This window comes from Streptomyces sp. NPDC051364 (assembly GCF_040682115.1).
Classification (GTDB): domain Bacteria; phylum Actinomycetota; class Actinomycetes; order Streptomycetales; family Streptomycetaceae; genus Streptomyces.
The window spans coordinates 56827-168614 of sequence record NZ_JBFBAH010000014.1 but is presented as its reverse complement, the minus strand read 5'-3'; the positions used below and the strand labels follow the sequence as shown (position 1 = coordinate 168614).

The window sequence follows — 111788 nt, the reverse complement described above, 5'->3', positions numbered from 1 at the left end:
GGCCTTCACCGCCCTGGTCCCGGACATGCCGGAGCCGGCGGCGGACGGCGGCGGCGACGCGGCCCAGGCGCGCTGGGTGCCGGTGGGGGAGGCCGGGGAGGCTGCGGAGGACCTCGCTTTCGACCACGCACTGATCCTGGCGGACGCCCGGTCCCGGGTCGGCGCGAAGCTCGAGTACACCTGCCTGGCCACGGGGTTCTGCCCGCCCGAATTCACCCTCGGGGAGCTCCAGTCCGTCTACGAGACCGTCTGGGGCACCGCCCTGGACCGCCCCAACTTCCGCCGCAAGGTCCTGGCGACGCCCGGCTTCGTCGAGGCCGTGCCGGGAGTCGCCCGGCTGACCGGAGGCCGCGGTAAACCGGCCGCGCTGTACCGGGCGGGCCCGGCGACCGCCCTGCATCCGCCGCTGCTCCGCCCCACGGAAGGACACCCGAAATGACCCTGACTCCGAAGAAGCGGGCGGCGACGGGGGCTCTGCTCGGCCTCGCCCTCGGCGACGCGCTGGGCTTCCCGACCGAGTTCAACGACGTCCCGTCGATCCTGGCGAAGACCGGCCCGTGGCGCGAGATGCGGCTGCCGAGCCCGGCGATCGTCACGGACGACACCCAGATGACGCTGGCCCTGGCCCGCGGCATACGGACGGCGATGGATCGCGGCAGGGTGGGCCCGCTGCGCCTGGCCCGCCCGGTCCGGGAGGAGTTCGTCGACTGGTACCACTCCCCGGAGAACAACCGCGCCCCGGGCAACACCTGCCTGCGCGCGTGCAGTCTCCTCGACGCCCCCGACCGGGACTGGCGGGACGCGAGCCAGATCGGCTCGAAGGGCTGCGGGGCGAACATGCGGGTGGTCCCGGTGGGTCTGGTGCCCGGCTGGACGGAGGAGGAGCGCGCCGGCGCGGCCCAGCTCCAGTCGGCCCTGACCCACGGCCACCCCACGGCCCTGGCCGCCTCGGACCTCACGGCCCGGGCGGTGTACCTCCTCGCGCAGGGCACGGAGGTGACGGGCCTGGTCGGACAGCTCCGCTCGTACGCCCTGGACAACCGCACGCACTACCACGAGCGCTGGCTGGGCGACCTCTGGATGCGGACGGCGTCGGACGCGACGCCGGAGTCCTTCATCGCCCGCGGCTGGGACGAGTGCCTGTCGGTCCTGGACCGCCTGACGGCGGCCCTGCGAACCCCGTCCCCGGAAACGGACCCGTGCCTGACGACGGGCGACGGCTGGATCGCGGAAGAGGCCCTGGCCACGGCCCTCCAGTGCTTCCTCCTCTTCCCGGAGGCCCCCCTGACGGCCCTGCGCCGCGCAGCCTGCACGAGGGGCGACTCGGACTCGATCGCCTGCCTGGCCGGCGCCTTCGCCGGCGCCCACCTCGGCGCGGACGTCTGGCCCGGCGACTGGGAGTCCCGCATCGAGTACCGCGACGAACTCCTGGCCTTCGGCGCCCTCTGGGATGCTTGATCCATGCTGGATGCACTGAGTATCGACCTGACCCCCGTGGTGGCGGAGCAGCCCGACCCGCTGCTCTTCGCCACGGTCTCGGGCGCCCACCTGTACGGCTTCCCCTCCCGGGACTCGGACATCGACCTGCGCGGTGCCCACCTCCTGCCGGCGCCGGCCCTGCTCGGCCTGCGCGAGCCGGAGGAGACCCGGACCCGGATGTGGGACCGGGACGACGTGGAGATGGACCTCGTCACACACGACCTGCGCAAGTTCGTCCGGCTGATGCTGAACCGCAATGGCTACGTCCTGGAGCAGTTGCTGTCCCCGCTGGTGGTCCACACGACACCGGCGCACGAGGAACTGATCGCACTGGCCCCGGGCGTGCTGACCTCCCACCACGCCCACCACTACCGGGGCTTCGCGAGCACCCAGTGGAGCCTCTTCGGGAAGACCGGTGAACTCAAGCCGCTGCTCTATGCCTTCCGCGCGCTGCTGACCGGCATCCACCTGATGCGCGCCGGCGAGATCCAGGCACATCTGCCGACCCTGCTGGGCGACGTACGAGAGTCCCCGGCGTACCTGGCCGACCTGATCGAGGCCAAGGTCGCGGCCGAGCACGGCCCGGCCGCCGGCACGGACGGATCCCGCGTCCGGCAGGACTTCGAAGCGTTGCACGCTGTCCTGGAGGCGGCGCAGGCCGCGTCCGCACTGCCGACACAGGTGTCGGCGTACGACGCGCTCGACGACCTCGTCATCCGGCGCCGGAGGCTGGTGCCGCGTCAGGCGACGTTCGCCCCGTCGTGACGCCCGGCACGTACTCTCGCCGCGCCGGCCGAAAGCTCAAGTACGTCCAGTACGAGCGCTTGCGTCCGGCACGCCGAGAGCACGCCCCGGACGCCGCTCCTTGACCGGCAAACGCTGCCAGACGCGGCACTAGACGGCTGACATCCGGCGCGTGCGGAGGAGGAAGTCCTCCACTCGGGCCAGGTCCGGTGCCGGGGGCAGCGGGGTGGTGGCCAGGGCCGTCTCCGACTCCGTCGTCAGGCGGGTCATCCACGTGTCCACCTCGGGCCAGGTGAGTTCGCCGTGCTTGACCGCCAGGAGGCGGTCGCGGTGCGGGCCGGCGTCGATCGTCAGGCGGCCCGTGCGCAGGAGGTCGCGGCAGGACAGGAGCAGGCGCAGCAGGTGCATGGCGTGCTTCCAGCGCGGGGCGCCGTGGATGCGGACGTCCGCGACGAGTTTGGCGTGCTGGGACGCCGCATACCGGGTGAACGTGGTGTGGGCCCTCCGGGAGAGGAACGCCTCCCGGAGGGAGAGGAGTTCCTCACCCACCGGGGTCAGCCGTTCCACCAGCGGGGAGTGCAGGCACTCCAGGATGTTCGGGTTGGCGCGCAGGGCGAGTTCGCAGAAGCGCTCCAGCTCCCAGGAGAACTCCTCCTCCCGCGGGCCCTCCACATGCGTCGGCGGCTTCTCGAAGCGCCAGAAGAGGGGGGTCGGCGCCAGGTAGACGCCGCGCCGGTCGGTGTCGCTCGCCTCCGTCGCCAGGCCGAACGCCCGGGAGCCCATGACGCACGCGTAGACCGTGTGGTCGCGTACCAGGGTGAGGTTCAGGGCTTCCGCGGGCGTCGTCGGCTCGTTCATCCGGGGAGCGTAGGCGGGCGCGGCCGCGCTACGCGAGCGAGATATTGCCGTCCGGCGCCACCGTGATCTTCTTCTCCGCCAGGGGGCGGGTGGCCGGGCCGTGGGCCACGGCGCCGTCCGCGATCTCGAACTTGCTGCCGTGGCAGGGGCAGTCGATGGTTCCGGCCTCCACCTTGTTCACGATGCAGCCCTGGTGCGTGCACACCGCCGTGAAGCAGCGGAAGGACCCGGCCGTGGGCTGGGTGACGACCAGCTTCTCCTCCTTGAGGATCGTGCCGCCGCCCACCGGCACGGCAGAGGACTTCAGCAGGGCCTTGCCCGCACCTGTCCCGGACGAGGGGGAGGGGGACTGCGCCGCCTGCGGAGTGGAGGCGCTGCCCGGCTCGCTCTTCGGGTTCTTCTCCTCGCCGCCGCACGCGGTGAGCGTGCCGCCGGCCAGCGCGGCGGCACCTGCCGCCAGTACCGTGCGGCGGGCTGTCGGCGTGGGGTCGCTCATGGGGTGCTCCTCGATCGGGTCGCTCCGGGATGGCGAGCAGCATCCTGGCGTCTCCGGGGCCCCAGGAGAAGCCCCCGCGCCGCCCGGCTCAGGAGCCCGGCTCCCACGGGACCAGTTCCGCCGGGCCGCCCGGCGTACGGACGACCTCCCAGACGCGGACCACGGCCGCCCGGTCCAGGGGGCCGTGGACGTGCGGGTAGCGGCCACCGGATTCACCCTCGCGGCGGACCTCCGAGGTGAGGGCCCGTTCGTCGAGCTCGACGGCCAGCAGCGGACCCGTTACCTCGCGGTAGTGCGCGTCCGCGATCTCGAGCACCGTAGGGCGGTCCGCCGAGCAGTGCACGAAGCCCTCCGAGTCGAGTGAGGAGGGGGCGTACGGAAGCTCGGGCGCGGCGGTCCAGTCGGCGAGCGGAACGATGTGGAAGATCATGCCGACGGTTCTACCGCAGTGCCGGCCGACTGCTTGCACTAACTGGCGTATCGGGATGTATCGGGTGACATTGTCCGTGTCTCGAACCTCTCGAAAGGCTATGGACGATGGCGGGTAACCCCGGCCGGTTCGATGCCGAGCGGGTCACTCGAGGACATCATCCGGCAGCAGAAGTTCTAGCCACCGCGCCTGCCTCAGCGCCGAGGGCCCGGCCGCCGTCCCACATGACGGGCTGCCGGGCCCTTGTGCCGTGTGCGCTGGCTACCCTGGCCCTGACTTGCCGTTACCCGTTACCCGTTACCCGTTACCCGTGACCACCCGCACCCGCACCCGCACCCGCATCCCTGGAGCGCCCCGTGAGAACCGCCGTCGTCATCGGAACCGGACTGATCGGCACCTCCGCGGCGCTCGCCCTGGCCGCCCGCGGCATCACCGTCCACCTCGCCGACCACGATCCGGCCCAGGCCCGTACGGCCGCCGCGCTCGGCGCCGGCACCGACGAGGCCCCCGAGGGCCAGGTCGACCTCGCGATCGTCGCCGTACCGCCGGCCCACGTGGCCGCGACCCTGGCCGAGGCGATCGGCCGCGGCGTGGCCCGCGCGTACGTGGACGTGGCCAGCGTCAAGGGCGGGCCGCGCCGGGAGCTGGCGGCCCTGGGCGTGGACGTCACCGCGTACATCGGGACCCACCCGATGGCAGGCAAGGAGCAGTCGGGGCCGCTGGCCGCGACGGCCGACCTCTTCGAGGGCCGGCCCTGGGTGCTGACCCCGACCCGGGACACCGACCACGAGGTGCTCAACCTGGCGCTCGAGCTGGTGGCCCTGTGCAAGGCCGTACCGGTGGTCATGGACGCCGACGCGCACGACCGGGCGGTGGCGCTGGTCTCGCACACCCCGCAGCTGGTGTCCAGCATGGTCGCGGCGCGCCTCGAGGAGGCCGACGAGACGGCGGTACGGCTGTGCGGGCAGGGGATCCGGGACGTGACGCGGATCGCCGCCTCCGATCCGCGGATGTGGGTGGAGATCCTCTCGGCGAACCCGGGCCCGGTGGCCGACGTCCTCGCCGGGATCGCGTCCGACCTGGAGGCGACGGTCGACGCGCTGCGCGGGCTCCAGTCGGCGGACGTCGAGAAGCGCCGTGGCGGCGCCGCCGGCATCGAGGACGTCCTGAAGCGGGGCAACGCGGGCCGGGTGCGGGTGCCGGGCAAGCACGGCGCGGCGCCCATCGCGTACGAGACGGTCGCCGTACTGATCAGCGACCAGCCGGGCGAGCTCGCGCGGATCTTCGCCGACGCCGGGCGGGCCGGGGTCAACATCGAGGACGTGCGGATCGAGCACGCCACGGGCCAGCAGGCCGGTCTCGTACAGCTGATGGTCGACCCGAGGGCGGCCGGCGCCCTCACCGCGGAGCTGCGCGAACGGGGCTGGGCCCTGCGCCAGCAGTAGTCCCGCGGGCCGCTTCCCCGGTACTGGGCGGCGCCGGTGCCGGGGGCCGGTAACCTTGGTGAGGGGCGCTTTGGCGCGCCCGGACACGTACGCGCAACCAGGAAGGTGCCCGCACCGTGGAAACCGCAGCTCCGTCCGCCGTGATCGTCGCCATCGACGGTCCCTCCGGCACGGGCAAGTCCAGCACCTCCAAGGCCGTGGCCGCCAAGCTCGGGCTGCGCTACCTGGACACCGGTGCCCAGTACCGGGCCATCACCTGGTGGATGATCACCAACGGGATCGACACCGACGATCCGCACGCCATCGCCGTGGCCGCCGGCAAGCCCGGCATCGTCTCGGGTACGGACCCGGCCGCGCCGACCATCACGGTCGACGGCCTGGACGCCTCCGGACCGATCCGCACGAAGGAAGTCACCTCCAAGGTCAGCGCCGTCAGCGCCGTCCCCGAGGTGCGCACCCTGATCACCGAGCTCCAGCGCAGCATCGCGGCCTCGGCCGAGGGCGGGATCGTCGTCGAGGGGCGGGACATCGGCACCACCGTCCTGCCCGACGCCGACCTCAAGATCTTCCTGACCGCGTCCCCCGAGGCCCGCGCCGCGCGCCGCAGCGGTGAGCTGCGCGGCAAGGAGGCCTCGGACCTCGCGGCCACCAAGGAAGCACTGATCAAGCGCGACGCCGCCGACTCGGGTCGCAAGACCTCCCCGCTGGCCAAGGCCGGCGACGCCGTCGAGGTGGACACCACCGAGCTCACGCTCGACCAGGTGATCGAGTGCGTCGTGACCCTCGTCGAGGAGAAGCGGGCGGGGCGCAAGTGAGCGGAACGCCCTCCCTCAAGGGTGCGGCGCTCGGTCGGCGGATCGGCATCGGCCTCATGTACGGGCTGTGGAAGCCGCGCGTACTGGGCGCCTGGCGCGTGCCCGCCTCGGGCCCTGTCATCCTTGCCGTGAATCACGCGCACAACATCGACGGGCCCATGGTCATGGGCACCGCCCCGCGGCCGCTGCACTTCCTCATCAAGAAGGAGGCGTACATCGGCCCGCTCGGCCCGTTCCTGGACGGGATCGGCCAGGTCAAGGTCGACCGTACGGGCGCGGACCGGGGCGCGATCACCAAGGCGCTCGCGGTGCTCGAGAACGGCGGCGCCCTGGGGATCTTCCCCGAGGGCACCCGCGGCGAGGGCGACTTCGCCTCGCTGCGCGCCGGGCTCGCGTACTTCGCCGTCCGCAGCGGCGCGCCCGTCGTGCCCGTGGCCGTGCTGGGGAGCACCGAGCGCCAAGGGCGGCTGGTCCGCGGACTGCCGCCGTTCAAGAGCCGGGTCGACGTCGTCTTCGGCTCCGCCTTCGACGCGGGCGACGGCACCGGCCGCCGTACCCGTACGGCCCTGGACGAGGCCACCGTACGCATCCAGAGCAGGCTGAGCGCCCACCTGGCCGATGCCAAGCGCCTCACCGGGCGCTGAGCGAGACTTGACCTAGTAGTGGAACCGCGCTGCGCGGGCACCACCGACCACCACGAACGACGAGGAACGGACTTCATGAACGACCAGCACGACCACGGAGCGCTCGGCGATGCCGAGTACGCGGAGTTCATGGAGCTCGCCGCGGAGGAAGGCTTCGACGTAGAGGACGTCGAGGGCGCGATCGCGGAGGCCGGCCACGGGCCGCTGCCCGTGCTCGCCGTCGTCGGCCGCCCCAATGTCGGCAAGTCGACCCTGGTGAACCGCATCATCGGCCGCCGCGAGGCCGTCGTCGAGGACAAGCCCGGCGTCACCCGCGACCGCGTCACGTACGAGGCCGAATGGGCCGGCCGCCGGTTCAAGGTCGTCGACACCGGCGGCTGGGAGCAGGACGTCCTCGGCCTCGACGCCGCCGTCGCCGCCCAGGCCGAGTACGCCATCGAGACCGCCGACGCGGTCGTCTTCGTCGTGGACGCCAAGGTCGGCGCCACCGACACCGACGAGGCCGTCGTCAAGCTGCTGCGCCGGGCCGGCAAGCCCGTCGTCCTGTGCGCGAACAAGGTCGACGGCCAGAGCGGCGAGTCCGACGCGGCCTCCCTGTGGTCCCTGGGCCTCGGCCAGCCGCACCCCGTCTCCTCGCTGCACGGCCGCGGTACGGGCGACATGCTCGACGCCGTCCTCGAGGCCCTGCCCGAGGCGCCCGAGCAGACCTTCGGCGGCGCCCCGGTGGGCGGGCCCCGGCGCATCGCGCTCATCGGGCGCCCGAACGTCGGCAAGTCCTCGCTGCTCAACAAGGTCGCGAAGGAGGACCGGGTCGTCGTCAACGAACTGGCCGGCACCACCCGCGACCCGGTCGACGAGCTGATCGAGCTCGGCGGCGTCACCTGGAAGTTCGTGGACACCGCGGGCATCCGCAAGAAGGTGCACCTCCAGCAGGGCTCGGACTACTACGCCTCCCTGCGCACGGCCGCCGCCGTCGAGAAGGCGGAGGTCGCGGTCATCCTGATCGACACGACCGAGACGATCAGCGTCCAGGACCAGCGCATCATCACCATGGCCGTCGACGCCGGGCGCGCGATCGTGATCGCGTACAACAAGTGGGACGAGCTCGACGAGGAGCGCCGCTACTACCTCGAGCGCGAGATCGAGACCGAGATGCAGCAGGTCGCCTGGGCGCCCCGCGTCAACGTCTCGGCGCTCACCGGCCGCCACATGGAGAAGCTGGTCCCCGCGATCGAGACGGCCCTCGCGGGCTGGGAGACGCGCATCCCGACCGGCCGGCTGAACGCCTTCCTCGGCGAGGTCGTCGCGGCCCACCCGCACCCGATCCGCGGCGGCAAGCAGCCCCGCATCCTGTTCGGCACCCAGGCGGGGAGCAAGCCGCCGCGGTTCGTCCTCTTCGCCTCCGGCTTCCTGGAGCACGGCTACCGGCGCTTCATCGAGCGCCGCCTGCGCGAGGAGTTCGGCTTCGAGGGGACGCCGATCCACATCTCCGTGCGCGTGCGCGAGAAGCGCGGCGCGCAGTACAAGAAGAAGTAGCAGCGGCGGTCCGGGGTCAGTAGCCCCGGCGCGGAGCGGGCGGCAGGGCCGCCGGGATGTGGTGCATTCCGGTCTGGTGCTGCCGCCCGCCGCTGTATGCGGAGCCGGTGCCGGAGGAGCCGCCGTGGTCGCTGCCGCCGGCCGCGGAGGACCCGGCGTACGCGTACGAGGGCTGCGGCGCCGGGGCGTACGCGGCCGGCCACGGGTCCGTCTGCCATGCGGAACTGTTCCAGCCGCTTCCGTACGAGCCGCCCCCGTACGCGGATCCGCTGCCGCCGGCGGTGACGCTGACGGCGCTGCTGTACGCGCTGCCACCGCTCGTGTACGAGCCGCCGTACGAGAACGCCGTGAACCCGAGGTCCTCCTCGCCCGTGCGGTCGCCCGGCAGGGCCCGGAAGGCACGCAGGTACTCCGAGTACAGCGTGTCGTAGATCGGGGTGTGCGAGAGGGCGGCCGGAGCGCTGTCCCGGTCCCTTGCGTGGCGCATCGGGGAGACGGTGCTCGCGTGGGCAGGGGCGCGGGAGGGGTCGTATGAATGCACGTATCAGCCAACGAACCCGGGGCCCTGCGGATGCGGGCGAGGGGGCAGAAAACGCAGATGGCCGGTGGGGTGTCCCCACCGGCACACGGCTGCGCCGCCCCTGGTGGGAGGGGCGGCGCAGCCGTTCAGGGATCCCTGCCGGCGTCAGGCGCCGGGGGTGCCTGCCAGCGGCATCGAGGCCGCCACGAGCTTGCCGCCGGCGGCGGCCTTGTCCAGCGCGTCGCGGAGCAGGTCCTCGCGGGGCTGCTGGCCGATGGAGCCGACCGGGGCTGCGTAGATGAGGACGCGCTGGGTCTTGTTGACGGCGGCCCGCCAGCCGTCGGTGACCGACAGCGGCTGGTGCGCCTGCCACCAGGCGACCTGGCCGCCGCCCTCGGCGCCGGGCTGGAGCACGGCGTGCAGCAGGCCCGCGGCGAGCAGCACCGACCAGCCGGCGAGCGGGGAGGGCAGCTCGGCGGTGTCGGTGACCGGGATGAACCCCTGCTCGATGAGGAGCGGCAGGAAGTCGTCGCCGGGGCCGGTGGTGCCGGGGCGGGCGATCGGGGCGGTCGGCTCGACCACGAGGGCGGGGTGCAGATCGCCGCCGATCAGCACCAGGCCGCTGGTGATGCCGAGGACGGCCTGGCCGCCGGGCACGTTCTGCGGCGCGGCGTCGGCGGATCCACCGGAGGCCGGGCTGTCGCCGGTGATGCTGCGGACCGCGCCCTGCAGCTGCTCCTCGGAGACGGTGACCACCTGCGAGGGGATGCAGCCGGCGTGGGCGAACGCGAGGACGGCCGTCTCCTCGCCGACGAACAGCACCGTGCTGGTGCGGTCGGTCTCGGGGTCCCCGGGAGTGCGGCAGGAGGTGCAGTCGTAGCTGCGCGGTGCGTCGTCGCCGGTGAGCAGCCTCTCGGCTTCTTCGTCACCGATCTCGGCACGTACCTCATCACTGACGTCGAGCATGCGGGGCACGGCTGGCTCCTCGGACTAGGCGAGCGGGGGCCGGGCGGTTCCCGGCTTGCCGGGCTCAACGGCCGAGCGGCTGCCGGGGTCACGCCGTTGGAGGGAACGGAATCGAACCTGGCCCCCGGAGGGGTGAACGGTCGGACCGGGGCTTTGTTTTCCTGCCAACTGTTGTCTGCATATGCGCAGTTGATGGCCGGTCCTGGCCGTTTCGGGAGGGGGTGGCGGATCGGCCGACCGGGTGGGGCGCGGGACGGGTCGCGTGGCGGGCCCGGGCGGGCGGCGAGGCGCTGCGTAGCGTGACGCGATGCCCGACCTCCGGATCCGGCGGGCCGCATCGGCGGCTGCCGCCGCCGCGCTGGCTCTCGTCCTCGTACTCCCGTCGAGGGCCGGTGCGGCCCCGCCGCCCCCTGCGCCCGGGCCCGCGGGGGCGGCCTACCCCGGCTCGCCCGGGATCATCGGGAACGGGCCGGGGGACTGCGGGCCGGGCGGGCAATGGCCCTGGGACTGCGTGGCCGACTGCGAGAGCAGCGGGCGCTGGGCGGTCAACACCGGCAACGGCTTCTACGGGGGCCTGCAGTTCTGGCAGCCGACGTGGGAGGACCACGGGGGACTCGCGTTCGCGGCGCGGGCCGATCTGGCGAGCCGGGAACAGCAGATCCGGGTGGCGGAGGACGTGCTGGGCTCCCAGGGGTGGGACGCGTGGCCGGTGTGCTCGAAGCGGTACGGGCTGGCGGGGCGTATGCACGTGGTCCGGACCGGGGACACGCTGGACGGGATCGCCCGGCGGTACCGGGTGAAGGGCGGGTGGAAGGCGCTGTACGAGGCGAACGGGGCGGTGATCGGGCCGAAGCCACGGGCGCTGGTGGTCGGCACGCTGCTGGCGCTGCCGCCTTCGCCCCCGGCCGCCCCGGTCCCGACGCCGGTCCCGACGGCTCCGGCCGCCCCGGTCCCGACGCCGGTCCCGACGGCTCCGGCCGCCCCGGTCCCGGTGCCGGTCCCAACCCCGGCGCCGTCAGCGGTACCGAAGCCACCGGCTGTTCCGGTGGCCAAGCCGGCCGCCCCCGCGCCGACACCGACCTCCGGCCCGACGCGTACGCCGGCTCCGGCGGCCGTACCCGCTCCCTGACGGGGTTTCGGCTCGGCGGCCCGCGGGGGCGATTCGGAAGGCGGCCGGGCTACCGGCAGACTGCTCGGCATGCTGGAGACCTCCGCACGACTGCTGCGCCTGCTGTCCCTGTTGCAGGCCCACCGCGAATGGACCGGCGCCGATCTCGCGGAGCGCCTCGGCGTGACTCCGAGGACGGTGCGGCGCGACGTGGACCGGCTCCGGGAGCTCGGCTATCCGGTGAACGCCAGCCCCGGCACCGGCGGCGGCTACCAGCTGGGCGCCGGGGCCGAGCTGCCGCCGCTGCTGCTCGACGACGACGAGGCCGTCGCCGTCGCGGTGGGCCTGCGGACGGCCGCGGGGAACGGCGTCGAGGGGATCGGGGAGGCCTCCGTACGGGCCCTCGCCAAGCTCGAGCAGGTGCTGCCGGGGCGGCTGCGGCGGCGGGTGTCGGCGCTCAACGAGTTCACCGTGCCGATGCTGCGCGGGCCGGCCCGGGCCACCGTCGACCCCTCCGTGCTGACCGAGCTCGCCGCCGCGTGCCGGGACAGCGAGCGGCTGCGCTTCGGGTACCGCGACCACGAGGGCAACGTCAGCCGCCGCGTGGTGGAGCCGCACCGGCTGGTGTGCACCGAGCGGCGCTGGTACCTGGTCGCCTGGGACGTGGACCGGGAGGCCTGGCGGACCTTCCGCGCCGACCGGATCGAGCCCAGACCGCCGAACGGACCGCGTTTCACCCCGCGCCCGGCCCCCGCCGAGGATCTCGCCGCGTACGTGTCGCGCGGCGTGGCGCAGGCTGCGTACGCGGCCAGGGCGGTGCTGCGGCTGAAGATGCCGGCGGAGGCGGCGGCCCGGATCGTCGGGCCGAGCGACGGGGTCCTGGAGCCGGTCGACGCCGAGAGCTGCCTGCTCCGCACCGGGGCCGTGAGCCTCGACGTACTCGTCATTCACGTCATGCTGCTCGGCTGTGAGTTCGAGGTGCTCGAGCCGCCGGAGCTGACGGACCGCATCAGAGCGGCCCGGGACCTTCTCGGGCGAGCCGTGGAGAAGATGTAAGGAATCTGAGGGGTGTTCACGTGGCCGCGCAGGGTGGACCGCGGCAATCCCCGGGGAAATTCCGGGGCTCTCGGGCGGAATGCGAAACAGGATGTGCGGAGGGCATCTCGCGCGCCGGAAAAGGAATGGCGCGCGCTCTCTTCCGCGGCTCTCCGGATGAAGCCGGCCCCGTCAAAGGACTGTCGACATTCCGTGACACAAGCGTGACCCGGTACGGACGAACGTCCGGGCGCGGAGCTGACGTTCCGGTCATGCGCACGACGCGGACCACCGGAATGGCCGAGGCGGGCCGGGTGATGACCCGGCCCGCCTCGGTGGTGCGGGGTGAAGTGGTGCGGGGTGAGGTGGTGCGTACCGTCCCGCGAAGTCCCGTACGGGGGTGGCTCAGCCGCCGGTGGCCGGACGGGCCGCGGCGCGTCCCGCGGCGGGCCGCTCGGTGTGCGCCGGGCGGCGGCTGCCGGCCGGCGTGACCGGGGTCCGCTCGGACCGGATCAGGTGCGGCCGGCCGGAGACGTGCGCGGCGGGCCGGGGCACCGGGGCGTGCGCCTGGCCGGCCGCCGCCTGCACGGTCGCGGTGGCGGGCTCCTGCGGGCCGGCGGCATCGGTGGCGAGCCGGAGCTGCCACTTGCCGCCCGCGGAGAGCATCGGGGTGAGCACGGTGGCGACCGGCACGGGCACGCTGCCGGTCTCCAGCCGGCGGCGCAGCCGCTCCCGCAGCGCGAAGACGCGGGCCTCGGCCCCGGCGATCAGCGGCTCGAACCAGGGCAGCGCCAGCATGATCAGCAGACCTGCGGACCAGCCGAGCAGCACGTCGCTGACCCAGTGGGTGCCGAGGTACACGGTGGTGGCGCCGACGCTCAGCGAGACGACCGCGGACACCACGGACAGCACCCGCCGGGTGACCGTCGTCGAGGCCAGGTAGGCCAGGATTCCCCAGGTCACGACGGCATTGGCGGTGTGGCCGGAAGGAAATATATCGCCGCCGGCGAAGAGCTCGGCGGACCCGATCTGCGTGGCGTAGTGCGGCCCGAGCCGGCCGAGGCCGAGCTTGACGGCGCCGACGGTGATGTTGAGCAGGAGCAGCGACACGCCGAGGGTGATCAGCGGGCGGAGGGTGTGCTGCCGCCAGGAGCGCCAGCCGAGCCATGCGGCGACCATGACCGCGGTGGGTCCGCGCTGGCCCAGGACCACGAGGTAGTCGAGGAAGGCGTGCAGCTGCGGCCACTGCTCGTAGGGCCGGAAGAACATGACCTGCCAGTCCAGGCGGACGAGCCAGGACGTGGTCAGGACGGCCACCACGATCGCGAGGTAGAACGCGAGGGTCGATCCGAGGAGCACGACGCGGTGCCGGCTCATCTGCGGTGTCTGCAGATGAGCCGGTCGCTCTGGTTCCCGGTCCAGCCGGGCGAACACCCGCTCCAGACGGGTCAGGATTTGGTCGGTACGCACTCAATCGACGTTACCGCGCGCCGATGGGCGGCCCGGTCGAATCACGGGCTTTGTGATGACCATGTGATGTGGAGTTGGTCTCACGCGCGGCTTAATTCCTCGGATTTAGGCATTAGTTGGAGCCGCGTCGAGCCATTGGCCTGGCCATTGTTTCGCACACTAAGCCGGGGTTTATCGGTGCCGCTCAATTACTTTGCTCAAAGATGGATCGGAATGATCCATTCCGTGATGCGGGCCCTCCGCGAGTACCGCGCGGGCCCTACGGGGCCTGAACGGCTCGAGCCGTTACGGGGGTCCCGAGCCGTTCAGCCAGAAGGCCCCGTACACGGCCGAGGCCAGCGCCACCGCGCCGAGCACCGCGACCGCCCGCCCGGTCCGCCACCGGGCCAGTGCCACCGCCGCCGGCAGCAGCAGCGGGAACGCGGGCAGCAGCAGCCGGGGCTTGGAGCCGAAGTACCCCGACGCGCACAGCGCCAGCGCGACGACGATCCCGCAGTAGACGAGGAGCGCGGCCGGCTGGCGCTGCCGCACGCACAGGGCGTACAGCCACAGCACCAGCACGACGCCCGCGATCAGCCCGACCCCGGCGAGGAACGCGGACGAGGCCAGCTTCGCCCCGATGAACCGGGCGAAGGCCCAGCCGCCGTCGAAGCCGTTGCCCCAGCCGCCCTGCACGTCCAGGTAGCCGAGCAGCCCGTCGCCGGTGCGCGCCCCGACCCACAGCACGTACGCGGCCGCCCCCATCGGGGCCAGCAGCATCCCGGCCGCCATCCGCCACGACCGCTCCCCGCGCCGATGGGCCAGTACGGCCGCCACCCACACCGCCGCCACCACCGCGGCGCCGACCGGGCGGGTCAGCCCCGCCCCGGCCGCGAGGAGGCCGGCGGTCAGCCACCGGCCGCGCAGGGCCCCGTACAGCGCCCAGGCGGCCAGTGCCGTGAACAGCGACTCGCTGTACGCCATCGACTGGACGACGCCCACGGGCAGCGCGGCCCAGACCCCGGCGGCGTACACCCCGGCCCGGCGGCCGTGGAGGAGGTCCGCGACCGCGAAGATCCCCCAGGCCGCCGCGAGCCCGGCCACCACCGAGACCACCAGGCCCGCGGAGCCGTACGACAGCCCGGTCGGCGCCGCGACCAGCCGCTCCAGCCAGGGAAGCAGCGGGAAGAAGGCCAGGTTCGAGTGCACGTCCCCGTTCGGGAGCACCACCTCGTACCCGTACCCCTCGGCGGCGATACGGGCGTACCAGAGCGAGTCCCAGCGCGCCGAAAGCAGCGTGTGCGGACTGCTGCCGACGGCCGCGCCCCAGGCCGCGAGCACGGCCAGCCCGAGGAGCCGGACCGCCGCGAAGACGGCCAGCGCGGGCGCGGCCCGGCGAAATCCAAGATCTTCCACGGGCATGATTATCGGTGGCGCCGGTGCATGCCGTCGGCGCAGAACCACACGTCGTGACCGCGCGTGTACGCGGTGAGGGCACCTCCCGGCGGTGGATCGGGGGAGGAGGGGGAGGGCGGGGTGATCCGAGTGGCGCACACCACACCGCGGGCTCCTCCGCTATGAGAGCTTGACCACGTGTCGGGCAAGCGAACTCGCGTACGCTGACGCTTCACTCGCGTGTCGATGCCGGACCCCGTAGGACGCCGCACAGTGCCCACCACCACCGTGGCTCCGCAAAGCGCTGGTCCGCCGAGTGCGAGCGATCATCTGGGAGGTACATGCATGTCGGGGACGAACGCGGCCGCCTTCCGGCTGCGGCTGCACGCCGCCTCCGGCGGGACCAACCGCTGGCTCGTCCTCGCGGTCCTCTGCATCAGCCTGGTCCTCGTCGCGCTCGACGCGACGATCCTGCACGTCGCCGTCCCCTCCGTCACCGAGGACCTGCGCCCCGGCGCGGTCGAGCTCCTGTGGATCGTCGACGCCTACCCGCTGGTCTGCGCCGCCCTGCTGATCCTCTTCGGGACCCTCGGCGACCGGGTCGGCCGCCGCCGGATACTCCTGCTCGGCTACGGGCTCTTCGGCGCGGCCTCCGCCCTCGCGGCCCTCGCCGACAACGCCCAGGTCCTGATCGCCGCCCGCGCCCTGCTCGGCGTCGGCGGCGCGATGATCATGCCCGCCACCTTGTCGATTCTTCGGCAGGTCTTCCCCGACCGGCGCGAGCGGGCCCTCGCCATCGGCATCTGGACCGCCGTCGCCGCCATCGGCGCGGCCAGCGGACCGGTGCTCGGCGGCTTCCTGGTCCAGCACTTCTGGTGGGGCTCGGTCTTCCTGATCAACATCCCGCTGATGGCCCTGATCCTGCCGCTCGGCCGCTGGCTGCTGCCCGAGTCCAAGGGGTCCTGCGAAGGGCCCTGGGACGTGCTCGGCGCGCTGATGGCCGCCGGCGGCGTGCTCGGCGTGGTCCTCGGGGTCAAGCGGATCGGCGCGGAGCGCCGGCTCCTGGACGCCGAGGCGATGGTGCCTCTGCTGCTGGGTGCGGTCCTGCTGATCCTGTTCGTACGGCGGCAGAAGCGGCGTACGCACCCGCTCATCGACATGCGGATGTTCTCGCGCGCCGCCTTCTCGACGTCCGTCGGGTGCATCGTGCTCGCCATGCTGGCCCTGGTCGGGCTGGAACTGATCGCGGTCCAGTACCTCCAGCTGGTGCTGCAGCTCAGCCCGCTGCAGACGGGGCTGCGGCTGCTGCCGCTCACCTTCGCCGCGATGGCCGCGGGTGCCACCGGCTCGTACACACTGGCCCGGATCGGGCCGCGCACGATGGTGTCGCTCGGCTTCGTGCTGACGGCGTTCGCCGTGCTGCTGCTGACGTTCATGGGGCAGCACGACCGGCCGGTGCTCCTCACGATCGGGTTCATCCTGCTCGGCTTCGGGCTGCAGACCACGCTGTTCGCGGCGTACGAGTCGATGCTGAGCGAGGCGCCCGCGGCCACGGCCGGCGGGGCGGCCTCCATAGGCGAGACCTCGTACCAGCTGGGCGCGGGGATGGGCATCGCGCTGCTCGGCAGTGTCATGAACGCGGCCTATGCGCCGGGGCTGCTGCACGTGCCGGGGGTGTCGGCCTCGGATGCGGCGGGGGCGGCGAATTCTCTGGGCGAGGCGTATCAGATCGCGGGGGCCCTCGGGGGGGCTGCGGGTGAGTCGCTGTACGCGGCCGCGCGGCACTCGTTCGTGCACGGGTTGCACGTCACGCTCGTCGTCAGCGCGGGGCTGCTGCTGGCCGGGGCCGTGATGGCGCTGAAGCTGCCGCGGGCCATGGAGTGCGCGGACTCTGCCGAGTGCGACGCCGAGCCCGTGCGCCTCCCCGCCCAGGCGGGCCACGATGCCCAGCGCATCCCCGCCCCGGCGACGGACCGCGACCCGGCAGTCCGCCCCGCCTGACTCCTCCCGCGCAGCGGCAGCCCGCAGCCTGCGGGACCGGTAGGGGGTGGACCGCGGGCGGCCGTGCGGACAAACTTGCACCGCTAGGTTTCGAACCGCAGGTCCGCACCAGGAGGCGCCGTGCCCTTCGTACCCACCGATCCGCTCGGGCTCGACGAGCTCCTCGCGCCCGAGGACCTCGCCATCCGCGACACCGTCCGCGGCTGGGCCGCCGACCGCGTGCTCCCGCACATCGCCGGCTGGTACGAGAGCGGCGAGCTGCCCGGGATCCGGGAGCTGGCGAAAGAGCTCGGCGCGCTCGGGGCGCTCGGGATGTCGCTCGAGGGGTACGGCTGCGCCGGGGCCTCCGCCGTGCAGTACGGGCTCGCCTGCCTCGAGCTGGAGGCCGCCGACTCCGGGATCCGCTCCCTCGTCTCGGTGCAGGGGTCGCTGGCCATGTATGCGATCTGGAAGTACGGCTCCGAGGAGCAGAAGCAGCGCTGGCTCCCCGGCATGGCCGCGGGCGAGCTGATCGGCTGCTTCGGGCTGACCGAGCCCGACGTCGGCTCCGACCCGGCCGCCATGCGGACGTACGCCAAGCGCGACGGCACCGACTGGGTGCTCAACGGGCGCAAGATGTGGATCACCAACGGCAGCGTCGCGGCCGTGGCCGTCGTGTGGGCGCAGACCGATGAGGGGATCCGCGGGTTCGCCGTCCCCACCGACTCGGCCGGCTTCTCCGCGCCCGAGATCAAGCACAAGTGGTCGCTTCGGGCATCCGTGACGAGTGAACTCGTGATGGACGACGTGCGGCTGCCTGCCGATGCGGTGCTTCCGGGGGTCACCGGGCTCAAGGGGCCGCTGGGCTGCCTCAGCCACGCGCGGTACGGGATCATCTGGGGGGCCATGGGCGCGGCGCGCGCCAGCTTCGAGGCCGCGCTCGACTACGCGCGGACGCGGGAGCAGTTCGGCAAGCCCATCGGCGGTTTCCAGCTCACCCAGGCGAAGCTCGCCGACATGGCGCTGGAACTCCACAAGGGCATCCTGCTCGCCCACCACCTGGGACGGCGGATGGACGCGGGCACCCTGCGGCCGGAGCAGATCAGTTTCGGGAAGCTCAACAACGTCCGCGAGGCCATCGAGATCTGCCGCACCGCGCGGACCATCCTCGGTGCCAACGGGATCTCGCTCGAATACCCCGTCATGCGGCACGCCACGAACCTCGAGTCGGTGCTCACCTACGAGGGCACCGTCGAGATGCACCAGTTGGTGCTGGGCAAGGCGCTCACCGGGCTCGACGCCTTCCGGTGAGGGCCCTGCTCAGCTCTGGTTGAAGAAGTCGCGCGAGCGGCCGGCGGGCTCGCCGCTCACGACCTGGGTGTCGGCCGGGGTCAGCAGGAAGACCCTGGTCGCCACCCGCTCGATCGAACCGCGCAGGCCGAAGGTCAGGCCGGCCGCGAAGTCGACCACGCGCTTGGCGTCGGCCGGGTCCATGGACGACAGGTTCACGATCACCGGGACGCCCTCGCGGAACAGTTCGCCGATGCCGCGCGCGTCACGGAAGCCGTCCGGGGTGACCGTCGCGATGCGCCGGCCGTGCTCGACGGCCGACTCCGACGCGACCTTGACCCGGGGGTCGGTGACCCACTGGTCGCCGGGGCCCGAGACGGAACCCTGCGCGGCCTCCGCGTAGTCGTCGTCGTAGTAACGCTCGTCGTCGCTGTCCTCCACGAGACCCAACCAGGCACTCGCCTTGCGTACCGAACCCATGGACGCCTCCTTTCACCGCAGTCGGTTGTCTTCTCTCCGCTGCCCCTATGGTCGTCCATGATGCTGACAACGCGCCAAGTGGATAGCCGCCGCGCAGGGGTTTCGTGACGGTACTGGTGCAGAACATCCGTTGCACCGTCAAGGTTCCTGGCGGGTACCACTGCTGACTGAGTGAAAATACGACTGCTGCCGCCGTGTGGGTGACCGATGGGGGCGTACGAGTGAACGATCCGGATCGATACGATGCGCATCACGCACGCGTATGACATACGGGGGACCGGTTTGTTCGGCATCGTCAGACCCTGCACGCACCGGCTGGGGGAGCGCTTCAAGACCGAGTGGATGGCCCATCTCTGCGGGCTGTGCCTGGCACTTCGCGGGGACCACGGACAGTTCGCTCGGATCGTGACCAACTACGACGGGCTGCTCGTCTCCGTTCTGACGGAGGCTCAGTCCGGACCGGCGCCCGGCTCGCGGCGCACCGCCGGCCCCTGCCCGCTGCGCGGGATGCGCACCGCCGCGGTGGCCAACGGTGAGGGTGCGCGGCTCGCGGCCGCAGTCTCGCTCGTGCTCGCCTCGGCGAAGGTACGGGACCACGTGGCGGACCGGGACGGGCTGTTGGCCCGCGCGCCCATCGCCGCCGCCGCGCGCAGGGTGGCCCGCGGCTGGGACCGGGCCGGCGCCCGCACCGGGGCCTCGCTCGGCTTCGACACGGCCGTCCTCGTCGACGCCGTGGACCGGCAGGCGGGCATCGAGACGCTGGCCGGCCCCGGCACACCGGTGCTCGTGGTGACCGAGCCCACGGAGACCGCGACGGCCGCCGCCTTCGCCCATACCGCGCAGCTCGCCGGACGGCCAGGCAACGCGCCCGCGCTCGCCGAGGCGGGCCGCTACTTCGGGCGCCTCGCGCACCTGCTGGACGCCGTCGAGGACCAGGCCGCGGACGCCGCGGCGGGCGCCTGGAACCCGCTGACGGCCACCGGGACCTCCCTCACAGAGGCCCGGCGGCTGGCCGACGACGCGCTGCACGGCATCAGGCTGGCGCTGCGCGAGGTCGAGTTCGCGGACGCCGGGCTGGCCCACCGGCTGCTCGTGCACGAGCTGAAGACCTCGGTGGACCGGGCCTTCGGGGTCACGGGCTGCGGACACGTGGGGATGAACGCCGCGGGGCAGGGCGGGTACGGGGCGCCGCCGCAGGGCCACGGCCCGGGCCAGGGCGCCCCGTACGGCAGCGGTCCGTACGCCGGCACCCCGTACGGCGGCCAGGGCGGCCAGGGCGGCCAGGGCGGGAATCCGTACGGCGGGAATCCGTACGGCGGCGGCGCGGGCGGCCCCGGCGGCCCCTGGATGCCCGGACCGCCCATGGGCCCCGGCGGCGGCCTGCCCCCGCAGAAGCCGCGCCGCGGGCTGCTCGCCGGCTGCGCGGTGGCCCTCGGGCTGTTCTGCACCTGCCAGCTGTGCTGCACCGACCACGAGGGTCCGTGGTCCCGCAAGAAGCGGGACGCGTGGTGCGAGGCCTGCGACTGCGGCAACGGCTGCCCCGACTGCAGCGGCTGCGACTGCTGCAACTGCGACGGCTGCTGCTGCGACTGCGGCTGCGACTGCTGAGCCCCCGTCAGCCGCGCACGGGGCCGGACGGCGTACAGGGAGGTTCCCGTCCGGGCCCGTGTGGAAGGGGTGAGCGGCATGAGCGATGACGCAGATGATCCGAAGACAGCCTGGCGGAAATGGCACGAGCATCGGGTGGCTTCCGTGTCCGCCCCCTACGGCCCCCTCTCCCTCATCGGCACCCACTGGCTCTCCGACCACCCGGAAGGTCGAATTCCGGCCGTTCCGGGGCGCTGGCGCGCCACCGAGGGCGGGGTGGCGCTGACCGCCTCCGCCGAGGACGGTCTCAGCCTCGACGGCGAGCCCTTCACCGGTGACGCCGTCCTGGCTGCCGACGAGGCCCCGCCCGCGCACTCCCGGATCGCCGCTGCCCGGGACGTCCGGATCACGGTGATCCGGCGCGAGGGGGAGTGGGCGGTACGGGTCTTCGACCCCGCCTCCGCGGCACGCCGGGCCTTCGCCGGTATCGAGGCCACCGCGTACGACCCGGACTTCGTGCTGCCGGGGCGCTTCCGGCCGTACGGCGAGGACCGGATCGTCCAGGTGGCGAACGCCGACGGGCGGGCGCGCGGGTTCGGCCTCGGCGGTGAGCTGAGCTTCGCGTACCGGGGCGCCGAACACACCCTCCAGGTCGCCGTCGACGAGGACGACGGCAGCCTCTGGGCCGTGATCGGCGATGCCACCGGGGGGAGCTCCAGCTACCGCTTCCGCTTCCTCAGGCCGGGAGTTCCGGACCCGGTGGACGGCTCGATCACCGTCGACTTCAACCGGACCGTGCTGCCGCCCTGCGCCTTCGCGGACCACTTCATCTGCCCGTTCCCGCCACCCGGGAACACCCTGCCCTTCGAGGTCGCGGCGGGCGAGCGGAGGCTGAAAGATGCCCTTGCCGCCCGAATCTGACGCCGAGACACTCCCGACAGCGCCTTCCGGGGGCTTGTCAGGGGCACGACGAAATCCTGTGCGCCCGCCGTACCCCCGGCTGCGCCTCACGGGCTCCGGCGCCCCCCACTGTCCGCCGGGCCCCCGATCCCTCCCGGGAGGACGAGAAGTGAGGATCAAGAGCATCACCCGTACCCGGCTGCTCGCCGTGGCCGCAGGCCTGGCAGCCGTCGCCGGGCTCGCCGCCCCCACCGCGGCGAGCGCGGACAGCGGCTTCAGCGCAGCACGGCTCGCTGCGGCCGGCGCCTCCGTCCAGCGCGCCGACGTCGCCGGCACCGCCTGGTACACCGACCCCGCCAGCGGGACCCTCGTGGTCACCGCCGACTCCACCGTCACCGCCGCGGACCTCGCCAGGATCCGTACCGAGGCCGGAGCCGACGCCGCGGCCCTGCGCATCGAGCGGACCCCCGGCAAGCTGCGCAAGCTGACCTCCGGCGGCGACGCCATCTACACCTCCGGCTGGCGCTGCTCGCTCGGCTTCAACGTGCGCAGCGGGAACACGTACTACGTGCTGACCGCCGGGCACTGCACCGACGGCGCCGGCACCTGGTGGACCAACTCCTCGCACACCACCACGATCGGCGCGACCGTGGGCTCGAGCTTCCCGAACAACGACTACGGCCTCGTCCGCTACGACAACACCGCCCTGGCCCATGCGGGCACCGTCGGCAGCCAGGACATCACCAGCGCCGCCAACGCCACCGTCGGGATGTCCGTGACCCGGCGCGGCTCCACCACCGGCACCCACGGCGGCTCGGTGACCGGCCTCAACGCCACCGTCAACTACGGCGGCGGCGACATCGTCTACGGCATGATCCGCACCAACGTCTGCGCCGAGCCCGGCGACAGCGGCGGCCCGCTCTACTCCGGCACCCGCGCGATCGGCCTCACCTCGGGCGGCAGCGGCGACTGCTCCTCGGGCGGAACCACCTTCTTCCAGCCCGTCGTCGAGGCCCTCAACGCCTATGGCGTGAGCGTGTACTGACGGGGCGGGCGGGTGCAGCCCGCCCGGACCCGGCACAATCATGAGCCCCCGCCCGAACTCCCGGGCGGGGGTCCGTGATTGAGGGAGTGAGGCGGCGCTCATGAGCAGTGCACCATCCGGCCGGGGCGGCCCCGTTTCCGATGCGCAGCGACGCATCCGGCGCAATCCCTGGCTGTTCACCGCGCCCCTGGTGCTGCTGTGCCTGCTCGTCGCCGTCCTCGTCTGGGAGGTCGTCCGCGGCAACCTGTCCGAGGCGACCCGCACCCACTGGCCCTGGCGGCTCCAGCTGATGCCCGAGGAACCCCTGGCCAGCCTGCTGGCCGTGGCGGCCGGCGCCGTGCTCGCCCGCGCCCAGTACGCCCGTACGGTACGGCCGGTGCTGGGGTGGCGCTCCGAGTACGTGGCGGGGGAGCTGCCGGGCGAGTCGAAGGCATGGGTCACGGGCATCCTCAACGGCGGCCAGCACAATGCGGGGCTGCACCGCGCCGACTACTTCCTGGTGATGGACGGCGATCCGCACGACGGGCCGATTCCCGAGGAGGCGTGGATGAGCCCGGGCGAGGCCGGTGAGCGGCTGGGCGCGGTGGGGCTGCGGCCCGCTGCGGACTTCCGCCTCGTCGCGCTCGGGGCCGGATTCCCGCTGGTGGCGACCGGTACGTACGAAACCATACGGGTGGGGGTGTTCTCGAAGCGGTTCATCGACGAGGTGCGGGCGCTCCACCTGCGCATCCAGGTCGTGGACAGCGTCGGGGACATGCACGAGCGGATCATCGACTGCCTCAAGGGAGCCCGGGAGCCGGTGGCCGCGCCCGTGGAGCGGCCCCGCGTGACTCTGCCCGTGCCCGTACCCCGGACCGGGACGCCCGCCGAATGACCCCGGCCTGACCTCAGCGGAGCCAGTCCAGCGCCTCCGAGAGGGCGTACTGGGCCGCGAAATGGCCGGCTCCGGGCGCGAGCACCGCCGTGCTGTGCCCGATGTGCTGCGCCAGCCAGTGGAAATGGCCCACCGGTGAGAACACGTCCTCGGCGCCGTGCCAGAGCATGACCCGGCCGGTGATCCCACCCGGCTCGAACCCCCAGGGCCGGCAGAACGCGAGGGAGTCGTCCAGCCAGCCGTACGCGGAAGTCCGCAGCGCCTCGCGGAAGTTGTCCAGGACGGACCGGCGAACCCGGTCGTCGGCCAGGACCGCGAGGTCCACGTCAGGGAGGTCCGCGCGCAGGTCCTCGATCAGCCGGCCCGGATCGCGGCGGATCACCTCGGCCTGGGGGGTGAGGCGCAGCTCCAGAGCCGCCGGGTCGCGGTCCGCGAGGGTGTAGTGCTCCACGTTGTACGGGGTCATGCCGGCGTACCAGTCGAGTCCGGAGCCGTCGCGGGGCGCGAGGCCGACCAGGCAGGCCGCTGCCGTCACCCGGTCGGGGAGCAGGGCCGCGCAGGCGAGTGCGTGCGGACCGCCCCCGGAGCGGCCGACGACCGCGAAGCGGCCGATGCCCAGGGCGTCCGCGACGGCTGCGGAGTCGGCGGCCGCGTCGGCCACGCGCCGCCCCGGTGCCCGGTCGGACTCCCCGTAGCCGGGCCGGTCGTAGGCGAAGAAGCGGACGTGCGGATGGCGCTCGGCGGCGTCGTCGAGTGCCACGCCGAGGCGGCTGCCCGGCATGCCGTGGTGCAGCAGGACCGGTGAGCCGTCGGGAGCCCCCCACTCCTGCGCGATCAACTTCCGCCTGTCGCCCCGGCTCACCTCGATGCGCATCCCGCTCCGATGCCCCCGCCCCGCTCCTGCGATGGAAGCACGGCCCGCCCGGAGGAGAGCGGGAAACGAGGGAATGCGGGCGCGGCACTCAGCGGCCTCGGGGAGGTGGGTTTCGTTTTCGCGTCGTGCGGTGCGGTGCATCGCAAGGCGGAGCGGCACGCTTGTACGGGACGTACCAGGGGCTGCGACAACGCGGCGAGGCGCCGTGCCGGGCGGCGCGGGGGCGTGCCCCACTCCCCCGAGGCCGCTTAGAGGTGGGGGATCAGCAGGGCTGCCGCCGAGCGGGCCCGGTCCAGGGAAGCGGCCCGGTCGGCGCCGCGCTGCCCGAGCACCACGCGGGTGCTCAGCCCGTCCAGCAGTGCGAGCAGCTCCGAGGCGCGGGCGGGCACGTCCAGGGCGGCGGCGAAGCGGCCCTGGTCCACGCCCTTGGCGAGCAGGGTCTCCAGGTCCCGCTGCCAGCCGTCGTCGATCTCCTGCTGGGCGGCGCGCAGGTCCTCGTTGGCGGGGGTGCGGGCCCACAGCTCGATCCACAGGGTCCAGCGCGGATCGCGGGGGCCGCGCGGCAGGTAGAGCTCGAGGAACAGTGCGAGCTTGCGGTGCGCGGTGACCCGGCGGGCCAGCAACTGCGCCCGCTCGGCGGCGAGTCGGTCCTCGCTCCAGCGCAGTGCGGCCAGCAGCAGCCGGTCCTTGCTGCCGAAGTAGTAGAGGATGTGGCCGCCGCTGGTGCCGAGCCGCTCGGCGAGCGCGGACATGGTGAGCTCCGCCAGTCCGCCCTCGGCGATCGCCGCCATGGCCTCTTCCAGCATCCGCTCCTGGGCGATCCGCCCGTCGCGCCGCCGCGCCGGCCCCGCTCCCGCCACCCGTGCCGCCTTCCCGATCTTCGTGGCCCGACCTTATCCCGGACAGGGTCTTGACGCGGTCCCGATCGGCGGCGCATCTTGAATGCCATTCAAGAACTTAGAACGTCATTCAAGGTTCAGTGGGTCCACAGTCAGGGGTACGGCGCATGACGCAGCAGGAGACGACGGCCGACGTCGACGAGGTGTTCCGGGTCGAGACCCACGGCATCGACCCCATCCCCGACGCCGAGCGGCACGGCGGCGCCCGGGACCTGTTCTGGCTCTGGTTCGGCTCCAACCTCACCTTCACCTACGTGATCAACGGGGCCCTCGCCGTGGCGTTCGGCCTCTCCTTCTGGCAGGCCACCGCCGTCGTCGTGATCAGCGGACTGTCCTTCTTCGCGGTCAGCGCCGCCGGGCTCAGCGGCATCCGCACCGGCACCGCCACCCTCGTCATCTCCCGGGCCGCCTTCGGGGTCCGCGGGAACTTCCCGGCCGGCGTCCTGAACTGGGTGGTGAGCATCGGCTACACCATCGTCAACACCGTGGTCGGCACGCTCGCCCTGGAGGTGTTCTTCGCCGAGGTCGGCCTCGGCGAAGGCGTGGCGGTACGGGCCCTCGCCCTCGGGACCACCCTCGCGCTCACCTTCGCCGTCGCGATGTGGGGCCACGCCACCGTGCAGTTCGCCGAGCGCTGGATGGCCTACGTCCTCGCCCTCGGCTTCGGCGCGCTGCTCGTCTTCCTCCTGCCCGGCGCCGAGACCGCCGCCCCGGCCGGCGCCGCCGCCCCGGGCCTGTCCGGCTGGAGCCTGGCCTTCGTCGTGATGCTGGCCGGGCCCTTCTCGTACCTGCCGATGCCCGCCGACTACACCCGCTACCTGCCCCGGACCACCTCGCTGAAGTCGATCACCTGGATGGGCGCGCTCGGCGGGTTCGTCTCCTCCGTCGCCCTCGGCGTCGCCGGGGTCGCCGCCGCCACCCAGACCGACATGACCGACGCCGTCGCGGGGGCCGAAAGCCTGCTCCCGGGCTGGTTCAAGCCGGTGTTCCTGGCCCTCGTCCTCGGCGGCTCCGTCACCAACTCGATCATCACTCTCTACTCCTCCAGCCTGAACCTCCAGGTCCTCGGCATCCCGTGGAGCCGCGCCCGCGCCATCGTGATCAGTGCCGCGGTCACCGCCGCCGGATCGCTTGCCGCGCTCTTCCTGACCGACTTCACCACCTCGCTGCTCTCCTTCCTCTCCCTGCTGATCATCCTGTTCGCGCCCTGGGGCGGGGTCTTCCTCGCCGACATGCTGCTGCGCCGCTGCCGCTACGACTCCGACGCACTGCACGCCGGGAGCGCAGGCGCCTACTGGTACCGGGCCGGCTACCACCCCGCCGGCATGGCTGCGCTCCTCGCCGGCATGGCCTTCGCCGCGCTGACCTGCGATTCCGAGCTGTGGACCGGCCCGCTCGTGGCCCCGCTCGGCGGCGCCGACCTGACCCTGCTCGGCTCGGTCGTCTCCGCGCTCACGTACTGGGCCCTCGCCGCCCGCCGGGTGCCCGCGTACGCCCCGGCCGCCTGACCCCCCCCGGTCCCCTCCCGCACCGCCACATCCGCCACGTCCGCCGCCTCTGCACAGGAGCACCACCCATGCCGCACCCCGTCCCCGCCGACCTGCTGCTCACCGGAGCCCGGATCCATACCGTCGACCCGGAGCTGCCCGAGGCCGAGGCCCTGGCCGTGTCCGACGGCCGGATCGTCTGGCTCGGCCCGGACGCGGAGGCCGCCGCCTGGGCGGGCCCGGACACCGAGCGGATCGAGGCGGGCGGCCGGCTGGTGCTGCCCGGCTTCGTCGACGCCCACAACCACGTCCGGCTCGGCTCCGACGACGCCTGCGTCCAGCTCGCCGGGGTGCGCACCCTGGAGGCGATCCTCGACCGGATCGGGGCCTGGCGGGGGGCCCACCCCGACGCCGAGTGGATCGAGGCCGAGGCCTTCGACTACTCCGCGATCCCGGGCGGCCGGATGCCCACCGCCGCCGACCTGGACCCGGTCACCGGGGACACCCCCGCGATCGTGCTCTCGTACGACGTGCACACGGCCTGGCTGAACACGGCGGCGATGCGCCGGCTCGGGGTCGCGAAGGACCGTACCGACCTGCCGTTCGGCACCGCGGCCGTCGACCCGGAGACCGGCGAGCCCACCGGCTTCGTCAAGGACTTCGCGATCAAGGGGCTCTCGCGGGACGGCCACCGGGCACTGCGTGAGCTCGGCGTGCCGTGGGCCTCGCCGGACCGGCAGTACGGCCGCCTCGCCAAGAGCCTGGACGACGCGATCGGCTTCGGCATCACCACGGTCGTGGAACCGCAGAACTCCCTGGACGACCTGGAGCTGTACGAGCGGGCCCGCGCCGAGGGCCGACTGCGCTCGCGGATCGTGGCGGCGCTGTTCCACCCGCGCGGTACGACCGAGGAGGAGCTCGACGCCTTCGCGGCGGCGGCGCGGATGTACGCGGGGGACCGGCTGCGGGTCGGGCCGCTCAAGCTGTACATCGACGACGTGGTGGAGCCGCGCACGGCCGCGCTGCTGGAGCCGTACACCGGATGCGGGGCGCACCGGGGCGAGACCTTCTACCCGGCCGAGGAGTTCGCGGAGCTGCTGGCGCGGCTGGACGCGCGCGGCTTCCAGTGCTTCGTGCACGCCACCGGCGACCGGGGGATCCGTACGGTCCTGGACGCCGTCGAGCACGCCCGTGCGGTCAACGGGCCGCGGGACGCCCGTCACCAGGTGGTGCACGTGGAATGCCTGGACCCGGCGGACGTGCCGCGTTTCGCCGCGCTCGGCGTGGTGGCCTGCATGCAGCCGAGGCACTGCGCGCCGGAGATCGCCGGGCCGGGCCAGGACTGGGCGGAGAACGTGGGCGAGGACCGCTGGCACAAGGCGTGGCCGATGCGCAGCCTGGCCGAGGCGGACGCGGTGCTGGCCTTCTCCAGCGACTGGAACGTGGCCGAGATGGATCCGATGATCGGGATCTACACGGCGGTCACCCGCCGCCCGCTGGAGGGCGGCGCCCCGTGGCAGCCGGCCGAGACGGTGGACGTGGCGACGGCGGTGTACGGCTACACGATGGGCTCGGCGTACGCCAACTTCCTGGAGGCGGACCGGGGTTCGCTGACGGTGGGCAAGGCGGCGGACTTCGTGGTGCTGTCCCGGGACATCCTCGCCGTGGCCCCGGAACGGATCCCGGGCACGGTGGCGGAGACGGTGGTGGTCGCGGGCGAGGTCGTCCACCGGGTGGGCCGGCTCGACACTCCCTAGCGCGGGCAGGCGGCGGCCGACTATCGAACGAATGTTTCGCACGGATATTCGAATTGCTCTATGGTGGAGACGGGGGTGGTGTTCACGTTCGAGCGAAGCAGGAGGCCGCGGGTGCCTGGTTTTACGCATCTGCACACCGTTTCGGGGTTTTCCATGCGCTACGGAGGCTCCCACCCCGATCGGCTGGCGGAGCGTGCCGTCGAGCGGGGCATGGATGCCCTCGCCCTGACCGACCGCGACACCCTCGCGGGTGCGGTGCGGTTCGCGAAGGCCTGCGCGAAGGCCGGGATCCGGCCCCTGTTCGGGGCCGACCTGGCCGTGTCGCACGCCCCTGCACCTGCGGCGGGCCCGGCCGGATCGGCCGGCTCGAGCGGACCGGGCGGATCCGGGCACGGCGGCTCCGGAGAGGCGTCCCACCGGCGGCGGACCCCCGTCGCGGGCGGCGCCTTCGTCGACGAGTCCGCACCCCGGGTCACCTTCCTGGCCCGCGACGGCGCCACCGGCTGGGCCGAACTGTGCCGGATGGTCACGGCGGCCCATGCGGGCGCCGGCGGCGCCGACCGGCCCGTCGTCCCCTGGGCGGAACTGCGCGGCGTCGGGGTGTACGTCCTGCTCGGGCCCGGGTCGGAGGTGGGGCGGGCACTGGCCGCCGGGCGCCCGGACCGGGCCGCCCGGCTCCTCGCACCCTGGCGGGAGGTCTATGGGGACTCCCTGCGCCTGGAGGCCGTCCACCACGGCCGCACCGGCACCGGCCCCGGCTCGCTGCGCCTGGCCGCCCGTACGGTCGGCTTCGCCGCCGAGCAGGGCGTCCCGGCCGTGCTCACCAACGCCGTCCGGTACGCCGACCCCGGCCAGGGCCCGGTCGCCGACATCCTCGACTCGGCCCGCCGTCTCGTCCCCGTCGACCCCCGCGGCCCCCTCGACAGCGGCGAACGCTGGCTCAAGGACCCCGCCGCCATGGCCGAGGCCGCCGACCGGATCGCCCGGGCCGCCGGCCTGCGCCCCGCCGACGCGCGACGGCTCCTCGCGGAGACCCGGCGTACCGCCGAGGCCTGCTCGGTGGACCCCGAGGACGACCTCGGCATCGGTTCCGTGCACTTCCCCGAGGCCCACTTCGTCGGCGCGGCCCACCGCACCGCCCAGCGGGTCCTCGCCTCCCGGGCCTCCGCCGGCATGGTGCTGCGCGGCTACGCCGACGACCGCGCGTACTGGGAGCGGATGCACCACGAGCTGGACATCATCGCCTACCACGGGTACGCCTCGTACTTCCTGACGGTTGCTCAAGTCGTGGACGACGTACGTGCGATGGGCATCCGGGTGGCCGCCCGCGGCTCCGGCGCCGGCTCCCTCGTCAACCACCTCCTCGGCATCGCCCACGCCGACCCCGTCGCCCACGGCCTGCTGATGGAGCGCTTCCTGTCCAAGCGCCGCCGCGTCCTGCCCGACATCGACATCGACGTGGAGTCCGCCCGCCGGCTGGAGGTCTACCGGCGGATCATCGACCGCTTCGGCACCGAGCGCGTCGCCACCGTCTCCATGCCCGAGACCTACCGGGTCCGGCACGCGATCCGCGACGTCGGAGCCGCCCTGTCCATGGACCCGGCCACCGTCGACCGGCTCGCCAAGGCCTTCCCGCACATCCGGGCCCGCGACGCCCGCGCGGCCCTGGCCGAACTGCCGGAACTGCGCGACGTACGCGGCGAGGAGCACGGCCGGCTGTGGGAGCTCGTCGAGGCGCTGGACGCGCTGCCGCGCGGGATCGCCATGCACCCGTGCGGGGTGCTGCTCTCCGACGCCTCACTGCTCGCCCGCACCCCCGTGGTGCCGACCAGCGGCGAGGGGTTCCCGATGTCCCAGTTCGACAAGGAGGACGTGGAGGACCTCGGGCTGCTCAAGCTCGACGTGCTGGGCGTGCGGATGCAGTCCGCGATGGCGCACGCCGTCGCGGAGATCCGGCGCGGTACGGGGGAGGAGCTCGACCTGGACGACCCGGCGCAGGTCCCGCCGGGCGACGAGGCGACGTACGAGCTCATCCGCTCGGCCGAGACGCTGGGCTGCTTCCAGATCGAGTCGCCGGGCCAGCGCGACCTGGTGGGGCGGCTCCAGCCGTCGACCTTCCACGACCTGGTCGTCGACATCTCGCTGTTCCGGCCCGGGCCGGTCGCCGCCGACATGGTGCGGCCGTTCATCGAGGCGCGGCACGGGCGGGCCCCGGTCCGCTTCCCGCACGAGCACCTGGCGGAGGCGCTGCGCGAGACGTACGGGGTGGTGGTCTTCCACGAGCAGATCATCGAGATCGTCCACGTCATGACCGGCTGCGGGCGCGACGAGGCGGACCGGGTACGGCGCGGGCTCTCCGACCCGGAGTCGCAGGCGCGGATCAAGGTGTGGTTCGCGGCGAAGGCGGGCGAACGGGGCTACTCGGCCGAGGTGATCGGCCGGACCTGGGAGATCGTCGAGGCGTTCGGCTCGTACGGCTTCTGCAAGGCGCACGCGGTGGCCTTCGCCGTGCCGACGTACCAGTCGGCATGGCTGAAGGCGCACCACCCGGCCGCGTTCTACGCCGGGCTGCTCACGCACGACCCGGGGATGTACCCGAAGCGGCTGCTGCTGGCGGATGCGCGGCGCCGGGGCGTGCCGGTGCTGCCGCTGGACGTGAACCGGTCGGCGGTCGCCCATCACATCGAACTGGTGTCCGATGTCGGGGCTCCCCCGGTGTGGGGGCTCCGGCTGGCCCTGGCCGACGTCCACGGCATCAGCGAGGCGGAGGCGCTCCGGATCGAGGACGGGCAGCCGTACGGATCGCTGCGCGACTTCTGGGACCGGGCGCACCCGGGCCGGCCCGTCGCCCAAAGGCTCGCCCAGGTCGGGGCGTTGGACGCCTTCGGCGCCAACCGGCGCGACCTGCTGCTGCACGTGGCCGAGCTGCACGGCGCACAGCGCTCGGCGGGGGCCCGGCCGGGCAGCGTCCAGCTCCCGCTGGGCGGCGGGCGGTCGACGGCCCCGGTCGGCCTGCCCGACCTGAACGAGGCGGAGCGGCTCAGCGCGGAGCTGGGCGTGCTCGGCATGGACGCCTCCCGGCACCTGATGGAGGACCACCACGCCTTCCTGGCGGAGCTGGGGGCGGTCCCGGCCGGCAGGCTCCGCGAGGTCGAGCACGGCCGGACGGTACTGGTCGCGGGGGCCAAGGCGGCCACCCAGACCCCGCCGATCCGGTCCGGGAAGCGGGTCGTCTTCACCACGCTGGACGACGGGACGGGCCTGGTCGACCTGGCCTTCTTCGACGACAGCCACGAGGCGTGCGCACACACCGTCTTCCACTCGTTCCTGCTGCTGGTACGGGGTGTCGTACAGCGGCGCGGACCGCAGAGCCTGAGCGTGGTCGGCGCGGCGGCCTGGGACCTGGCCGAACTGGTGGAACTGCGGGCGACGGGCGGCCTGGACGCGGTCGCGGCCCGCCTGGCCGAACCGCTGCCCGGTGCCGGGGACACGGTGGGTGCCGCCGATCCGGGGCGCCGCATCCACCTGCCCACCGGGTACGAGATGAACCCGTGGGCCGACCTCCAGCCGGCCGGCGACCGCGCCGCGACCGGCCGCAAGCTGTGGCACTCCAGCCCGGGGAGCGCGGGATGACCCCGGCGAACGGCGTCCTGCACGTACGGTGCGCTCCGGCGGTGTCCGAGGAGGGGTACCGCGAAGTCCTGGAACTCCTGCGGGAGTTCTCCCCGACGGTGCAGGCCCTGCCGCCCCGGGCGGCGCTGGTGCACGTACGCGGCGCCCGGCGGTACTTCGGCGCGGACGCCTGCCGGATCGCCGAGCTGGTCCGGCTGCGCGCGGTCGCCCGGCTGGGCACGGACGTACGGATCGGGGTCGCCGGGACCTGGGCGGTGGCGGCGACGGCCTCCGCCCGGGTGCCCGGGCCCGGCGGTGTCCTGGCCGTGCCCGAGGGCGCGGTGGACGGCTTCCTCGGGCCGCTGCCGGTGGAGGCCCTGCACGGCATCGGCCCCAAGCAGGCGGAGGCGCTGCGCGGGTACGGACTGCACACGGTCGGCGCGGTCGCGGCCGTCTCCCCGGGCACCGTCGAACGGATCCTGGGGCAGCGGGCGGGCCGGCTGGCCGCGGAGCGCGCCCGCGGGATCGACCCGCGCCCCGTCACCCCGAAGGACCTGCCCGCGTCGGCCGCCGTCCGCAGCGGCTTCACCCGGCACGAGCTCGACGGCCCGCACACCCGGGCCGTGCTCCTCGGCCTGGTGGTCCGGCTGGGCGCGGTACTGCGGGGCCGCCGCCAGGCAGCCCGGTCCCTGTCGCTGACCCTGCAGTTCGCCGGCGGCACCCGCTGGGAGCGGACCCGGCGGCTCACGGCGGCGTCCGCGCACGACGAGGACCTGCGGGCGGCGGCGTACCGCCTGCTGGACGCGGCCGGGCTGCAACGGGCCCGGCTGACCGGCATGGTGCTGCGCGCCGAGGACCTCACGGGCGCCGAGCGGGTGTCCCGGCAGATCTCGCTGGACCCGGTCCGCGAGGCCCGCCTGACGGTGGAGGCGGCCGTCGACCGCGCGAACGCCCGCTTCGGCCCGGGCACGGTCCGCCCGGCCGCGACCTTCCACAAAGCCGCTTAGCGGTTGTCCGCCCCCGGCAGCCCGGCCAGCAGGCGCCGGGCCATTTCGGTGCGGAGCCCGGAGGTCTGGGCCTGGATCAGGTGGAACTGGGCCTCGCGGGCGAGACGGCCGGCGGTGTTCCCGTACGAGATCGCCCGGCCGCCCGTCGCGGCGACGCAGGCGGTGGCCGCCCGTACGCCGAGCTCCAGGACGGCCGCCCGGAGCGCCAGCCGGTCCTCGACCCGCTCCTCCGGCGGGAGTTCGTCGCGCAGGGCGTAGGCCTCCGCGCGCAGCCGGGCCGCCTCCTGCGCCACCCGGTGGCCGAGCTCCTCGTACGCGCTGCCGGCGGCGGGGGCCGACCGCAGAAGGAAATCGGCCGCGGCGCGCACATGGCCGAACACGGCGGGGTGGGCGTTCGCATTCTCGAGGTCGTATGCACGGGTCCACTCCGCCCGGGGCTGTACGGAGATCACCGCGCTCCGCGGGACGAGGACGTCGCGTACCTCCACCGCCACCGTGCGGGTGCCGTTCATCGCCCACAGCGGCGCGGATCCGGCCGCGACCAGCCCGGGGTCGCCGTCCGGCCCGCAGGCCACCGCGGCGGACAGCACCCGGTCGTCCGGGGCGAGGGCGCCCAGGTACACCACGTCGGTGAGGCCCCAGCCGGTCATCCAGGGCACCCGGCCGCGCAGCCGCCACCCGTCGGCGACCGGTTCGGCGGTGACGGGCGGCCGGGCGTGCCGCAAGAAGGCGAAACCGGCCGTGCCGCGCCTGGCTCCCGAGGCGAGGGCGGGCGCCCACTGCTCGCGCAGCGCGGCCGCCTCCGTCCCGGTGGCCGCCTGCAGCGCCTTCACGAGGGCGAAGTGCTGGGTGTGCACGAACCAGGTGGACGGATCCGCCGCCGACAGCAACTCGGTCACCTCACGGACCACTTGACGCGTGGTCAGCCCGCTCCCGGGGCGGGGCGTGTGGCCGAGGGCCCCGTACGCACCGCAGCGGGCGAGGGCGTCGAGGTGCGAACGCGGCACGCCCTCCTGCGCGGTCTCCTCCGCGACGGGCCCCAGCGTGCCCACGGCGACCTCGGTGACCGCGGAAACGAGCGGGTCGGCGGCCAGGTCGGGCGGGGTGGCCAGGGCCGTGCCCGCACCGGGAGCCCACTGCATCCGATCACTCACCTCACGCGGAGTAGGGGACTACTCCATTGTCCCGAGGGCGTGCGGGGGCGGGGGGCGACACGCATTTTTTACTGACGCGTAACTTCCAAGTTTTGCTACTCGCCCGTAATTTGGCCGAAGCAGCACCTCCTTGTGATCCGGATCACGGGACGAACCCCCACGTCTTTCCCTGACCCAGCAAGGAGATCACTCGATGCTGCCCTGGCGACGCCTGCTCCGCCCGCTGGCCGTCCTCACCCTCGCCGCTGCCGCCCTCGTCGCCCCCACCGGCGCCGCGCAGGCCGCATCCGCACCCAGCAGCGGCTGGAACAACTGGTCCTGCAAACCCTCTGCCGCCCATCCCCGCCCCGTCGTCCTCGTCCACGGCACGTTCGGGAACTCCGTCGACAACTGGCTCGGATTCGCCCCCTACCTCGTCCACCGCGGCTACTGCGTCTACTCGCTCGACTACGGGCAACTGCCCGGCGTGCCGTTCTTCAACGGGCTCGGCCCCATCGACAAGTCGGCCGGACAGCTCGACGTCTTCGTCGACAAGGTGCTGGCCTCCACCGGAGCCGCGAAGACCGACATCGTCGGCCACTCGCAGGGCGGCATGATGCCGAACTACTACCTCAAGTTCCTCGGCGGCGCCCCCAAGGTCAACGCCCTGGTCGGGCTCGCCCCCGACAACCACGGAACCACCCTGAGCGGGCTCACCCAGCTGCTCCCGTACTTCCCCGGAGCCGAGGACCTGATCAGCTCCGCGACCCCGGGGCTGGCCGACCAGATCGCCGGATCCCCCTTCGTCACCAAGCTGAACGCGGGCGGGGACACCGTACCCGGGGTCCAGTACACGGTCATCGCGACCAAGTACGACGAGGTCGTCACGCCCTACCGGAGCGCCTTCCTCCAGGCGACGGGCTCCAACGTACGGAACGTCGTGCTCCAGGACCTGTGCCCCCTGGATCTCTCCGAGCACGTCGCCATCGGGCTCACCGACCGGATCGCCTGGCACGAGGCGGTCAACGCCCTCGACCCGGCACACGCCTCCCGGACCACCTGCGCGTCGGTCTTCGAGTGAAGATGCCGACGCACAGGCAGTCCCGGTGAACCGGTCGGACGGCACCTCCTAGCGGCCGTGCCGGCCCGGCGCCGTCGCACGGCGTCGGGCCACACCGAACAGCACGGCCGCACCGATGGCCAGCACGCCGGCCCCGGCGATCGCGATCGCCGGGGTGGCGCCGCTGCCCCCCGTCTCGGCCAGGTTGGTGGTGCCCGCGGGGGACTCCGACGGGACGGGGGCGAGGTCGGTGCTGCCGTTCGTCCTCGGGTCGTTGTCGCCGTGGCCGTTGTGCTCCACCGTGGACTTGCTCTCGCCGTCGGCGATCTGCCGGTCCGTCGGGGCCTTGGGCGCGTCCGAGGGGCGGTCGGCGGAAGGCTTGGCGCTCGGCTTCGTACTGGGCTTCGTGCTCGGGGTGGTGCCGGTGCTGCCGCCAGTGCCTCCGCTCGCGCCGCTCCCCCCGCCGTTCCCTCCGTTGTCCTTGCCGAACACCACGTCCGAGCAGGTGTAGAAGGCCTCCGGGCTGTCCGAGCGCTGCCAGATGCTGTAGATCAGGTGCCGCCCGGACTTGTCCGGCACGCTGCCGGAGAAGACGTAGTCCCCGTTCTGCATGCCCGGGTCGGTGGCCTTGGCGAACGGCGCCGGCTCCAGGTCGGACCACTTCAGCGGCTTCGTCGGGTCGTAGCCGTCCTTCGTGATGTACAGCTCGAAGGAGCCCTTGTGCGGGGCGGTCCCCTTGTACCGGAAGGTGTGCTCGCCCGCGGACATCGGGCCGGCCGGCCAGTCGGCGCGGGCCAGGTCCAGGCCCTGGTACTTGTCGTTGCCGGCGGAGCAGAGCTGGCCGTTCGGGATCAACGCCCGGTGGTTGCCGGCCGCGTTGGCGATGTTGACCGCGTTCCAGTCGTAGAAGGCCTGCGTGCCGCTCGCCGCCACCGCGGCCTTGCAGGCCGCCGACTTCGGCGACTCCGGTCCCTCCGCGTAGCAGGCCGCCACCCGGCTGACCGGGTCCGTCATCGAGCCGTGGGCGGCCGCCGGCGCGACGGCGTACGCGGCCACCGCGAGCGGGGCGAGACCGACTGCGGCGATACGGGTCACGGTGCGGCGGCGTGCGGGCATGGGTGGATCTCCTTCGGAGCGGCGATGCGGGCACCACGGTCGTGGATGCGCCGGGAGCGCCGGGAACCGGGCTGGGCGGCGCCGCCCCCCGTCGGGTCCGGCGCCGCCTCAGGCCTCCCTGGCCCCGCCAAGCTAGCCCTCCGCACCAGCGGTTCCACCCCTTTCGGGGCCCTCCCGAAGATCCTTAGGGTCCGCTTAAGGAACCGCTAAGCGGGCCTACAGAAAGAGGCCGGAGCAGCCGCGCTCAGCTGAGGAGGGCGGTCAGACCGGCCGGCTCGAGGGCCTGGGCGGCCAGGGCGTCGAGGGCGCGGATGGCCTCGGCCGCCGCCTGCGGGTCGGTCTCCGTGAGCCCGCTCGCGGCGAACTCGTCCTCGTCCAGGCGCAGGACCGCGGACCCGTCCGCCGACACCCACAGGTCCAGGTCCAGGTCCTCGACGAGGATCTCGCCGTCCTGCACCACCGCCGGGCGCGTGACGTCGCAGTACCAGCCCTTGAGGGCGCCCTCGCCCGTCCGCACCTCCTTGACCGCGTACCAGCGCGTCCGCCAGAAGTGCTCGGTGAACACGTCGCCCGGTTCGAAGCGCACGAAGCCGAAGTCCCGTACGCCGTCGGCCGCCCAGGGGGCGCGTACGGAGATCCGGTCCCCCGTGTCCGCGACCAGGGCGGCGGGGTAGCGGATCTTGGTGCGGCCCGCCTTGGTGAGGGCGACGGTCAACCCGGTGCTGCTCATGACTGCTGCGGTCCCTTCAGTTGCTTCGCGTAGCGCGTCTCGGTCGCGCAGATCTCGTATCCGAACCACTTGTTGATGGCGAGCATCGGCTCGTTCCCGGTGTCGTTTCCGGTGAAGGCCTCCGTGCAGCCGGCGGCGCGGGCCCGGTGCAGGGAGTCCGTCTTGGCGAGCTTGGCCAGGCCGCGGCCGCGGAAGGCGCGCAGGGTGCCGGTCATCGCCGAGCCGTAGCGGGTGGCGCCGTCCGTCCGGGCTGCGCAGAACGCGGCCACGACCCCGTCGACCAGGACGACCGTGGTCAGCTCCTTGTCGAGGTCGGGGTGGTGCCAGACGGTGGCGAGCCAGTCCTCGTAGTCGGCCGGCTCCGCCGGTACGTCGCCCGGTTCGTCGCCGGAGGCCTCCGCGTCGGCCTCGTGCAGCGGTCGCGGGTCGGCGGCGAAAGTGCTGCCGGGGCGCAGCTCGACACCGGCGGGCAGCGCGTCCGGGTACGGAGGCAGGGCGGCGGAGGCCAGGTCGAGGCGCAGGAAGTGCGCGGAACGGCTCGGGTGGTATTCGCGCCGCTCGGCGAAAGCGCGGTGGGCGGGCTCGTCCAGCACCCAGGAGTACGTGCTCGCGGCGCCCTCCGCGGCCAGGTACTCCTCGGCCGTCCGCAGCAGGGCCGTGCCCGCGCCGCGGCCGCGGTGCGCGGTGTCGACGTACACGTTGACGAACGACCGGCCGGGCTCCGGGCTGTCGTACGCGAGGCCGGCCTCGGCGGTGCCGACGACGAGGCCGGCCGCGGTCTCGGCGACGAGGAGGCGATGGCGCTTGGCCGGAGCGGCGGAGGACAGCTCGAAGGCAACGCCGTCGGCGGTGGCGATCAGAAACGGCAGCGCGGCGCGGCGCACCTGTACGACGGACTCCGCGTCCGAGGGATCACCCGGGTGGAGGTCGCGGATCGAAATGGTCATGCCGTCGACCGTAGGCGCGGGGCGGGGGCGGATGCCTCCGAATTTCCCCGGGGATGGGGGAGAATCGCCGGGTGACCTCGACGAACCTGAAGATCCGGATCGACGGCTCGGCCGGCGCGGCCGCCCCGTACGAGCAGCTGCGCGCCCAGATCGCGGAGGCGGCGCGGGCGGGAGACCTGCCGGTCGGGTACAAGCTGCCGACGGTGCGCGGGCTCGCGGAGGAGCTGGGCCTGGCGGCGAACACGGTCGCGAAGGCCTACCGGGCGCTCGAGGGAGACGGGGTGATCGAGACCCGCGGCCGGAACGGGACGTTCATCGCGGCGACCGGCGACGGAGCCGCCCGGGAGGCGGCCACCGCCGCGCAGGCCTATGCGGAGCGCGCGAAGCGGCTGGGCCTGACCTTCGACGAGGCGACGTCGGCCGCCCTCGACGCCCTGCGCGCCCGGTACGGCGCCTAGGCCGTTTACGAGTCGTCCAGTTGTGGGCGTGCGGGACCGGTTACAGGTACAGGCCCGCTTCCGAACCGTGCTGGCCCTGCGGCGGCAGCAGCGCCGAGGGGCCCGTGCCCCGGCGCAGCGCGAACAGTTCGGCCAGCGTGGCGCCCTCGCGCGGAACCCCCTCGTCCGTGCCCAGCCAGTCCACCGCCTCGCCGTACGTCAGACGGTCCACCTCGATCCGCGCCAGGCAGCGGCCCGGCCGGACCACCGCCGGGTGGAGCCGTTCCAGGTCCTCGTTCGTGGTCACGCCGACCAGCACGTTGCGGCCCTGCCCCAGCAGACCGTCCGTCAGGTTCAGCAGCCGCGACAGCGCCTGGCCCGCCGTGTGCCGGGCCTCGCCGCGGATCAGCTCGTCGCAGTCCTCCAGCAGCAGCAGCCGCCACCGGCCCTTCGCCGTGCCCTCGTCCTCGCCGATCGCGATGTCCATCAGGTAGCCCACGTCGTTGAACAGCCGCTCCGGGTCCAGGACGCAGTCCACCTGGCACCAGTCCCGCCACGACCGGGCCAGCGTCCGCAGCGCCGAGGTCTTGCCCGTACCGGGCGGGCCGTGCAGCAGGAGCAGCCGCCCCGCGATGTCGTCCGGGGTCACCTTCATCAGCCGGTCCATCGCTCCGGCCACCGGGGCCGTGTAGTTGGGCCGCACCTCCGCCCAGGTCCCGGCCGCGATCTGGCGGGTCGTCCGGTACGGGCCGCGGCGCGGGGAGACGTACCAGAAGCCCATCGTGACGTTCTCCGGCTGCGGTTCGGGCTCGTCCTGCACCCCCTCCGTGGCCTCGCCGAGCACGCTGGAGGCGAGTTCGTCGCTGACCGCCGTCACGGTCACGTCCGCGCCCCGGCTCCAGCGCGAGACGAGCATCGTCCAGCCCTCGCCCTCCGCGAGGGTGGCGCTGCGGTCGGAGTCGCGGGCCGAGCGCAGCACGGTGGCCTCGGGCGGCAGCAGGGTCGCCTCCGCCTTCACCCGCTCGATGGTCACGCTGTGCGAGTACGGCTGCTCGCCGGACGCGAACCGGCCGAGGAACAGCGCGTCCACGACATCCGACGGTGAATCGCTGTCGTCGACGTTGAGCCGGATCGGCAGCGCGTCATGCGGGTTGGCTGGCATGGCGCCCATGATCCGGCACGAAGTGTCCTCATGCACCCGTGTTTCGCCGGATCGGGTGCCCAAGTGCCCTCTTCAAACGCACCGGTGGTGAAGATTCGGGCCGCAACTCCGCGCCAAAAATTCTTGGCATGAACACTTCCGGCCAACCCCGGCTCCCAGTACCACGGACTCAGGAGTAACCCCCACAAGGAGCCGCACACATGAGCATGAAGATGTCGCGCTTCGCCGCCCTGACCTCCTCCCTGTTACTCGCCGCAGGCGCCGCCCTGTTCGGCGCGGGACAGGCGGCCGCCGCCACGGCCGATTTCGGTTACGTCGCCCTCGGCGACTCGTACTCCTCCGGCGTCGGCGCCGGCAACTACGACAGCGGGAGCGGCAACTGCAAGCGCACCTCCCGCGCCTACCCGGCCCTGTGGGCCGCCGCCCATTCCCCGCAGACCTTCTCCTTCACCGCCTGCTCGGGCGCCCGTACGGGTGATGTCCTCTCCGGCCAGCTCGGCCCGCTGAACTCCGGCACCGACCTGGTCAGCATCACCATCGGCGGCAACGACGCCGGGTTCTCCGACGTCATGACGACCTGTGTGCTTCAGTCCGAGTCCACCTGCATCAACCGCGTCAACCAGGCCAAGGCGTACGTCGACTCCACCCTTCCCGGCCAGCTCGACCAGGTCTACACCGCCATCCACGGCCGGGCGCCCGCCGCCCACGTCGTCGTCCTCGGCTACCCCCGCTTCTACAAGCTCAACGGCACCTGCACCGCCGGGCTGACGGAGGGCGAGCGCTCCGCCATCAACGGAGCGGCCGACTACCTGAACGCCGCCATCGCCAAACGCGCTGCCGACCACGGGTTCACCTTCGCCTCGGTCGCCGGCGCCTTCACCGGCCACGAGATCTGCTCCGGCGACGCGTGGCTCCACAGCGTCAACTGGCTCAACATCGGCGAGTCGTACCACCCCACCGCCGCCGGACAGTCCGGCGGCTACCTGCCCGTCCTCACCAACGCCGCCTGACACCCCCAAGGTAGCTACGTAGCGGCGGCTTCGGGCTCCGGAGCAGGCTCCGGGTCCGTGGCTTCGGGCTCGGCGGCTTCCGGCGTCGCCGGTCCCGCCGGTACGGGCCCCGCCGTCACCGGGGCCGGCGTACCGCTCGGACCGGGGGAGGGAGAGGTCCCGCCCGTCGGGGTCTCCCCCTCCTCGCACGTCACGGAGAACTCCACCCACTCCGAGGCCGTCGGGTCCGGCCCCCGCACCTCCAGCCGGACCGCGTCGTCGAAGGTCGCGCTCGGGTAGTACGTGAGCTCGGTGTGGTCCAGCTGCCGGCTCCGGGGGCCGTCCGCTGGGTACGTGACGGACTGCCAGCCGGGGCCGGAGGTGACCCCGCTGCGCGTCGCCCAGCGGTACTCCAGTACGGCGGGCGTACGGTCCGCATCGACGGTCGCCGTGAAGGCGGGCGCCTGCTCGGCGGGCGGCGGGCAGGCCCCGCGGTAGTCCGTCCGTACGGCGCGCACCGACACGGCGAAGTGCGGTGCGGGCGTGGCCGACGGTGAAGCGGACGGCGACGGCGACGGCGAAGGGGACGCGGACGGCGACCCCGACCCGGACGAGCTCGCGGACGCCGCGGCCGAGGTCGCCGGGCCCGTCGGCCCGGTGCCGTTTCCGCCCGGCTCCTCGCGTTCCTTGAGCAGCAGCCACGCCAGAGCGACCACCGCCAGCAGCAGCACCACGATCCCGGCGGTCAGCACCAGCAGCCCGGCCCGCCCCTCGCGCGGCGGCGCCCCGCGCCCCGCAGCCCCTGCCGGGGCGGGACCCGGCACCGGCGCGGGCATCGGCACCGGCATCGGCGGGGTGGGCCCGTCGGGGCGGTCCTGCGCGTCCGGGGGGCCGTGCCGCTGGTGCGCCGTGGCCGTCGGCGAGTCCGGACCCGACACCGCCCCGCCGGAGCCCCGTACGACCCCGCCCGCCCCGATGATCCGCAGCATCCGGGCTGCCTCCGCCGCGGGCAGCCGCTCCGCCGGGTCCTTGCGCAGCAGCCCCTCCAGCACCGGCGTGAGCGGACCGGCCCGGCGCGGCGGCGGCAGCTCCTCGTCCACCACCGCCCGCAACGTGGACAGCGGGGTGTCCTGCCGGAACGGCGAGACCCCCTCGACTGCGGAGTACAGCATCACCCCGAGCGACCACAGGTCCGAAGCGGGCCCCGGATCGCGCCCCAGCGCCCGCTCCGGCGCGAGGAACTCGGGGGAGCCCACCACCTCGCCCGTCATGGTGATCGCCGACGAGCCCTCCAGGCTGGCGATCCCGAAGTCGCTCAGCACCATCCGGCCGTCGTTGGCGATCAGCACGTTGGAGGGCTTGACGTCCCGGTGCAGCACCCCCGCCTCGTGCGCGGCGCGCAGCGCTGCCAGCACCTGCTCCCCGAGGTGCGCGGCCCGCTGCGGGGTGAGCGGCCCCTCGGCCTCGAGTGCGTCGGCCAGCGAGAGCCCGCGCACCAGCTCCATCACGATCCACGGCCGGCCGTCCTCGGTGGCCACGTCGTAGACCGTGACGACCCCGCGGTGCGAGACCCGGGCCGCCGCCCAGGCCTCGCGCTCGAGCCGCCGGTACATCCGCCCGATCTCGGCGGCGTCCAGCCCGGCCGGGGGCCGTACCTCCTTGACGGCCACCTCACGGCCCAGGACCTCGTCGCGGGCCCGCCACACGATGCCCATGCCGCCCCGGCCCAGCAGGTCGAGCAGCCGGTAACGGCCCGAGATGACACGGCCGGCGGCGGATTCCCCGTCCGCCCCACCGATGTTGTCACTCACGCGAGCCCCCAGGTGTGTCCGTGTGTCGGCGGGCGGTCACTCCAAGTTAGCGCAGTGCGCGCAATGTGGCCCCGGTCCGCGCGGGACTCGCGCAGGGACCCTTCAAACGGCCGCCTCCCCTGCGGAGAGTGACGGTCGACTCCGCTGAGTAACCGTCAACTCCCCGTCGCCATAGGGGTAATTCACACCACCGGGATACCCGAGCACGACGCGGGGGCGATAGGGTTAACCTGCCCGGGCCGGGTGCCCTCGTACGGGTGGGGAGAGAACATGGAACAGATAGCAATGCGCAGCAGGCCGCCACGCGTGCCTGCCATCACCTGCGGCAGCGGCGCGACCAGCTCGCGCCTCGACCGCCACCTCGCCGTGCTGGGCGGACCCGCCGTCCCGCACCGCGAGACGGCCGAGGCGACCCTGCTGATGCGCGAACTCACCTCGCGCGACCACACGCACCGCCTGCGGAGCCGGAGCGCACGCGTCTCGCTCTTCGCGCCGCTGCGTCGTCTGCGTCGCACGCTCTTCGGCAGCCGCCGCTCGTAACAACCGTCCCCGACCCCTTCTGGTTTCGCCCCCCGGCCCTACGCAACCACACCATCCCGGCGCAGTGTCGTGATCTGTGTGCCCGTCATCCCCAAGGCGCGCAGCAGGGCCTCGGTGTGTTCGCCGAGCGCAGGCACCGCACCCATGTGCGGTGCCGCGCCTCCCGGCAGTCCGATCGGCGGCAGCAGCGCCCGCAGCGGACCGGCCGGTGACTCCACCTCCCGCCAGCGGTCCCGTGCCGCCAGCTGCGGGTGTCCCGCGAGCTGGGCCACCGAGTTCAGCCGCGCGCAGGCGATGCCCGCCGCCTCCAGCCGCCCGATCGCCTCGTCCGCGCCCAGCCGGCCCAGCGCCTCGGCGACCACGGCGTCGGTCTTCTCCCGGCCCCGGGTGCGCGCCGCGTTTGTCGCGTATGCCGGATCCTCGGCCAACTCGGGCCGCTCCAGCACCTGTTCGGCGAGCCGCCGCCATTCGCGGTCGTTCTGCACGGACAGCAGCACCCGGTCCCCGTCCGCCGTCGGGTAGGCGTCGTACGGGGCGATGACGGCGTGCGCGAGGCCCGTGCGCACGGGCTGCTCCCCGCCGTGCATCGTGTGGTGCAGCGGATGGCCCATCCACTCGGCCAGCGCGTCGAGCATCGAGACCTCCACCCGGCCCCCGCGCCCGGTGATCCCGCGGCGCAGCAGGGCCGCGAGGACCCCGGAGAAGGCGTACATGGCCGCCGCGATGTCCGCGGCCGGGATGCCCGCCTTGACGGGCTGCTCCGGGGTGCCGGTCACCGAGACCAGCCCCGCCTCGCACTGCACGAGCATGTCGTAGGCGCGCTTGTGGGCGTACGGGCCCTCGGCCCCGTACCCGGAGATGTCGACGGCGACCAGCCGCGGGTACCGCGCGCACAGCGAGGCCGAGTCGAGGCCGAGCCGGGCGGCGGCGCCCTGGGCGAGGTTCTGGACGAAGACGTCGGCCCCGTCCAGCAGCCCGTGCAGGACATCACGGCCGCGCGGGTCCTTCAGGTCGAGCGCGATCGACTCCTTGCCGCGGTTGGCCCAGACGAAATGCGAGGCCAGTCCCTGCGCGGCGGTGTCGTACGCACGCGCGAAGTCGCCGCCGTCGGGCCGCTCGACCTTGATCACCCGGGCTCCGAGGTCGGCGAGCTGGCGGGTGGCGAAGGGGGCCGAGACGGCCTGTTCGACGGCGACGACGGTGACGCCGTCGAGGGGCAGGGGTTCCACGGGGCGGCGTTCCACGAGGCGGGGTTCCGCAGAGCGCTCGGGCGCGGGCGAGTCGGCATTCATGACAGCCTGCCTACCGGTTGGGACCCCGGCCTGTCACCACACAGGCGGTCGACATCGCACGCTGTGTGCGGTTCGTCCGCCTGTGGCGCCCGTCTCAGTCCCGGCCGCCCGCGAACCTGCGGGTGGCCGACGGCGCGAAGAGGACCAGCAGGAGCAGCGACCAGGCGACGGCCCCCGCGACCGGGTGCGCCGCCGGCCAGGCGGCGCCCGCCGCGGCCTCGCCGCCCGCGTTGCCGCAGAGGGCGCGCACCGCCGTGGCGACGGCGCTGATCGGGTTCCACTCGGCGACCGTGCGTAGCCATCCGGGCAGTCCGGCGGTCGGCAGGTACGCGCTGGACAGCATCGGCAGTACGAAGGTGGCGCTGCCGAGCTGGCCCGCCGCCTCCTCGCTCCGGCTCAGCAGGCCGAGGTACGTCCCCACCCACGCCGTGGCGAAGCGGAACAGCAGCAGCACACCGAGTGCCCCCAGCGCGCCCGGGAGCCCGTTCTCGATCCGCCAGCCCATCGCAAGCCCCACCAGCATCACCGGCACCATGGACGCCGCCGTGGTCAGCAGGTCGGCGGCGGTCTGCCCGAGCGGTACGGCCGCGCGGCTCATCGGCAGGGTGCGGAAACGGTCCGTCACGCCGCGGTGGGCGTCCTGCGCGGCCGTGAACATGCCAGTCATCAGGCCGTTCGCGGCGGTGGCGGCGAGCAGCCCGGGCACCAGGAACTCGCGGTACTCCGAGCCCGGCATGGCGAGCGCGCTGCCGAAGACGTAGCCGAAGAAGAGCAGCATCGTGATCGGCATGGTCTGGGTGAGGATCAGCAGCGCGGGCGCGTGCCGGGCCTTCTGCAGCTGGCGGGTGAGGACGGCGCCGCCGTCCGACAGCAGGGTGCTCATGCCGCGTGCTCCGTCTCTGTCGTCTCTGTCATCTCCGCCGTCTGCGCCGACTCTCCCGACGGCCTCCGGGTGAGGCGCAGGAACACCTCGTCGAGGGTGGGCGGGCGCAGGCTCGCGTCGGTGACCGGGACCCCGGCGTGGTCGAGCGCGCGGATGATCCGGGGCAGGGTGAGCCCCCGGTCCAGGACGGTCGCCCCGGCGGTGAGGCGCTCGCGGTCGAGTACGGGCCTGCCGCCGGTCAGCTGGTCGAGTACGACGGCCGCGCCGGGGAGCGCCTCGGCCTCGGTGACGGTCACCTCGGCGTACGCGCCGATCCGGGACTTGAGTTCGGCCGGGGTTCCCGCGGCGACGGCCCGGCCGCGGTCGACGACCACGACGTCGTCGGCGAGGCGGTCGGCCTCCTCGAGGTACTGGGTGGTGAGCAGGACCGTCGTGCCCTCCGCGCTTTTGTCGACGAGTTCTCGAACCGAGGTCCAGATCTGCTCGCGGGCCGCCGGATCGAGGCCCGTGGTGGGCTCGTCGAGAAAGAGGACCCGGGGGCGGGTGATGAGCCCGGCGGCCAGGTCGAGGCGCCTGCGCATCCCGCCGGACCAGGTGGCGGCCACCCGGTCCGCGGCCTCGCCCAGGCCGAAGCGGTCCAGCAGCTCGTCGGCGCGGGCCCGACCGGCCGCCCCGCGCAGTCCGGCGAGGCGGGCGAAGAGCCGCAGGTTCTCGCGGCCCGTCAGATCCCCGTCGACCGAGGCGTACTGGCCGGTGACCCCGATGGCGCGGCGGACGGCGGCCGGATCGCGGGTGACGTCGTGGCCGGCGACGAGGGCGCGGCCGCCGGTGGGCCGGGTCAGCGTGGTGAGGATCCGTACGGCGGTGGTCTTGCCCGCGCCGTTGGGGCCGAGGAGGCCGCAGACCGTGCCCTCCGGCACGGCCAGGTCGAGGCCGCGCAGGGCATGGACCTCGCCGAATCGCTTCTCCAGGGCTTCACTAAGTACAGCGTACGTAGTCGTCATGCAGTGGACCCTACCTCACTACGTACGCTGTACGTAACTAGGATGAGGGCGAGGTGATGAGTAATGGCAGCCAGCGGGCGACCCGCCCAACCCGAAGTGATCTGGGCCCGCCCGGGGCGCGCCGGCCGCGGACCCCGGCCCGCGCACACCCGCGAGTCGATCGCGGCCGAGGCCGTGCGGATCGCGGACGCGGAGGGGATCGAGGCCGTTTCCATGCGGCGTGTGGCCGCCGGGATCGGCGCCGGGACGATGTCCCTGTACAACTACGTGCCGCGCAAGGAGGACCTGTACGAGCTGATGGTCGACGCGGTGAGCGGGGAGTACGCGCTGACCCCGCCGACCGGGGACTGGCGGGCCGACCTGCTCGGGCTCGCCCGCCAGGCACGGGAGCTGATGCACCGCCACCCGTGGCTGCCCCGGCTGCTGTCCCCGGTCTACGGTTTCAGCCCGAACGCCCTGCGCTACCTGGAGCACAGCCTGGACTGCCTGGTCCCGCTCGAGGTCTCCGGCGCGGAGAAGCTGGAGCTCGTCGCCGCGGTCAACGGCACGGTGGCCACGTTCGTGGCGAGCGAGCTGGCCCTGGCCGAGCGGGCCCGGTCGCTTCCGTGGAGCGAGGCCGCCGAGGAGGGCGTACGGATGGCCTGGCTGGGCTCGAGGCTGGCGACCGGGCAGTACCCGCTGCTGGCGGGCGCGCTGTCCGGCGGGCACCCGGTGACGGAGGCGGCCTCCGACCTGGGCGCGGTCTTCGACCGCTCGGTGTCCCGGCTGCTGGGGGCCTGGGGGGCGGCGGAGGGCTGACGCGGCCGGTCGGCTCCGTCAGAGCAGGGCGAACTGCCCGCCCGGGCCCTCCTCGTGGTGGTCCAGTACGGAGGCCGGGCGCCGGGCCCGGCGCGGCGGCGGCAGCACGCCCGCGGCCGCCAGCTCGGCGGCAGGCAGCAGCGGCCCGGGGGTGAACGCCGCCCGCTCCGGGGCCAGATCGGCCAGCAGCGCCAGGGTGGTCACCAGCGCCAGCAGCTCCGAGGTCCAGGCCTGCGGCCACTCGGACGGCCCGAGCGTCTCCAGTCCGTCGGCCTCCGGAGCCCGGTGGGCGGTCCGGGCGGCGAACCAGGCCTCCAGCACCCGCGTACCGCCCTGCACCTCGTACTCCCAGGCGCCCGGCGGCACGGGGGAGACCGTCCCGGCCCCGAGGCTCAGCGTCTCGGTCTCGGGGTCGTAGGCGAGCCCGTCCGGCCAGGCCTGGACCGCCGAGCGGACGTACGGGCGCCGCCCGCCGGGCAGCCGGGGCGGCTCGGCGCCGGGCCCGCCGCGCAGCTGGACGGCGAGCAGCCGGTGCCCCAGCTCCAGCCCGGCCAGCCAGCGCCCGGGGTCGCCGGTCAGCGGGACCTCGTACCCCCGGGGCCCGGGGCGGCCCGCCGCGAGGATCCAGCACAGCACGTCCTGCGGGGTGACCCGGCCGCCGTAGCGCTCGCCGAGCAGCGCGAGCAGGCCCGGCGCGAGATTGGGCTCGGCGCCGCCGGGGCGCCGGTGCAGCGGGCGGATCCGGCCCAGGCGGCCGGCCGGGAGGTGTGCGGTGACCAGCAGCTCCGGGGTCTCGACGGCGAAGAGCTGGTGCTCGTCCAGGACCCGCCACAGCTCCGGGCGGGCCATGTCGATGAGCCGCTGGTCGGGCAGCAGCCACTGCTCGTCGAAGGGGTAGCGCAGCACCCGTACGGGGTCGGGGCAGGGGCCCGGCACATCGGCGAAGCGGGCGGTCGACGGAGAGCGTTGGCCGGGCAGCGCCGCCGCGCCGGTGGTGGGCGTACGGGTCCGGGTCGGGCGGAACAGCCGGTCCCGCTCGGCCCCTTCGGCGCCGGTCAGGGCCGCCCAGCGGGCGCGCAGGGCCGCGGGGTCGGGGGCCGCCACCCAGGCCCGGCCCAGGCGCAGGCCGCCCACGGCCCAGGGCATCAGATCGTCCAGCAGCGGTACGTCTTCGCTCACCCGGCAGATGGTAGCGACGGCAGGCGGCGGCCGGGGGTGCGGCCGGGGTGCGGGCAGGGGCGCGGCCGGGCTGTGTCCAGGCGGGAGAGTTACGCTCCCTATGTATGGATATGTTCCGATGTCGAGGAGGCGGTCATGAGTCAGTACGACGAATACTCGACTCCGTCGCAGGCCGAGGGTGAGCGGCTCGACGAGGACATGGACGAGAAGGAGAAGATGCAGCGGCACCACCCGCAGACGATGCGGACCACGCCGTCGCAGGCGGAGGGCGAGCGCAGCAAGGACGACGAGGAGAAGTAGCCCCCTGCGGGTAGGGCGCAGAGGTCAGGCAGGGGCCGGGCAGAGGCCGGGCACGGGTCAGGTGGCGTCGACGGTCACCGTGAACGAGAACCGGTCGCCCCGGTACCGGATCCGCGCCACGTCCACGACCCGGCCGTCCTCGTCGTACGTCACGCCCGTGTAATGCAGGATCGGGCTGAGCAGCGGCACCTGGAGCAGCTCTGCCGTCTCCGGGTCGGCCAGCCGCGCCTCGACCGTGTCCGTGATCCGGCTGATCCGCACGCCCACCACGTCACGCAGCACCTTGGTCATCGGCCAGCGCGCCAGATCGGCCAGGTCCACCGCCTCGGCGACCTCGGGGCGGACCGCGTTCTCCACCCAGTTGGTCGGTTCGCCGCTCTCGCCGTCGTGGCGCAGCCGGCGGTACGTGACCACCTCGGCCGTGTCCGGGAAGTGCTCCAGCAGCTCCCCGGACACCGGCGTCCGCTCAAGGCCGAGAATCGTCGTACGGTCGCCCGACTGCTGCGCCACGATCGCGTCGACCGAACCCAGCAGCCGCACCGGCGCGCCGCGCCGCGCACCCGGCTCGATGAACGTGCCACGCCGCCGGTGCCGGCTGATCAGCCCCTCGCCCTCGAGCTCCTTGAGCGCCTGGCGCATGGTCAGCACGCTCACCCCGTAGTGCTCGGCCAGCTGCTCCTCGGTGGGCAGGCGCAGCGAGGCGTCCGGGGTGCGCCCCAGTATCGAGGCGCGCAGCGACTGTGACACCTGGTACCAGAGCGGCAGCTTCCGGTTGAGTACCAGCGAGTCGGGGGCGAAGGCGGTCACGGGTGGTTCTCCGTTAGGACGGGGCGTGGGGCGCGTGGCGCTTGGGGGGTGTCCGGCGGATCATGGCCGGGCCCGGGTCGGCCGGACACCCCCTGGTGATACTAGGCGCGGAAGTGGCGCTGGAGCCCCTGCCAGACGTCGTCGTATCCGCGCTGGAGGTGGTCGGCGCCGGCCGCCTGGGTGGTGGCGGTGATCGGCCAGCGGGTCTCGAACATGAAGGCCAGACCGTCGTCGATCTTCTGCGGCTTCAGCTCGGCGGCGCTCGCCTTGTCGAAGGTCTCCCGGTCCGGTCCGTGCGCGGACATCATGTTGTGCAGCGAGCCGCCGCCGGGGACGAAGCCTTCCGCCTTGGCGTCGTAGGCGCCCTCGATCAGGCCCATGTACTCGCTCATGACGTTCCGGTGGAAGTACGGCGGGCGGAAGGTGTCCTCGCCGACCAGCCAGCGCGGGGCGAAGACGACGAAGTCCACGCCCGCCAGCCCCGGGGTGTCGGACGGCGAGGTCAGCACGGTGAAGATCGACGGGTCGGGGTGGTCGTAGCTGATGGAGCCCAGGACGTTGAAGCGGCGCAGGTCGTACACGTACGGGGTGTGCGTGCCGTACCAGGCGACCACGTCGAGCGGGGAGTGGTCGTAGGTGGCGGCCCAGAGGTTGCCGCAGAACTTGTTGACCACCTCGGTCGGGCGCTCGCTGTCCTCGTACGCGGCCACCGGGGCCCGGAAGTCGCGTGCGGCGGCGAGGCCGTTGGCGCCGATCGGGCCCAGGTCCGGCAGCTCGAAGGGGCGGCCGTAGTTCTCGCAGACGTACCCGCGGGCATCGTCGTCCAGGAGCTCGACGCGGAAGCGCACGCCGCGCGGGATCAGGGCGACCTCGCCGGGGCCGGCGCTGAGCAGGCCGAGCTCGGTGCGCAGCAGCAGGCCGCCGCGCTCGGGGACGATCAGCAGCTCGCCGTCGGAGTCGCTGAAGACCCGGTCGGTCATGGAGGCGTTGGCGGAGTAGAGGTGGATGGCCATACCGGTGCGCTGGGTGGCATCGCCGTTGCCGCCGAGGGTCCACAGGCCCGCCAGGAAGTCGGTGCCGGGCGCCGGGTCGGGGAGCGGGTTCCAGCGGAGCCGGTTGGGGTCCGCCGGGGCCTCGGTGAAGGGCGCGGAGCGCAGGGCGCCGTTGTCGGTCCGGGCGAAGGGCGGGTGGGCCGCCGAGGGGCGGATCCGGTAGAGCCAGGAGCGGCGGTTGTGGTTGCGCGGCTCGGTGAAGGCGCTGCCGCTGAGCTGCTCCGCGTACAGGCCGAGGGGGGCGCGCTGGGGCGAGTTGCGGCCGGGCGGCAGGGCGCCGGGGACGGCCTCCGAGCTGTGCTCGTTGCCGAAGCCGGTGAGGTACTCCAGTGCCTCCGCCGTCTTCCTGGCCTGCTCGCTCATGGGTGCTCCCGCTCTGTCGCTGTCGCTATCAAAGGAATCCTATGGTCGACAGTAGGATTCCGTGGCTCGCGCGTCAATGGCTTCCTGGGTGCATGGCCGGATCGGGCGGGTGGGATGGCGGCGGCGGGTGATGAGCGACGTCGATTCGCGATGTCCGACGCGAGATGTCGACTCGGAGTGCCGATTCGCGATGCCGCGGGGGATCCAAAAAGATGAACATTGCTCTACTCTCACGCGCATGTCGTGGACCCGCAGGTTCCCTGCCGTGCCGGCGGCGCTCCTCGCCGCCCTCCTCGCCCTCCTGTCCCTCCTCGCCGCCGCGCCCGCCGCCAGCGCGCACGAGGAGCGCCCCGTGGCCCTCCCGGACGGCTCCGGGTCCGTCCCGCAGTACCGCAAGGCCGAGCCCGACCTGCTGGTCTGCAAGACCGACCGGGCCGCCTTCGAACGCCGGACGTCCGCCTTCCCCGAGGAGCTGAAGCAGCGCAACCTGGCCCTGTACGAGCGGTGCGAGAAGAGCGGCTACCGGCACCTCCAGGAAGCCGTGGACGCCGTGGACCGGCCCGGCATGAACATCGCGATCCTCCCCGGCCTGTACGAGGAGGAGCCCTCGCTGCCGAAACCCACGGGGGAGTGCGCCGCGCTCAAGGCCCCGAATTCCTCGCTCGGCTACCAGATCCTGACGTACGAGCAGCAGGCGCAGTGCCGGCACAACCAGAACCTCGTCGCGATCCTCGGCAAGACGGACCTGCAGATCGAAGGCACTGGGGCTTCACGCCTCGACGTCGTCATCGACGCCAAGTACCAGAAGCTGAACGCCATCCGCGCCGACAAGTCGAACGGCATCTACTTCCGCAACTTCACCGCGCAGCGCACCACCTTCAACTCGCTGTACGTCCTCGCGGGCGACGGGTTCGTCATCGACGACGTGCTGACCCGGTGGAACGACGAGTACGGCTTCCTGACCTTCGCCAGCGACCACGGGCTCTACAAGAACTGCGAGTCGTACGGCAACGGCGACTCCGGCATCTACCCGGGCAGCGCCTCGAACATCAACGACGGGCGCGGCTACGACGTCCCGCGCCACTCCATCGAGATCACCGGCTGCCACAGCCATCACAACATGGTCGGCTACTCCGGCACGGCGGGCGATTCCGTCTGGGTCCATGACAACGAGTTCGACCAGAACATGGGCGGCGCCTCGATGGACAGCGCCTTCCCCGGGCATCCCGGACTCCCGCAGAATCACGCCAAGTTCGAACGGAACCTGATCCACGACAACAACGCCGACTACTACGGGTACGTCGCCGACGGCACCTGCGCCAAGCCGCCGATCGAGCGCGGCTACGAGCAGGGGGTGGTCTGCCCGCAGATCTCCATGCCGCCGGGCACCGGCATCATCACCGCGGGCGGCAACTGGAACGTCTACGAGAACAACTGGGTGTACGGGCACCGGCGCGCGGGCTTCTTCCTCTCGGCCGTCCCGGCATTCATCCGCGGCGAGGAGGAATGGTCGAAGCAGGCCGACACCTCCCACCACAACCGCTACGCCGCCAACATCCTCGGCAAGGACAAGGCGGGGACGTCCCGCCCCAACGGCATGGACGTGTGGTGGGACGGCCAGGGCAGCGGGAACTGCTGGCAGTCCGGACCGGACGGCTCCACCCCGGGCACGCTCCCGCACTGCGGCGACCGCCGCGGCGCGGTGTCGGGCGCGTCCTCCCGCCTGGTCGGCGAACCGGTAAAACTCGCCCAACTCCTCGTCTGCGCCGACTACAGCGTGCAGGCGCGCAAGCTGCCGGCCGGCTGCGACTGGTACGGGGCGCGCGGCCTGGAGCGGGTGGAGACCCAGATCGCGCTGGCCGTGGCCGCGGTCCTGCTGCTCGTGGGCGGGGTGCTGTGGTGGCGTCGCCTGCGCGGATCCCGCCTGGGCACGTTGGCCTCGCTGCTCGGCCTGGCCGGGCTGGCCCTGGACGTGGCCGGCTCCACGATGCCCCTCGTGGGCACCTTCGTACCGGCCCTGGCCCTGCTCCTGCTGGGCCTGTGGTGGACGGGCGCGGGCATCGCGCTGCGCCCCGGCCGTCCCTGGCTGGCGCGGCTGACCCTGCTGCTGGCGGCCCTCACCCTGCTCGACGCCTTCGACAAGGCCGTCCTGATGATCCCCTGGATCCCCCTCGGCCCCTCCTGGCTCCGCGCCCTCCTCACGATCCCCTGGGCCCTCTGGGCCACGATCGCCGCATCCCGCCCAGCCCCCACCCCCACAACCGACCGCCCCCCGGCTCCGTCAGGCCCAGCCCTTCACACCGAAGCCACCCCGGACGCAGCGTGACCCCAGACGCCACCCGCTCAACCCCTGGCCCCGTGAGCCACGGCGCAGCCGGGCGCCGCAGCGGGCCGTGCCCGGCCGGCGGGCGCGCCGGAGCAGAGCCCCGGCCGGCCCGGGCGGTGGGGCGGAGCGGGCGGGTCGGCGGGGATGGCATGACCGAAGGAGGAGTGCAGTGAGCGACGACCGGACCGGCGGTGCCATCAGGTGCGATGGCTGCGGGGTGCCGCCCGTCGGGGCGCGGACCCGGCGGCGTGCCCGAACCGCAGCCCTGCTCACGTTGGTAGTCCTGCTCGTCGGCAGCGCGGCGACGGGCTGCGGCGGGCGGGCCACCACCCACCACAAGCCCGGCACCAGCCACGAGCAGGCCACCGGCAGCGTCGGCACCCTGCTCGACGCCCAGGACCCCACCGGCCACCGGCTCCGCGAGGTCCCGGCCGAGGGCGCGCCGGAGGTGCAGCTCGCCGCCCGCCCCGACTCCGAGGACGGCTGGAACCTCCAGCTGACGGTGAAGAACTTCCGCTTCACCCCCGACAGCACCGGCGGCGCCGCCCTCCCGGGCGCCGGTCACGCGCACCTGGAGCTCGACGGGCGGAAGCTGGCCCGGCTGTACGGCCCCTGGTTCCACCTGCCCGCCGCGCAGGTCCCCGAGGGCGCGCACACCCTGACCGTCCGCCTCTACGCGGACGACCACACCGCCTGGGCCGTCTCCGGCAAGCCGATCGAGGGCACGGCCCAGCTCACCGCCGCCACCCCCGGCCAGGCAGGCCACAGCCACACCCCGCCGTCGGCGCAGCCGTCGCCATCGGCACCGCCGTCGTCGCCGGGAGCGCAGGCCGACCGCACGGTCACCCTCACCGTCCGGGACGGCAAGGTCACCCCCGCCCCCGGCCGCACCGAACTGAGGCGCGGCGAACGCATCGCCCTGCGCGTCACCAGCGACCGCGCGGACACCCTGCACGTCCACGGCTACGACAAGGAACTCGCCCTGCCGGCAGGCCAGGAGGCCACCCTGGTCCTGACGGCCGACCGTACGGGCCTCTTCGAGGTCGAGACCCACGAGTCCCGCCTCGTCCTGACCCAGCTCCTCGTCCGGTGACCCGGCCCGCGCCCACCCGGCCCGCGCGCACCCCGCCCGCGCCCACCCCGAGCGGGACCCACCCGGCCAAGTTCCCCTTCCGCGGCGGGGAACAAGGCCGCGCGGGCGGCCCGCGGTGACCCCGGTCGGGCCGGGTCCCGTACCCGCTGCGGGCGGCGGTGGCGGGGGCCAGGGCGTGGTCCTTCACCCGGCCGGTCCGCTCACCGTGCTCGCGCACGGGATCGGGTCCCAGCACGATCTGCCGATCTCTCCCTTCTATGCATTCGCCGGTGCCTTCACCGCGCTGTTCGTCTCCTTCCTCGCGCTCGGTCTGCTCTGGTCCTCCTCCCGTTTCCGTGGCGACCGCTCGGGCCTCGCCCTGCCCTCCGTCCTCGAGCGGACCGCCGACGCGCCTGCCACCCGTACCTCCCTGCGCGGACTCGGCCTTGCCGCCGCGCTCGCCGTCCTCCTCTCCCTCCTCCTCGGTCCCGACGACCCCGCGCACAACCCCGCCCCCGGCGCCGTCTACGTCCTCCTCTGGGTCGGACTCGTCCCCGCCTCCCTCCTCCTCGGCCCCGTCTGGCGCCTGCTCAACCCGCTCCGCACCCTGTACCGCCTGCTGCCCCGCGCCCGGCGTCAGGCACATGCCCCCCTCCCCGCCCGGCTCGGCCAATGGCCCGCCGCCGCCGGGCTGTTCGGCTTCACCTGGCTCGAACTCGCCGCTCCGGATCCCGGATCCACCACCACCCTCCTGACCGCCCTCGCCGTCTACACCGCCGCCCACCTCGCGCTCGCCGCCCGCTTCGGGGAACGGTGGTTCGCCGACGCGGACGCCTTCGAGGTGTACTCCGCCCTCCTGGCCCGGCTCTCTCCCCTCGGCCGCCGCAGCGACGGCCGCCTGGTGCTCCGCAACCCCTTCCACGGACTCGACGCGACACCCGAGCGGCCCGGACTCGTCGCCACCGTCTGCGTCCTGCTCGGCTCCACCGCCTACGACGGCTACTCCGACAACCCGTCCTGGATCAACACCCTCCAGACCTCCCCCCTCGGCCGCACCCCCACGGCCACGCTCGGACTGCTCGCTTCCATCGCCCTCGTCGCCACCCTGTACTGCCTCTGCGCAGCGGCCACCCGCCTCGTCTGCGGCCCACACCCGGGCCCGCTGACCGCCTTCGCGCACTCACTCGTACCGATCGCACTCGGCTATCTCGTCGCCCACTACTTCTCCCTCCTCGTAATCGAAGGACCACGCACAGTAAGCATGGCACTCGGCACTGACAACGCCCCAGGACCCTTGCCACCACTGGGCCCTGGGGCTCTCGCCGCCCTCCAGGTCCTCGCGGTCGTCACCGGCCACGTGCTCGGTGTGATCGCGGCCCACGACCGCTCCGTGCGCCTCTTCCCGCCCGCCAGGGCCGTCGCCGGCCAGCTGCCGCTGCTCGCGCTCATGATCACTTACACGATCGGGGGGATCGGCCTCCTGCTGAACTGAGACTGCCGGTGTACCGAGAAGCCAGGAGCGGCATGATGGACCCCGTGCCCCCGCCCCCCGCCCACCCCCTGCGCCGTACGCCGATCCAGCAGCGCAGCGCCGACCGGCTCGCCCGGATCCTCGACGCCTGCGCCGAACTCCTGGACGAGACCGGGTACGAGAACCTCAGCACCCGGGCCGTCGCCCTGCGCGCCGGCGTGCCCATCGGTTCGGTCTACCGCTTCTTCGGCAACAAGCGCGCCATGGCCATCGCCCTCGCGCACCGGAACCTGGACCGGTACACCGAAGGCATCGCGGACCGCCTCGCCGCCCTCCCGGCCGGCGACTGGCGGCCCGTCGTGGACGCCGTCCTCGACGAGTACCTGGCCATGAAACGCACCGTCCCCGGTTTCGCGCTCGTCGACTTCGGCGTGCCCGCCCCGCCCGCCGAAGGCCCGGCCGCCGACCCCAACCGGCTGGTCGCCGTGCGCCTCACCGAACTGCTCGGCGCGCACCTCGGCCTGACCCCGGACGCCGCCCTGGAACGGGCGGTCCTGGTCGCCGTCGAGGCCACGGACGCGCTCACGAAGCTGGCCTTCCGTGCCGACCCGGCCGGCGACCCCGGCATCGTGGCCGAGACCCGGACGATGATGCACGCCTACCTCGCCCACGCCCTGGACTGACCCGCCCCGCCCCGCCCCGCCCCCACCGGCGCCCGCGGCACTGCACCCGTCGGCGCGCCGCCCGGGCATCGGACGTGATGCGCTCCCATAGGCCGGCGCAGCGGCCCCCAGCGGCCCTGCCCTCGCGGGACCGGACCTCTGCCGCCCCTTCCTCGCCCGTTCGGCGTCCGTGACCGCGAAGCCCCGCCCCGTCCGCCGCACCCCTCCCCACCATGCCTACCGGTCGGTATGCTCGGGGTGCCCGCGTGTTCGTGCCGCAGCCTGCCGTCCCTGGAGGGACCATGTCCCGCACCGCCCTGCGCATCTGCCCCCTCTGCGAAGCCACCTGCGGCCTCACCCTCACCATCGAGGGCACCACCGTCACCGGAGCCCGCGGCGACCGCGAAGACGTCTTCAGCCGCGGCTTCATCTGCCCCAAGGGCGCGGCCTTCGGCGCGCTCGACGCCGACCCCGACCGTCTGCGCACCCCGCTCGTCCGCCGCGACGGACGGCTCCAGGAGGCCACCTGGGAGGAGGCGTACGACGTCATTGCCGCCGCGATCCCGGCCCTCGTGCAGAGGTACGGAGCCCAGTCCGTCGGCGTGGTCCTCGGCAACCCGAACGTGCACACCATGGCGGGCGCCCTCTACCCGCCGCTGCTGCTCAAGGCCCTCGGCACGCGCAACCTCTTCACCGCCAGCACCCTCGACCAGATGCCCAAGCACGTCTCCAGCGGGCTCCTCTTCGGCGACCCCTTCGCCATCCCGGTCCCCGACCTCGACCGCACCGACTTCCTGCTCCTCCTCGGTGCCAACCCCGTCGAGTCCAACGGCTCCCTGTGCACCGCCCCCGACTTCCCTGGCCGGCTCAAGGCGCTGCGCGCCCGCGGCGGCACCCTGGTCGTCGTCGACCCGCGCCGCACCCGCACGGCCAAGCTCGCCGACCGGCACCTCGCGCCGCGCCCCGGCAGCGACGCCCTGCTGCTGGCCGCCCTCGCGCACACCCTCCTCGCGGAGAAACTCGCCGCCCCCGGCACGCTGGAGGAATGGACCGACGGCCTCGGGGAACTCGCCGAGGCGCTCGGTAGTTTCACTCCTGAGGCCGTGGCCCCCGCCTGCGACCTCACGGCCGCCGAGATCCGCGACCTTGCCCGCGAGCTCGCGGCCGCGCCCACCGCCGCCGTCTACGGGCGGATCGGCAGTTGCACCGTCGAGTACGGCACGCTCGCCAGCTGGCTGGTCGACGTACTGAACATCCTCACCGGCAACCTCGACCGGCCCGGGGGAGTCCTCTTCCCGCTCCCGGCCGCCGGCCCGCGGCCGCGCCCTGCCGGGCCCGGCAAGGGCTTCACCCTCGGCCGCTGGCACAGCCGGGTCAGCGGCCACCCCGAGGCCAAGGCCGAACTGCCCATCGCCGCCCTGGCCGAGGAGATCGAGACGCCGGGGGAGGGGCGGATCCGCGCCCTGGTCGCCATCGCCGCCAACCCGGTGCTGTCCGCCCCCGACGGGCGGCGCCTCGACGCGGCCCTGGCCGGGCTCGACTTCATGGTGAGCATCGATCCCTACCTCAACGAGACCTCCCGCCACGCCCACGTCGTGCTGCCTCCGCCGCCGCCCTCGCAGAGCGCGCACCACGACTTCGCCTTCAACGGGTTCGCGATCCGCAACCAGGCGCGCTACACCCGGCCTGCCGTCCCGCTCGAAGCAGGCCGGCTCGACGAGTGCGAGATCCATGCCCGCCTCGTCCTGGCCGTCTCCGGCATGCACGGGTCCGCCGCCCCGAGCGCCGTAGACGACATGGTCATCCAGGGCGCCCTCGCCAAGGAGACCGCCGACCCGCGCTCCCCGCTGCACGGGCAGGACCCGGCGCGCCTGGCCGGCCTGCTCACCGGGGAGAGCGGTCCCGAGCGGCGGCTCGACCTGATGCTCCGACTCGGCCCGTACGGAGGCCAGTTCGGCGCCGACTCCGCCCCCGACGCGGGAGCGGGCGCAGGCGCGAGCGAGGGACTCAGCCTGGAGCGGCTGCTCGCGCACCCGCACGGCATCGACCTGGGCCCGCTGCGGCCCCGGCTCCCGGGCGTACTGAGGACGCGCAGCGGCAGGATCGAGCTGCTCCCGGACCCGATCACGGCCGAGCTCCCCAGGCTGCACGCGGCGCTCGCCGAGCGCCCCGCCGCCCTGGTGCTCGTGGGCCGCCGCCATCTGCGGTCCAACAACAGCTGGTTGCACAACGTCCCGGCCCTCACCGGAGGTTCCAACCGCTGCACCCTCCAGGTGCATCCGGAGGACGCCGGCCGGCTCGGCCTCACCACGGGCGGCCTGGCCCGGATCACCGCCGACGGCGGCAGCCTGGAGGTCCCCGTCGAGGTTACCGACGCCGTCCGCACCGGCGTGGTGAGCCTGCCGCACGGCTGGGGCCACGACCGCGACGGGGCCCGGCTCTCCGTTGCCTCCGCCGCGCCCGGCGTCAACGTCAACCAGCTCCTCGACGGCTCCCGGCTCGACCCGCTGTCCGGCACGGCGGTGCTCAACGGCTTCCCCGTCGAACTGACACCCCTGCCCTGAGCTGGGGTTTTGCTCGTATTGCTCAGGCGTCGACGTCTTGTTGGCATAAGGAGGAGGCGCCTACGTTCCCTGCATGCTGACCTTCCTCGGCTTCGCCATGATCGCCACCTTCCTGGTCCTGATCATGATGAAGAAAATGTCGCCCATCGCGGCGCTCGTCCTCATCCCCGCGCTGTTCTGCGTGTTCGCAGGAAAGGGCGCCCACCTCGGCGACTACGTCATCGACGGAGTCGGCAAACTCGCGCCGACCGCCGCGATGCTGATGTTCGCCATCGTCTACTTCGGCGTGATGATCGACGTCGGCCTGTTCGACCCGATCGTGCGCGGCATCCTGCGCTTCTGCAAGGCGGACCCGGTGCGGGTCGTCGTCGGCACCGCGGTCCTCGCCGCGATCGTCTCCCTCGACGGCGACGGCTCGACCACCTTCATGATCACCGTCTCGGCCATGTACCCGCTCTACAAGCGGCTCGGCCTCAGCCTGGTGGTCATGACGGGCGTCGCCGCGACCGCCAACGGCGTCATGAACACGCTGCCATGGGGCGGCCCCACGGCCCGTGCCGCCACCGCCCTCAAGCTCGACGCCTCCGACATCTTCGTCCCGATGATCCCCGCTCTCGCGGTCGGCCTGGTTTTCGTGTTCATCCTCGCGTACGTCCTCGGGCTCAAGGAGCGCCGCCGGATCGGCACGCTGGTCCTCCCCGGCGACGTGGAGCAGGTGTCCGGGCAGAGTGCTGAGCCCGCCGAGGAGCGGCTGCTCGTCGCCGCCACCGGGTCCGCCGAGGGTGGGACCGCGGCCCTGGCCGAACCGTCCGCCGCCTCCGCCTCCGCCTCCGCCTCCGCCTCCGCCTCCGCCTCCGCCTCCGGTGGTACGGGCACCGGGTCCGGTTCCGACTCCGGCCCAGTGCCGGACTCCGCCGCGCCGGAGGACGGTTTCCAGGGCCTCGATCCCCGCCGTGCGACCCTCCGCCCGCGCCTCTACTGGTTCAACGCCGGCCTCACCGTGGCCCTCCTCGCCGCGATGATCATGGAGCTGCTGCCCATCCCCGTGCTCTTCCTCCTGGGCGCGGCCCTCGCCCTCACCGTCAACTTCCCGCACATGCCCGACCAGAAGGCCCGGATCGCCGCCCACGCCGACAACGTCCTCAACGTCGCCGGCATGGTCTTCGCCGCCGCCGTCTTCACCGGAGTCCTCAGCGGCACCGGCATGGTCAAGCACATGGCCGACTGGCTGGTCGGCGCCATCCCGGAGGGCATGGGTCCGCACATGGCCCTGGTCACCGGCCTGCTCAGCCTGCCGCTCACCTACTTCATGTCCAACGACGGCTTCTACTTCGGCGTCCTGCCGGTCCTGGCCGAGGCCGGCGCCGCGCACGGGGTCTCCCCGCTCGAGATCGCCCGCGCCTCGCTGGTCGGCCAGGCCCTGCACATGTCCAGCCCGCTGGTTCCCGCCGTCTACGTCCTGGTCGGCATGGCCAGGGTCGAGTTCGGCGACCACACCCGGTTCACGGTGAAGTGGGCGGTCCTCACCTCCCTCGTCGTCCTCGGGGCAGGGATGCTTTTCGGCATCATCTGACCCCGGACACGCCTGGCGCGCCGAAAACTACCGACGCTAGTTTGTAGGGTGGTCGAACGAGGTCAGGTCTCTGCGCGCTCGTGCGTGCTCGGGAGGAAAGCCATGAAGGCCCACGACGGGATGTACATCGGCGGCGAGTGGCGGACCGCCGCCGGACGCGACCGGATCGAGGTGGTCAACCCGGCCGATGAGCAGATCATCGGCGGGGTGCCGGCCGGCAACGCCGAAGACGTGGACGCGGCCGTACGCGCGGCACGTGCCGCGTTCCCCGGCTGGGCGGCCACGGCTCCGGCCGAGCGGGCCGCCCTGATCGCGGCGCTGCGTGACGTGCTGATCGCCCGCAAGAGCGAGTTCGCCGAGATCATCACCGCCGAACTCGGCTCTCCGCGGGGCTTCTCGGAGATGGTCCAGGTGGGAGCGCCGATCGCGGTGTCCTCCTCGTACGCCGAGCTGGTGGCCTCGTACGCCTTCGAGGAGCGGATCGGCAACTCCACCGTGCTGCTGGAGCCGGTCGGTGTCGTCGGCGCCATCACGCCCTGGAACTACCCGCTGCACCAGATCGTTGCCAAGGTGGCACCCGCTCTCGCCGCCGGCTGCACCCTCGTCCTCAAGCCGGCCGAGGACACCCCGCTGACCGCACAGCTCTTCGCCGAGGCCGTGCACGAGGCGGGCATCCCGGCCGGAGTGTTCAACCTGGTGACCGGGACCGGCCCGGTCGCCGGCCAGGCGCTGGCCGCGCACGAAGGGGTCGACCTCGTCTCCTTCACCGGCTCCACCGCGGTCGGCAAGCAGATCGGCGCCACGGCTGGTGCCGCCGTCAAGCGCGTCGCCCTCGAGCTCGGCGGAAAATCGGCCAATGTCATCCTGCCCGGGGCCGACCTCGCCAAGGCCGTCGCGACGGGCGTGGGCCACGTCATGAACAACTCCGGCCAGAGCTGCAACGCGCTCACGCGGATGCTCGTCCACCGCGACCAGTACGAGGAGGCCGTCTCGCTCGCGGCCGCCGCCGTCGCCTCGTACCCCTCCGGCGACCCCCGCGACCCGGGCACCCGCCTCGGCCCGGTCGTCAACGCCAAGCAGCGCGACCGCGTGCGCGGATACATCGCCAAGGGCGTCGAGGAAGGCGCGCGCCTCGTCGCCGGCGGCCCCGACGCGCCGCACGAGCACGGGTACTTCATCGCCCCGACCGTGTTCGCCGACGTCACGCCCGAGATGACGATCGCGCAGGAGGAGATCTTCGGCCCGGTGCTGTCGATCCTCCCGTACGAGGACCAGGACGACGCCCTGCGCATCGCCAACGGCACCGTGTACGGGCTGGGCGGCGCGGTCTGGGCGGCGGACGAGGAGACCGCCGTCGCCTTCGCCCGGCGCATGGACACCGGTCAGGTGGACATCAACGGCGGCCGCTTCAACCCGCTCGCGCCTTTCGGCGGCTACAAGCAGTCGGGCGTCGGCCGTGAGCTCGGCCCGCACGGCCTGGCCGAGTACCTCCAGACCAAGTCCTTGCAGTTCTGAGCCCCGAGAGACGGAATCGACCATGGTCCGCGCCGCCATCCTGCCCGCCGTCGGAGCCCCGCTGGAGATACGGGAGATAGTCCTGCCCGATCCCGGCCCCGGCCAGGTCCGGGTGCGGCTCGCCGCAGCCGGTGTCTGCCACTCCGATCTCTCCCTCACCGACGGCACCATGAGGGTGCCCGTCCCCGCCGTCCTCGGCCACGAGGGCTCGGGCACGGTCCTCGCCGTCGGCGAGGACGTCACGCACGTCGCCCCCGGCGACGGCGTGGTGCTCAACTGGTCCCCGTCCTGCGGGGAGTGCCACCACTGCTCGATCGGCGAGGTCTGGCTCTGCGCCAACGCGCTCACCGGGGTCGGGGCGGTCTACGCCCACGACGCCGCGGGCACGCCGCTGCACCCGGGGCTGAACGTGGCCGCGTTCGCCGAGGAGACGGTCGTCGCGGCCAACTGCGTGCTGCCCGCGCCCGCCGGGATCCCGCTCGCCGAGGCCGCCCTGCTCGGCTGCGCGGTGCTCACCGGCTACGGCGCCGTCCGCAACAGCGCCCGGGTCCGCCCCGGTGAGTCCGTCGCCGTCTTCGGCGTCGGCGGCGTCGGCCTGGCGGCCCTCCAGGCCGCGCGGATTGCCGAAGCGGGCCCGATCGTGGCCGTCGACGTCTCTGCGGCCAAGGAGGAGCTGGCGCGCGCGGCCGGGGCCACCGACTTCGTCCTCGCCTCCGACACCACCGCCAAGCAGATCCGGGCCCTCACCGGCGGCCAGGGCGCCGACGTCGCCGTCGAGTGCGTCGGCCGGGCGCAGTCCATCCGAGGAGCCTGGGACTCCACCCGCCGCGGCGGCCGCACCACGGTCGTCGGCATCGGCGGCAAGGAGCAGCAGATCACCTTCCACGCCCTGGAGATCTTCCACTTCGCCCGTACCCTCACCGGCTGTGTCTACGGGAACAGCGACCCCGCCCGCGACCTCCCGGTGATCGCGGACCACGTCCGCGCGGGCCGCCTCGACCTCGGCTCCCTGGTCACCGACCGCATCACCCTCGACGGCATACCGGCCGCCTTCGACGCGATGCTCGCCGGCAAGGGCGGCCGCTCGCTGGTCGTCTTCCAGCCGTAGGACACCGCACAGCGTCGCCGCGGAACTCTCACCCGCCCGCCTTCGGGAGGGCGGGGTTCCGCGGCCCGAGCCGGTCCCACTCGCTGTAGTCCCGCAGCGTGATGTCCTCGGCGGTCCTGCGGGCGATCCTGGCCGCCATGTCCTTCCCCGGCAGATACGGCATGACCTTGTAGTAGCGGTTGAGGAGCGTGGCCATCAGGCGGCTCCCGGGAACCATGAGCCTGGCGACGCCGTCGCCCATCTTCTGGCAGCCCGCCGCGTACTCCCGCAGTTCGTCCTCGTAGCGGGCGAACGCGGCACGGTGGTCTCCGCGCGCCGCGGCCAGCTCGCCGGCCAGCACGTACGCGCCGACCAGGGCGAGTCCCGTACCCATGCCGGACAGGGACGAGGGGCAGTGGGCGGCGTCGCCGAGCAGGGCGATCCGGCCGCGGCTCCAGGAGTCCGTGCGGACCTGCCCGACCGAGTCGAAGTAGAAGTCGGGCGCGTACCGCATGTCCTCCAGCAGCCGGTCGCTCTCCCACCCGTTGCCCGCGAACTGCTCGGCGAGGACGGCCTGCTGCCGCGCGACCTCGCGCCGGTCGAGGTCCAGGAGCGGGGAGGCGAAGTAGAAGACGGCCTTGGCCTCGGTGTTGTGGCGGGCGCTGTACATCGCGACGAGCCTGCCTGCCGTGCGGTAGGCGTGTCCGGTGTGGTCGAGCCCGAGCCGGTTGGCCGTGGTGAAGATCGCGCAGTGGACACCGAGGTGCCGTACGAACTGCTCCTCCGGGCCGAACGCCAGGCGGCGGGTGGTGGAATGCAGCCCGTCCGCGCCGATCACCAGGTCGAACCGGCGCGGCGCGCCGCGCTCGAAGGTGACGGTCACGCCCTCGGCGTCCTCGGTGAGCGAGGTGACGGAGTCTCCGAAGACGTACTCGGTGTGCGCCGCGGTCGCATCGTAGAGGATCCGCGCCAGGTCGCCGCGGAGGATCTCGACGTCTCCGGCGAACAGGTCGGCGGGCAGCTGCGCTTGCGGCCTGCCCGCGCTGTTGACGTACGCCATGGAGCCCATACCGGTCCGGGCCCGTTCGACGGCGTCCAGGATGCCCATGCCGCGGAGGACCGACAGATGGGCCTCGCCGCGGAAGTCGACGGCGTAGCCCCCGTCGCGGAGGGCGGGCGCGCGTTCCACGATCGTGGTGGTGAAGCCGTACCGGTGGAGCCAGTGGGCGAGCGCGGGGCCGGCGACGGAGGCGCCGGAGATCAGTACGCTGAGGTTCTTCGTCTCTGTGGTGTCCATGCCGGTGAGCTTCCACGGCAGGGCTCACCACGGGCTCACCGCGTGCTCACCGCCTCGACGACGCGTTCTGCGACGTCCGCGGGCAGGCCCAGCAGGCGGAGCGCTTCCGGGGTGTCGGCCCCGGTCCTCAGCGCTGCCTCGGCGGCCTCCCGGTAGCGGGTCCGGGCCGCTGCACGGTCGCCGCGCGACTCGGCGATGCGGCCGAGGCCGACGAGCGTACGGACCCGGGTGCCGACGCTCTTGACCCAGTGCGGGTCGGCCCGCTCCAGAGCCTCCTCGTACAGCCGCTCCGCGTCGGCCGGGTCCCCGTCCAGCAGGGCCATGTCGGCCAGTCCGCGCAGCGCCGCCGCCAGGCCGGTGGGGCTGCCGGCGCGGCGGGCGAGCACGGCGGCCTCCGCATAGTCGGCGCGGGCCGACGCCGGGTTCTCGCCGACGCGCTGGTCGGCCCGGTTGACGAGCAGGTCGGCGCTGTCCTCCAGGGCGCCGAGCTGCCCGGTGAGCGCGAGGGCCTCGTCGGTGAGCGCGACGGCCCGTACGTGGTCACCGCGCCCGCCCGCCATGCCGGCGAGGGCATCCAGGGCCAGGGCGGTGCCCCAGCGGTCACCGAGCTCGCGGAACCCTTGGGCGGCGGCGCCGAAGGTCTCCTCGGCCAGGGCGGTGTCCCCCTCACCGAGGGGCCCGAAGCCCGACACGTACCGGGCCGTGGCCCGCGCCCACGGTTCGGGGCAGTCGCGCTGGGCCGAGACGAGTGCGAAGGCGCTCTGCGCGTCGGCCTCGGCCGCGTTCCGCATCATCCAGAGGAACAGGCCGATGGGATAGCGGGCCGGACGGGCACCCGACCATGCGGCGGCCAGCGCCTGCTCGGCCGCCGCCCGGTGCCGTTGCCACACCGGCCGCCCGGCCGATCCCGCGCGAACCGCCCGTCACCAGCGCCGTCTTGCCGTTCAGCGTGCCCGTGCCCGTGCCCGTGCCCATGCCCGTGTCCATCCCCATGGTCCTGCCCCTTGCCCGGCGGCCGGTCCTCGGTGGATCCGGCGATGGGGCAACAGTCGCGGCGGCGGCTCACCGCACGCTCACCGCCGGCTCACCGGCTCACCGCTGGTGCGCCGGCGGTGGGCCGTTCAGGCCTCGGACAGCGCCTCGTACTGGAGGGCCAGCCCGTCCAGCAAGGCGGCCAGGCCGGTCTCGAACGCGCCCTCGTCCACCTCGCGCTGACGCTCGGCCAGCAGGTGGGCCTGGCCCAGGTGGGGGTAGTCCGACGGGTCGTACGCCGCCTCGTCGTCCACGAAACCCCGGGCGAAGGAGCCTACCGCCGAGCCCAGGATGAAGTACCGCATGAGCGCGCCGATCCGGGTCGCCTGCGCCGGGGGCCATCCTGCGGCCGTCATCGCGCCGAACACGGCGTCCGCCAGCCTCAGTCCGGCCGGGCGCCGGCCCGGGCCGCGCGCCAGCACCGGCACGATGTTCGGATGGTCGGACAGCGCGTCCCGGTACGACTGCGCCCAGTCGCGCAGGGCGGCCTGCCAGTCCCGGCCCGCCCCCGGCTCGAACATCGACAAGTCCACCCGCGCGCTCACCGCGTCCGCGACCGCGTCCAGGATCTCGTCCTTCGTGCGGAAGTGGTTGTAGAGGGAGGGTCCGCTGACCCCCAGCGCGGCCGCCAGCCGCCGCGTCGAAACCGCCTCCAGCCCCTCCGCGTCCACCAGCGCGCCCGCCGCCTCCACGATGCGGTCTCGGCTGAGGAGGGGCTTGCGCGGTCTGGCCATGCGCCACATAGTAGGGCCTGCCCGCCATAAACTACCGGTGCTAGTTAACGTGTGCCGGTCCACGCCGCCACACCCGGAGGTGCCCGGTGAACCTGGAGCTGAGCGAGGAGCAGGAGGCCGTACGCCGGCTCGCCCGCGAGTTCACCGAGCGCGAGATCGTCCCGTACGCCGCCGAGTGGGACCGCGCCGAGAGCGTGGACCGGGCCATCGTGAAGAAGCTCGGCGATCTCGGCTTCCTCGGGCTGACCGTCCCCGAGGAGTACGGCGGCTCGGGCGGCGACCACCTCGCCTACGTCCTCGTCACCGAGGAGCTCGGCCGCGGCGACTCGGCCGTGCGCGGCATCGTCTCCGTCTCCCTCGGCCTGGTCGCCAAGACCCTCGCCGCCTGGGGGACCGAGGAGCAGAAACGCTCCTGGCTGCCCCGCCTCTGCTCGGGCGACGCACTCGGCTGCTTCGGGCTGACCGAGCCCGGCACCGGCTCCGACGCCGGCAGCCTCACCACCCGCGCCGTGCGCGAGGGGGATGCGTACGTGATCAGCGGCAGCAAGATGTTCATCACCAACGGCACCTGGGCCGACGTGGTCCTCCTCTTCGCCCGCACCGGCGACGAGCCCGGCCACCGCGGGATCTCCGCGTTCCTCGTCCCCACCGGTACCCCCGGCCTGACCCGGCGCGAGATACACGGCAAGCTCGGCCTGCGCGGCCAGGCCACCGCGGAACTCGTCCTCGACGGCGTCCGGGTCCCCGCATCCGCGATGGTCGGCCCCGAGGGCAAGGGTTTCTCCGTGGCCATGTCGGCCCTCGCCAAGGGCCGGATGTCGGTCGCCGCCGGGTGCGTCGGCATCGCTCAGGCGGCGCTGGACGCCGCCGTCTCGTACGCCGCCCAGCGCGAGCAGTTCGGCAAGCCGATCGCCCACCACCAGCTGGTCCAGGAGCTGATCGCCGACATCTCGGTCGACGTGGACGCGGCCCGGCTGCTGACCTGGCGGGTGGCCGACCTCGTCGACCGCGGGCAGCCCTTCGCCACCGAGTCCTCCACCGCCAAGCTCTTCGCCTCCGAGGCCGCCGTGCGCGCCGCGAGCAACGCCCTCCAGGTGCACGGCGGTTACGGCTACATCGACGAGTACCCGGCCGGCAAGCTGCTGCGCGACGCCCGGGTGATGACCCTGTACGAGGGCACGAGCCAGATCCAGAAGCTGCTCATCGGCCGCGCCCGCACCGGCGTCTCCGCCTTCTGACTCCTGCGTCATGCGTTCTGAGTACGCATCTGAGTACGTGTGCGGATGTGGCTCCGGTCACGCCGCCCGATGCTGGGTCCATGAACGAGACACCGGTCAAGCAGCGCAACTCGACGGCGTACTACGGCCAGGCCGTCGCGTCCTTCGGCATCGCGATCTGCGCCGTGGCCCTGGGAATCTACAACCTCCAGGTGGACGGCTGGGTCCGCGCCTTCCTCGGTATCGCCGTCCTCTACCTCACCACCTCGGCCTTCACCCTCGCCAAGGTGATCCGCGACCGCCAGGAGCTCACCCAGATCGTCAGCCGGGTCGACCAGGCCCGGATGGAGAAGATCATGGCCGACTACGACCCCTTCCAGCCGAAGGTCTGAGTGCCGGCCGCTCTGTCGCCGAAGTCCGCTAAGCGCTTGCTCACCCTCCGGTAGGGTGTTCCTTCCACAGGACGAAGAGGGTGAGCGAGCGATGGACAGCGTGGAGGAGACGACCGGCGGCTACCGGCCGTGGTCGGAGGTCACCCCCGACGCCGCGCGGCGGCTGCTCGTCGCCGCCGTCGAAGCGTTCGCGGAGCGCGGGTACCACGCCACCACCACGCGTGACATCGCAGGGCGGGCCGGGATGAGCCCGGCCGCGCTCTACATCCACTACAAGACCAAGGAAGAGCTGCTCCACCGGATCAGCCGGATCGGCCACGACAAGGCGCTCGAGATCCTGGAGACCGCCGCTTGCGGCCCGGGCTCGGCCGCCGAACGGCTCGACGCCGCCGTACGGTCGTTCGTGCTGTGGCACGCCGCACACCACACCACTGCTCGCGTGGTCCAGTACGAGCTCGACGCTCTCGCTCCGGAGCACCGCTCCGAGATCGTGGCACTGCGCCGGCAGAGCGATGCCGCCGTGCGCCGCATCCTCGCCGACGGGGTCGCGGCGGGGGAGTTCGATGTGCCGGACGTCCCCGGCACCACCCTGGCCGTCCTGTCCCTGTGCATCGACGTGGCCCGCTGGTTCAGCACGGCCGGCCACCGTACGCCCGACGAGGTCGGCGCGCTCTACGCCGACCTCGTCCTGCGCATGGTGGGCGCGGCCCCTGACGCTCCCGCCTTCGCAACGCCTCAGAAGTAGTAGCGGGACACCGACTCCGCCACGCACACCGGCTTGTCGCCGTCCTCGCGCTCGACCGTGACCGTCGCCGCGACCTGGACGCCGCCGCCCGCCTCCGTGACTTCCGTGATCACGACGGTGGCGCGCAGCCGGGAGCCGACCGGCACCGGCGCCGGGAAACGCACCTTGTTCGTGCCGTAGTTGATGCCCATCTTCATGCCCTCGACTTGCATGACCTGCGGCACCAGGCTCGGCAGCAGCGACAGGGTGAGATAGCCGTGGGCGATGGTGGAGCCGAAGGGTCCGCCCGCGGCCCGCTCCGGGTCCACGTGGATCCACTGGTGGTCGCCGGTGGCATCGGCGAACAGGTCGATCCGCTTCTGGTCGACCTCCAGCCAGCCGCTCGGACCGAGCGTTTCCCCGATCCCTGCGTGCAGCTCCTCGGCGGACGTGAAGATCCTCGGCTCGGCCATGCGTCTCCCTCTCCCTGGCGAATAAGCGCTTGCTCAGCGCTGCTCAGCATGCTGGGGCTGCATGTATCTGTCAACGACACGTCTGTCAACGAATGTCGGCCCGGCCGACTACCCTCGGCGTCGTGCCGAAGATTCCCGAGAAAATCCACGAGCTCACCGTCGGCCAGCTGTCCGCCCGCAGCGGGGCGGCCGTCTCCGCGCTGCACTTCTACGAGACCAAGGGCCTGATCAGCAGCCGTCGCACCGCCGGAAACCAGCGCCGCTACAGCCGCGACGCACTGCGCCGGGTGGCCTTCGTACGCGCCGCCCAGCGCGTCGGCATCCCGCTCGCCGCCATCCGCGACGCACTCGCCCAGCTCCCCGAGGAGCGCACGCCCAACCGCGAAGACTGGGCCCGGCTTTCGGAGGCCTGGAGCGCCGAGCTCGACCAGCGGATCACCCGGCTGATGCGCCTGCGCGACCACTTGTCCGACTGCATCGGCTGCGGCTGCCTCTCGCTGAAGAACTGCGCCCTGTCCAACCCGGACGACAAGTTCGGCGACCAGCTCACCGGCTCCAGGCTGTAGCGGCGTTCTCCGTACCGGCCGCCTCGAGGGCCGCCGACACCAGCTCGGCATTCGAGCGCGCCCGCCGCCCGTCCGGCAGGTGCAGTACGTCGCCCACGCCGATCCGTGCGCCCGCACCGCACCGCGCGGCCAGCCGAAGCACCGGCCAGGCGGCGGTCTCCCGCCCGAACAGCAGCAGCGGCACCGGCGGCAGCCACCGCAGCCCCGCCACCAGCGCCGGATCGGCCACCGCCAGCTCCACCGCCAGCCGGATCCGCGCAGGGTCCCGTACCGGCCAGGCCAGGAACCGCGCAAGCGCACCCGGAGCCGGCTCCACCGCCCCTGGCTCAGCCCCTGGCCCGGCGCCCTCCCCGCCCAGCGGAACCATCGCGTCCACCGCCACGCCCCGCGCCAGCAGGGCCTCGGCCAGCTCCTCGGCCCCCGGCTCCGCGAAATGCACCACCGCCCGGTCCGGCAGCACCGTCCACGACCGGACCCGCTCCAGCCGCCCCGCCGGATCCGGCTCGGCCCCGATGCCCGCGGACACCGAAAGCGGTACGGAGACCCCCGCGCCCCGCACCGCCTCCAGCAGCGGCCCGACGACCCGGGGCGACAGGCTCTCCCGGCCGCACGGGGTCCGCGGATGGACCAGCACCTCCCCGGCCCCGGCGGCGACCGCCCCCAGGGCCGACTCCACCACGTCCGGCGGGGACAGGGGCACGGCACCGCCGTCGGCGGCAGTGCGCCCGCCGTTCAGCGACACCGACACCGACACCGACACCGGCGCCGACACCCGAAGCCCCCGCAGGCTCATGCCGCCCCCGCCGAAGCCGGATCCGTGGCCGAGCCCGCCAGCGCCGGCCGCGGCACGACGATCCCGCAGCCCGCGCACACCGGCCCGTCCCAGGCCCACGCCCCCTCCCAGTTGCCATGCCCCGCGCGGGGCCTGCGTCTCTGCCCCGGCACGTGCGCGGGCCAGCGCAGCTCCTGCTCCCCGCAGACCGGGCACCCCGTCCCCGGCTCCGACTCCAGTGCCGTGACCAGCCGCCGCAGCACCTCGCCCAGCGTCCCGTCGGGCCGCACCCCCGGATCGGCGCACCGCACCACCGCATCCCCGCTGCCGCCCCACGCCCACTCCGGGCGGCGCAGCCCGTGGTACTTCTCCCGCCGGCGCCGCTCCGCGAACTGGCGCTCGTACTCCAGCCACACCGCCCGCGCCTCCTCCAGCTCCTCCAACGCCGCGACCAGCCGCAGCGGATCGGCCCCCCGGTCCTCGGGGGCGATCCCGTGCCGGTCGCACAGATGCCACCACGTCGCCCGGTGCCCGTACGGAGCGAACCGCTCCAGGCAGCGGCGCAGCGAGTGGCGCCGCAGGGCACGGTCATTGCGTGCGTCCCGCACCTGGTACGCCAGACTTCGGAATCCCGCCATGACACCTTCACCTCCGTCGCGCCCACGCCCGCACCGGGGGGCGTCGTATTACGTCGAACGACGACGCACCGTGAGATGTGCCCAACATGCCCGGTCAGCTGCGGGCGCATGCGGGGGCGGTCGAGGCGTGCGGGTGGCACATGGCCGGAACTCAGCGCCCCATGCGCCCCGCAGCAACCACGAGCCGGGCCAGCTCCTCGTGGCAGATGTCGCTGTGCGCCCCCGAGGGCGGACCGCCGCGCCGCACCACGGACCCGGTGTCCACACTGACGCAACCGGCCTCCGGAACCCCCTCGCGCAAGGCGGTGTCGAGGCTGATCCGCGGCGCGCCCGGCACCGCCTGCACCCCGTCGTGACCGATCGCGCCCCACCGCTCGTCGAAACCGAGCAGACCGGCCGAATCCCCTGCCATCCGGGAGGCCAGCGGATAGAAGACCTTGAGGGCCGAATCGTACGGGGAGTGGCAGGCGAGCACCGGGCCGTCGACCCTGCGCTGCATCCCGCGCAGCGCCCCGCCGCTGCCCTTGTCGTGGGGGAGCCGGTCGGCGAAGGCGTAGTGGGAGAAGGCCCCTTGGAGCAGGGTCGCCGATTTCACGTACCGGGCCCCGTCCGGCACCGCGCGCAGCGCGAAGGACACCACCCGGGCCCCGAAGCTGTGGCCGATCAGATGGATCCGCAGGGCCGGGCGGTGGCCCGCCAGTTCGGCCAGTACCGGGCCGAGGCCGCGCTCGCCGACGACCCCGGCCCGCTTCTTCATCTGGTAGTACGTGGCCTGCCGCAGCAGCTCCTTGGCGCCGTTCCACAGCGCGCGCAGGCCGCCGCCGACGGAGAAGCCGGGCTCGGCGGCGCCTCCGGGCAGGGCGCCCGCCTCGATCAGCCCTTCGGTGAAGGCACGGCACACCTCCAGCACGTCGTGCGTGAAGACGGCGGGCACGTCCCGCACGGCAGGGACCGCGACGGCCGTGACGGCTGCGCCACCCGCGACACCCGAGGCGGTCGCGTCGGACGCCTCCGCCGGATCGGCTGTGTCCACCGCATCCACCCCCGCCAGCTCCCGTACCAGCGCGCCGAATTCGGTGAACGCGGCCGCCGACTCCGGCCGGTCCTCCAGCAGTTCGGCGACCCGGTCCAGCTCCGCCACCCGACCCGGCCAGAACTCCCCGAGCGCCCGCAGCGTGGCGGGGTCCAGCGCCGTCCCGTGGCTCGGCTCGGCGAGCGTGGCGTGGGGGTCGAAGTCCGGAATCGGCTCGTCCGAGAACCGGATCGAGGGCCAGACGACACCCACGTACCCCAGCCGGACCCCCGGCCCCACCAGTCCCGGGAAGGGCGCGTAGAAGCGGTCGAAGAGCCGGATCGACGTCGACCGGTCGCTGTTCCAGCCGTGCGCGAAGACCAGCAGATCGGTGGCCTCCAGCGCGGCCACCGCGTCCTGCGTGCTCCGGTCCACGTCCCCGTCGGAGTCGAAGGTCAGCTCCGCGTACGGACCGACCCCGATCCCGCCACTCGACGCCGTTGCATCCGACATGAGGTCCCCCTCCGCGCCGTCTCTCCGGTGCCGTCCAGCATCCTGCTGCCGCCCCTACCCGGCCAGACCCCTGCCGCCCACGGATTCACGCGGATTCACGCGGATTCACGCGGGTTCACGGGTACAGCAGGTACCGCCCCCGCACCGCCTCGAACCGCTCCAGCCCCGCCGCCCAGTCGGCCGCGATCTCCTCGACCCCCGCCCCCGCGTCCACCATCTTCCGGACCCGGTCCGAGCCGGTCAGCTGGTCGATCCAGTGGTCCGTGCGCCACGCGAAACCGCTCCACGTCCGCTTCGCGGTCATCAGCAGCCCGATCCCGGCCCGTACCGGATCGAAGGCCGCCCGGTCGTGCACGATCAGCCGGACCCCGCCGCACACCTTCCCGGCGAACTTGGAGAACGTCGGCGTGAAGTAGGCCTCCCGGAACCACACACCGGGCAGCCCCAGCGCCTGGGCCGCCTCCGCCCACCGCCGGTCCACGCCCTCCGCGCCGACCACCTCGAACGGCGTGGTCGTACCGCGCCCCTCCGACAGGTTGGTGCCCTCGAACAGGCAGGTGCCGGCGTACGCGAGGGCCGTGTCCGGCGTCGGCACGTTCGGGCTCGGCGGCACCCAGGGCAGTCCGGTCGCCCCGAAGAAGGAGTCCCGCCGCCACCCGGTCATCCGTACAGTGCTCAGCCTGACCGGCTGCGCGGCCAGGAACTCCCCGTTGAACAGCAGGGCCAGCTCGGCCACCGTCATCCCGTGCGCGAGCGCGATCGGCTCCCGGCCCACGCCGCTCGCGTACGCGCGCTCCAGTACGGGCCCGGCGGCCCGCCGGCCGCCCACCGGGTTCGGCCGGTCCAGTACGACCACCGTCTTGCCGGCCAGTGCGGCCGCGCGCATGCAGTCGTACAGGGTCCAGATGTAGGTGTAGAAGCGCGCCCCGACGTCCTGGATGTCGAAGACGACGGTGTCGATCCCGGCCGCCGTGAACACGTCCGCGAGCTTCTGCCCGCTCTTGCCGTACGTGTCGTACACCGGCAGCCCGGTCGCCGGATCGCGCCCGGCCGCCTCCGAATCGCCCGCCTGCGCCGTCCCGCGGAACCCGTGCTCCGGCCCGAACACCGCCACCAGGTTCACCGTGGCGTCCGCATGCAGTACGTCGACCAGGTGGCGGGCGTCGGCGGTGATCCCGGTGGGGTTGGTGACCACCCCGATCCGCTGCCCGGCGAGCACCGCGTAGCCGTCCGCGGCGAGCTGCTCGAAGCCCGTGCGCACCCGGTCGGCTGCCTCCGCCGGCTGGTCCGGGGCCCGGCCGGGCCCCGCGCCCACCGCCCCAAGAGTCCCCAAGGCCCCCGTCGTCCCCGCCAGCCCCAACAGCCCCCGTCGTGACAGCGTCATCCGGCCACGCTATGCGCCTGCCCTCTTCCACCCCGACATACCGACCGGTTAGTCTGCCCGGCATCCGGCCATGAAAGGTGATCCCCGTGAGCGCGTACCAGGACCAGCGAGTCGTCGTCACCGGCGCGGGCGGCGGCATCGGCGCCGCCCTCGCCCACCGCTTCGCCGCCGAGGGGGCCACGGTCGTGGTCAACGACCTCGACGCCGCCAAGGCCGCCGCCGTGGCGGGCGAGATCGGTGCCCGGGCGATCGCGGTCCCGGGCGATGCGTCGGCCGTCGTGGCGCAGGCCCGCGAGGCGCTCGGCGGACGGGTGGACGTCTACTGCGCGAACGCCGGACTCGCCTCGGGCGGCGACGCGTTCGCCGACGAGGCCGTGTGGGAGGCGGCCTGGGACACCAACGTCATGGCGCACGTCCGCGCTGCCCGGCTGCTGCTGCCCGACTGGCTGGAGCGCGGGAGCGGGCGCTTCGTGTCCACCGTCTCGGCCGCAGGGCTGCTGACCATGATCGGGGCGGCGCCGTACAGTGTCACCAAGCACGGTGCGCTCGCCTTCGCGGAGTGGCTCTCGCTGACCTACCGCCACCGCGGCGTGCAGGTCCATGCCATCTGCCCGCAGGGGGTGCGCACCGACATGCTGACGGCCGCGGGCTCGGCGGGCGAACTCGTCCTCACGCCGACCGCGATCGAGCCGGAAGCGGTTGCGGACGCACTGTTCGACGGCATGGAGAAGGGCCGGTTCTTGATCCTCCCGCACCCCGAGGTCGCGGACTACTACGCCGCCCGCGCCACCGAACCGGACCGCTGGCTCGGCAGCATGAACCACCTCCAGCAGAAGTGGGAGACCAGGTGACCCGGCCCTCGGGCTATGCCGCCAAGCCGTGGCTCGGGCTGCTCGGCCCGGCCCAGCGCGCCCCCGTCTCCCCGCCGCCCAGCGTGCTGCACGCCTTCCGCGAAGCCGTCGCCCGGGCCCCGGAGCGCACCGCGCTGGCCTACTTCGACGGCCGCATCGGCTACGCGGAGACCGACGCGCTCTCCGACTCCGTCGCCGGCCACCTCGCCGTGCACGGCATCCGCCGCGGGGACCGGGTCGCCGTCATGCTGCAGAACACCCCGCACTTCGTGCTCGCCGTCCTGGGCGCCTGGAAGGCCGGGGCGGTGGTCGTCCCGCTCAACCCCATGTACAAAGCGGGCGAGATCGGGCACATCCTGCGGGACTCGGGGGCTTCCGCGCTGGTCTGCGACGGCCGCGCGTGGACGGCGTACGTGGCCGAGGCCGTCCGCGGCACGGCCGTACGGGTCGCCCTGACCGCCTCGGACCGGGACTTCCAGACCCGGAACGACCCGCGCGTCTTCGCCCCGGCGGAACCGGGCTCCGCGAAGCCGGGCTCCGCGAAGCCGGGCTCCGCGAAGCCGGGCTCCGCCAAGCCGGGCTCCGCCGCCGCGCCGGACCCGACCGCGCCGGGCTCTGCCCCGCCGGAGGCAGGCATCGCCGGACTGGTCCCGCAGCAGCGGCACCCACAGGCCGGACCCTCCAAGGCAGGACCCCTGCAGCCCGGACCCGCCCGCCCCGACGCCGAACGCCCCGGCATCCCGGCCCCGGCCCGCGGGGTGGCCCCGGCCGACCTCACCGCCGTGGCCCGCCAGGGCCACCCCGCCCCGCCGGACCCCGGCCTCACCGCCGCCGACACCGCGCTCATCAGCTACACCTCCGGCACCAGCGGTACCCCCAAGGGCGCCATGAACCCGCACGGCGCGCTCACCCACAACGCCGTACGGCAGGTCACCGGGCACCCGCTCCCCGAGGGCGCCGCGTACTTCGCCCTCGCGCCCCTGTTCCACATCACCGGCATGGTCTGCGAGCTCGGCGCCTGCTTCGCCAACGCCGGCACCCTCGTCCTCGCCCACCGCTTCGACGCCGGCGTCGTCCTCGACGCCTTCCTTGAGCACCGCCCCGCCTACACCGTCGGTCCGGCCACCGCCTTCATGGCCCTCGCCGCCCACCCCGAGGTCGCCCCGGACCACTTCGCCTCGTTCCAGGTGATCTCCTCCGGCGGGGCCCCGCTCCCGCCCGCCCTCGTCGAACGCCTCCGCGCCGCCTTCGGCTTCTACCTGCGCAACGGCTACGGCCTCACCGAGTGCACCGCGCCCTGCGCCTCCGTGCCCGTGCACCTCGAAGCCCCGGTGGACCCCGCCTCCGGCACCCTCTCCGTGGGCCTGCCGGGCGCGGACACGCTCGTACGGATCCTGGACGAGCAGGGCGGCGAGGTGCCCTTCGGCGAGACCGGCGAGATAGCCGTCCGCGGGCCCCAGGTCGTCCCCGGCTACTGGGGGCTGCCGGCGGACACCGCCAAGGCCTTCCCGGAAGGCGAACTGCGTACCGGCGACGTCGGGTTCATGGACGCGGACGGCTGGCTCTACGTCGTCGACCGCAAGAAAGACATGATCAACGCCTCCGGGTTCAAGGTCTGGCCGCGCGAGGTAGAGGACGTGCTCTACACCCACCCCGCCGTGCGCGAGGCGGCCGTGGTCGGCGTCCCGGACCCGTACCGCGGGGAGAGCGTGAAGGCGTACGTGAGCCTGCGTCCCGGCACCTCGGCGCTGCCGGAGGAGCTGTCCGCGTACTGCGCCGCGCGCATCGCCGCGTACAAATACCCGCGGCAAGTGGAGATCCTGCCTGTCCTGCCGAAGACGACGAGTGGCAAGATCCTGCGACGGGAACTGCGCGACCGCGGCTGAAAAGAGTCGTACGGTCGTACAGCAGGTCGTACGGCTGGTGTGTACGGCCGGTCCGTACGGCCGGTCGTACGACCAGAGAACAGGGAAGGGAAGGTCAGCGCCATGGCTGCCAGGACCACGGAGCCCGAAGGCACGCACGAAGCCCCGGTGCCGCAGCGGCTGCTGGCCGTCGCCACCCGGCTGTTCGCCGAGCGCGGCTACGACCGCACCTCCGTACAGGAGATCGTCGAGGCGGCCGGGGTCACCAAGGGTGCGCTCTACCACTATTTCGGATCCAAGGACGACCTGCTGCACGAGGTGTACTCGCGGATGCTGCGCCTCCAGCAGCAGCGCCTGGACGCGGTGGCCGATTCCGATGCCCCGGTCGAGGAACGGCTGCGCGCCGCGGCCGCCGACGTGGTGGTCACCACCATCGAGAACCTCGACGACGCGGCCATCTTCTTCCGGTCGATGCACCAGCTCAGCCCGGAGAAGTTCAAGCAGGTGCGGGCGGAGCGCCGGCGCTACCACGAGCGCTTCCGGGCGCTGGTCGAGGAAGGCCAGCGCACCGGAGTGTTCTCCACCGCCACGCCCGCGGACCTGGTGGTGGACTACCACTTCGGCTCCGTCCACCACCTGTCCACCTGGTACCGCACGGACGGCCCGCTCACGCCGCAGCAGGTCGCCGATCACCTCGCCGACCTGCTGCTGCGCGCGCTGCGACCGTAGGAGAGCGGTCAGGGCGTCAGGTCACCCGTTACGGGGCCACCTTCAGCAGCTTGTTCGCCGTGCCCGGCGACGGGTTGCTCACCGCGCCCGCCGTGGCCGCGGCCGTCAGCGCCGCGGCCGTCTGCGCCGGGGTCGCGGACGGGTGCCCGGCCAGGTAGACCGCCGCGGCGCCCACCACGTGCGGGGTGGCCATGGAGGTGCCCGAGATGGTCTTCGTACCGGTGTCGCTGTCGTTCCAGTCGGACGTGATGTCCGAACCCGGCGCGTACAGGTCCACCACGGAGCCGAAGTTCGAGAACGAGGACTGCTCGTCGTCGATGGTGCTCGACGCCACGGTGATCGCCTCCGGAACCCGCGAGGGGGAGCCCTGTCCGGCGTCGGCCGACTCGTTGCCCGCCGCCACGGCGAAGGTGACGCCCGAGGCGATGGCCCGGCGCACCGCCTCGTCCAGCGCCTCGTCCGCGCCGCCGCCCAGGCTCATGTTGGCCACCGAGGGCCCCGAGTGGTGCTGGGTGACCCAGTCGATCCCGGCGACCACCTGCTCGGTGGTGCCGGAGCCGTTGTCGTCCAGCACCCGCACCGCGACCAGCTTCGCCTTCTTGGCGACGCCGTGCGCGGTCCCGGCTATGGTGCCCGCGACGTGCGTGCCGTGGCCGTTGCCGTCGTCGGCCTTGTCGTCGTTGTCCACCGCGTCGAAGCCGGACGTCGCGCGGCCGCCGAAGTCCTTGTGCGTCGTGCGTATCCCGGTGTCGATGACGTACGCCGTCACGCCCTCGCCGGCGCTGTCGGGGTAGTTGTACTTCTTGTCGCCCGCCTTGGCCGTCTGGTCGATCCGGTCCAGACCCCATGAAGGCGGGTTGTCCTGCGTGGCGTTGATGGTGAACTTCTTGTTCTGCACGACCTTGCCGACGGCCGGGTCCGCGGCGAGCCGCTTGGCCTCGGTCTCGCTCAGGCCCGAGGCCGAGAAGCCGTTGACCCCGGAGCTGTACGTGCGCTTCAGCTCGCCGCCGTACTTCTTGGCCAGCTGTTCCTTGTTCGTGGATGCGTCGAGGATGACGACGTAGCTACCGCTGATCGCACCGGGTGCGCCCAGTCCGTACACCGTGCCCTCGGCCGGTGTCGCCGCACCCGCTAAGGGGCTGGCGATCAGGGCCACGGCGGCCGCGGCGGCGACTCCCGTGCCGACCGCCGCGTACCGGAAAGTGCGCGAGCGCTTGTGAGTTGCCATCTGGAGAGTTCTCCTCTTGCTGACGTGTGGGGCGTCAAACGTTCTGGAGAACCCTGTTCCGATTGACAGGCGCAAATCAAGAACGTACCGGCGGTTCGGGGTTGTTCAACAAGGTTTCTTAAAAGCTCCCCCGCATCGCCTTCACGTCGCACATGAGTTCACGCGAACTCCTGCACGATTCCCACACGTTCACGAGCGGCCCGCGTACTTCTTCAGCTCCCGGTGCGCCAGCGAACGCTGGTGCACCTCGTCCGGACCGTCCGCCAGCCGCAACGTCCGTGCCGCCGCCCACAGTTCGGCCAGCGGGAAGTCCTGGCTCACCCCGCCCGCGCCGTGCAGCTGCACCGCGTCGTCCAGGATCCGCACCACCGCCCGCGGGGTTGCGATCTTGATGGCCTGGATCTCGGTGTGCGCACCCCGGTTGCCGACCGTGTCCATCAGCCAGGCAGTCTTCAGGACCAGCAGGCGCAGCTGCTCCACCGTGACCCGGGCGTCCGCGATCCAGTTCTGTACGACGCCCTGCGCGGCCAGCTCCTTGCCGAAGGCCGTACGGCCCACCGCGCGCCGGCACATCAGCTCGATGGCCCGCTCCGCCATGCCGATCAGCCGCATGCAGTGGTGGATCCGGCCCGGGCCGAGCCGGGCCTGGGCGATCGCGAAGCCGGTGCCCTCCTCGCCGATCAGGTTCGCGGCCGGGACCCGGACCCCGTCGAAGACCACCTCGGCGTGGCCGCCGTGGTCGTGGTCCTCGTACCCGTACACCGTCATCGCCCGGCGTACCTCGACGCCCGGGGTGTCGCGCGGGACCAGGATCATCGACTGCTGGCGGCGCGGATCGGCGCCTTCCGGGTCCGTCTTGCCCATGACGATGAAGATCTTGCAGTCCGGGTTCATGGCGCCGGAGATGAACCACTTGCGGCCGGTGACGACGTACTCGTCACCGCTCGCCGAGCGCTCGATCCGGGTCTCGATGTTCGTCGCGTCCGAGGAGGCCACCTCGGGCTCGGTCATCGCGAAGGCGGACCGGATCTCGCCGGCCAGCAGCGGCTCGAGCCACTGCTTCTTCTGCTCCTCGTTGCCGAACTGCGCGAGCAGCTCCATGTTCCCGGTGTCCGGAGCCGCGCAGTTGGTCGCCATCGGCGCCAGGTGCGGGCTGCGGCCGGTGATCTCGGCGAGCGGGGCGTACTGGAGGTTGGTCAGCCCGGCGCCGCGCTCCGCGTCCGGCAGGCTGTGCTGGTCTGCAAAGAACAGGTTCCACAGGCCCTGACGGCGCGCCTCGGCCTTCAGTTCACCGAAGACGGCCGGGGTGTCCCAGGGCGAGGCCAGCCGCGCGCGCTGCTCGGCGGCGACGGGCTCCGCCGGGTACACGTACTCGTCCATGAACGCGAGCAGCCGCTCGCGGAGTTCCTCGGTCCGGGCGTCGAATGCGAAGTCCATGGGTGTGCCTCAGCCTTCCTGCGGTTCTTGGAGGGTGGTCAGACCGTGCTCGATGAAGACCGGGACCAGCTCGCCGATCCGGTCGAAGCCCGCGCCCACCGTCTGCCCGAGCGTGTAGCGGTAGTGGATGCCTTCGAGGATCACCGCGAGCTTGAACCAGGCGAAGGCCGTGTACCAGGCGATCGCGCCGGTGTCCCGGCCGGAGCGGGCGGCGTACCGCTCGATCAGCTCGGCCGGCGCCGGATGGCCGGGCGCGCCGCTCGTCGTGCTGACCGGGGAGTCGGTCAGCCCCAGGTCCGAGCTGTACATCACCAGCAGTCCGAGGTCGGTCAGCGGATCGCCGAGCGTGGACATCTCCCAGTCCAGCACCGCCCGGATCGTGTCGTCCGGACCGCCGATCAGTACGTTGTCCAGCCGGAAGTCGCCGTGCACGACGGTCGGGGCGGGGGAGTCGGGCAGGGCGCGGCCGAGCGCGCCGTGCAGCTCGTCGATGCCCGCGAGTTCGCGCCCCCGGGAGGCCGCGAGCTGCTTGCCCCAGCGGCGCAGCTGCCGGTCGAGGAAGCCCTCGGGCCGGCCGAAGTCGCCCAGGCCCACCGCCTCCGGGTCCACCGCGTGCAGGTCGACCAGCGTGTCGACCAGGCCCAGGACCGCCCGCCGGGTGCGCTCGGGGCCGATCGCGGCCAGCTGTCCGGCCGTCCGGTACGGCACCCCGTCCACGTACTCCATGACGTAGAACGGCGCCCCGAGGACCGACTCGTCCTCGCACAGCAGCAGCGGCTCGGGCACCGGCACGGCCGTACCGTGCAGCGCCCGGATCACCCGGTGCTCGCGCCGCATGTCGTGCGCCGTGGCCAGGACGTGACCGAGCGGCGGGCGGCGCACCACCCAGCGGGCGGTCCCGTCGGTGATCTCGTACGTGAGGTTCGAGCGGCCGCCTTCGATCAGCCGGCCGCGCAGCGCCCCGGCCACGAGCCCCGGCCGCGCCCGGTCGAGATGACCGCGCAGCCGCTCCAGATCGAGGCCCCGGGGGCCGGCTGAAGCGGACGCTGACGCTGAGGTCATGGTGCGCACCTCCGTGCGGAGTGGACGAGGACGAGCGAACGAGAGACATCATGCCGACCAGTCGGTATGTCGTCCAGTGTGCAGGGCCCACGAGTACGGGCCGGAGGGGATCCTCCGGCCCGTCCGCGGCTCGGAACAGCGGGTCAGAACGCCGGCGCCGCGCGTGTCACGCGTGGCAGAGGATCGGCGTCCCGCCGTTCATCACGGTCATGTCCTGGAGCACCGCCAGTATGTTCAGCGGCGCCCCTTCCGGCTCGCCGGCCAGCTCCGCGTACGCCCGGTGCAGGTTCGCCACCAGCCGCTCGCTCTCCCGCCACGTCCCGAACTCGCCGAGATCGGCCTCGCGCGCCACCTCCAGCGGGGTCAGCCCCTTCGCCCTGCCCTCCCGGGCGAGTTCGGCCACGTACTGCAGGTAGCGCTCGGTGGCCTCGTAGGCGGACGGGTCCGTCAGCGGCCCGTGGCCCGGTACGACGGTCTCCGCGCCCAGCGCGCGCAGCAGCTCCAGCGCCCGCAGCGAACCGGCCAGCGAGCCCATCGCCAGGAACGGCGTGCCCTCGGCGAAGACCAGGTCGCCGGTGAACACGGTCCGCTGGCGGGGCAGCCACACGATCGAGTCCCCGGTGGTGTGCGCGACGCCCGGGTGGATGACCTGGACCTCCGTCCCGCCGAGGTGGAGGGTCGTCCGGTCGCTGTACGTGAGGTCGGGCGGGGTGATCTCGATCGCGCCGAAGTCGGTCGTCGGCCAGATCATCTCCAGCTGGTGCCCGGCGGCGAGCTGCTCGGTGCGCGCGTTGTCGTGCCCGATGATCAGGGCCTCGGGGGCGAAGACGCCGTTGCCGTACGTGTGGTCGCCGTGGTGGTGGGTGTTGACCACTGTGCGCGGCAACGGCACCCTGGCCGCCACGACCGCCTCGCGCAGGGCCAGCGCCCGCCGCTCGGTGGCCGCGGTGTCGATGAGCAGGGTCCGGCCGCCGTCGCTCACGAAGCCGGCGTTGTTGAGGCACCAGCCGCCGTCCGGCTGGACGTAGGCGTACACCCCGCTCGCGGGCTGGACGAGGTACGGCTCTTCGGCGGTCATCTGCTCTCCCCTGGGTCGCTCTGACAAGCGGTCAGCATCCTGCCAGTCGCGGCGGCGCCGGGGGAGAGCGGGGGCCTGCCGGTCCGGCCGATTCTCAGCGGCCGTTCAGCGGTCCGTCACCAGCCCATGAGCAGCCCGTCAGTGGTCGTCGTAGTGGCCGTCGTGCTCGGCGTGCCGGTGCCCGTCGTGCACGTAGTCCACGTGGTCGCCGTGCTGCACGGCCTCGTGCCCGCAGGCCGGTCCGTGGGCGTGGTCGTGGGCCTCGTGGGCGTGGTGCCCCGCGGTCTCGCACTCGTCCCAGTGCCCGGAGTGCTCGCGGTGCAGATGGCCGTCGTGGGCGTAGTCGACGTGGTCGCCGTGGGACACCTCGGTGTGGCCGCAGTCGGGGCCGTGGGTGTGCTCGTGGGTGGGGTGTTCCTGGTGCATGGTCGTCATGGCGCCGAGGCTAATGCGGAACGACCCTTATCGCCTGTTGTGTCCCAAGTGGCGCGGACAAGCCGGATCATCCGATCAGCCGCTCAGAAGATGACCGCCACTGCGAAGACCGACAGCGCCACCGTGCACGCCACCGCCGCCAGCGCCGACCGCGGTGCGAGCCCCGGCGGCCGGGCCGTAGCCAGCTGCCGCATCCGCACGTGCGCGACCCCCAGGAACGCCAGCCAGATCAGTACGATCACCGCCGCCCCGAGCACCTCCACCGGCGAACCCGACCCGCGCAGCGCCTGCCGCAGCGCCAGCACCGCCGTCACCGAGCACGCCAGCGTCGTACGCCGCCACGCGAGCCGGGTCCGCTCGGGCTGCAGCCCCGCGTCGCGCCCCGCCGTACCGGAGGACGTCACTGCCCGCTCGTCCAGCCCAGCAGCACCACCAGCACCATCGACACCGCGACCAGCCCCACCCCCAGGCTCAGCACCACCGGGAACCGGGACAGCGGCAGGTCCTCGCCGCGCCGCATCGCCCGCTCGCAGCGCACCCAGTGGTTCACCGCCCGCAGCGCGCAGGCCGCACCCACCGCGAGCAGCGCGAGGGACATCCCGACCCGCACCCCCCAGCGCAGGTCGGGCAGGAACTGGTCCACCGCGAAACCGCCGCCCACCAGGGCGAGCGCGGTCCGGATCCAGGCCAGGAAGGTCCGCTCGTTGGCCAGCGAGAAGCGGTAGTCGGGGGTCTCGCCCTCGTCCCTCAGCCGCTGCGGCGCGAACCAGAGGCGCACGTCCTTGACGAAGTCGATCACCTGATCAATCTACTGGCCGGACTTCCGGTGCGCGCGCAGTCGCCGGTACGCCTCCAGCCCGTCCGGCACCCACTTCCACCCCCCGTCCGCGACCCGCTCGGCCAGCTCCTCCTCGGGGAGCCACGCGTGCCAGGCGACCTCCGACTCCTGCGGCCGCACCGGCAGATCGCAGCGCACCTCGTGCACGTACGACCACCAGGCCCCGCCCGGCCCCTCGTACAGGAACTTGAACAGCGGCACGGGCTGCGCCAGCCCCTGCACGCCCAGCTCCTCCTCGGCCTCCCGCAGGGCGGCCTGCGCGTAGCTCTCGCCGGCGCCCAGCACCCCGCCCACGAACATGTCGTAGGCGGACGGGAAGACCAGCTTCGAGGCCGTCCGCCGGTGCACGAAGATCCGCCCCTGCGCATCCCTGGCCTGCACGAACACACACCGGTGGAGCAGCCCGCCCGCGTACACCTCGCCCCGCGGCGCCTGTCCCGTCACCCGGTCGTCCCGGTCCACCACGTCCAGTACTTCATCAGCAGCACTCACACGGCTCATCCAACCACCGCTGTTGACTGGTTACCGCTGCGTAGCCAAGGATCTGCCCCACCACCGACCGGAGGACGGGTTCGCAATGACGTACGACGCAGACGTGATCGTGATCGGGGCCGGGCTCGCGGGCCTGGCGGCCACCGCCGAGCTCGTCGACGCGGGCCGCAAGGTCATCCTGCTCGACCAGGAGCCCGAGCAGTCCATCGGCGGCCAGGCGCACTGGTCCTTCGGCGGGCTGTTCTTCGTCGACTCGCCCGAACAGCGGCGGATGCGGATCAAGGACAGCCGCGAGCTCGCCCTCCAGGACTGGCAGGGCACCGCCGGCTTCGACCGCGAGGAGGACGCCTGGCCGCGCCGCTGGGCCGAGGCCTACGTCGACTTCGCGGCCGGCGAGAAGCGGCCCTGGCTGCACGCCCAGGGCGTCCGCTTCTTCCCGGTGGTCGGCTGGGCCGAACGCGGCGGCTACGACGCGAACGGGCACGGCAACTCCGTCCCCCGCTTCCACATCACCTGGGGCACCGGGCCAGGCCTGGTCGAACCCTTCGAGCGGCGGGTCCGCGCCGGGGCGGCCCGCGGCCTGGTCCGGCTTCGGTTCCGCCACCGCGTCACCGGGCTCGCCCGGACGGCCGGCGCCCTCGACACCGTCACGGGCGAGATCCTGGAGCCCTCCGACGCCGTACGGGGCACCGCGAGCGGCCGCGAGAGCGCCGGGGCCTTCTCCCTCCGGGCCCAGGCGGTGATCGTGACCAGCGGCGGGATCGGCGGCAACCACGACCTCGTACGCAAGCAGTGGCCGGCCAGGCTCGGCACCCCGCCGCAGCGGATGCTCTCCGGGGTCCCGGCGCACGTGGACGGCCTGATGCTGGGCATCGCCGAGGAGGCCGGCGCCAGCCACATCAACAAGGACCGCATGTGGCACTACACCGAGGGCATCGAGAACTGGAACCCGATCTGGGCCAAGCACGGCATCCGCATCCTGCCCGGCCCGTCCTCGCTCTGGCTGGACGCCACCGGCAAGCGGCTGCCCGTACCGCTCTTCCCCGGGTTCGACACCCTCGGCACCCTCGACCACATCATGAAGACCGGCCACGACCACACCTGGTTCGTGCTCAACCAGCGCATCATCGGCAAGGAGTTCGGCCTCTCGGGCTCCGAGCAGAACCCGGACCTGACGGGCAAGTCCGTCCGCGACGTCATCGACCGGGCACGGCAGGCCGTACCGGGACCGGTGCAGGCCTTCATGGACAACGGCGCGGACTTCGTCGTCGAACGCGACCTCGCCTCGCTGGTGCGCGGCATGAACGCGGTCACCAAGGAGGACCTCCTCGACGAGGAGACCGTCCGCCGGGAGGTCGTGGCCCGGGACCGGGAGATCGCCAACCCGTTCACCAAGGACCTCCAGGTGACGGCCATCCACGGCGCCCGCAGGTACCTCGGCGACAAGCTGATCCGTACCGCCGCCCCGCACCGGATCCTGGACCCCAAGGCGGGCCCGCTGATCGCCGTACGGCTGTCCATCCTGACCCGCAAGTCCCTGGGCGGCCTGGAGACCGACCTGTCCTCCCGGATCCTCACCGCATCCGGCGACCCGCTGCCGGGCCTGTACGCGGCCGGCGAGGCGGCCGGTTTCGGCGGCGGCGGGGTCCACGGCTACCGCGCCCTGGAGGGCACCTTCCTCGGCGGCTGCATCTTCTCGGGCCGCGCGGCGGGTCGCGCCGCGGCCCGGGCGGTGGGCTGAAGCGGACACCGGCCCGGACACCGGCGCGGGCCCCGGCCCGGTCCGCGGCTCCCCTTGGTCGGGGTGCGGGCGGACGTGCGGGTGCCGGTGGCGTGCTCTGGCGTCGGAGGGGCGAGGGTGACCGTTGCGCGAGCCGGTCGCCCCCAGAGTGCCCGCTCCGCGCCGCCCCCGCCCGTGGTCCGGCGCACTCGCGGATCGCGTGACCGACCGAGAGAGCAGGTGCATCCGCATGCGTCCGTCGGCCCGTATCCCCGGAATCCTGGCCGCCCTGGTCCTCGCCACCGGCGGCGCCCTCATCGCCGCCCCGGCCGCCACCGCCGCCCCCACCGGCATCCAGGACTGCGAGCACTACATCGTGCAGCACGGCAAGCAGGTCACGGACGCCGTCGGGCAGGCCTGTTACGAGGGCTCGATCGGCAATCAGACCAGCTGCGCCGCCAGCCTGCAGGAGGCCGGCATCCCCGCGAACGTGGCGAGCGGGGCCTGCCGCGCGGCCCACTAAGCGTCCACTAAGCGGCCTTGGTGAAGGGGGGTTTCGTTTTCGCGTCGTCCGGTGCGGTGCATCGCAAGGCGGAGCGGCACGCTTGTACTGGACGTACCAGGGTGCTGCGACAACGCGGCGAGGCGCCGTGCCGGGCGGCGCGGGGGCGTGCCCCACTTCCCCGAGACCGCTTAGGTCGTCCGCAGGCGTTCGACGACCCGGAAGCGTTCCGTGACGACCAGCGTGTCGTCGGCCACCGTGAACTCCGGGTCGCCGAGCACCTCCCGGATCTCCGGCCCGTGCCAGAACCGCTCGTGGGAAACGCGCCATTCGGCCACGGACGTGTACCCCTCGCCCTCGTCCAAGGCATGCCGGAGGTCCACCTCCACGAGCGGTAGAACGCGTACGTCCGTCACTTCCAGGACGGCCACCGGACGCTCCGCGGAGTCCATGACCGCCATCTGACCGCCCACCACCGGCAAGGGGTCGCCCGTGACCTCGTAATCGGCCAGCAACCCGGTCGTCGTGGTCTTCGCGCCGCTCAGCACCGCTGCCACCAGGCTGTCGCGCAGCGGCCCGGGGAAGGCGAACAGGGCCGGCGGGAGATCGTCGTACGTCGTCATGAGGCCACCCTACGGCCGGGCCCACGGCGGCCGCGAACAGGTTGGCAGGCCCCAACTGGCGTCATGTACATACCAGTTGAAACGCGCCACGCAGTGGACTGGACCTTGACGCGGAGCTGTGCCTACCGCTTTGCTGTGCGTGATCATCCAGCCAACCGTCCGCCCGCGCCCGTGCCCTGGAGGGAATCCCGCGGATGTCCCCGCCTCCGCCGCCCCTCGGCCGCGCCCGCAAGCGGGACGCCCAGCTCTTCGACCCGGCCCTCTGCGACACCGAACTGGTCGACGTACGCGCCCAGTTCACCCAGGGCCGGTGGGCCAAGGCCCGCTCCCTCCTCGTCGGCACCGGCGACGACTGGGACCGCCGCGGCCACCGCGTCGTCGTACTCGCCGAGACCCCGGCGGCCACCGCCTGGGCCCGCGAATGGCTGCTCGCCGAACCCGACAGCCCCGACGCCGCCACCCTGCTCGCCTGCGCCGCCGTCTTCTCCGCCCTGCGCCGCAAGGGCACGCCCGAGGCCGCCGAGCAGGCCTGCCGCCGGGCCGCCGCCCTGCTCCCCGCCGACCCCACCCCCTGGCTGGGGCTGCTCATGCTCTCCCGTGCCTTCGGCACCGAGGAGGAGTTCAGCCGCCACTTCGACCAGGTCCGGGCCCGCCACCGCGAGCACCACCACGCCCACCACCTGATGGTCGCCAGGCTGGCCGAGCACACCCCCGGCGCCGGCCCCGACCCGCTCCACGAGGTCTACGACTTCGCCGCCTGGGCCGCCGAGGAGTCCCCGGCCGACTCCCCGCTCGCCGTCCTCCCGGTCATCGCCCACGCCGAGCGCTACCGCGTGCTCGCCGCCACCGAGGGCCGCACCCCCGACGGGGCCGCCGCCCACTGGTCGAACCGCCGCGCCCGCCAGGTGCTGCGCTCCGCCTTCGACTGGTGGCTCGAATGGGAACGCGAGGACCACCCCCGCAACCGGGTCGACCTCAACTTCCTGGCCCACGCCAAGCTCTGCGAGGGCCGCCCGGCCGAGGCCGCCGCCCTCTTCCACCGCATCGGCAGCCACGCCACGCCCGCCCCCTGGTCCTATCCGGACCTCGACCCGCACAAGGCCTTCCTCGCCGCCCGCAGCGCCGCACTCGGCACGGCCTGACGCGCACCCCCCGCTCCACCGCACCCCGCTCGACCGCACCCCGCTCGACCGAACGCTGCTCGACCGAACGCTGCTCCACTGCACCCCCGCTCCACAGCACTCCGCTCCGCTCGACCCTCCCCCGAAAGGACACCCCGCCATGGCGACGGGCAGATCCACCACGCTCGGCACCGCGCCCGAGATCCGCACCTACAAGGGCCAGGACCGAGCCCTGCGCGCCGACCGCCTCGGCACCGCCGGCCTGCTGCTCTCCGTACTGGCCGCCAGCGCACCCCTGATGGTGGTCGCGGGCGTCATGCCCACCACCTTCGGCGTCATGGGCGTCGTCGGCCAGCCGCTGCTGTTCGTGATCCTCGGCATCGTCCTCGCGCTCTTCAGCATCGGCTACGCCGAGATGAGCCGGCACGTCCACAACGCCGGCGCCTTCTACGCGTACATCGCCCGCGGCCTCGGCCCCACCGCGGGCGCCGGCGCCTCGCTCGTCGCCCTCGTCGCGTACAGCGCCATGCAGGTCGGCGTCTACGGCATCCTCGGCTTCGAGATCTCCGGCCTCTTCGCCACCTACCTCCACATCAACGTCGCCTGGTGGATACCGGCCCTGGCCGCCGTCGCCCTCACCGGCGCGCTCGGCTGGCTCAAGATCGACCTCAACGCCCGCGTCCTCGGCGTCCTCCTCCTCATCGAGTGCGCCCTCGTCGTCGTCTTCGACATCGCCGCCCTCGGCGACCCCGGCCCCGAAGGACTCTCGCTGCACGCCTTCGACCCCGAGACCCTCGGCGGCGCCGGACTCGGCACGGCCCTCTGCTTCTGCATCGCGGCCTTCGTCGGCTTCGAGCAGTCCCCGGTCTACGCCGAGGAGACCAGCAAGCCCCACATCGTCGTCTCCCGCGTGATGTTCCTCGCCGTCGGCTTCGTCGCCCTCTTCTTCGCCTTCAGCGCCTGGGCCCTCACCGTCGCCACCGGCCCCTCCGAGGTCGTCAAGACCTCCGCCGAAGCCGGCCCCGGCCTGCTCTTCCAGCTCACCGAGGGCCGCCTCGGCACCACCTTCACCGACGTCCTGCACGTCCTCTTCGTGACCGGCATGTTCGCGGCCATGCTCAGCTTCCACAACGTGGTCGCCCGCTACGCCTTCGCCATGGGCCGCGAGGGCCTGCTCCCGGCCGCCTTCGGCCGGACCAGCGCGGGCACCGGCGCCCCCGCCACCGGCTCCCTCCTGCAGACCGTCATCTCCACCCTCGTGGTCCTCGCCTTCGCCTTCACCGACGACAAGCCCGCCGGCGACCCCACCGCGCCCGTCCTGCACCTGTTCACCTGGATGGGCAGCGTCGGCGCCCTCGGCGTGACCCTTCTCATGGCCGCCGCCTCCTTCGCCGTCATCGCCTTCTTCGTCCGCCGCGGCACCGCCGGCGCCCAGGTCTGGCGGCTCGTCGCGGCCGGCGCCGCCGGAGTCGCCCTGCTCGGCATCGCCGGGTACACGGTGAAGGACTTCGGCGTCCTGGTCGGCGCCGGGGAGGGCTCCGCGCTCAGCTGGCTCCTGCCCGGGATCATCGGCGCCGCCGTCGTGGGCGGACTGCTGTACGGAGTCGTCCTGCGGCGCAGCCGCCCCGAGGTGCACGCCCGCATCGGCCTCGGGAACGAGGCCTTCCGCCTCGACCAGGCCGCGGAGGCCGACCCCCGCGACTGACCCTCGCCGCCTCGCTTTCGAGCTCGTACGAAGCCCCCGGCACCTGTTTCCATGGTCGCCGGGGGCTTCTGCGCGAGGAGGGCGGGTTTTGGCCGTGGCCCGCGCTCATGGTCTCCTGTGTCGACAAAACCATCCGACCTCGCACAGGTGACCACCACCCAGCTCCCCTGCGCGACGGCCCGGACCTGCCTGTCCCACCCACGAAGGCGAAGTCCTACATGAGTGACCGCACCTTGACCGAGGCCCCGGCCCCGGCGTCCTCCCGCCACGTCGACGCCGGTGACGAGGGCTACAGCAAGGACCTCAAGTCCCGCCACATCAACATGATCGCGATCGGCGGGGCGATAGGCACCGGCCTGTTCCTCGGCGCCGGCGGCCGGCTCGCCAACGCGGGCCCCTCCCTCGCGATCGCGTACGCGGTGTGCGGCATCTTCGCCTTCTTCGTCGTCCGGGCCCTGGGCGAGCTCGTCCTCTACCGTCCCTCCTCCGGCGCGTTCGTCTCGTACGCGCGCGAGTTCATGGGGGAGAAGGGCGCCTACACGGCCGGCTGGCTGTACTTCCTGAACTGGTCCACGACCACCGTCGCCGACATCACGGCCGCCGCGACCTACGCGCACTTCTGGTCCATGTTCACCAGCGTCCCGCAATGGGTCCTCGCCCTGATCGCCCTCGCCGTGGTCCTCACCGCGAACCTGATCTCGGTGAAGTACTTCGGCGAGATGGAGTTCTGGTTCTCCCTCGTCAAGGTCGCCGCCCTGGCGATCTTCCTGGTCGTCGCGATCTACCTCGTCGCCACCAGCCATGACATCGGCGGCTACACCCCGGGCCTGTCCACCATCACCGACAACGGCGGCATCTTCCCGTCCGGCGTCCTGCCGATGCTCCTGGTGGTCCAGGGCGTCGTCTTCGCGTACGCCTCCGTCGAGCTGTGCGGCGTCGCCGCGGGCGAGACCGAGAACCCCGAGAAGATCATGCCGAAGGCGATCAACTCGATCATGTGGCGCGTCGGCCTCTTCTACGTCGGCTCCGTCGTCCTGCTCGCGATGCTCCTGCCGTACACCGCGTACTCCGGCGACCAGAGCCCCTTCGTCACCGTCTTCGACAAGCTCGGCATCCCCGGCACCGCCGGCATCATGAACCTGGTCGTCCTGACCGCGGCGCTCTCCAGCCTGAACTCCGGCCTCTACTCCACCGGCCGCATCCTGCGCTCGATGGCCATGTCCGGCTCCGCGCCGAAGTTCACCGCCCGCATGAACAAGGGCAAGGTCCCCTACGGCGGCGTGCTCTTCACCGCCGCCTTCGGCCTCGCCGGCGTCGGCCTGAACTACCTGATGCCGAAGGACGCCTTCGAGCTGGTCCTGAACTTCGCCTCGCTGGGCATCCTCGGCACCTGGGCCATGGTCATGATCTGCTCGCTGTTCTTCTGGCGCCGCACGCAGGAGGGCACCCTCGAGCGCCCGTCCTACCGCCTGCCCTGGGCCCCGTACACGCAGATCGTCACGCTGGTGTTCCTCGCCACCGTGCTGGTCCTGATGTGGTGCGACGGCGGCGTCGGCCGCACCACGGTCCTGTGCGTCCCCGTCATCGGGGCCGCCCTCGTCGGCGGCTGGTTCCTGGTCCGCCGCCGCGTGGCGGAGATCGCCGCGAACCGCTGACGGCCCAGCCGTGAACGAAGAAGGACCCCGCCCGAGGCGGGGTCCTTCTTGTCGTTGCGGGGCTCGTCGTGACGAGGGCTGCGGATCAGGCCTTCTTGACCACGCTGGACTTCAGCTGCATGGCACCGAAGCCCTCGATGCGGCAGTCGATGTCGTGGCCGTCCACGCCGTCGATGAGCCGGATGTTGCGCACCTTCGTGCCCGCCTTGATCCCGGACGGGCTGCCCTTGACCTTGAGCGCCTTGACCACGGTCACGCTGTCGCCGTCGCTCAGCACATTTCCGACGGCGTCCTTGACGACCCGCTCCCCGGAACCGGCCCCGTCCTGCGCACCGCCCTCGGCGGGAACCCATTCGTGGCCGCACTCGGGGCACACCACGAGGGCATTCATCTCATAGGTGTACTCGCAGGAGCATTTCGGGCAAGGGGGAAGGTTCTCGATCACGCCTTCAGGGTAGCCCGACCCGGAACGGGTCGAACAAACGCAGAGAAACGCCGCAAAACGCGAAGAACCCCACCGAAGTGGGGTTCTCGCTCTGTGTGTCCGAGGGGGGACTTGAACTCTCCACTCGGGCACCGGCTCATTAGCTCGCTGACCTGCGCGAATACCCTTCTGGGCACCCTACAGGGCGCTTGACGGTTAGTCCCGCTCACCTGCTGTTTCTCGGCACTTCGGGCCGCTGTTGGTCATGCTACTCGGCGGTCTCCCGCCTCGCCGAACGCCAGCGCGACACCGTGATCCTGCGCTACGGGCTCCAGTGCACCCCCGGCGAGGCCGCCGCCGTGATGGGCGTCGACGAGGCCACCGTCCGCTCCCAGCTGGGCCAGGCCCACCGCCGCCTCGCCCGGCTGCTCGACGCGTCCGCCGGATCATGAGGCCCCGCGAGGAACACGCCGGCGCCCCCGCCGGGCCGCCGCGCGCGCTGGCGGAGTTCCTGGCCCGGGCGGGCGTGCGCGACCGCTACCCGCACTACGACCTCGCCGCCGCCGAGTCCCGGCTGCTGCGCACCGCCCGCGCGCCCGGGCGGGCCGGCTCGCCCGCGAATCGGGGCTCACCGAGGCCGCGCTCCGCCCGCTGCTGACCATGCTGTGCGAGGAGGAGTACGCGTACCGCCCGGGCGCGGGAGTGTACGCCCGCGGCCCGGCCCTGGACCGGCTCGGCGCCCCCGGCGGCACGGGCCTGGCCGGCCAGCTCCAGCGCACCCTGACCCTGGCCCGGAACAGCGCGGGCGCCGCCGTGTACCTCAGCCGGTACGCGGAGGGCGAGGTCCGCATCACGCAGATGTCGGACGGGCCGGGGGCGCCGCCCGTGCGGGAATGGGTGGACTTCCGGGCCGCCGCGCACGCCAGCGCGGTCGGCAAGTGCCTGCTGACCCAGCTCGACCACCACGGCCGGGCCGACCACGTGGCCCGCCACCGCCCGGCCCGGTTCACCGCGCGGACCATCACCGACAGCCGCACCCTGTTCAGCGCCCTGGACGCGGTGGCTCCAGGCGCCCCCGTCTTCGACCTGCGCGAGTACTCACCCGGGGTCGTCTGCGCGGCCGTCCCCATCGCGACCGGGGGCGCCGCCGGAAGCCTCGCGCTCTCGCTGCCCGCGAGCCACGCGCACCGGCTGCACTCCGCGACCGAGGCCCTGCGCCGCAAGGCGGTCCCGGTGCTGCTGGCCCTCCTCCTCTCCGGCGCCATCCCTCCGGACGCCCCGCCGCCCCGCGGCCCCGGCCCGGCCGCCGCGCCCGCCCCACACACCGCCCCTCAGCCGTCGGGCCCCGCCCCGTCGACCCGGATCACCCCGGAGACCCTGCGCCTGCTGGGCCGGCTCTTCCGCACCCCGCTGACCCGCGCCACCGCCCAGGCCGGCCCCCACCTGGTCAGCGACCCCGCGTCGGCGGCGGCGTACCTCTTCGAAGCCGACCCCGACCCGGCCCACCGCCACCTCGCCCTCCCCCACACCTTCACCCAGATCACCCCGGGCACCCTCCCGTCCCCCGACGGCCTGGTGGTCCTGCGCATGTGACGTGCATCGCCGGTGGACGGCAGAGCCGATGACGAAGGTGGCACTGCCAGTGACAGTCTCCGCAGGAGCGCCGTCAGAAGGGATCTGGCTGGAGCGGGGCGGGCGGCCGAGGCTGGGCGCATGACAACCGCTGATACCGCCCCGACCTCCGCAGCCGCGCCGCCGGCCAACGTCCGTATGACAGGGCGCCAGATCGCCGCCCTGGTGGTGCTCCTGGCGTCACAGTTCATGATGGCCGCAGACTTCTCCGTGCTGAACGTCGCGCTGCCCGAGGTCGGCACGTCCCTCGGGTTCTCGACGGGGAGCCTGCAGTGGATCACCACGACGTTCGCCCTGTGTGCCGCCGGATGCACCCTCGTCTTCGGGCGCGTCGGCGACTACGTGGGACGTCGGCGCATCTTCACCGCCGGAATGGTCGTCCTGGCCGTCTCCTCGCTCATCGGCGGCATCTCCGACTCGGCCGCGATGCTGCTGGTCGCGCGTACGCTCCAGGGCCTGGCCACCGCGGCCGTCACGCCCGCCGCGCTCGCCCTGCTCACCACGACCTTCACCGAGCCCGCGCTGCGGACCCGGGCGCTGGGCCTCAACAGCGTGATGATGAGCTCCGGGTTCAGCGTCGGCGCCATCCTCGGCGGTGTCCTCACGGACGTGTTCTCCTGGCGCTGGGCCTTCTTCATCAACATTCCCGTGGCCATCGCGGCGATCGTCGTCGTACCGTTCGTCGTCGCCGAGGGCCGGGCCGCACAGCGCAGCCGGATCGACCTGCCGGGCGCGCTGCTGATCACCCTGGGACTGTTCACCGGGATCTACGGCGTCACCCGCCTCGGCGAGCGGGGCCTGGACCTGACGGCGGGCATCGCGCTGATCACCGCCGCCGTCCTGCTGGGCGTCTTCTGGGCCGTGGAGAGCCGCACCGCCGACGCCCTGGTCCCGGTGAAGGTCCTGAAGAAGCCCGACATCGCCTTCGGCAACGTGGCCGCCCTGTTCATCTTCGGCGGCGAGACCGCACTGATCTTCTTCACCGGTCTGTACGTCCAGAACGCGCTCGGCCTGTCGTCCCTGGTCGCCGGCCTGGTGCTGCTCGGCATCGGAGTGGGCCAGATCATCGCGGGCATCGTCGGTCCGCGCCTCCTCCAGCGCGTCTCCCCGCGCACGATGCTCGGCGTCTCCCTGGCCCTCCAGGGCGCGTTCATGCTGCCGGCGATGTGGGCGACCTCGGACTCGCGCTGGCTTGTCCCCCTGATCATCACCCAGTTCGTGAATGCCTTCTTCTCCATGACGGCGGCCCTGTCCTTCATGGTCATCGCCACCTCGTCCGTCGACGCCGACGAACAGGGCATGGCGACCGGGATGGCCACCCAGAGCCAGCAGGTCGGCATCGCGATCGGCATTCCGCTGGTGAGCGCAGCGTTCGCGGCCGTCATCGGGCGGGGCACCGTGACCGCCGCCAAGGAGCTCACCGGCATCCACGTGGCGATCGGCGTGGCCGGCTTCTCCCAGCTCGCCGTCGGCCTGCTCCTGTGGCTGCTGCTGCGCAACAGGTCCCGGTAGCCGGCAGCGACCCGCGATCCGAGGCGATATTGCCTATGCCGTTCGGCACTTCATAATCAGAAGGATGGAACAGATCGTGAACACGGACCTCGGCAGCTACCTGCGGCAGATGCGCGAGCGTGTCCGACCGGAGCAGATGGGGCTGCGCACCAGCAACTCCCGGCGCGTTCCCGGACTGCGCCGCGAGGAAGTGGCCGCGCTGGCGGGCGTGAGCCAGACCTACTACACCCGACTGGAGCAGTCACAGACCGCGCACGCCTCGCCGCAGGTCCTGCTCTCCATCGCACGCGCCCTGGATCTGGGCCTCGACGAGCAGGACTACCTACTCAAGATCGGCTCACCGGTGCAGAACCCGCAGCGGCAGACCCCCCATGACGATCAACTCAGCTCCAGCACCAGGATGCTGATGGCATCACTCGGCAATGTGGCGGCGGCCGTGCTGAACTACCGGTGCGACATCCTGGCCTGGAATTCGCTGTACCACAGACTGTTCGCACCGCACCTCGAATTCGATGTCCCCGAGGACAACGAACGGCGTCCCAACATCATCAAGATGAACTTCCTCGACGGCAACGTCCGGGCTCTGTACGCGGACTGGGACGCCGAGTCGGAGTCGAACGTGACCTATCTGCGGTTCATCGCCGGAAATCACCGGCACGATCCGCGACTGGCCGAACTCATCGGTGAACTGACCATACAGAGCGAGGAGTTCGCGGCGCTCTGGTGCCGCCAGCGGGTGGCGAACTGCATCGAGGGGACCAAGCTCTTCGATCATCCTGTGGTGGGCGAGCTGGAATTGATGTACCAGTCCGCCGACCTCCAGGACGGCAACATCCTGAAGTTCTACCACGCGGAACCCGACTCCCCGCACGAGGCGGCCCTTCAGCTCCTGACGGTGGATCTGAACTCCGTTCACCGGCGCTGAACACTGAAGGGAAAACCGCGAGGCCCCCGGTCCGTACGGACCGGGGGCCTCGCGCGGGCCGCGCGGGCGGCTACCTCCGGCGGATCGCCGTCACCCCCCAGGTAAAGCCTGATCCCGCCGTTGCCACGATCACCAGGTCGCCGGAGCCGATCCGGCCGTCCCGTTCCAGTTCCTCCAGGGCGAGGAACGGGTCCACTCCCCCGAGGTGGCCGTCGAGGCCGTACTGGAAGACGCTCCGGGAGGCGTCCACACCCAGCGCGGACAGGTACTTCCGATGGGTGTCCTGGTTGCCGTGCGTGACCAGGAAGTACGCCACGTCGGCCGGCTCCTGCCCGATGTCGGCGAGGACCTTGCCGGTCAGGTCGGTGAAGTTGTCGAGGAACGCCTCACCGAGTCCGTCGAGCTTCTCGCCCCGCTCCACCTTGACCCGGCCCTCCTTGATCTCGCCGTAGTACGAGTCCACCCACTGCGGGTCGGTGTGGTGGGCGGCACCGAGCACCTCGTACGCGGCGTCGGCCGAGACGAGGACCGCGGCCGCGCCGTCCGCGAAGTTGAACAGCTCGATGTACCCGGTGCCGTACTCGACGAGCTGGCTCAGCCGGTCCGAGATGACCACCAGCGCGTACTTGTGCGTGCCCGCCCGCACCTGATCGTCCGCGATCTTCACGGCCACCATGCCCGCGTTGCAGAAGTTGGAGACCTCGAAGCAGTGCGCCTGAGCGATCCCCAGTTCCAGTGCGATCTTGGCCGCGGGCGACCAGAACGGCGTGCCCCATTCGCTGGAGCCCGCGTACAGGACAAGGCCGATCTCGTCGAGCGGCACCGGATTCCTGGCCAGGAGCCTGGCTGCGGCCTCCCGGCCCAGTCCCCAGGGGGTCTCGCCCTCGGCCAGTACCGAGAACTTCCCCGAAGGCAGAACCTGCCCGAGCTTCTCGACGGTGTAGCCGGACTCCCGGCTCACGTCGTCGACACTCAGCCTTCCGCTCGGCATCGCCAGAGCGAAGTCGGCAATTCCCACGATTCCTCCACCTGCCTGTCAGACGTATTCCACGACGGCGTGCGGCACGTAGGGCGCCTCAAGCCGGGCCAGTTCGGTGTCGTCGAGCACCACGTCGAGGGAGGCCACGGCATCCTCGAGGTGGTGAGGGCTGGTCGCACCGACGACGGGGGCGGTGACCGCCGACTGGTGCAGAACCCAGGCGAGGGCCACCTGGGCCATGGGCAGGCCGCGTTCGGCGGCGATCTCGGCGACCACCCGGGTGACCGCGCGATCCGCCTGCTCGGTCGGGCCGTAGAAGCGGTCCTGGACCGGGTCTCCCGCCGTACGGGTCGAGGTGGCGTCCCAGTCCCGGGTGAGTCTCCCGCGGGCCAGCGGACTCCAAGGGGTGACACCGACGCCCTCCGCGAGGCAGTACGGCAGCATCTCCCGCTCTTCCTCGCGGTTGACGAGGTTGTAGTGGTTCTGCATGCTCACGAACCGTGTCCACCCGTGCAGGTCGGCGACGTACTGCGCCTTCACGAACTGCCAGGTGTGCATGGACGAGGCCCCGATGTAGCGGACCTTGCCCGCACGCACCACGTCGTGGAGCGCCTCCATCGTCTCCTCCACCGGAGTTTCTTGGTCCCAGCGGTGGATGACGTAGAGGTCGATGTACTCGGTGTCCAACCGCCGCAGACTGGCGTCGAGTTCGCGCATGATGGCGGAGCGCGACAGACCGCCGGAGAGCGGAGAGGTGGTCAGCTTCTCGTACACCTTGGTGGCGATGACGACATCCTCGCGGCGTGTCAGTTTCCTTATCGCGCGGCCGAGGAACTCCTCGCTCGTACCCAGCGAGTAGACGTTCGCGGTGTCGAAGAAGTTGATGCCGAGGTCCAGCGCCCGGGCGACGAAAGGGAGGCTCTCCTCCTCGGGCAGCGACCAGGGGTGGGTTCCGAGTTCGGGCTCACCGTAGCTCATGCATCCCAGTGCAAGCCGTGACACCTTCAGGCCTGACGAGCCCAGCCGGGCGTACTGCAACATTCCTCCTCTCGGATCGGGCTGCCGGCGGGATTCAGTTCCGTACCTCGTTCTGGACCTCGGTCAGCCGACCCCAGGAGGCGATGTCCTCGTCGAGCGCGATGTCCAGGCTGGCCAGGTACATGGCAGTCATGGCACTGTGCCCCGCGAGGTGGGTGATCTCGGCGATCTCGTTCTGCGAGTAGTGCTCGCGCAGGGCGACGAAGGCCTCCTCGCTCGCCCTGTGGTCGACCATGCAGTCGGTGACGTAGCGGACCAGGGCGGCGCGGGCGGCCGGCAGTTCGTCGTAGAGGCCGTCCTCGATCGCCTTGATCTCGGTGTCGTCCAGGCCGGCCTTCTTCGCGAGCGGGTAGTGCAGCAGGCGCTCGAACTCGCTGTCTCGCAGCCGGGCCACGCGCAGCACGACCACCTCGCGGTCCAGCAGGCTCAGCAGGCCGACGGTGAAGGTGCCGCCGAGCGCGAGGTGGGCGGCGGCCGAGTTCTTGGTCAGCAGCAGTGCGCGGGTCAGATTGGACTGGAACTTGTCGTACACCGCGAGCTGTTCGGGCGTCATGTCGGCGACTTCGGTGAGGGTGACGCGAGGGGTGTTGCTCATGGCGTGCTCCTTCGGGTTGGTTCTGGGACAGGGGGTCAGGTGGACTGGCCGGCGAGAAGCGGGGCAACGGGGTGGGGAACCACACTCCGGGCCAGGACCTGGCCGACCGCACGGATGGCGGCGGCGGGGGCGCGGTCGTCCAGGGGGACGAGGCCGTCGAGGTGGCCGTCGGGCCGGACGATCAGGGCGTGTGCCTCGCGGGGGAGCTTGCCCAGTAGCGGGCCGGGCGGGCGGCCGCCCAGGTCGCACACGGCCGCCTCGGTGACCTGAGCGCGCAGCCGCTCGACGAGCCCGGTCCAGCGCTCGTACCGGTATCGCAGGCCGGGCCAGAGGAGCACGGCGTAGCGGTCGACGGGGAGCACGGGTGCCGCGTTCGACTCGCGCCAGCCGAGGGGCAGGCGTTCACCCGGCACCAGGGACCGCGCTTTCGGCCGGGCACCGTAGTGGGTGTCGAGCTGCGCCAGCTTGGGCGCGAGCACCTTCTCCAGCGTTCGGGTCGTGCTGCCCAGCCGGTACGCGGCGTCCCGGGCCAGGGTCTGGTGCCGGGACGAGTACAGCCCGATCCGGGCGAGGCGGGTGGAGAGTCCGGCGACTGCGTCGACTGCCGGCCTGCGCTCTGCGTCGTAACTGTCCAGCAGGTCCGGACGGTAGTCGCCGCGGACCACACCGGCCAGTTTCCAGCCCAGGTTGACCCCGTCCTGGATGCCGGTGTTCAGGCCCTGTGCGCCGGACGGGCTCATCGCGTGCGCCGCATCGCCGGCGAGGAAGACTCGGCCGCTGCCGTACGTGGCCGCCGAGCGGACATGCGCGGTGAAGACGCCGCTGAACTTCATCTCGCCGAGCCTGCGTGGCCCGGGGACCCGTTCGGCGAGCAGCGTCTCGAAGAAGGCCCGGTCGGGGGTGTCGCCCAGGTAGTCGTCGGGCACGCTCGCGCCGACCCGGAAGACCCCGTCGCCCAGCGGCGCCAGCACCATGTTCCCGGACCGGGTCAGGTAGTACGCCGCCTCGCTGCTGGTCGTCTCGCCCAGGATCTCCGCGTCGGTGATGGCCAGCCGGGTGCGCAGCGTCCGGCCGTTGAACCGGAAGCCGAACACCTCGCGGACCGTGCTCTTGTAGCCGTCGGCACCGACCACGTAGTCGTACGTTCGGGTCTCCGACTCTCCGGTGGGCAGCTGGAGCCGGCACTCGACGCTGTCCGGACGCTGCACGCCGTCGACGAACGCGGTGTCGTAGTCGATCGTGCCGCCGAGCACGGTCAGGTGGTCTTCGAGGATCTCCTCGGTGCGCCACTGCGGGAGGGTGATGGCGAACGGATAGCCGACGCCCCGCAGTCGGTCGAACCGAATCAGGCCGATCCTCTTCTTCTGGGAGTAGTAGTTCATCTGGTCGAAGTAGTGACCGTTCTCGACCAGTTTCCGGCCCACCCCGACGCGGTCCAGGAGTTCCAGGACGCGGGGCCACAGGATGGTGGCACGCGAGTGCGGGCTCTGCCTGCGGAGCTTGGAGATGACGTCGGCCCGGACCCCGTGTGCCAGCAGCTCGCAGGCGAGGACCATTCCGACGGGACCGCCGCCGACGATCAGAACGCGCGGCCGCTGCGTGTCGCCCACCACGGTCAGGCGTCGAGGGGACGCAGGCGCAGGACGTACGGCGGACGGGCGTACGCGCCGTCGACCTTCGCGAGGAAGCCCGTGACGTACCCCTCCTTCATGTGCAGATCAATGGCCTCCTGGCCGGCCCACTCTTCGACCAGCACGATCACGTTCTCGTGCTCCTCGGACAGGCAGGCGTCGAACCGCAGTGCGCCCTCCTCCCGCCGTGTCGCGGAGCACAACTCCTTGAAGGCGGCCACGGTGTCCGTCAGCCGATTCGGTACGACGTCGAAAAGGACGGTGATCTCGATGCTCATATGCGGTTCGGTTCCTTGGAGTTGGGTTCGTCGGCGATCAGATCGTCGAGGTCGACGAAGGGAAGGGGGTGCGCGGGCGGCGGTGGGTCCTCGCACTCGTGCGGGGCGACGTTCCACCAGCGCATTGCGGCGCGCGGGCGCCCCCCGGACGTCCACGCGGTGTCCACGCAGGCGGCGGCGCAGGTGCCGATCAGGACGTCCGGAGCGGCGACGGCGCCAGTCAGGGCCCGGGTCAACAGGTTCAGCACTCCGCCGTGCGTGACGACCAGGACGGGGGGTGCTGCCGGATCCCGTGCGGCCTCGGCGATGTCGGCGAGCGCGGCGGCGAAGCGGGAACGCGCGGCACGGCCCGACTCGCCGCCCGGCGGGGCGTAGCCGGGGTCGGTGAGCAGCCGCCGCATCGTGTGCGGGTGCTGCCGGGCGAACGCGGCACGGTCCTGGCCGTCCAGCTCGCCCAGGTGGCGCTCGCGCAGCCCGTCGACACGCAGGTGGGGAGCGCCCAGCCGGCCCGCGGCGTACGCCGCGGTCTGGGCGGCGCGGGCCAGGGGCGAGGAGTACACCGCCGCCCACCTCCCCGGCCGCAGTGACCGGGCGATCACCTGAGCCTGCCGTACCCCCGTGTCGTTCAGGGGGGTGTCGGCCTGTGCCTGGAACCTGTCGGTGGCGTTGCGGTCGGTCTCTCCGTGGCGGAGCAGGACGATACGCATGACGGCAGTCGATGCCGGGCGCTCAGGCAGCAGCCGGGCTGGTGGCGGCGGGGGCACCGAGACCCTCGACCACCCGGGCCGCCTCGTCGATGGTCTGGTGCGAGGCCAGCACGCCCTCCTCGATGGAAACGCCCAGCCGCTTCTCCAGGATCAGCGACATCTCCAGCAGGGCCAGTGAGTCCACCGCGAGGTCCTCCAAGACGGCGCCCTGGGACACCTCCTCCGCGGGTATCTCGAACTTGCCGGTGAGGATCTCGATGATCATCGTGGTCACGGAATCGGTCATGATGCACCTCAACTACGCGTAGGGAAAAGGGTTTGTGGCGATCGCGGGCCTCGCGGCCGGCTCAGCCGACCGGCAGGTCGGGCCAGGTCAGGGTGGCCGAGCCCCAGGTGGCGCCACCGCCGAAGGCGGTCAGCAGCACCCGGTCGCCCGCGTGCAGCTCGCCGTCCGCCATGCCGTCGGCGAGCGCGAGCGGGATGGAGGCCGCGGAGGTGTTGCCGACGCGGTCGATGTTCAGGACGGCACGCTCCGGGGGCAGTCCCAGCTGTTCGGCGACAGCGTGCAGGATACGTACGTTCGCCTGGTGAGCCACGAGTCGATCGACGTCGGAGACTGCCCAGCCCGTGCGGTCCAGTACCGTGCGCGAGGATTCGGCCATGCGGCGCACCGCCGCGAAGAAGACGGACTTCCCCTCCATGCGGAAGTACCGGTCCTCCTCCCGCCGCGCTCCTCCTCGGGACCGCTCCTCGGCACCTCCGCCGCGGACCGTGATCAGATCGGCCATCGAGCCGTCGCTGCCCAGATGCACGTCCAGTACGGCGCCGGGCTCGTCATGTTCACCGCTCCGCAGCAGCACGGCGCCGGCCCCGTCACCGAAGATGACGGAGGTGGTGCGGTCGCCGGGGTCGAGGATGGTGCTGAACGACTCGGCTCCGATCACCAGCACACGCGCGGCGAATCCCGAGGTCACGGCGGCCGTGCCGGCTTGGAGCGCGTAGACGAAGCCGGAGCACACGGCCGCCACGTCGTAGGCCGGAACGCCGGTCAGGCCCATGCGCGTGGCGACACTCGGCGCGGTGGCCGGGCAGGGGCGGTCGGGTGTGGTCGTGGCGACGATCACCAGGTCGGCGCCGTCCGCCCCGGCGTTCTTCAGCGCCCGCAGGCCGGCCTCGACGGCCAGGTCGCCGGTGGTCATGCCGGGCTCGACCACATGGCGTTGCCCGATGCCTGTCCGGGTGCGGATCCAGGTGTCGGAGGTGTCGAGGCGCTGCGCGAGTTCGTCGTTCGTCACCACGCGCGGGGGAACGAAGCCGCCCACGCCGGCGATCACTGCCGCTCGGGTCATGCCGCCGGGTGTCCTTCCGGGAGCTGGTGTGCCACCGCGGACCGCACGTGGATACCGCCCAGTTCGGCCACGACGTCCAGCGTCCGCCAGGTTCCGCCGCCCATGCGCAGCAGACCTGGATCGTCCAGCCGGGTGGTCACCGGGATGTCCTGCGCCGGGCGGTCCGGGCGCGAGGCGGTCAACGTGGTCTGCCGCATCCACAGGGTGTTGCTGTCCTGGCGGCGCATTCCGTCGAGGTCGTAGAGCATGACCTGGGCGAGCTGGAGGGCCGTGACGAAGGCGTCGATCACGGACACCGCCGGCTGGTAGGCGCCTTCGAGCCCCGCGGTGGGCACCGTCGCCGTGTCCTCGTGGGCCACGGTCAGCGCGGCATCGGCCCGCAGAGCCCGGTGGTCCACGTCCACGTCTCGGACGTGCTGTCGCCGTGTGGTGAACCCGACGCCGAAGTAGCGGTCTGCCGCGGGACCGAGAAGTGCGTCCAGTCCTGCAGTCGTCCGCTCCTCGACGGGGCGGGCCGGAATGCGTGCATGATCGATCGCACACCGGATGCGCATGCTGCCCACGGTGCAGTCCACAACGGACTCCACCCGCGCGGGATCCCCGGCGACCGGGTCGGTGCGCCGCAGTACCGCCTCGGCCGGCAGCCCGGAGAGCTCCTCCTGGGGGCTGGCGCCGGCCGTCAGCCGCACCTTGCGCAACCAGGCGTCGCGCAGGTCCGTGCCGGTGCCGCCGAGGCAGGTCTCGGCCAGCTGGGCGGCGACGACGATCCCGTCGACGGTGCTGAAGTGCGGCCGCAGATCGGTGCCCGCCGCCTTCTTCGACCAGTCAGCCGGGTAGCGTACCCCCACCGTGGAACGCGCCACGACGGCTCCGTCTGCACTGCGGGCGCGCTGTACCTCGCCCATGTCGTAGGCGACCCGGCGGAAGCCACGGCCGAAGAAGCGCTGATCGGCCGGCCCTAGCTGATCGTCCACGGACGCCAGCACGGTCCGCGTGGAAGTCGAGTTCATCGGTTCTCCGTTCGTCGGGGATGTTCCGGCGCGGTCCCCCGGGCGGATGCCGTGTGCAGGCCGGGCCTGCGGCCGCCGCCGCGCCGGATGGCGCAGGTGAGCCGAGCCGTGCAGGTGCGGTGTCCGGATCCGTCGCGAACGACGATCTCGTACGAGGCCATGGACTGCCGTTCGTCGAGCGGTCGGCAGACCCCGGTGACGGTCCCCGAGGAGACCCACCGGTGGTGCGTACAGGACAGGTCGACCCCCACGGCGTTACCGCCGGGGCCCGCGTAGAGGAAGGCGGCGACGGAACCGAGCGTCTCTGCGAACACCGCATTCGCACCGCCGTGCAGAATTCCCACCGGCTGCCGATTCCCCATGACGGGCATGGTTCCCACCACGAGTCCCGGTTTGCAGGTGATGATTTCAATGCCCATGCGCCAGACGAGTTGTTCGTCTGCGTATGCGCCATCGACGTTCATGGGCCCGAGCATCATGTTCGGCATTTCCGTCCCCGTCTTTTCCACGCCCCGCACCAGCGGGCCAATTCGAGTCAAGCACGTCGGTGTGGCGATCGGCAGACGTGTGGCCTCTTGCTGCCATTGCGGCCCGCACCGCCCGGAATGCGGAATAAGTTTTTTGTTGGCAGTAACCTGCCAGACGCTTTGGAATATTCGGGAGCACATACCCAACCGGGACCCGGACTCATAGAGTTGGGTGACTCGAACCGGAACGGCAAAGGAGCGGGAGCACAGTGCACCACGTGTCACTCGGCGGGCTCGACGTATCACGCATCGGCCTGGGCGCCATGACAATGTCCGACTACTACACGGGAGCTCGCGGTGACGAGGAGGAGGCCGTCCGTACCATTCGGAAGGCGCTGGACCTCGGCGTCTCCTTCCTCGACACCGCCGAGATCTACGGCCCGTTCATCAACGAGGAACTCGTGGGCCGCGCCGTCGCCGGGCGTCGCGACGAGGTCGTGATCGCCACGAAGTTCGGTCTCGTCTCGCACGCCGGCGCGGGGCCCGGCGTGCTCGACAGCTCACCGGCCAATGTGCGCACCGCGGTCGAGGGATCGCTGCGTCGGCTGGGCACGGACCACATCGATCTCTGCTACCAGCACCGCGTCGACCCGGGCACGCCGATCGAGGACACGGTGGGTGCGCTGGCGGAGCTGGTACGGGAGGGGAAGGTCCGGCACATCGGGCTGTCCGAGGCCGGTGCGGACACCGTACGGCGCGCGCACGCGGTCCACCCGATCGCGGCGGTGCAGACCGAGTACTCGCTGTGGTCCCGACAGCCCGCCGAGTCCCTCCTTCCGGTCTTCCGTGAACTCGGCATCGGACTGGTCGCGTACTCGCCGCTCGGCCGCGGGTTCCTCACCGGGGCCATCCGTTCCACGAAGGAACTCGACGCGGACGACTTCCGGTTGTCCACTCCCCGGTTCGCCGAGGACAACTTCGCGCGCAACCTCCGGATCGTCGACGAGGTCGCCTCCGTCGCCGCGGACGCCGGCGTCACAGCCGCCCAGGCCGCATTGGCCTGGCTGCTGGCGCAGGGCGGCGATGTCGTCCCCATCCCCGGTACGAAGCGCGTGACCCGCATCGAGGAGAACGCCGCTGCGGACGCCGTGGTCCTCACTCCCGGGCAACTTGCCCGCCTCGACGCCCTCACGCCACCGAGTGGCGAGCGTTATGCCGAACAGGACCTGGCCCGGACAGGGCTGTAGGCAGCCGGCACGGAAGGGGCACCGCGGAGCGAGTCCCCGTCCGCCGTCAGATCCACTGCCGCCGAGCCGCTTCCACCCCCGCCTGGAAGCGGCTCTGAGCTCCCATCCGGGTCATCACGCCCGCGATGGTGCGGCGGATGGTGCGAACCGACAGCCCGGTACGCCGCGATATGCCTTCGTCGGTCAGTCCTTCGGCGAGCAGCACCAGAGCCTCCCTCTCCCGCTCGTCCAGCGCATCACGCTCCGCCGGCGCCGCGGGTCCGGCAGAACGCGCCCACACCTGGTCGAAGAGCGCCCGGTAGACACCCACCGGGGTCCGCCCGCGCAGCAGCGTCGCTCCGGCGTCCTCCAAGCCGGGGTCCGACTGTACGATCGCGAAGTCCCGGTCGGCAACGGCCATCCACACCGGCAGGTACGGCAGCGCCCTCATCCGTGCCCCCGAGGCGGCGATGCGCCGGGTGTCCTCGGCGTAGGCGGGGTCACGGCTGACGTCCTCGACGTGCAGGACCCGTACTTGCGCCCCACGGCGTACCAACTCCCCGCTTAGCAGGGCCGCCCGCTCGCGCACTCCGTGGTCGCACGGTCTTCGAGGCAGGGCGAGACGCAGCTCCCGCACAGTACGGCGGCGCAACGTGTCCAGCAGGGTCACGAGGGCTTCGGCGTCGGTCAACGGTTGTACGGCCGGTCGGACAGGGTCCGACTCCGGTAATGACTGACTCTTCAAGGCGCTACTCCGCGGTAAGAGCGATATGTGATGTGGCACGGGCCTCTCCGGCATGCGGTGCAGGTGACTGCGGGATGCGCCCCCTCACCCCCTCGGGCTTCACTCGACCGTGATCTACGCGGGGATGCGCCGGAGGGGATTCATACGCGCGACGAGGCCCGACTTCTGCCCGGGACGGGCCTGGCGGGGCGCCCCGTGCCCGGCACGCTCCAGCGAGGAGCCCGGCGTCTTCGGTCGCGGGCACCCGGAATCTGTCGTGCGATGCGGGCCCCCTCCTGGTCCATGAGCGAGGGACAGCTGCCCGCGACGACGACAAGCGGCCACCGCGCCCTGTTCACACCCCCACAATTGCTTCACCATTGGCGAAGTGTCTAAGATATTGGCATTGAAGCCCGCTTGAGGTCAACCACATACGTCCTGGGGTCCAATAGGCGACACAAGTTGGCCGATCTGTCACGCTGAGAGCGCGGGGATCGAACTGATACTAGGAGCATGACCATGGCGGCAGAGGGCAGCGACGGCCAACAGTTCGTACTGGCCGAGCGGTTGAACGCCTTGTTCGCGACGACGCGATGGGCCGATGCCACCGGCCGGCAGAGGGAGTACTCGACCGCTGAAGTGGCCAACGCGGTCACCGCCGACCCCTCGCATGGTGCGACCTTGTCCCGGAGCTACCTTTCGATGCTGCGCAACGGGTCGCACACCAACCCGACGTTGAACGTGCTCGAGGGCATCGCCAAGTTCTTCGACGACCACCGCGCCCCGGGAACACCGCCGATCACGGTCCAGACGCTGGTCGCCCAGGAGGATCCCGAGGAAGAGCTGTTGCGACAGCGGCTCGCCGATCACCAAGTACGGGCGATCGCGATGAGGGCGGGGGCCATGACGCCGGCCATGCGCAGGCAACTCCTCAAGATGATCACGGTCTTGGACCAGGACGACGCTCCGGGTCCAGACACCGGTGCGTAAAGAGAAGGGACACTGTGGTCGTACGTGAACGCGAGCTCCGCCGACGGTGCATCCGGCTGCTGCGGAACCTCGACATTCAACCCCCGCTGCAAGTCGACGTTTTATGCCGCAAGCTCGGTGAACGTCTGGACAGGCCCATCCGCCTGATTCCCTGGGCGCTGCCGATCCCGGGTCCGTTCGGACTATGGATGTCTCGGCCGAACGAAGAGGTCATCTTCTATCAAGAGGAAACCACTCGGGTTCACCAGGACCACATCATCCTGCACGAGGTCGGCCACATCCTCGCCGAGCACGAGGACGACGGTGCCGCGGGTGAGGACTTCCCCAGCCTCGGTCCGGACTTCCCCCAGGATGTGATCACCCGGGGGTTCCGGCGGACCTGCTATACCGAGGACTACGAACGCGAGGCCGAGCTGGTGGCGACGATCATCCAGGAGTGGGCGATGATCATCGACTACGTCAGCCCCCGCACGCCCGAGGATCCGGACCTGGATTCGCTGCGTTCGGCGCTGAACCCCCCATGGGGATGGGCCTGATGTTCCAGATGCCGCTGATCATCCTGCTGGGCATCGGGGTGCTGTGGAAGGGCTGCGATCTCGCTCGTGCTCCGCACGACCGGGTGCTGCGTTTCCTCGTCACCTCTCTGCTCCTCCTGATGGCCGGGGAAATCCTCAGCTTCCATGAGGTCAACGCCGCCATCGACCGGGCCACCACCGCGGGAGTCGGCAAGCTGGTGTTCAACGAGGTTTATCTGACCGGCCTGTTCACCCTCATCCTGGTCTTCGTCTCCGCCACGCCTGGACCGGAGGCCGATTACCGCAGACATCTGCGGATCAACGCCGGATTGCTCGCCGGTGTCCTGGCCATCCTGGTCATCGCCATGCTGGCCACACCCGCAGGGATGCGCGGCCATTCCTTGAGTACCCCGGACATGGCGGAACCTCCCATCGCCTCGTTCTACTTCGTCGGCAACACCTACTTCGTCTACGGCTACCTGGCCTCCGGCCTGTGGGCCCTGCGCTACGCGCGCCGGGCATCCCGGAACCTCGGTCTCGGCCTGCTCACCATGGGCCTGGGACTCCTCGGACTGACGGTCACAGCGGTCAACCGGCTGCTCCTGGTGGCTCTACGCATCGACCAACCCGGGTCCCACAAGGAGTTCAACACGGTGAACTGGTCGCTGTCCGAGTGGTCCATGGGCGTCGTCCTCATGGGAATCTGCTACACGGGGGCCGTCCAACTGGTCACCCGCGTGCGCTCCGTCGTGCACCACCGCCGCATGTATCACGAGCTCGACCCCCTCTGGAGGGCGCTGACCGCCGCCTTCCCCGAACTCGTCTTGAGCCGGCCGACGTCCGAGTCCCGATGGCGCAGCGCCCGCCGGAGCCGTTCCCACGAGCGGCGGTTCTACCGTCGGCTCATCGAATGCCGTGACGGGTTGGTGCGCCTCAGCCCCTACCTGGCACGTGTCGCGCCCGATGCGGACCTCGCCCGCGCCCCGGCCGGTCAACTCGCCCGGCACCTCACCGAGGCGCTGGCCATGAAGCCGCCGACCGAGTCCCCACACACCGAACTGCCCGCCGCGCTCGTCGCCTCGCCCGCCGGCAGCGACCTGGACGCCGACGCACGGGAACTCATCGCACTGTCCCATGCCCTGCGTGAAAGGACATCGTGAACAAGGTACTCATCACCGCAGACCGCATCATCGTCGGGCCCTCGGATCAGGTGACCGTCGACGGCGCTGTGCTCATCGAGTCGGGCAGAGTCGCCGCCGTCGGCGCAGCCGCCGATCTGGACGCGGCGGTCGAAGCGCGAGTACCTCGGTTGCGGTGTCCCGGAGCGACGGTGATGCCGGGAATGACCGACTGCCACGTCCACCTCGCCTTCGACGCGGGTCCAGACCCGGTCGGCGCTGTGGTCAAGGCGGACGCGGGCGAGCTGACCACCGCCATGGCGGACCGCGCCGCGCACATGCTGGCCGCCGGGGTGACGACCGTGCGGGATCTTGGCGACCGCGACGCGCTGACCGTGGCGTTGAGGACTTCCATCAACTCCGGAGCCAGGGTCGGGCCACGCATCCTGGCCGCGAGCGCGCCGTTGACCTCACGCGGGGGCCATTGCGGCTTCCTCGGCGGTGAGGTGAGCACGGACGACGAGATCCGGGCGCAGATCGCCCGCAACGCGGCAACGGGTGCTGACCTGATCAAGGTGATGGCCTCGGGGGGCGCGCTCACCCCGGGCGGCCCGCGGATGTGGGAGGCGCAGTTCACACCCGGCCAACTGCGTCTGATCGTCCAGGAGGCCGAGCGCCATGGTCTGGGAGTGGCTGCGCACGCGCACGGATCGGAGACCATCGCCCACTGCGTTGCCGCCGGTGTGCGGACGATCGAGCATTGTTCCTGGCGGACCGCGGAGGGCATCGCCCACGATCCGGCGGTCATCCGCCACATGGTCGAGGACGACGTGGCTGTCTGCCGGTGCGTATCCGGGGACTGGCGGCTGTTCCTCGACCAGATGGGGCCCGAGCGCGCGAAGGCAATGGCCGAGTCCATCCTCGACATGCGGGAGGCCGGTGTCCGGTTCATCGCCGGAACCGACGCGGGCGTGCCGGGAGCTCATTTCGGCGACTACGTCGGAATGCTCGAATTCTTCGCCTCGCTCGGTTTCACACATCACGAGGTCCTCGACATGGCCACCGTCAACGCGGCCCACGCCCTCGGGCTGGCCGACTCGGGTGTGCTGGCCCCCGGCAAGCGCGCCGACCTCATCGTCGTCGACGGCGACCCGCTGACCGAGCTGGACGCCCTCCGCCGGATCCGACACGTCTTCACGGCAGGTCGCCGGGTTGCCGGCCCGGACGTTCCAGGTCGGTCCGGGCCGGGCGTATGAGCGTGGGCGCCGTTCTCTCGTTCGAGGTGACCCAGCCTTCGGGGAGGCGCATCAGCCGCTCCACGCACAAGAGCGGGTCGTGACCGTTGAGTCACAACCCGCTCTGTGTGTGCACTTGCTTTGTGTCCGAGGGGGGACTTGAACTCTCCACTCGGGCACCGGCTCATTAGCTCGCTGACCTGCGCGAATACCCTTCTGGGCACCCTACAGGGCGCTTGGCGGTTAGTCCCGCTCACCTGCTGTTTCTCGGCGCTTCGGGCCGCTGTTGGTCATGCGTTGGTCACGTGACCATCCCAGTCCGCTCTCCCTCACGACAGGGCGTCCAAGCTGGCTGAGAACCGCTCTACAGCGACCGTGCAGACACTCGCCAACCTTGACGCTGCCGTGCCCTCAGGACGAAACTCGTGCAAGTTGGCGTAAGCCACTCGACACCGGAGGCAGTCATGGCACTACGGTTCATCGGGATTGATCCAGACACCGGGCAGCAGGGTTCCCCCACCGTATGGGTGGACGAGGAGAAGGGGGAGCTGGTGCTTCAGGGCTGGAAGCCAGACGAGAAGCTGGAGTCTGAGTGTGCGGCGTTCGAGGCTCCCGGACATGCCCCGGGCATCCCTCCGCACGAAGCTGTGATTCGGATTCCGGCCCGCATGGTGCCGATGCTCAGGAAGGCGTGCGATGTCGCAGAACGAGCCGGGCTTTAACGAGCTCCTAGCGGCGGCCAAGCACTCGGCCGTGCACCTGGAGATGCGCGACTCGTACGGCGTCGGCGACGAGGCGGAGGACTACGAGCACTGGAAGCGCACGAGCCAGCGCGACGTGGACCCGGGGTCTGCCTACTGGGCGCCGTGGGTTGATTTGATTCGTGGCACTGTGGCCCGAGGCGTAGTCGTCCGCCGTGCTCGGGTTGTCTCGGAGCCGGTCACGGATTACATCCGGTACGAGCACGCCGGCACCGTGGTCAATCTCCACGCCGGGGAGCAAGTTCGCTGGCTTCCGAGGCGGCAGGCGTCGGACATCGCACTTCCTGGAAACGACTGTTGGTTGTTCGACGGAGAGATCGCGCTCTTCAACCACTTCTCCGGGGATGGAAACTGGTCAGAGCCTGGCTGGGAGGTTCGCTCCGAACCGGCCGTAGCTCACATGGCGTCGGCCGCGTTCGAAGCGGTCTGGGAGCGCGGCATCCCGCACGAGAAGTACTCGGTCTGACCTCACGAAACTTAGAAGAGCCAACTCATGTCCGCGTCACCGTCATCCAGTGCCCAGGCCGCCCGCGAAGCCCTCGCCGCCCGCCTTGGGGCTCTCCGCCGAGACTCGGAGCTGACCGGGCATGAGCTGGCTCTTCGGTGTGGCTGGAGTCCAGCCAAATCTTCACGCATCGAGCGGGCCAAGACCCCCGCGTCCGATGCCGACATCCGTGCTTGGTGCAAGGCGTGCGGAGCGGAGGATCAGACCGCCGACCTGATCGCGGCGAATCGGCAAGCCGATCAGATGTACGTGCACTGGCAGAAGCTCCATCGTCACGGGATGCGCAGAGCGCAAGAGGAAGTCGTTCCCCTGTACAAGGGAACCCGCCATTTCCGTGTGTACTGCTCGAACGTGGTCCCAGGGATGCTCCAGACGGAGACGTACGCGGCAGCCCTGATGTCCACGATCGCCGCGTTCCAGGGAACCCCGGACGACTCGGAAACGGCAGCCGCCTCGCGAATTGAGCGCTCACGCGTCCTGCACGAAGGCGACCACCGGTTCGCCTTGCTCCTGGAAGAAACGGTGCTCCGCTACCGCATCGGCGACGACGCCACCATGGCTGGCCAACTCGGCTACCTGCTGGCGGTCATGGCCCTGCCGAACGTGAGCCTGGGAGTGATCCCCTTCACGGCCCAGCGGCGCGTCTGGCCGCTGGAAGCCTTCTATTTGTTCGACAGCCGACAGGCGAGCGTCGAACTGCTGACGGCTGCCGTGAACGTCTCGGCGCCGAGCGAGGTTGCCACCTACTCAAAAGCCTTCTCCGAGCTGTCCAAGATTGCCGTGCATGGTGCTCCCGCTCGGGCATTGATCTCAGAAGCGATCAACTCTCTCGGATAGTTCGTGTGCAAGTTCATGCAAGAACATGGATGCCTCGCTAGCACCCTCCCTAACGTCGTCCTCACAGCGAGCGACGGCGAGCACCGCACAGTGTGCGTGTGCGGTTAGGGGTGCGACATGGCAAGGGCGAAGAAGGCAAAGGCCCCGGAGTTCGACCGGGACGCATGGGAGTACCTGACCTACGCACCCGGACACGAGTGCTCCGCCTGTCACCGGCCCATCGGGGACCTGGAACCGGCCCTCCGAGGGGCCATTGACCGCACCTCGGGCGCGCCCGCCCCCGTCTACCGGCACGACAAGTGCCCTGCCCGCACGGTGGCCGCGTGATGGACATGCAGACGTGGCGGGACAGCCACACACGAGCCACCGACGCGCTCGAATCCTTCCGCGCAGCCTTGGCCGCTCTCGGTGCCCCCGAGGCCACATGGGCCGGAACGCGGCCCACGGTCACCTACAACGGCCTGCATCCTGTCCGGCGCCCTCGGCGCGGCAGTGCCCAAGCTGATCCCCGCCAATCCGGCCACGACGGCACACCCGCCCACGGCTCGGCAGATCAAGGCACAGGAGCAGAGCTATCCGACCGTGGACGACAGTCAGACGGCGCGGTTTCTGGGCTCTGTGTGGGAGCCGTGCGGCAACCGGGCCTGTGA

Annotated in this window: 110 protein-coding genes and 1 pseudogene (2 of these 111 only partly in view); 60 read left to right on the top strand and 51 right to left on the bottom strand. The window is 72.4% G+C overall.

The annotated features are described in order from the left end of the window. The 3 genes in view from AB0M76_RS27065 to AB0M76_RS27055 are tightly spaced (at most 3 nt apart) and all read left to right on the top strand, a layout consistent with a single transcriptional unit that may run on beyond the window. Positions 1–439, top strand: partial view of an NUDIX domain-containing protein gene (locus AB0M76_RS27065; RefSeq protein ID WP_365955330.1) — the 3' portion only. It extends 305 nt beyond the left edge of the window; 439 of the gene's 744 nt are visible here — the last part of the coding sequence; the start codon falls outside the window, past its left edge; the stop codon is at positions 437–439. Further along, the gene (locus AB0M76_RS27060; RefSeq protein WP_365955329.1) at positions 436–1458 is read left to right on the top strand and encodes an ADP-ribosylglycohydrolase family protein; all 1023 of its coding nucleotides are present in this window, start codon (positions 436–438) and stop codon (positions 1456–1458) included. Before AB0M76_RS27065 ends, AB0M76_RS27060 begins: the two co-directional genes overlap by 4 nt. Positions 1459–1461: 3 nt before the next feature. Then, positions 1462–2244 carry a nucleotidyltransferase domain-containing protein gene (locus AB0M76_RS27055; protein ID WP_365955328.1) on the top strand — a complete coding sequence of 261 codons (783 nt, stop codon included), beginning with the start codon at positions 1462–1464 and terminating at the stop codon, positions 2242–2244. Between the two features lie 129 nt (positions 2245–2373). On the opposite strand, the gene AB0M76_RS27050 is transcribed toward AB0M76_RS27055, so the two are convergent. The 3 genes from AB0M76_RS27050 to AB0M76_RS27040 form a co-directional block, all read right to left on the bottom strand. Continuing rightward, positions 2374–3081, bottom strand: a complete 708-nt coding sequence (locus AB0M76_RS27050) for a nucleotidyltransferase domain-containing protein (RefSeq protein ID WP_365955327.1) — start codon at positions 3079–3081, stop codon at positions 2374–2376. 28 nt (positions 3082–3109) lie between these two features. Further along, positions 3110–3577: a Rieske (2Fe-2S) protein gene (locus AB0M76_RS27045; protein WP_365955326.1), complete on the bottom strand. Its 468-nt coding sequence runs from the start codon at positions 3575–3577 to the stop codon at positions 3110–3112. An 88-nt stretch (positions 3578–3665) separates the two neighbouring features. Continuing rightward, positions 3666–4007 (bottom strand): DUF952 domain-containing protein, encoded by a 342-nt coding sequence (locus tag AB0M76_RS27040; protein WP_365955325.1) that lies wholly within the window; start codon positions 4005–4007, stop codon positions 3666–3668. Positions 4008–4363: 356 nt separating this feature from the next. On the opposite strand from AB0M76_RS27040, the gene AB0M76_RS27035 reads away from it, so the two are divergent. From AB0M76_RS27035 to der, 4 genes are all read left to right on the top strand, one after another. After that, the gene (locus AB0M76_RS27035) at positions 4364–5452 is read left to right on the top strand and encodes a prephenate dehydrogenase (RefSeq protein WP_365955324.1); all 1089 of its coding nucleotides are present in this window, start codon (positions 4364–4366) and stop codon (positions 5450–5452) included. Positions 5453–5568: 116 nt separating this feature from the next. Continuing rightward, the gene (gene cmk, locus AB0M76_RS27030) at positions 5569–6267 is read left to right on the top strand and encodes a (d)CMP kinase (protein ID WP_266668419.1); all 699 of its coding nucleotides are present in this window, start codon (positions 5569–5571) and stop codon (positions 6265–6267) included. A 56-nt stretch (positions 6268–6323) separates the two neighbouring features. Continuing rightward, positions 6324–6911, top strand: coding sequence for a lysophospholipid acyltransferase family protein (locus AB0M76_RS27025; protein ID WP_365955359.1), 588 nt, complete (start codon positions 6324–6326; stop codon positions 6909–6911). A 75-nt stretch (positions 6912–6986) separates the two neighbouring features. Next, positions 6987–8447, top strand: coding sequence for a ribosome biogenesis GTPase Der (gene der, locus AB0M76_RS27020; protein ID WP_365955323.1), 1461 nt, complete (start codon positions 6987–6989; stop codon positions 8445–8447). 16 nt (positions 8448–8463) lie between these two features. On the opposite strand, the gene AB0M76_RS27015 is transcribed toward der, so the two are convergent. After that, positions 8464–8934, bottom strand: coding sequence for a hypothetical protein (locus AB0M76_RS27015; protein WP_365955322.1), 471 nt, complete (start codon positions 8932–8934; stop codon positions 8464–8466). Positions 8935–9132: 198 nt separating this feature from the next. Continuing rightward, a complete protein-coding gene (locus tag AB0M76_RS27010; protein ID WP_365955358.1) occupies positions 9133–9933 on the bottom strand; it encodes a hypothetical protein in 801 nt (266 codons plus the stop codon). Positions 9934–10240: 307 nt separating this feature from the next. On the opposite strand from AB0M76_RS27010, the pseudogene AB0M76_RS27005 reads away from it, so the two are divergent. Continuing rightward, a pseudogene (locus AB0M76_RS27005) lies at positions 10241–10825 on the top strand (transglycosylase family protein); the annotation flags it as partial. Between the two features lie 306 nt (positions 10826–11131). Beyond that, on the top strand, positions 11132–12097 hold the full coding sequence (locus tag AB0M76_RS27000) for a YafY family protein (protein ID WP_365955321.1): 966 nt from the start codon (positions 11132–11134) through the stop codon (positions 12095–12097). A gap of 384 nt (positions 12098–12481) precedes the next feature. Here the strand turns inward: AB0M76_RS27000 and AB0M76_RS26995 are convergent, their stop codons facing one another. Next, positions 12482–13546 (bottom strand): phosphatase PAP2 family protein, encoded by a 1065-nt coding sequence (locus tag AB0M76_RS26995; protein ID WP_365955320.1) that lies wholly within the window; start codon positions 13544–13546, stop codon positions 12482–12484. Positions 13547–13831: 285 nt separating this feature from the next. Beyond that, positions 13832–14941: a hypothetical protein gene (locus AB0M76_RS26990; protein WP_365955319.1), complete on the bottom strand. Its 1110-nt coding sequence runs from the start codon at positions 14939–14941 to the stop codon at positions 13832–13834. Between the two features lie 324 nt (positions 14942–15265). On the opposite strand from AB0M76_RS26990, the gene AB0M76_RS26985 reads away from it, so the two are divergent. After that, complete coding sequence (locus AB0M76_RS26985) at positions 15266–16921, top strand: MFS transporter (protein WP_365955318.1); 1656 nt, start codon at positions 15266–15268, stop codon at positions 16919–16921. A gap of 120 nt (positions 16922–17041) precedes the next feature. Then, the gene (locus AB0M76_RS26980) at positions 17042–18211 is read left to right on the top strand and encodes an acyl-CoA dehydrogenase family protein (RefSeq protein WP_365955317.1); all 1170 of its coding nucleotides are present in this window, start codon (positions 17042–17044) and stop codon (positions 18209–18211) included. A 9-nt stretch (positions 18212–18220) separates the two neighbouring features. On the opposite strand, the gene sepF is transcribed toward AB0M76_RS26980, so the two are convergent. After that, the gene (gene sepF, locus AB0M76_RS26975; RefSeq protein ID WP_365955316.1) at positions 18221–18670 is read right to left on the bottom strand and encodes a cell division protein SepF; all 450 of its coding nucleotides are present in this window, start codon (positions 18668–18670) and stop codon (positions 18221–18223) included. A gap of 282 nt (positions 18671–18952) precedes the next feature. Between sepF and AB0M76_RS26970 the strand changes: the two genes are divergently transcribed. The 4 genes from AB0M76_RS26970 (at position 18953) to AB0M76_RS26955 (ending at position 23076) form a co-directional block, all read left to right on the top strand. After that, a complete protein-coding gene (locus AB0M76_RS26970) occupies positions 18953–20278 on the top strand; it encodes a DUF5685 family protein (protein WP_365955357.1) in 1326 nt (441 codons plus the stop codon). Between the two features lie 78 nt (positions 20279–20356). Then, complete coding sequence (locus AB0M76_RS26965) at positions 20357–21178, top strand: DUF1684 domain-containing protein (protein WP_365955315.1); 822 nt, start codon at positions 20357–20359, stop codon at positions 21176–21178. Between the two features lie 148 nt (positions 21179–21326). Further along, the gene (locus AB0M76_RS26960) at positions 21327–22202 is read left to right on the top strand and encodes a S1 family peptidase (protein WP_365955314.1); all 876 of its coding nucleotides are present in this window, start codon (positions 21327–21329) and stop codon (positions 22200–22202) included. A 100-nt stretch (positions 22203–22302) separates the two neighbouring features. Next, positions 22303–23076, top strand: a complete 774-nt coding sequence (locus AB0M76_RS26955) for a hypothetical protein (RefSeq protein ID WP_365955313.1) — start codon at positions 22303–22305, stop codon at positions 23074–23076. Between the two features lie 13 nt (positions 23077–23089). Here AB0M76_RS26955 and AB0M76_RS26950 read toward each other — a convergent pair whose 3' ends face one another. Together AB0M76_RS26950 and AB0M76_RS26945 are read right to left on the bottom strand one after the other, a co-directional pair. Further along, positions 23090–23950 (bottom strand): alpha/beta hydrolase, encoded by an 861-nt coding sequence (locus tag AB0M76_RS26950; RefSeq protein WP_365955312.1) that lies wholly within the window; start codon positions 23948–23950, stop codon positions 23090–23092. A gap of 248 nt (positions 23951–24198) precedes the next feature. After that, positions 24199–24756: a TetR/AcrR family transcriptional regulator gene (locus tag AB0M76_RS26945; RefSeq protein ID WP_266673173.1), complete on the bottom strand. Its 558-nt coding sequence runs from the start codon at positions 24754–24756 to the stop codon at positions 24199–24201. 200 nt (positions 24757–24956) lie between these two features. On the opposite strand from AB0M76_RS26945, the gene AB0M76_RS26940 reads away from it, so the two are divergent. The 4 genes from AB0M76_RS26940 to AB0M76_RS26925 all read left to right on the top strand — a co-directional run bounded on the left by AB0M76_RS26940 (position 24957) and on the right by AB0M76_RS26925 (position 32712). Further along, positions 24957–26357: a cytosine permease gene (locus tag AB0M76_RS26940; RefSeq protein WP_365955311.1), complete on the top strand. Its 1401-nt coding sequence runs from the start codon at positions 24957–24959 to the stop codon at positions 26355–26357. Between the two features lie 68 nt (positions 26358–26425). Beyond that, positions 26426–28093, top strand: a complete 1668-nt coding sequence (locus tag AB0M76_RS26935; RefSeq protein ID WP_365955310.1) for an amidohydrolase — start codon at positions 26426–26428, stop codon at positions 28091–28093. 60 nt (positions 28094–28153) lie between these two features. After that, positions 28154–31726 carry a DNA polymerase III subunit alpha gene (locus AB0M76_RS26930; RefSeq protein WP_365955309.1) on the top strand — a complete coding sequence of 1191 codons (3573 nt, stop codon included), beginning with the start codon at positions 28154–28156 and terminating at the stop codon, positions 31724–31726. Then, entirely contained in the window at positions 31723–32712 is a 990-nt protein-coding gene (locus AB0M76_RS26925; protein WP_365955308.1) for a hypothetical protein, read from the top strand. Before AB0M76_RS26930 ends, AB0M76_RS26925 begins: the two co-directional genes overlap by 4 nt. Here AB0M76_RS26925 and AB0M76_RS26920 read toward each other — a convergent pair. Continuing rightward, entirely contained in the window at positions 32709–33854 is a 1146-nt protein-coding gene (locus AB0M76_RS26920; RefSeq protein ID WP_365955307.1) for an acyl-CoA dehydrogenase family protein, read from the bottom strand. The two genes, AB0M76_RS26925 and AB0M76_RS26920, sit on opposite strands and share 4 nt — an antisense overlap. Before the next feature lie 205 nt (positions 33855–34059). Here AB0M76_RS26920 and AB0M76_RS26915 point away from each other — a divergent pair, with 205 nt between their 5' ends. After that, positions 34060–34926: an alpha/beta fold hydrolase gene (locus AB0M76_RS26915; RefSeq protein WP_365955306.1), complete on the top strand. Its 867-nt coding sequence runs from the start codon at positions 34060–34062 to the stop codon at positions 34924–34926. A 48-nt stretch (positions 34927–34974) separates the two neighbouring features. Here the strand turns inward: AB0M76_RS26915 and AB0M76_RS26910 are convergent, their stop codons facing one another. The 3 genes from AB0M76_RS26910 to AB0M76_RS26900 all read right to left on the bottom strand — a co-directional run bounded on the left by AB0M76_RS26910 (position 34975) and on the right by AB0M76_RS26900 (position 37698). Continuing rightward, on the bottom strand, positions 34975–36021 hold the full coding sequence (locus AB0M76_RS26910) for a lytic polysaccharide monooxygenase (RefSeq protein WP_365955305.1): 1047 nt from the start codon (positions 36019–36021) through the stop codon (positions 34975–34977). Positions 36022–36265: 244 nt separating this feature from the next. Next, positions 36266–36751, bottom strand: coding sequence for a DUF402 domain-containing protein (locus tag AB0M76_RS26905; RefSeq protein ID WP_365955304.1), 486 nt, complete (start codon positions 36749–36751; stop codon positions 36266–36268). After that, positions 36748–37698 carry a GNAT family N-acetyltransferase gene (locus AB0M76_RS26900; RefSeq protein ID WP_365955303.1) on the bottom strand — a complete coding sequence of 317 codons (951 nt, stop codon included), beginning with the start codon at positions 37696–37698 and terminating at the stop codon, positions 36748–36750. Before AB0M76_RS26900 ends, AB0M76_RS26905 begins: the two co-directional genes overlap by 4 nt. Positions 37699–37769: 71 nt before the next feature. On the opposite strand from AB0M76_RS26900, the gene AB0M76_RS26895 reads away from it, so the two are divergent. Beyond that, the gene (locus tag AB0M76_RS26895; RefSeq protein WP_365955302.1) at positions 37770–38156 is read left to right on the top strand and encodes a GntR family transcriptional regulator; all 387 of its coding nucleotides are present in this window, start codon (positions 37770–37772) and stop codon (positions 38154–38156) included. A 40-nt stretch (positions 38157–38196) separates the two neighbouring features. Here AB0M76_RS26895 and AB0M76_RS26890 read toward each other — a convergent pair whose 3' ends face one another. Further along, positions 38197–39306, bottom strand: coding sequence for a DUF5925 domain-containing protein (locus AB0M76_RS26890; RefSeq protein WP_365955301.1), 1110 nt, complete (start codon positions 39304–39306; stop codon positions 38197–38199). Between the two features lie 197 nt (positions 39307–39503). On the opposite strand from AB0M76_RS26890, the gene AB0M76_RS26885 reads away from it, so the two are divergent. After that, entirely contained in the window at positions 39504–40307 is an 804-nt protein-coding gene (locus AB0M76_RS26885) for an SGNH/GDSL hydrolase family protein (protein ID WP_365955356.1), read from the top strand. Between the two features lie 14 nt (positions 40308–40321). Here AB0M76_RS26885 and AB0M76_RS26880 read toward each other — a convergent pair whose 3' ends face one another. Beyond that, on the bottom strand, positions 40322–42097 hold the full coding sequence (locus AB0M76_RS26880; protein WP_365955300.1) for a serine/threonine-protein kinase: 1776 nt from the start codon (positions 42095–42097) through the stop codon (positions 40322–40324). 270 nt (positions 42098–42367) lie between these two features. On the opposite strand from AB0M76_RS26880, the gene AB0M76_RS26875 reads away from it, so the two are divergent. After that, positions 42368–42637, top strand: coding sequence for a hypothetical protein (locus AB0M76_RS26875; RefSeq protein WP_030720225.1), 270 nt, complete (start codon positions 42368–42370; stop codon positions 42635–42637). 38 nt (positions 42638–42675) lie between these two features. On the opposite strand, the gene AB0M76_RS26870 is transcribed toward AB0M76_RS26875, so the two are convergent. The 3 genes from AB0M76_RS26870 to AB0M76_RS26860 form a co-directional block, all read right to left on the bottom strand. Then, the gene (locus AB0M76_RS26870) at positions 42676–43929 is read right to left on the bottom strand and encodes a CaiB/BaiF CoA-transferase family protein (protein ID WP_365955299.1); all 1254 of its coding nucleotides are present in this window, start codon (positions 43927–43929) and stop codon (positions 42676–42678) included. 94 nt (positions 43930–44023) lie between these two features. Continuing rightward, on the bottom strand, positions 44024–44812 hold the full coding sequence (locus AB0M76_RS26865; protein ID WP_365955298.1) for an ABC transporter permease: 789 nt from the start codon (positions 44810–44812) through the stop codon (positions 44024–44026). Next, a complete protein-coding gene (locus tag AB0M76_RS26860; RefSeq protein ID WP_365955297.1) occupies positions 44809–45816 on the bottom strand; it encodes an ATP-binding cassette domain-containing protein in 1008 nt (335 codons plus the stop codon). Before AB0M76_RS26860 ends, AB0M76_RS26865 begins: the two co-directional genes overlap by 4 nt. Before the next feature lie 63 nt (positions 45817–45879). On the opposite strand from AB0M76_RS26860, the gene AB0M76_RS26855 reads away from it, so the two are divergent. Next, positions 45880–46614, top strand: a complete 735-nt coding sequence (locus tag AB0M76_RS26855; RefSeq protein WP_365955296.1) for a TetR/AcrR family transcriptional regulator C-terminal domain-containing protein — start codon at positions 45880–45882, stop codon at positions 46612–46614. Positions 46615–46632: 18 nt separating this feature from the next. Here AB0M76_RS26855 and AB0M76_RS26850 read toward each other — a convergent pair whose 3' ends face one another. Beyond that, complete coding sequence (locus AB0M76_RS26850) at positions 46633–47760, bottom strand: type ISP restriction/modification enzyme (protein WP_365955355.1); 1128 nt, start codon at positions 47758–47760, stop codon at positions 46633–46635. A 168-nt stretch (positions 47761–47928) separates the two neighbouring features. On the opposite strand from AB0M76_RS26850, the gene AB0M76_RS26845 reads away from it, so the two are divergent. Continuing rightward, on the top strand, positions 47929–48093 hold the full coding sequence (locus tag AB0M76_RS26845) for a hypothetical protein (protein ID WP_266630693.1): 165 nt from the start codon (positions 47929–47931) through the stop codon (positions 48091–48093). Positions 48094–48150: 57 nt separating this feature from the next. Here AB0M76_RS26845 and AB0M76_RS26840 read toward each other — a convergent pair whose 3' ends face one another. Both AB0M76_RS26840 and hmgA read right to left on the bottom strand, forming a co-directional pair. After that, positions 48151–48900 (bottom strand): GntR family transcriptional regulator, encoded by a 750-nt coding sequence (locus tag AB0M76_RS26840; RefSeq protein ID WP_266668500.1) that lies wholly within the window; start codon positions 48898–48900, stop codon positions 48151–48153. A gap of 101 nt (positions 48901–49001) precedes the next feature. Beyond that, positions 49002–50315: a homogentisate 1,2-dioxygenase gene (gene hmgA / locus AB0M76_RS26835; protein WP_365955295.1), complete on the bottom strand. Its 1314-nt coding sequence runs from the start codon at positions 50313–50315 to the stop codon at positions 49002–49004. 238 nt (positions 50316–50553) lie between these two features. On the opposite strand from hmgA, the gene AB0M76_RS26830 reads away from it, so the two are divergent. From AB0M76_RS26830 to AB0M76_RS26795, 8 genes are all read left to right on the top strand, one after another. Further along, positions 50554–52641 carry a right-handed parallel beta-helix repeat-containing protein gene (locus tag AB0M76_RS26830; protein WP_365955294.1) on the top strand — a complete coding sequence of 696 codons (2088 nt, stop codon included), beginning with the start codon at positions 50554–50556 and terminating at the stop codon, positions 52639–52641. A 265-nt stretch (positions 52642–52906) separates the two neighbouring features. After that, positions 52907–53734 carry a hypothetical protein gene (locus AB0M76_RS26825; protein WP_365955354.1) on the top strand — a complete coding sequence of 276 codons (828 nt, stop codon included), beginning with the start codon at positions 52907–52909 and terminating at the stop codon, positions 53732–53734. Between the two features lie 175 nt (positions 53735–53909). After that, positions 53910–55205 (top strand): hypothetical protein, encoded by a 1296-nt coding sequence (locus tag AB0M76_RS26820; protein WP_365955293.1) that lies wholly within the window; start codon positions 53910–53912, stop codon positions 55203–55205. 35 nt (positions 55206–55240) lie between these two features. Continuing rightward, entirely contained in the window at positions 55241–55867 is a 627-nt protein-coding gene (locus AB0M76_RS26815; RefSeq protein ID WP_365955353.1) for a TetR/AcrR family transcriptional regulator, read from the top strand. Positions 55868–56148: 281 nt separating this feature from the next. Further along, positions 56149–58410 (top strand): molybdopterin-dependent oxidoreductase, encoded by a 2262-nt coding sequence (locus AB0M76_RS26810; protein WP_365955292.1) that lies wholly within the window; start codon positions 56149–56151, stop codon positions 58408–58410. Between the two features lie 73 nt (positions 58411–58483). Continuing rightward, positions 58484–59983 (top strand): citrate:proton symporter, encoded by a 1500-nt coding sequence (locus tag AB0M76_RS26805; RefSeq protein WP_365955291.1) that lies wholly within the window; start codon positions 58484–58486, stop codon positions 59981–59983. A gap of 102 nt (positions 59984–60085) precedes the next feature. Next, positions 60086–61498: an aldehyde dehydrogenase family protein gene (locus tag AB0M76_RS26800; protein WP_365955290.1), complete on the top strand. Its 1413-nt coding sequence runs from the start codon at positions 60086–60088 to the stop codon at positions 61496–61498. Between the two features lie 22 nt (positions 61499–61520). Then, positions 61521–62606 carry a Zn-dependent alcohol dehydrogenase gene (locus tag AB0M76_RS26795; RefSeq protein ID WP_365955289.1) on the top strand — a complete coding sequence of 362 codons (1086 nt, stop codon included), beginning with the start codon at positions 61521–61523 and terminating at the stop codon, positions 62604–62606. Between the two features lie 28 nt (positions 62607–62634). On the opposite strand, the gene AB0M76_RS26790 is transcribed toward AB0M76_RS26795, so the two are convergent. From AB0M76_RS26790 to AB0M76_RS26780, 3 genes are all read right to left on the bottom strand, one after another. Continuing rightward, positions 62635–63882: an FAD-dependent monooxygenase gene (locus AB0M76_RS26790; RefSeq protein WP_365955288.1), complete on the bottom strand. Its 1248-nt coding sequence runs from the start codon at positions 63880–63882 to the stop codon at positions 62635–62637. A 35-nt stretch (positions 63883–63917) separates the two neighbouring features. Next, positions 63918–64772: a tetratricopeptide repeat protein gene (locus tag AB0M76_RS26785; RefSeq protein WP_365955287.1), complete on the bottom strand. Its 855-nt coding sequence runs from the start codon at positions 64770–64772 to the stop codon at positions 63918–63920. Between the two features lie 231 nt (positions 64773–65003). Further along, complete coding sequence (locus tag AB0M76_RS26780; RefSeq protein ID WP_365955286.1) at positions 65004–65648, bottom strand: TetR/AcrR family transcriptional regulator C-terminal domain-containing protein; 645 nt, start codon at positions 65646–65648, stop codon at positions 65004–65006. A gap of 86 nt (positions 65649–65734) precedes the next feature. On the opposite strand from AB0M76_RS26780, the gene AB0M76_RS26775 reads away from it, so the two are divergent. The 3 genes from AB0M76_RS26775 to AB0M76_RS26765 all read left to right on the top strand — a co-directional run bounded on the left by AB0M76_RS26775 (position 65735) and on the right by AB0M76_RS26765 (position 68002). Beyond that, positions 65735–66886: an acyl-CoA dehydrogenase family protein gene (locus AB0M76_RS26775; protein ID WP_365955285.1), complete on the top strand. Its 1152-nt coding sequence runs from the start codon at positions 65735–65737 to the stop codon at positions 66884–66886. Between the two features lie 80 nt (positions 66887–66966). Further along, the gene (locus AB0M76_RS26770; RefSeq protein WP_030294243.1) at positions 66967–67257 is read left to right on the top strand and encodes a YiaA/YiaB family inner membrane protein; all 291 of its coding nucleotides are present in this window, start codon (positions 66967–66969) and stop codon (positions 67255–67257) included. A 91-nt stretch (positions 67258–67348) separates the two neighbouring features. Then, entirely contained in the window at positions 67349–68002 is a 654-nt protein-coding gene (locus tag AB0M76_RS26765) for a TetR/AcrR family transcriptional regulator (RefSeq protein WP_365955284.1), read from the top strand. Here the strand turns inward: AB0M76_RS26765 and AB0M76_RS26760 are convergent. Next, entirely contained in the window at positions 67993–68454 is a 462-nt protein-coding gene (locus tag AB0M76_RS26760; protein WP_365955283.1) for a MaoC family dehydratase, read from the bottom strand. The genes AB0M76_RS26765 and AB0M76_RS26760 overlap by 10 nt on opposite strands. Before the next feature lie 122 nt (positions 68455–68576). Here AB0M76_RS26760 and soxR point away from each other — a divergent pair, with 122 nt between their 5' ends. Next, a complete protein-coding gene (soxR, locus tag AB0M76_RS26755) occupies positions 68577–69020 on the top strand; it encodes a redox-sensitive transcriptional activator SoxR (protein ID WP_323139602.1) in 444 nt (147 codons plus the stop codon). Here the strand turns inward: soxR and AB0M76_RS26750 are convergent. The 4 genes from AB0M76_RS26750 to AB0M76_RS26735 form a co-directional block, all read right to left on the bottom strand. Continuing rightward, complete coding sequence (locus tag AB0M76_RS26750; protein ID WP_365955282.1) at positions 69001–69813, bottom strand: 3-keto-5-aminohexanoate cleavage protein; 813 nt, start codon at positions 69811–69813, stop codon at positions 69001–69003. The two genes, soxR and AB0M76_RS26750, sit on opposite strands and share 20 nt — an antisense overlap. After that, positions 69810–70430, bottom strand: a complete 621-nt coding sequence (locus tag AB0M76_RS26745) for a hypothetical protein (RefSeq protein ID WP_365955281.1) — start codon at positions 70428–70430, stop codon at positions 69810–69812. Before AB0M76_RS26745 ends, AB0M76_RS26750 begins: the two co-directional genes overlap by 4 nt. A 151-nt stretch (positions 70431–70581) precedes the next feature. Further along, positions 70582–71955 carry a serine-threonine protein kinase gene (locus tag AB0M76_RS26740; RefSeq protein WP_365955280.1) on the bottom strand — a complete coding sequence of 458 codons (1374 nt, stop codon included), beginning with the start codon at positions 71953–71955 and terminating at the stop codon, positions 70582–70584. Between the two features lie 115 nt (positions 71956–72070). Next, positions 72071–73339 (bottom strand): DUF1343 domain-containing protein, encoded by a 1269-nt coding sequence (locus AB0M76_RS26735; RefSeq protein ID WP_365955279.1) that lies wholly within the window; start codon positions 73337–73339, stop codon positions 72071–72073. A 77-nt stretch (positions 73340–73416) separates the two neighbouring features. Here AB0M76_RS26735 and AB0M76_RS26730 point away from each other — a divergent pair, with 77 nt between their 5' ends. The 3 genes from AB0M76_RS26730 (at position 73417) to AB0M76_RS26720 (ending at position 76784) form a co-directional block, all read left to right on the top strand. Beyond that, complete coding sequence (locus AB0M76_RS26730; RefSeq protein ID WP_365955278.1) at positions 73417–74190, top strand: SDR family NAD(P)-dependent oxidoreductase; 774 nt, start codon at positions 73417–73419, stop codon at positions 74188–74190. After that, positions 74187–76076 (top strand): AMP-binding protein, encoded by a 1890-nt coding sequence (locus AB0M76_RS26725; protein ID WP_365955277.1) that lies wholly within the window; start codon positions 74187–74189, stop codon positions 76074–76076. Before AB0M76_RS26730 ends, AB0M76_RS26725 begins: the two co-directional genes overlap by 4 nt. 102 nt (positions 76077–76178) lie before the next feature. After that, complete coding sequence (locus AB0M76_RS26720) at positions 76179–76784, top strand: TetR/AcrR family transcriptional regulator (protein WP_267000254.1); 606 nt, start codon at positions 76179–76181, stop codon at positions 76782–76784. Positions 76785–76812: 28 nt separating this feature from the next. Here AB0M76_RS26720 and AB0M76_RS26715 read toward each other — a convergent pair whose 3' ends face one another. The 8 genes from AB0M76_RS26715 to AB0M76_RS26680 form a co-directional block, all read right to left on the bottom strand. Further along, entirely contained in the window at positions 76813–78012 is a 1200-nt protein-coding gene (locus AB0M76_RS26715; protein ID WP_365955276.1) for a S8 family serine peptidase, read from the bottom strand. A 189-nt stretch (positions 78013–78201) separates the two neighbouring features. Then, complete coding sequence (locus AB0M76_RS26710) at positions 78202–79449, bottom strand: acyl-CoA dehydrogenase family protein (RefSeq protein WP_365955275.1); 1248 nt, start codon at positions 79447–79449, stop codon at positions 78202–78204. Between the two features lie 9 nt (positions 79450–79458). Further along, the gene (locus AB0M76_RS26705) at positions 79459–80511 is read right to left on the bottom strand and encodes a phosphotransferase family protein (protein WP_365955274.1); all 1053 of its coding nucleotides are present in this window, start codon (positions 80509–80511) and stop codon (positions 79459–79461) included. A gap of 166 nt (positions 80512–80677) precedes the next feature. After that, positions 80678–81589: an MBL fold metallo-hydrolase gene (locus AB0M76_RS26700; protein ID WP_365955273.1), complete on the bottom strand. Its 912-nt coding sequence runs from the start codon at positions 81587–81589 to the stop codon at positions 80678–80680. A 138-nt stretch (positions 81590–81727) separates the two neighbouring features. Continuing rightward, complete coding sequence (locus AB0M76_RS26695; protein ID WP_365955272.1) at positions 81728–82024, bottom strand: hypothetical protein; 297 nt, start codon at positions 82022–82024, stop codon at positions 81728–81730. Between the two features lie 83 nt (positions 82025–82107). Beyond that, complete coding sequence (locus AB0M76_RS26690) at positions 82108–82428, bottom strand: DUF202 domain-containing protein (protein WP_365955271.1); 321 nt, start codon at positions 82426–82428, stop codon at positions 82108–82110. Further along, on the bottom strand, positions 82425–82823 hold the full coding sequence (locus AB0M76_RS26685; RefSeq protein ID WP_266668555.1) for a DUF202 domain-containing protein: 399 nt from the start codon (positions 82821–82823) through the stop codon (positions 82425–82427). Before AB0M76_RS26685 ends, AB0M76_RS26690 begins: the two co-directional genes overlap by 4 nt. 9 nt (positions 82824–82832) lie before the next feature. After that, entirely contained in the window at positions 82833–83354 is a 522-nt protein-coding gene (locus AB0M76_RS26680; protein ID WP_365955270.1) for an NUDIX domain-containing protein, read from the bottom strand. Positions 83355–83439: 85 nt separating this feature from the next. Here AB0M76_RS26680 and AB0M76_RS26675 point away from each other — a divergent pair, with 85 nt between their 5' ends. Then, the gene (locus AB0M76_RS26675; protein ID WP_365955269.1) at positions 83440–85095 is read left to right on the top strand and encodes an FAD-binding dehydrogenase; all 1656 of its coding nucleotides are present in this window, start codon (positions 83440–83442) and stop codon (positions 85093–85095) included. Between the two features lie 229 nt (positions 85096–85324). After that, entirely contained in the window at positions 85325–85597 is a 273-nt protein-coding gene (locus AB0M76_RS26670) for a hypothetical protein (protein WP_365955268.1), read from the top strand. A 170-nt stretch (positions 85598–85767) separates the two neighbouring features. Here the strand turns inward: AB0M76_RS26670 and AB0M76_RS26665 are convergent, their stop codons facing one another. After that, entirely contained in the window at positions 85768–86199 is a 432-nt protein-coding gene (locus tag AB0M76_RS26665; RefSeq protein WP_365955267.1) for an ASCH domain-containing protein, read from the bottom strand. A gap of 194 nt (positions 86200–86393) precedes the next feature. Between AB0M76_RS26665 and AB0M76_RS26660 the strand changes: the two genes are divergently transcribed. The 3 genes from AB0M76_RS26660 (at position 86394) to AB0M76_RS26650 (ending at position 90680) form a co-directional block, all read left to right on the top strand. Then, positions 86394–87341, top strand: a complete 948-nt coding sequence (locus AB0M76_RS26660) for a hypothetical protein (RefSeq protein ID WP_365955266.1) — start codon at positions 86394–86396, stop codon at positions 87339–87341. A 139-nt stretch (positions 87342–87480) separates the two neighbouring features. Next, on the top strand, positions 87481–89025 hold the full coding sequence (locus AB0M76_RS26655) for an APC family permease (RefSeq protein WP_365955265.1): 1545 nt from the start codon (positions 87481–87483) through the stop codon (positions 89023–89025). A 218-nt stretch (positions 89026–89243) separates the two neighbouring features. Next, the gene (locus AB0M76_RS26650; RefSeq protein WP_365955264.1) at positions 89244–90680 is read left to right on the top strand and encodes an amino acid permease; all 1437 of its coding nucleotides are present in this window, start codon (positions 89244–89246) and stop codon (positions 90678–90680) included. A gap of 85 nt (positions 90681–90765) precedes the next feature. Here AB0M76_RS26650 and AB0M76_RS26645 read toward each other — a convergent pair whose 3' ends face one another. Then, positions 90766–91125, bottom strand: a complete 360-nt coding sequence (locus tag AB0M76_RS26645) for a zinc ribbon domain-containing protein YjdM (RefSeq protein WP_328621895.1) — start codon at positions 91123–91125, stop codon at positions 90766–90768. Positions 91126–91313: 188 nt separating this feature from the next. Between AB0M76_RS26645 and AB0M76_RS26640 the strand changes: the two genes are divergently transcribed. From AB0M76_RS26640 to AB0M76_RS26620, 5 genes are all read left to right on the top strand, one after another. Then, a complete protein-coding gene (locus AB0M76_RS26640) occupies positions 91314–91556 on the top strand; it encodes a sigma factor-like helix-turn-helix DNA-binding protein (RefSeq protein ID WP_365955263.1) in 243 nt (80 codons plus the stop codon). Next, positions 91553–91762: a hypothetical protein gene (locus tag AB0M76_RS26635; RefSeq protein WP_365955262.1), complete on the top strand. Its 210-nt coding sequence runs from the start codon at positions 91553–91555 to the stop codon at positions 91760–91762. The genes AB0M76_RS26640 and AB0M76_RS26635 overlap by 4 nt, the downstream gene beginning before the upstream one ends. A 2-nt stretch (positions 91763–91764) precedes the next feature. After that, positions 91765–92697 carry an IclR family transcriptional regulator C-terminal domain-containing protein gene (locus AB0M76_RS26630; protein ID WP_365955261.1) on the top strand — a complete coding sequence of 311 codons (933 nt, stop codon included), beginning with the start codon at positions 91765–91767 and terminating at the stop codon, positions 92695–92697. Between the two features lie 120 nt (positions 92698–92817). Next, positions 92818–94248, top strand: coding sequence for an MFS transporter (locus AB0M76_RS26625; RefSeq protein WP_365955260.1), 1431 nt, complete (start codon positions 92818–92820; stop codon positions 94246–94248). Positions 94249–94312: 64 nt separating this feature from the next. Continuing rightward, positions 94313–95173, top strand: coding sequence for a helix-turn-helix transcriptional regulator (locus AB0M76_RS26620; protein ID WP_365955259.1), 861 nt, complete (start codon positions 94313–94315; stop codon positions 95171–95173). 70 nt (positions 95174–95243) lie between these two features. On the opposite strand, the gene AB0M76_RS26615 is transcribed toward AB0M76_RS26620, so the two are convergent. From AB0M76_RS26615 to AB0M76_RS26570, 10 genes are all read right to left on the bottom strand, one after another. After that, positions 95244–96191 carry a 3-oxoacyl-[acyl-carrier-protein] synthase III C-terminal domain-containing protein gene (locus AB0M76_RS26615; RefSeq protein ID WP_365955258.1) on the bottom strand — a complete coding sequence of 316 codons (948 nt, stop codon included), beginning with the start codon at positions 96189–96191 and terminating at the stop codon, positions 95244–95246. 18 nt (positions 96192–96209) lie between these two features. Beyond that, the gene (locus tag AB0M76_RS26610) at positions 96210–97190 is read right to left on the bottom strand and encodes an aldo/keto reductase (protein WP_365955351.1); all 981 of its coding nucleotides are present in this window, start codon (positions 97188–97190) and stop codon (positions 96210–96212) included. Positions 97191–97224: 34 nt separating this feature from the next. Next, positions 97225–97785, bottom strand: coding sequence for a carboxymuconolactone decarboxylase family protein (locus AB0M76_RS26605; protein ID WP_365955257.1), 561 nt, complete (start codon positions 97783–97785; stop codon positions 97225–97227). Between the two features lie 35 nt (positions 97786–97820). Further along, positions 97821–99395, bottom strand: coding sequence for an FAD-dependent monooxygenase (locus AB0M76_RS26600; protein ID WP_365955256.1), 1575 nt, complete (start codon positions 99393–99395; stop codon positions 97821–97823). A gap of 5 nt (positions 99396–99400) precedes the next feature. Next, positions 99401–99694 carry a putative quinol monooxygenase gene (locus AB0M76_RS26595; RefSeq protein WP_365955255.1) on the bottom strand — a complete coding sequence of 98 codons (294 nt, stop codon included), beginning with the start codon at positions 99692–99694 and terminating at the stop codon, positions 99401–99403. Continuing rightward, positions 99691–100401: a histidine phosphatase family protein gene (locus AB0M76_RS26590; RefSeq protein ID WP_365955254.1), complete on the bottom strand. Its 711-nt coding sequence runs from the start codon at positions 100399–100401 to the stop codon at positions 99691–99693. Before AB0M76_RS26590 ends, AB0M76_RS26595 begins: the two co-directional genes overlap by 4 nt. A gap of 22 nt (positions 100402–100423) precedes the next feature. Then, complete coding sequence (locus AB0M76_RS26585; protein WP_365955253.1) at positions 100424–100687, bottom strand: acyl carrier protein; 264 nt, start codon at positions 100685–100687, stop codon at positions 100424–100426. A gap of 61 nt (positions 100688–100748) precedes the next feature. Beyond that, positions 100749–101750 carry a beta-ketoacyl-ACP synthase III gene (locus tag AB0M76_RS26580; protein ID WP_365955252.1) on the bottom strand — a complete coding sequence of 334 codons (1002 nt, stop codon included), beginning with the start codon at positions 101748–101750 and terminating at the stop codon, positions 100749–100751. Beyond that, positions 101747–102760 carry an AvrD family protein gene (locus AB0M76_RS26575; protein ID WP_365955251.1) on the bottom strand — a complete coding sequence of 338 codons (1014 nt, stop codon included), beginning with the start codon at positions 102758–102760 and terminating at the stop codon, positions 101747–101749. The genes AB0M76_RS26580 and AB0M76_RS26575 overlap by 4 nt, the downstream gene beginning before the upstream one ends. Further along, positions 102757–103224 carry a hotdog fold thioesterase gene (locus AB0M76_RS26570; protein ID WP_365955250.1) on the bottom strand — a complete coding sequence of 156 codons (468 nt, stop codon included), beginning with the start codon at positions 103222–103224 and terminating at the stop codon, positions 102757–102759. Before AB0M76_RS26570 ends, AB0M76_RS26575 begins: the two co-directional genes overlap by 4 nt. 272 nt (positions 103225–103496) lie before the next feature. Here AB0M76_RS26570 and AB0M76_RS26565 point away from each other — a divergent pair, with 272 nt between their 5' ends. Beyond that, a complete protein-coding gene (locus tag AB0M76_RS26565) occupies positions 103497–104474 on the top strand; it encodes an aldo/keto reductase (protein ID WP_365955248.1) in 978 nt (325 codons plus the stop codon). Positions 104475–104520: 46 nt separating this feature from the next. On the opposite strand, the gene AB0M76_RS26560 is transcribed toward AB0M76_RS26565, so the two are convergent. Further along, on the bottom strand, positions 104521–105144 hold the full coding sequence (locus tag AB0M76_RS26560) for a helix-turn-helix transcriptional regulator (RefSeq protein ID WP_365955247.1): 624 nt from the start codon (positions 105142–105144) through the stop codon (positions 104521–104523). 546 nt (positions 105145–105690) lie between these two features. Here AB0M76_RS26560 and AB0M76_RS26555 point away from each other — a divergent pair. The 9 genes from AB0M76_RS26555 to AB0M76_RS26515 form a co-directional block, all read left to right on the top strand. Further along, positions 105691–106167: a hypothetical protein gene (locus tag AB0M76_RS26555; protein ID WP_365955246.1), complete on the top strand. Its 477-nt coding sequence runs from the start codon at positions 105691–105693 to the stop codon at positions 106165–106167. A gap of 14 nt (positions 106168–106181) precedes the next feature. Beyond that, a complete protein-coding gene (locus tag AB0M76_RS26550; RefSeq protein ID WP_365955245.1) occupies positions 106182–106703 on the top strand; it encodes a hypothetical protein in 522 nt (173 codons plus the stop codon). Then, positions 106703–107842: an MAB_1171c family putative transporter gene (locus AB0M76_RS26545; protein WP_365955244.1), complete on the top strand. Its 1140-nt coding sequence runs from the start codon at positions 106703–106705 to the stop codon at positions 107840–107842. The genes AB0M76_RS26550 and AB0M76_RS26545 overlap by 1 nt, the downstream gene beginning before the upstream one ends. Continuing rightward, a complete protein-coding gene (locus AB0M76_RS26540) occupies positions 107839–109056 on the top strand; it encodes an amidohydrolase family protein (protein ID WP_365955243.1) in 1218 nt (405 codons plus the stop codon). The genes AB0M76_RS26545 and AB0M76_RS26540 overlap by 4 nt, the downstream gene beginning before the upstream one ends. 443 nt (positions 109057–109499) lie before the next feature. Next, on the top strand, positions 109500–109757 hold the full coding sequence (locus tag AB0M76_RS26535) for a hypothetical protein (RefSeq protein WP_365955242.1): 258 nt from the start codon (positions 109500–109502) through the stop codon (positions 109755–109757). After that, positions 109732–110262 carry a DUF6879 family protein gene (locus AB0M76_RS26530; RefSeq protein ID WP_365955241.1) on the top strand — a complete coding sequence of 177 codons (531 nt, stop codon included), beginning with the start codon at positions 109732–109734 and terminating at the stop codon, positions 110260–110262. Before AB0M76_RS26535 ends, AB0M76_RS26530 begins: the two co-directional genes overlap by 26 nt. A 27-nt stretch (positions 110263–110289) precedes the next feature. Then, entirely contained in the window at positions 110290–111138 is an 849-nt protein-coding gene (locus AB0M76_RS26525) for a helix-turn-helix transcriptional regulator (protein ID WP_365955239.1), read from the top strand. Positions 111139–111255: 117 nt separating this feature from the next. After that, positions 111256–111465, top strand: coding sequence for a hypothetical protein (locus tag AB0M76_RS26520; protein ID WP_365955238.1), 210 nt, complete (start codon positions 111256–111258; stop codon positions 111463–111465). A gap of 81 nt (positions 111466–111546) precedes the next feature. Beyond that, positions 111547–111788, top strand: partial view of a tyrosine-type recombinase/integrase gene (locus AB0M76_RS26515; RefSeq protein ID WP_365955237.1) — the 5' end (the start) only. It continues 619 nt past the right edge of the window; only the first 242 of its 861 coding nucleotides appear in the window; its start codon is at positions 111547–111549; its stop codon lies beyond the right edge, outside the window.

Bases quoted from the DNA above. Each gene is read 5' to 3' on its own strand.
- AB0M76_RS27060 (WP_365955329.1), top strand. From the start codon at position 436: ATGACCCTGACTCCGAAGAAGCGGGCGGCGACGGGGGCTCTGCTCGGC.
- AB0M76_RS27055 (WP_365955328.1), top strand. From the start codon at position 1,462: ATGCTGGATGCACTGAGTATCGACCTGACCCCCGTGGTGGCGGAGCAG.
- AB0M76_RS27050 (WP_365955327.1), bottom strand. From the start codon at position 3,081: ATGAACGAGCCGACGACGCCCGCGGAAGCCCTGAACCTCACCCTGGTA.
- AB0M76_RS27045 (WP_365955326.1), bottom strand. From the start codon at position 3,577: ATGAGCGACCCCACGCCGACAGCCCGCCGCACGGTACTGGCGGCAGGT.
- AB0M76_RS27040 (WP_365955325.1), bottom strand. From the start codon at position 4,007: ATGATCTTCCACATCGTTCCGCTCGCCGACTGGACCGCCGCGCCCGAG.
- AB0M76_RS27025 (WP_365955359.1), top strand. From the start codon at position 6,324: ATGTACGGGCTGTGGAAGCCGCGCGTACTGGGCGCCTGGCGCGTGCCC.
- der (WP_365955323.1), top strand. From the start codon at position 6,987: ATGAACGACCAGCACGACCACGGAGCGCTCGGCGATGCCGAGTACGCG.
- AB0M76_RS27015 (WP_365955322.1), bottom strand. From the start codon at position 8,934: ATGCGCCACGCAAGGGACCGGGACAGCGCTCCGGCCGCCCTCTCGCAC.
- AB0M76_RS27010 (WP_365955358.1), bottom strand. From the start codon at position 9,933: ATGCTCGACGTCAGTGATGAGGTACGTGCCGAGATCGGTGACGAAGAA.
- AB0M76_RS27000 (WP_365955321.1), top strand. From the start codon at position 11,132: ATGCTGGAGACCTCCGCACGACTGCTGCGCCTGCTGTCCCTGTTGCAG.
- AB0M76_RS26985 (WP_365955318.1), top strand. From the start codon at position 15,266: ATGTCGGGGACGAACGCGGCCGCCTTCCGGCTGCGGCTGCACGCCGCC.
- sepF (WP_365955316.1), bottom strand. From the start codon at position 18,670: ATGGGTTCGGTACGCAAGGCGAGTGCCTGGTTGGGTCTCGTGGAGGAC.
- AB0M76_RS26965 (WP_365955315.1), top strand. From the start codon at position 20,357: ATGAGCGATGACGCAGATGATCCGAAGACAGCCTGGCGGAAATGGCAC.
- AB0M76_RS26955 (WP_365955313.1), top strand. From the start codon at position 22,303: ATGAGCAGTGCACCATCCGGCCGGGGCGGCCCCGTTTCCGATGCGCAG.
- AB0M76_RS26950 (WP_365955312.1), bottom strand. From the start codon at position 23,950: ATGCGCATCGAGGTGAGCCGGGGCGACAGGCGGAAGTTGATCGCGCAG.
- AB0M76_RS26945 (WP_266673173.1), bottom strand. From the start codon at position 24,756: ATGCTGGAAGAGGCCATGGCGGCGATCGCCGAGGGCGGACTGGCGGAG.
- AB0M76_RS26940 (WP_365955311.1), top strand. From the start codon at position 24,957: ATGACGCAGCAGGAGACGACGGCCGACGTCGACGAGGTGTTCCGGGTC.
- AB0M76_RS26935 (WP_365955310.1), top strand. From the start codon at position 26,426: ATGCCGCACCCCGTCCCCGCCGACCTGCTGCTCACCGGAGCCCGGATC.
- AB0M76_RS26930 (WP_365955309.1), top strand. From the start codon at position 28,154: ATGGTGGAGACGGGGGTGGTGTTCACGTTCGAGCGAAGCAGGAGGCCG.
- AB0M76_RS26925 (WP_365955308.1), top strand. From the start codon at position 31,723: ATGACCCCGGCGAACGGCGTCCTGCACGTACGGTGCGCTCCGGCGGTG.
- AB0M76_RS26920 (WP_365955307.1), bottom strand. From the start codon at position 33,854: ATGCAGTGGGCTCCCGGTGCGGGCACGGCCCTGGCCACCCCGCCCGAC.
- AB0M76_RS26915 (WP_365955306.1), top strand. From the start codon at position 34,060: ATGCTGCCCTGGCGACGCCTGCTCCGCCCGCTGGCCGTCCTCACCCTC.
- AB0M76_RS26910 (WP_365955305.1), bottom strand. From the start codon at position 36,021: ATGCCCGCACGCCGCCGCACCGTGACCCGTATCGCCGCAGTCGGTCTC.
- AB0M76_RS26905 (WP_365955304.1), bottom strand. From the start codon at position 36,751: ATGAGCAGCACCGGGTTGACCGTCGCCCTCACCAAGGCGGGCCGCACC.
- AB0M76_RS26900 (WP_365955303.1), bottom strand. From the start codon at position 37,698: ATGACCATTTCGATCCGCGACCTCCACCCGGGTGATCCCTCGGACGCG.
- AB0M76_RS26890 (WP_365955301.1), bottom strand. From the start codon at position 39,306: ATGGGCGCCATGCCAGCCAACCCGCATGACGCGCTGCCGATCCGGCTC.
- AB0M76_RS26885 (WP_365955356.1), top strand. From the start codon at position 39,504: ATGAAGATGTCGCGCTTCGCCGCCCTGACCTCCTCCCTGTTACTCGCC.
- AB0M76_RS26875 (WP_030720225.1), top strand. From the start codon at position 42,368: ATGGAACAGATAGCAATGCGCAGCAGGCCGCCACGCGTGCCTGCCATC.
- AB0M76_RS26870 (WP_365955299.1), bottom strand. From the start codon at position 43,929: ATGAATGCCGACTCGCCCGCGCCCGAGCGCTCTGCGGAACCCCGCCTC.
- AB0M76_RS26865 (WP_365955298.1), bottom strand. From the start codon at position 44,812: ATGAGCACCCTGCTGTCGGACGGCGGCGCCGTCCTCACCCGCCAGCTG.
- AB0M76_RS26860 (WP_365955297.1), bottom strand. From the start codon at position 45,816: ATGACGACTACGTACGCTGTACTTAGTGAAGCCCTGGAGAAGCGATTC.
- AB0M76_RS26855 (WP_365955296.1), top strand. From the start codon at position 45,880: ATGGCAGCCAGCGGGCGACCCGCCCAACCCGAAGTGATCTGGGCCCGC.
- AB0M76_RS26850 (WP_365955355.1), bottom strand. From the start codon at position 47,760: ATGCCCTGGGCCGTGGGCGGCCTGCGCCTGGGCCGGGCCTGGGTGGCG.
- AB0M76_RS26845 (WP_266630693.1), top strand. From the start codon at position 47,929: ATGAGTCAGTACGACGAATACTCGACTCCGTCGCAGGCCGAGGGTGAG.
- hmgA (WP_365955295.1), bottom strand. From the start codon at position 50,315: ATGAGCGAGCAGGCCAGGAAGACGGCGGAGGCACTGGAGTACCTCACC.
- AB0M76_RS26830 (WP_365955294.1), top strand. From the start codon at position 50,554: ATGTCGTGGACCCGCAGGTTCCCTGCCGTGCCGGCGGCGCTCCTCGCC.
- AB0M76_RS26815 (WP_365955353.1), top strand. From the start codon at position 55,241: ATGGACCCCGTGCCCCCGCCCCCCGCCCACCCCCTGCGCCGTACGCCG.
- AB0M76_RS26810 (WP_365955292.1), top strand. From the start codon at position 56,149: ATGTCCCGCACCGCCCTGCGCATCTGCCCCCTCTGCGAAGCCACCTGC.
- AB0M76_RS26805 (WP_365955291.1), top strand. From the start codon at position 58,484: ATGCTGACCTTCCTCGGCTTCGCCATGATCGCCACCTTCCTGGTCCTG.
- AB0M76_RS26800 (WP_365955290.1), top strand. From the start codon at position 60,086: ATGAAGGCCCACGACGGGATGTACATCGGCGGCGAGTGGCGGACCGCC.
- AB0M76_RS26795 (WP_365955289.1), top strand. From the start codon at position 61,521: ATGGTCCGCGCCGCCATCCTGCCCGCCGTCGGAGCCCCGCTGGAGATA.
- AB0M76_RS26790 (WP_365955288.1), bottom strand. From the start codon at position 63,882: ATGGACACCACAGAGACGAAGAACCTCAGCGTACTGATCTCCGGCGCC.
- AB0M76_RS26780 (WP_365955286.1), bottom strand. From the start codon at position 65,648: ATGGCCAGACCGCGCAAGCCCCTCCTCAGCCGAGACCGCATCGTGGAG.
- AB0M76_RS26770 (WP_030294243.1), top strand. From the start codon at position 66,967: ATGAACGAGACACCGGTCAAGCAGCGCAACTCGACGGCGTACTACGGC.
- AB0M76_RS26765 (WP_365955284.1), top strand. From the start codon at position 67,349: ATGGACAGCGTGGAGGAGACGACCGGCGGCTACCGGCCGTGGTCGGAG.
- AB0M76_RS26760 (WP_365955283.1), bottom strand. From the start codon at position 68,454: ATGGCCGAGCCGAGGATCTTCACGTCCGCCGAGGAGCTGCACGCAGGG.
- AB0M76_RS26750 (WP_365955282.1), bottom strand. From the start codon at position 69,813: ATGAGCCTGCGGGGGCTTCGGGTGTCGGCGCCGGTGTCGGTGTCGGTG.
- AB0M76_RS26745 (WP_365955281.1), bottom strand. From the start codon at position 70,430: ATGGCGGGATTCCGAAGTCTGGCGTACCAGGTGCGGGACGCACGCAAT.
- AB0M76_RS26740 (WP_365955280.1), bottom strand. From the start codon at position 71,955: ATGTCGGATGCAACGGCGTCGAGTGGCGGGATCGGGGTCGGTCCGTAC.
- AB0M76_RS26735 (WP_365955279.1), bottom strand. From the start codon at position 73,339: ATGACGCTGTCACGACGGGGGCTGTTGGGGCTGGCGGGGACGACGGGG.
- AB0M76_RS26720 (WP_267000254.1), top strand. From the start codon at position 76,179: ATGGCTGCCAGGACCACGGAGCCCGAAGGCACGCACGAAGCCCCGGTG.
- AB0M76_RS26715 (WP_365955276.1), bottom strand. From the start codon at position 78,012: ATGGCAACTCACAAGCGCTCGCGCACTTTCCGGTACGCGGCGGTCGGC.
- AB0M76_RS26710 (WP_365955275.1), bottom strand. From the start codon at position 79,449: ATGGACTTCGCATTCGACGCCCGGACCGAGGAACTCCGCGAGCGGCTG.
- AB0M76_RS26705 (WP_365955274.1), bottom strand. From the start codon at position 80,511: ATGACCTCAGCGTCAGCGTCCGCTTCAGCCGGCCCCCGGGGCCTCGAT.
- AB0M76_RS26700 (WP_365955273.1), bottom strand. From the start codon at position 81,589: ATGACCGCCGAAGAGCCGTACCTCGTCCAGCCCGCGAGCGGGGTGTAC.
- AB0M76_RS26695 (WP_365955272.1), bottom strand. From the start codon at position 82,024: ATGACGACCATGCACCAGGAACACCCCACCCACGAGCACACCCACGGC.
- AB0M76_RS26675 (WP_365955269.1), top strand. From the start codon at position 83,440: ATGACGTACGACGCAGACGTGATCGTGATCGGGGCCGGGCTCGCGGGC.
- AB0M76_RS26670 (WP_365955268.1), top strand. From the start codon at position 85,325: ATGCGTCCGTCGGCCCGTATCCCCGGAATCCTGGCCGCCCTGGTCCTC.
- AB0M76_RS26665 (WP_365955267.1), bottom strand. From the start codon at position 86,199: ATGACGACGTACGACGATCTCCCGCCGGCCCTGTTCGCCTTCCCCGGG.
- AB0M76_RS26660 (WP_365955266.1), top strand. From the start codon at position 86,394: ATGTCCCCGCCTCCGCCGCCCCTCGGCCGCGCCCGCAAGCGGGACGCC.
- AB0M76_RS26655 (WP_365955265.1), top strand. From the start codon at position 87,481: ATGGCGACGGGCAGATCCACCACGCTCGGCACCGCGCCCGAGATCCGC.
- AB0M76_RS26650 (WP_365955264.1), top strand. From the start codon at position 89,244: ATGAGTGACCGCACCTTGACCGAGGCCCCGGCCCCGGCGTCCTCCCGC.
- AB0M76_RS26635 (WP_365955262.1), top strand. From the start codon at position 91,553: ATGAGGCCCCGCGAGGAACACGCCGGCGCCCCCGCCGGGCCGCCGCGC.
- AB0M76_RS26630 (WP_365955261.1), top strand. From the start codon at position 91,765: ATGCTGTGCGAGGAGGAGTACGCGTACCGCCCGGGCGCGGGAGTGTAC.
- AB0M76_RS26625 (WP_365955260.1), top strand. From the start codon at position 92,818: ATGACAACCGCTGATACCGCCCCGACCTCCGCAGCCGCGCCGCCGGCC.
- AB0M76_RS26620 (WP_365955259.1), top strand. From the start codon at position 94,313: ATGGAACAGATCGTGAACACGGACCTCGGCAGCTACCTGCGGCAGATG.
- AB0M76_RS26605 (WP_365955257.1), bottom strand. From the start codon at position 97,785: ATGAGCAACACCCCTCGCGTCACCCTCACCGAAGTCGCCGACATGACG.
- AB0M76_RS26595 (WP_365955255.1), bottom strand. From the start codon at position 99,694: ATGAGCATCGAGATCACCGTCCTTTTCGACGTCGTACCGAATCGGCTG.
- AB0M76_RS26590 (WP_365955254.1), bottom strand. From the start codon at position 100,401: ATGCGTATCGTCCTGCTCCGCCACGGAGAGACCGACCGCAACGCCACC.
- AB0M76_RS26585 (WP_365955253.1), bottom strand. From the start codon at position 100,687: ATGACCGATTCCGTGACCACGATGATCATCGAGATCCTCACCGGCAAG.
- AB0M76_RS26580 (WP_365955252.1), bottom strand. From the start codon at position 101,750: ATGACCCGAGCGGCAGTGATCGCCGGCGTGGGCGGCTTCGTTCCCCCG.
- AB0M76_RS26575 (WP_365955251.1), bottom strand. From the start codon at position 102,760: ATGAACTCGACTTCCACGCGGACCGTGCTGGCGTCCGTGGACGATCAG.
- AB0M76_RS26570 (WP_365955250.1), bottom strand. From the start codon at position 103,224: ATGAACGTCGATGGCGCATACGCAGACGAACAACTCGTCTGGCGCATG.
- AB0M76_RS26555 (WP_365955246.1), top strand. From the start codon at position 105,691: ATGACCATGGCGGCAGAGGGCAGCGACGGCCAACAGTTCGTACTGGCC.
- AB0M76_RS26545 (WP_365955244.1), top strand. From the start codon at position 106,703: ATGTTCCAGATGCCGCTGATCATCCTGCTGGGCATCGGGGTGCTGTGG.
- AB0M76_RS26535 (WP_365955242.1), top strand. From the start codon at position 109,500: ATGGCACTACGGTTCATCGGGATTGATCCAGACACCGGGCAGCAGGGT.
- AB0M76_RS26530 (WP_365955241.1), top strand. From the start codon at position 109,732: ATGTCGCAGAACGAGCCGGGCTTTAACGAGCTCCTAGCGGCGGCCAAG.
- AB0M76_RS26525 (WP_365955239.1), top strand. From the start codon at position 110,290: ATGTCCGCGTCACCGTCATCCAGTGCCCAGGCCGCCCGCGAAGCCCTC.
- AB0M76_RS26520 (WP_365955238.1), top strand. From the start codon at position 111,256: ATGGCAAGGGCGAAGAAGGCAAAGGCCCCGGAGTTCGACCGGGACGCA.